The organism is Streptomyces sp. NPDC004031, assembly GCF_053604375.1.
The window spans coordinates 1-115343 of record NZ_JBSGHL010000018.1 but is presented as its reverse complement, the minus strand read 5'-3'; the positions used below and the strand labels follow the sequence as shown (position 1 = coordinate 115343).

Below are 115343 nucleotides of genomic sequence, written 5' to 3'. Positions count from 1 at the left end.
GGGGCTTTCCTCGACAGCTGCCATGCCGTTCCGGACGCCTCGGTGTCCCCGGAACGGTGGACGAAGGGGCCGCTGGTGAGTGACGGGGCGACGTACCCGCCCGGAGGCGCAGACGAGCCGGTGTGCAGGCCGTCACCGAACGGCGCACTGCCGCTCGGTCGCGGACCGGATCCCGCAGGTACCGGCACTTCCGCCGACTGCGTGCGCGTCAGAGGCGGCGCCTCGCTGGCATGTCCGGCCGCATCGCTGAGGGATGCCTCCACGGCGCCGCGCACATGTGGTGGTTCGCCTGGGCTCGTCACGGCGTCGTCGGAGGCGACCTCGATCGGGCGGGCCCGCCCGGCCGGGGGCACGAACGGTGACGGCATCGGTGGATACTCCGGCGCCTCGGCCGTGTCCAAGACCGTCGCCGAGAGGGAGTACGCCTGCGCCAGCTTGCGCATCTGATCCGCCGCCTCGATGCGGGCGGCCTCCATCTCGGCGTGGGCGTGGGCCATCAGTGCCTGGGCGTCCGGGTCGTGACGAATGGTCGGGTCGTTCCCGAGGCTGGTGAAGGTGCTCCGGGCGGCGGCCGGAACGGGCGGCATGTCGCGGGTGACCGCGCGCAGGGTGTCCGCCGCGTGGTTGAGGGCCTTGGCGGTGGAGCGGGCGTAGTCGCTCAGCCCGAGGGTGGCGCGGGCGACCTTGCTGCCCCAGTCCCGGAAGGCGGCGCCGGAGGCACCCTCCCAGTCGACATAGGCGATGTGCCGGTCGAGGTGGGAGCCGATACGGGCGATGTCCTCGACGGCCCGGCCCAGGTGATCGCCGACGGACTCGATCGTCCCGGGGTCGGCGTGCCGGATCATGGCCAGCAGTTGCTCGTGTGAGCAGTTCTCGAAATCCGCCCGGCTCGGGTCCGCCACGTGGTCGTCCACGCGAGAGTTATGGCTTCCTGTCATCCCGGGCTTCCCGCGTGCGCTTCGGTTCCGGCGGTTCCCGGGGTTCCGGCCGTTCCGACGGCTTCGGCTCCTCCATCCGGCCCTGGGCCATGGGCAGGATGGAGGAGCCGATCGCCGAGGGCCCGGAGCCTGCGCTGCGTGTCGAGGTCGACGTCCGCGAACGTCTTGTGTCCGATCCGCAGCGACAGACCCAGGGCCTCGATCTGGTCGGCCAGCGTCTGTGAGAGCTGTTCGAGCCGGCCGTGGACGTCTGTGTATGCCGCGGCCAGGTCCTCGGCCGCACCGAATCCGGTACCGAACCGCGCGGACGCGACGCGCTGCTCAGCGACGCGTTGCGGGGCGGCGTAGGAGGCGTCCAGATCGGCGAGCAGGGCGTCCACGCGGGTCCTGAAGGCGCACAGATCCTCCAGGGCGACATACAGGCCGCCGCTGCCACGGGATGCGCTCATCAGATGATCACTCCTGCCTCTTCGGTATCGACAGTCGCACTGTTCAACGCAGGCCCCTTGGCCGCGCGTTCGTACGCGGCCACGTCACGATCCCTGTGGCCGAGCAGCGCTCCCGGTGTCCAGCACCGGGCCCCTGGGGAGGAGTTCGGACCACCCGATCGGGATCGGCAGCGGGTTGACGTCCGCGTAGCCCAGCCGGGTCGCAGCCTCGTCGGTCGGCCGGCTCGCGTCGGCCGTACCGGCGGCCGCGGCGCCGCCGCCGGTACCGGTGCGGGGAACGGCGTAGCGCAGCCCCGTGTCGGTGACGAGGTAGCGGGTGCCCCCGCTTGTGTCGCTTCCGCTGACTTCCTGGTAGAGCAGGCCGCTTCCGGGTGTGACGTAGGCGGAGGCGGTGCCTTCGACGATCGGCTCGGGATATTCCCGGCCGGTCCACATCCGCAGGCGCGGCGCGCTCGGCGCCACGGATGTGCCGTGGAGGACGACGCACACCACCTCACGGGGTGATTCGCCCGTCGTGGTGTTGACCTGGTGCGGGTCGCCGCGGGGCCAGTCGGCGGGGAGGAAGGCGGGTTGCGGGGCGGCCGGGAGGCTGCTTCTGACCGGGTCGGTCTGGGCGTTGGCCTGGAGCAGCAGGAGCGCCGCGAAGCGGGTGACGGGGGCGGCTCCGCGCCGCGTGACGACGTAGTACTCCTCACCGGCTGCCGACGTGGCCCGCAGCACGGTGCCGACGGTGGCGTGGCCGGAGGGCACTCCGCCGACCCGTACGAGGGTTCCGCGGCCTTCGACGACCGGGAAGTCGACAGGCGTCCCCGAGGCGAGTGAGCCGAGCCAGGCGTCGGTCACGGTCTGCGGCCGGGGATCCTCGCCGAAGAGGGTGCGGGGCAGCAGGTCCGGGGCCCCGCCGCCCTTGGCCCGACCGGCGGGCCTGGCCCTGCCGAGCCGGAATCTGGTGCCCCCGGCGTCGACGAGGTACTGCCTTGCGTGCTCGTCCTGTACGTAGAGCACCTGGTCGCCGGTCAGCAGGGACGGTCCGCCCACGTCTGCCGTCTCGTCGCGGCCGAGGACGAAGACGGCCTGGCGCGCGGTCCGGCCACTTCCGCCGTCCGGACGGTCGCAGACGGCCCAGACCTTCGCTTCGGCGGCGTCGGCGGCCCGGGGCAGGCGGTCGGGCGCGTAGGGGATGCCCAGCGGCGCGCCGTGCTCGATCCCGCTGTGGTCGAGTACGGATTCCCTGACCTTGATGACGTCGTAGCCGCCGGGGTCGAGGAGCAGTCGCGCCGAGGCCATGTTGAGCACCGGGTGCAGTACGGGCTCATGAGTGCGGGAGTCGTTCAGCACGACGTAGCGGGTGGTGGATTCGTCGGCGACGATCACATGCTTGCCGGGCGTGTCCCAGTCGGTCGGCGCGGAGGGTCTCATGAGGCCCCAGGCGCCGGATGCCGCGAGCAGTACGGCGCCGAGGACGGCTCCGGGCAGGAGGGCGTGCAGCGGGCGCGGGGCGCCGTCGTCGGAGCCTGCGGCGCCGGAGTGGAGAAAAGCCGCCACGACGCGCCGGCGCGCGAACCAGTGAGCGTTGAGCTGTTCCTTGCGTGAGGCCATGGTCCGGCGTTCTTCCCCCGGGGTGGTGTCCGCTGCGACGGCATCCGGCGCGCGTCGCCCTATGGGCGGGATCCACCCTCACTATGCCGGATGTGCCGAATGTCAGATGGTGCCGCTACCGTGAGGGAAAGTCAGGGTGCGGCAGAAAAGGGGGTGTTGATGATGCTTACGGATACGGCATCGCGTCGTGGCGGCGAGGCGACCGCGGCTCCTCCCGCGCGTCCGAAGCCGCGCGCCGGGCGAACCGGCGTGCCGGGGCTGTGGCGCCTTGTGCTGCTGGAGGTTGCAGTGGCCCTGGTCCTGGTCGGCGCGGTCGCCGGGAGGACGGCGCCGGGTCTGCTCGGTCTGACGTCGGCGGTAGTGGTGGCCGCGGTTCTGGTGGCCGCGGCGACCGTGCACCACCGGGGTCTGCCGTTGCCCGAGCGGTCGGCCGCCGTGCTGGCGATGCGCCGGAGGCAGCAGCAGGCGGCGACGGACCCGGTGGGGTTGCTCGGCCTGGCGCTGGCACCGCTCGGCGCTTGCGCGCCCGCGCTGCGGACGTACGTCTTCGCCGGACGCGGCGGGCGCCGCGTCGGGATGGTGGGCGACGGTACGTTCCTGACGGCGGTGCTGATGGTGCGGGCGGACGACGCGCTCCTGCGCGCCGCACGGCCGTTGCCGCTGGGGCCGCTCCTCGACGCCTTGGAGGTCGAGGATGTGCTGCTGGCCTCGGTGCAGGTGGTCCGGCACGTACGCGCGGTTCCGGCCCCGCGTCCGGCACCGCGGGCACCGTCGCCGGATGCCGGCCTGCCGCACCATGGAATACGTGCGACCCGCGTCACTTGGGTGGCGTTGAGACTGGACCCGCACCTGTGCCCGGCGGCGGTTCTGGCCCGGGGCGGCGGGGTGGGCGGCGCCCAGCGCGCCGTGCTGCGGGCGGCGGACCATCTGGCCAGCCGTCTGGTGGGCGAGGGCTTCGACACGGCGGTGCTGGACGAGGAGAAACTGATCGCGGCGCTCGCCGCCTCGGCATGCCTCGGTGCGGCGGAGGCTCGCCCCTCGGGCACGGGGTGGCGCAGAGGGACGGAGCACAGCCGCGCGTGGCATTGCGACGGCCGTCGGCACACCACGTACGCGCTGGGCAACGCCCCCGCCGCCGCACAGGCGGTCACCGCTCTCACGGCGGTGCCGGCAACGGCGTGCACCTTCGCACTGGCACTGGCCCGCGGGCCGGGAGGGGCGCCGACGGTCCGCGGATTCCTGCGGCTCACGGCCGACACCGACGCCGAACTCGTGGCGGCCTGCGACGCGTTGGAGAGCACGGCGGATCGGCACGGGGTGGAGCCCGCGCGGCTGGACCACGAGCAGGTTCCGGGCCTGCTGGCCACGATGCCCCTGGGCGGCACCCGGTGACGGCCCCGGGACGGACCGGCCGGACAGCGGGCGATCCGCAGTCGGCCGCCTCGGAAGGGGCGTGGGCGCTCCGCACTGCGCGGCCGGGCCTCGGCCTGCCGGGTCCGCGGCGCACTGCCGAGACCTGGTCGAGATCCAGGCTGACGGGCCTGTCGCTGCCGCTCGGTGACGACGGCGTCCTGGCCGGGACGGACACGGCGGGCGACCCCATGGTCCTCGGCCTGTTCCGGCCCACCCCGCTGGACGCCGTGGTGATCGGCAGCGTGTGGACGGCGCAACTGCTTGCCGTCCGCGCCGTCGAGGCGGGGGCGGAGGTCGCCGTGGAGTCAGCCCGCCCGCGGCTCTGGGCGCCCCTGGCGTCAGGGGCCGTGGAGGGGCGGTGGCGCCTCGCGGTGTACGGCGTGGGGGAAGTCCCGCACCAGGAGCCGGGGTTGCGGAGCCCTGTCCTCGTCGTCCGGGACTGCGGGGCACAGCCACCGCCGAGCACGCTCGCGCGGGCGCCCTGGCAGGCAGCGCTGACCCTGCTGCCGTTCCTCGGCCCGCAGGCGGGCGGCCTGACGGCCGGGGCGGAACTGGTGGGCGTCCAGCGAGTCTCGCCGCAGGAAGCGGAAGTCCTGGCCGGCACGCTGCGGTTGGACCCGCAGCAGACAGCGGCGCTTCCCGGTCTCGACGACGACGCCGTGCTGTGGTGCACCACACAGCACCGGCGGTTCGCGCGACTGGTGCCGGCCCCCGACGAGTCGCAGTTGCTGGGTGAGGCCCGGCGTATCGACTGAACGAACCCCCTCCGCCGGGGAACACGCCCCAAGGCGGAACCGCACGCCCCCGCACAGCGGTCTCCCACGGTGGCGGGGAACGGGCCCCGGAGAACGCGGCAATGTCCCGCGGCGCGGGTATATACCGAGCGAGGGAAACACCTCGGCGCAGGGGCCGACGGATCCCCGCAGCGTCCGCCCGCCTGCCACCGGGCCCTCCTGCGGGGACGAGCGGAAGCCGGAACAAGACGGCCTGACAACGGACGTACCCCGGCGATTAGGCTGTCCGTCGAGAGCGGCAGGAAGCGGCGGAGGGCCTCGCCCTGCGGCGTACGGGGCGGGGAGAGCTACGGGGCAACTCCCCGACGCAGACCGGGAGGCACAGTGAACAGCGATCGGGACGACAACCGCGCGGGCGGGGCCGCCCCTGTCGACGCACCGGCCGAAGGCGACGTGACGGGCGAATACCGCTTCGATTTCACCCCGCCGGCCTGGTACATGCAGAACGGCAGCGGGGGCGCGGACGAGGAGGAGCCGGAGGAGGCCGGGCCCGTCGCGCCCGCGGCCCCGGCGTCGCCCGGCCCCGAGGCCGGGGTACCGGAATCCGGCCCATCCGCGGTGGAAGCGGTGGAAGAGGCCCCGCGGGCGCCGGTCTGGGAACCGCTGCCGCCGCGCGCTCCACAGGAATCCGCCTCGGGCCCCACCGCGTTGGCCGGTGCCGGATCCTGGTCGGCCACCGCCGTACCGTTGCCGGCCGTGTCCACCGACCCGGCCGAGCAGCCGGTCTGGTCCGGGATCCCGGTCACGTCGGTGGTCTCGGTGCAGGTGACCGCGCCCGACCCGGCGGAAGCGGAACCCGCTGCGGAGACCGCGCCGGAAGCGGAAGAAGAGGCAGCGCCCGCGCCGTTCACGGCGCAGGGGCAGGGGGAGGAAGCAGGGCCGGAGGAGCCGGGGGGCCGCGCCACCGTGCGGTTCTCCGCGGCGGCCCTGCGCCAGGAGATCGAGGAGCGTGCCGGGGTGCGGATCGAGGACGTGGGGCAGGCGGGTCCGCTCGGGCCGCCGCGCCCGACGGGAGAGCCGGAGGACGCCGTGCCCGAGCCGCCCGCGGCCGCTCCCGCACCCGAGCCCGAGGACACCCGGCGGGAGGCCCCGGCGCCGCCCGCCGCCGCACCCGAGCCGGAGGACGCGCGACCTCACGTGCCCGTCTGGACTCCGCTGCCCCAGCCGCCTGTGGCGGAACCCGCGCCCTGGTCCCCGCCCGGTCCGCAGAGCGCGATGCCGCCGCTGCCGCCGCACTTCGAACGTGCGGAGCCGCAGCCGCCCACGCCGGAGTCCTCGCAGGCCTTCCCGGAGCCCGCCGCCCCGTCTGTGCCACAGAGCGCACCGCCGCAGAGCACACCCCCGCAGGTTGTGCCCCCGCAGACCGCACCGCCGCAGGGACCCGCCGCCGCGTATCCCCCGCCGCAGGGGCCGGCCGCCGCCTACCCGCCACCGCAAGGGCCTGCCGCCTATCCCGCGCCGGGGCCCGCGGCTCCCGTCCCGTACCCGGGTCAGGGCTACCCCGCACCCGTGCCGCCCGCCCCGGCCCAGCCCGAGGCACAGAGCGGTTACGGCTTGCCGCAGCCCGCGCAGAACCTGCCCGCGCCCGCTCCTGCCCCGGCTCCGCCTGCTCCCGAGCCCGCCCCGGCCCCCGCCGTGGTCGAGCCCGCCCCGCAGAGCGGCTACGGCTTCCCGCAGCAGGCCCCGCACCTGCCCGTTCCGGCGCAGCCCGGCCCCCAGGGCGGCTACGGCTTCCCGCCCGCCGCGCAGGGTCAGGGCGTGGTGCCGACAGGGCTGCCGCAGCAGCCCGCGCCCGCGCCCGTGGACGCCGGACCGGCGGTGCCGCCGCAGGGCGGTTACGGATTCCCGCCGGCCCAGCACCCGGCGCACGCGCAGGGCGCGGCGGCCGAGCCGGAGGCGGCGGGACCGCTGCCTCCGCTGCCCGCGCAGGGCGGTTACGGATTCCCGCAGCAGCCTCCCGCGCAGAACCTCCCGGCTCCTTATGCCGCGCCGCAGGGGCCGGCGGCCGTCCCGGGGCAGGTTCCCGGACAGTTCCCGGCGCCGGGACCTGTGCCGCCGCAGGGCCAGATCCCGGCACCGGGCCCCGTGCCCGCTCCCGTACCGGATCCGCGGCAGCAGAACGACCCCGCGGGGCAGCCACAGGCGCACGCCTTCGGCCAGCCTCAGGCGCAGCAGCCCGCTCCTCCTCCCGCAGGTCCGGTGGACCCGCGGTCCGGCGGCTGGCCGACGGTGACGCCGGATCAGCGGCAGCGCACCGCGCAGGGCGGGGCCCCGCTGGGCTACACCGCGGCCGTCGAGCTGTCGTCCGACCGTCTGCTGCGCAACCAGCCCAAGCCGCGGAAGCCCGGGGCCAACGCGCAGCCGAGCCGTTTCAAGCTCGGCGGCAAGAAAGAGGAAGCGGAGCGGCAGCGCAAGCTGGAGCTGATCCGTACCCCGGTGCTGTCGTGCTACCGGATAGCGGTGATCAGCCTCAAGGGCGGCGTCGGGAAGACGACGACCACGACGGCGCTCGGGGCGACGCTCGCGAGCGAGCGGCAGGACAAGATCCTGGCGATCGACGCGAATCCGGACGCGGGCACGCTCGGCCGCCGCGTGCGCCGGGAGACCGGCGCGACGATCCGCGACCTGGTGCAGGCGATCCCGTATCTCAACAGCTACATGGACATCCGCCGCTTCACCTCGCAGGCGCCCTCCGGGCTGGAGATCATCGCCAACGACGTGGATCCGGCGGTGTCGACGGCCTTCAGCGACGAGGACTACCGCCGGGCGATCGACGTGCTGGGCCGGCAGTATCCGGTGATCCTCACCGACTCGGGCACCGGCCTGCTCTACAGCGCCATGCGCGGGGTGCTCGACCTGGCCGACCAGCTGATCATCGTGTCGACGCCGTCGGTCGACGGTGCCTCGAGTGCCAGTACGACGCTGGACTGGCTGTCGGCGCACGGCTACGCCGACCTGGTGGCGCGCAGCATCACGGTGATCTCGGGGGTGCGCGAGACCGGCAAGATGATCAAGGTCGAGGACATCGTGGCGCACTTCCGGACCCGCTGCCGCGGTGTGCAGGTGGTGCCGTTCGACGAACACCTGGCGGCCGGTGCCGAGGTGGACCTGGACATGATGCGACCCAAGACCCGGGAGGCCTACTTCCACCTCTCGGCGATGGTCGCCGAGGACTTCGCCCGAGCGCAGCAGGCGCAGGGGCTGTGGACGGGTGACGGCCAGAGCCAGCCGCCGCAGCTCGCACCGCCGATGCCCGGCCAGTACGGGGCCGCGCCCTACGCCGGAGCGCCGGCCGGCTACCCGCCGCCGGGACAGCCGGGTCAAGCGGGACAGCCCGTCCCGCCCGCGCAGCCGCAGCAGCCGTACGGCCAGCCCCCGATGCCGCCCGGTCAGTTCCCGCCCGCGCAGTACGGGGCTCCCGCGCAGGCTCCGCAGGGGTATCCGCCGCCCGGTCCCGCGGGCCAGCCGCCGGCCGCGCCGTTCCAGCCGCAGTCGCCTCAGCCGCAGGCACCCCAGCCGCAGCAGGGCTGGCCGGCGCCGCAGCAGGGCGCCGAGCAGGGGTACGGCTACCCGCCGCCTCCCCCTCAGCAGTAGCGGCCGCGGGCCGCCCAGCCGGAGCAGGCCGGGCCGGGCCGGCTGCGCGCAGCTCACGCGGTCATCGGGCCGTCGCCGTGGACACCCACGGCGACGGCCCTTGGCGTGTACGGGTTCTCGGGGTCGGAATACCCCGGCGGTCGTACGCCGGGTCCCCCCGGGGATGCAGTGGCGCGGGGGAAGAATCCGCCCGTGGTCCGTCGCGGACGGGGTCGGCGAGAACGGACGATAGGGACATCCTGATCGTCCGTACCGCGCACCTCACGAGGACCAGTCATGATCGAGGCCCACGCACTGACCAAACGCTACGGTGAGCGCACCGCCGTGTCCGACCTCAGCTTCACCGTCCGCCCGGGTGCCGTGACGGGTTTCCTCGGGCCGAACGGGGCGGGCAAGTCGACCACGATGCGCATGATCCTCGGGCTCGACGCGCCGAGTTCGGGATGGGCGACGGTCAACGGCAAGCGGTACGCGGAGCACCGGGCGCCGCTGCACGAGGTCGGCGCGATGCTGGAGGCGCGCGCGGTCCACACCGGCCGCAGCGCGTACAACCACCTGCTGGCGCTCGCCGCGACGACCGGAATCTCCCGTCGCAGGGTGGACGAGGTGGTCGACATCGTCGGCCTGCGCGACGTCGCGCGCAAGCGGGCGGGCGGATTCTCCCTGGGCATGGGCCAGCGGCTCGGTATCGCCAGCGCGCTGCTCGGTGATCCGGCGACGCTGGTGCTGGACGAGCCGGTGAACGGCCTGGATCCCGAGGGGATCCTGTGGATCCGAAACCTGCTCAAGGGGCTTGCCGCAGAAGGCCGGACGGTCCTGCTCTCCTCGCATCTGATGTCGGAGATGGCGCTGACGGCGGAGCATCTGATCGTGATCGGCCGGGGCCGGCTGATGGCCGACGTGTCGGTGGCGGAGTTCGTCACGGCGGCGGGCGGCACCGTACGGGTGCGGACGGACGAGGCGGCGCGGCTGCGGGGCCTGCTCGCGGGACCGGACATATCGGTGAGCGCCACCGAGCGCGACGTCCTGGAGGTCACAGGTCTGAGCAGCGACCGGATCGGCCGCACGGCGGCGGACGCCGGGATCGCCCTGGCCGAACTGACACCTCGCCAGGCGTCTTTGGAGGACGCGTTCATGGAGATGACGCGGGAGGCGGTCGAGTACCAGGCCGCCCCGGCACACGAGCGGGAAGGACAGCCGGCATGAGTACGACGACGGGCACGGCCGTGACGGGCGGCTTTCCTCCCCCGGTCCTGACGACCGGCGGGCGCGGCGAAGTGACCCAGTTTCGGGTGCTGCACTCCGAGTGGATCAAGATGCGCAGTCTTCGCTCCACGTTCTTCACCCTGATAGCCGCCGTGGTGGCGCTCGTCGGGCTCGGGGCGCTGTTCGCGGCCTTCACCGCGGGCCACTGGGATCACATGAGCGCGCGGGAACGGGCGAGCTTCGAGCCCGGCATCACCAGCCTGCGCGGGTTCTTCCTGGCACAGCTCGCGGTGGGCGTGCTGGGGGTGCTGATGGTCAGCGGGGAGTACGCGACGGGGACGATCCGGGCGTCGCTCACGGCGGTGCCGCGCCGACTCCCCGTGCTGTGGGCGAAGGCCGCGCTCTACGCGGTGGTCGTGTGGGGGCTGATGACGGCGGGCGCGTTCCTCGCCTTCGCGGTCGGGCAGGCCCTGCTGTCCTCCCAGCATGTGCAGACGTCGTTGGGCGCCCCCGGGGAGCTGCGCCAGGTGATGGGCGTCGGGCTGTATCTGACCGTCGTGGGGCTGCTCGGGCTGGCGATAGGCGCTCTCATCAGGAACACGGCTGGCGGCATAGCCACGGTGTTCGGCCTGCTGCTGGTGGTACCGGTCCTCGCGGAGGCGCTTCCCACCTCGTGGGCCAACCACATCGACCAGTGGCTGCCGAGCAACGCGGGCCAGTCCGTTCTCACCCTGCACCGTGAGGCGCATACGCTGGCGCCGTGGACGGGATTCGCGGTGTTCTGCCTGTACGCGCTGGTGGCGCTCGCGGCTGCCGCGGTGCTGCTGCGGCGGCGCGACGTATGAGGGCGGCGCCGTGACGGTGGCACCGCAGATTCCCGGCGGTACGACGCCGGGGAGGGCGGAGGGGCCGGGCGCGGCGGTACGGGGGCCGGGGTTGCCGGGGGCGCTGTCGCCGGACGGCGGTTCGCCCGCGGCCTCGGGGCGGCTGTGGCGTCGGGGCGAGGAGGCCCTGGGACGGGCGAGAGTGCGGGCGGAGCGCGTGGCCCGGGAGGGCTACGCGTGGGTCGGAACGTGGCTGCGGTTGTCGCCCACGGCGGTGGACGCGGTACTGGCGACGGGGCTGTTCATGGTCACCGTGGCGGCGCTGCGCGTACCCATCGGCGACCGGCCGGCGCTGCTCCTGCCGCTGCATGCCGCCCTGGTACTGCCGCTGGTCCGGCGGCGGCGCGCTCCGATGACGGTGTTCTGCTGCATCGCGGGAGCGGCCTTCGTCCAGTGGGCGTGCGATGTGCGGATCCCGACCGACATCACGCTGCTGCTGGCCCTCTACGCGGTGGCCGCCTACAGCACCCGGCGCCGTACGCTGCTGGCCTTCGGCCTGCTGGAGCTCGGCATCCTGCTGGCCACTCTGCGGTGGTCGGTGCACGACCGGGGCACGGGGACGTTCGTGTCGCTGTCGGCGATGGCCACCGCGGCGATGGTGCTCGGGCTGAACATGCGCAGCAGGCGGGACCGGCTTGCGGCGTTGGAGGACCGGGCGGTGCGGTTGGAGCGGGAGCGGGACCAGCAGGCGCAGCTGGCCGTGGCCGGGGAGCGGGCCCGGATCGCCCGGGAGATGCACGACATCGTGACCCACAACCTGTCGGTCATGGTGGCGCTCGCGGACGGTGCGGCCTTCGCGCAGCAGCAGTCGCCGGAGCGGGCGACGGCCGCGATGCGGCAGGTGTCGGCGACCGGACGGCAGGCGATCACCGACATGCGACGCTTCCTCGGAGTGCTGCGGGCCGACGAGCCCGACGCACTGCGGCACCCGATGCCGGGTATCGGCCGGCTCCCGGCGCTGGTGGAGCAGGTGCGGGCGGCGGGGCTGCCGACCCGGCTGAGTGTGACGGGTGATCCGGCACCGGTTCCGGCGGCGGCTCAGCTGACGGTCTACCGGCTGGTGCAGGAGGCACTGACCAATACGCTCAAGCACGCCCCCGCGAAGACCCGGGCGGATGTGCGGATCGGCTGCACTCCGGAGGAGGTGACCGTGACGGTGACCGACGACGGCGCGGGCGCGGGGCCCGTACCCGACCCGGGGCGGCCCGCGGGGCACGGGCTGCACGGGATGCGGGAGCGTGCGGCCGCGTACGGCGGGCGGCTCACGGCTGGGCCGCTGCCTGGCGGTGGCTGGCAGGTGGCGGCCGTTCTCACCCTGACGAATCCGGAGGAGTTGTGACCGCAGAATCAGCACCGGCGACCGCTCGGCAGGGGACGGCTTCCCCCGGGGCGGTACAGGCGGCCCCGGCGATCCGGGTGCTGCTGGTGGACGACGAGCCGTTGCTGCGCATGGCCTTCACCATGGTGCTCGACGCGCAGGCCGACATGGCCGCGGTGGGCGAGGCCGGCGACGGGGCGCAGGCGGTGCGGATGGCGCGGCAGTTGCGTCCGGACGTGGTGCTGATGGACGTGCGGATGCCGGGTACGGACGGGATCGAGGCGACGGCGAGGATCGTCGAGAGCTGCCCGCAGTCGCGGGTGCTGATCCTGACGACCTTCGACCTGGACGAGTACGCGTTCGCCGGGCTGCGCGCGGGAGCGTCCGGCTTCCTGCTGAAGAACGCGCTGCCCGAGGAGCTGCTGACCGCGATCCGCTCGGTGGCCGCGGGTGACGCGGTGGTGGCGCCGCGGATCACCCGGCGGCTGCTGGAGCACTTCGCCCACCAGCTGCCCGCGCCGGGTGGAGCGGAGGGGCAGGAGAGCGCCGAGCGGCTGTCGCGGCTCACGGCCCGGGAGCGCGAGGTGCTGGTGGAGGTCGGCCGGGGCCTGTCCAACACCGAGATCGCGGCGTCGTTGCATCTGGCGGAGGCCACGGTGAAGACGCACTTCAGCCGGATCCTGGTCAAGCTGGAGCTGCGTGACCGGGTCCAGGCGGTGGTCTTCGCGTACGAGTCGCGGCTGGTCCACCCGGCCTGAGCCGCGGGCGCGGTGCCGTCAGGCGGGGAGGGGGCCCTGCGCGGCGGGGGCTCCGGCCTGGTCGGCGGCGGTGACGAGGTCGCGGGCCCGCTTCACGTCGTCCGCCATCCGTTCCAGCAGCGCCTCGATCGTGTCGAACTTCTCCATGCCCCGCAGGTAGGTGAGGAAGTCGACGGCGACGTGCAGCCCGTAGAGGTCCAGGTCGACGCGGTCGATGGCGTAGGCCTCGACGGTCCGGGCGGTGCCGTCGAAGGTCGGGTTGGTGCCGACCGAGATCGCGGCGGGCATGGCTTCGTCGCCGACCCGCAACCAGCCCGCGTAGACGCCGTCGGCGGGGATCGCGGTGTGCGGCAGCGTCTCGACGTTGGCCGTCGGGTAGCCGAGGTCGCGGCCGCGCTGCGCGCCCCGGACGACGACGCCCTCCACGCGGTGCGGACGGCCCAGCACCTCCGCGGCGCCCTCGACGTCGCCCGCACCGATGAGCCGCCGGGTGAGGGACGAGGAGAAGGGTTCGCCGCCGCCGGCCTCGCCGCGCACGAACAGGTCGACGACCTCCAGCTCGTAGTCGTACTTGAGGCCCAGCGCGGAGAGGAACTCCACGTCGCCGGCCGCCTTGTGGCCGAAGCGGAAGTTGGGGCCCTCCACGACATGGCGGGCGTGCAGGCCGTCCACCAGGACCGTGCGGATGAAGTCGCTCGGCGACAGCTGGGAGAACTCGCTGGTGAAGGGAAGGATCAGCAGGGCGTCCACGCCCAGGGCGGCGACCAGCTCGGCGCGGTGGTGGTGCGCGGAGAGCAGCGGCGGGTGGCTGCCCGGCCGGACGACCTCGCTCGGGTGCGGGTCGAAGGTCACGACCACCGAGGGAAGCCCCAGCTCGCGCGCCCGCTGCACCGCACGGCCCATGATCAGCTGATGGCCGCGGTGGACTCCGTCGTAGGAACCGATGGTGACGACGCAGCGCCCCCAGTCACCGGGAACGTCGTCCAATCCCCGCCAGCGCTGCACCTTGACGCTCCGCTTCCTCGCTGAATCACTGACTCTCACTTTTCTGCAAGGCCAAGACTGCCATGCCGGTGCCCGCAGGCGCGCGTCCCCCCTGGACGGCGGTCCGCGATTCGGCGCACATCCGCCCGGCGGTCCGCGCAGGACGGCCGTCCGCCGCCCGGCGGGTCACGGGGTGCGGGCGAGGCGGCGGCGGGCGCTGGGGCCGAGCAGCGGGTCCCAGATGGCCGTGTCCGTCAGCCAGGTCAGCAGGAGCCGCGCGAAATCGGGGGCCGTGGCGGCCAGTTCGACGACGCGGCGGTCGAAGTGCGCGGCGCCCTCCGGGGTGCGGCCGAGCAGCAGCGCGACCCGGCGGACCAGGTCGTGGGTGAGCGGCGGTGGCCTGCGGCCCGCGCCGTCCGCCGCGGCGGTGAGGAGCGCGTCGAGCACGTCGGGGTCACGTTCGGTCTCCAGCGCGACGTCCAGCAGTTCCTGCCGCAGCGGGCGGGACAGATGGCTCCCCGGCGCGGCCAGAACGGCCATCAGGGCGCCGCGGACGGGGGCGGGGTGGTCCCGCAGCAGCGCGGTGGTCAGCGGCAGCACGACCGACCGGACGCCGGGGCCCTGTTCGAGCCGCACGTCCAGGAAGCGGGCGGCCCCCGCCGCGCCCGAGGGGCGGTACCGCAGATGGTCCTGGACCAGCGCGGCCGTCCGGCGTGCGAGCGCCGGTTCGGTCACGGCGGCCAGCTCCGCGAGGAGGTCCGCCTCGTCGCGGCCGGGCGACGCGGCCCGCAGCCGGGTCCGGAAGGCGGCGAGTACGGGCTCGGGGTGGGTCGGCAGGGCCGCGGCCAGTGCGGCGGCGGGCAGCCGCGGGTCGGCGGCGGCGAAGCGGTCGAGCGCGGCGGGCAGATGGCGGCCGCGGGTGGCCGGGTCCCGGACCAGCATGCCCAGCGCGGCGCCGTGCAGCGAGGCGTCGCCGGGCCGGGACAGGAGGGCGAGCGCGGCGTAGCGCAGCAGTTCCCGGTCGGCGCCGGAGCGGACGGCGAGCGCGGTGCGGGGCCCGTACGCGGCCGCCGCCGCGTGGCGTACGGGGCGCGGATCGTGCGCCCAGCGGTCCACGGCGCGGCACACCGCCGAGGGCTCGTCCTCGGCGAGCGCGGCGAGCAGCTCGTCCGCACAGGGGTGTGCGGCGGCGACCAGGGCCTCGGTCAGGTCGTCGACGGCGAGCCCCCGGTGGGTGTGCAGCAGGGCCTGCGCGGCCGATGCCACGGTCAGCCGCGGTCCCGGCATGCCCGGCGGCGCCTGGAGCGGGCGGTCGTCGTCGAACCAGCCGCACACGACGGGCAGCACCGCGGCGGGCGCCGCGCACAGCAGGCCGGCCACGGCGGTCAGGAAACGGTCGGCGCGGTCCGGGCCACCGGAAGCGCCGCCACCTGCCCGGCCACCCGGCAAGCCACCCGACGGGCCGCCGGGCGGGGCACCCGGCGGCCCGTCCGCGGGGAGCAGCAGGCGCAGCAGGTCGAGGCGCTCGGCGAGCGGCAGCCGTACCCGGCGCCAGAACCACGGCCCGAAGTCGCCGAGTGCGCCCATGCCCTCCGGGGTGAAGCCGCCGCGCTCGACGGCGCGGACCGCGACGCGCGCGGCCAGGTCGCGCAGCACGCCGAGGCACACCGCGGCGTCCGGCAGCCGCAGCAGCACCTCACGCAGCAGATGCGCCGCCCACCACAGGGCGTCGTCCTGCCGTTCGGCGGGGCCCGGCGCGGCCACCCGCCCGGCGGGAGCCACCTCCTCCGGCCACCCGCCCGGCTCGCCGTCCTGCCGCCACGCCTGCGCGGACCCGGCGGTCGGGCGGGCTCCCGGTCTTCCGCGGCCTGCGGGCCGCCAGGCCGCCGTGCCCGACCCGCTGCGGGTCGTACCGTCACCGGCCGGGAGGGCCGTACCGCCCGCCGCGGACGCGGCAGGTCCGCCGTGCGGCAGCTCCCACACCCCTCCCGCCGGGCCGCCCGTCGCGCCCCAGCCGGGCCAGGGCGGCGGCTCCTGCGCGCGGCCGCCACGCGGCGCGCGCCGTCCCGGACGGGTCGGCGGGCGTTCCTCGATGCCCCGGGCCAGCCATCCGGGCAGACCGGCCGGAGGCACGGGGATCCCGGGGGCGGAGGAGGCCGCAGGGGGCGCGGGGGCCGCGGGAAGGACGGGGTGCGGCGAGCGCGGGTCGGGGACGGTGTCCGCGTACAGGTCCAGATCGAGTCCGGGAGCGGGAGGAGGCGGCGGCGCGGGCTTGCGCGGCGCGCAGCGGGTGGGCGGCGGGGTCCGCCGGTCCAGTGCGCGGAGCAGGCCGGTCAGATGCCGGCGGAGCGCTTCCGGCGGAGCCGCCAGCAGCCCCTGCACCACCGGGCCCGCACGGTGCCGCGGGACGGGCAGGGAGCGGGGCGCCGACGGCGGCGCGACCGGCGGGGCGGGCGGCACCGGCGGCAGTTGCCCCGCGCGGGCCGCCGGGCGGGACGGCAGCCGGACCGGTGCTTCGGCGGCAGCCGCGGGGGGAAGCGCGAACCAGCGGTGCACCAGGGCGTGCAGGGCCGCGTCCAGGTCCAGGTGCAGGGCCTGGAGCCAGTCGGCGGCCTCCTCGTGGGCGAAGCGGTAGCCCGCGCCCGCGGGCACGAGCAGGCCCTCGGTCAGCACGGCCGAGGCCCAGCCGGTGCGCCACGGGAAGAGCTCCTCGAAGGCCTCGCGGTCCAGTTCGCCCTGGCCTGGGCCGAGGCAGCGCCGGGCGGCCTCGTGGACCTGCCCGGCGACCCGCGCGGCCAGCCGCCGCACCCCGCCGCCCCGCACCGGGGGCTCGGCGGCGGCCGCGAGCCGTACCGCGACGCGCAGGCACACCAGGTCCAGGTACGCGGCGAAGACCTCTGCCCGCGAGGGGCTGCCGCCGGTGTCCTCCGGCAGGGCGGCGCGCACCTCGGACAGCAGGCGCAGCGTGAGCGGGTGCGCTGCGTCGGCCTCGCCCAGCGCGCCCTCGGGCACGCCGTAGCGCAGCCGCGCGGCCGCGGCCTGCGGGCCGTCCAGGTCGCCGAGCCGCAGGCACGCGGGCAGTGCGGGGGCGTCGTGCGCGTGCGGCGGGCCCGGCGGCCCGTACAGCAGCGCGGGCGGGAGCAGCCGCCCGGCGCGGTCCCAGAACTCCGGGCGGCAGGCGACGACCAGCCGCGTGTTCCCCGCGCGCAGCCAGTCGGCGGTGCCCGCCGCCCAGTCGGCGAGCGCGTGCGCCAGGACCGGCGGCATCTCCTCGGGCGCGTCCAGCAGGACCAGCAGCGGCCGGCCCGCGGCCCTGGCCAGCGCCGCGACCGCGTCCGGCGAGGCGTACGGCGGCTCGCCGGACGCCCCGGCCCCGACGATCCGGGCGGCGGTGCGCAGCGAGCGCTCCACCGCGTCCCGCACCCCGCCGTCCGCGGGCCGCAGTTCCGCGCCGCGCAGCCACACGGTCGGTGCGGGCAGCGGGCCGCGGGCCCGGCGGGCGGCGAGCCGGGCCAGCTCCGTGGAGCGGCCGCTGCCCGGCTCGCCGACCAGGCCCAGCACCAGCGGGGCGTCGTCGCCGAGCGTGAGGAAGTCCCGGAGCACGACGGCCACGTCGGGCCGCGCGACGGGCTCGCGCCACTCCCCCGGGCCGGTCGCGGTGCCGACCGAGGTCGCGGTGAGCTGCAGGGCCCCGGCGAGGTTGAGGTGCGGACCGTAGCCGGGAACGGTCGCGGCGTTGCGGTCCAGCAGCTCGGCGAGGGCGGGCGGGGCGCCCGCGCGGCGCAGCGGCAGCGCGAAGCCCGCCGCCCGGTGGCCGGTGTGCAGCGCCGTCGCGACGACGCCGAGCACCGCGCCGGTCGCCGCGTCGATCACCGGCGCGCCCGAGGCCTGCGGCGCGACCCGGCTCATGTCCGCGCCGTCCAGGGCGAGTTCGTAGACGTCCTCGATCAGGTGGAAGCGGTCGGTCGCGGTGTAGGTCACCGCGGCCGCGCCGATGACCGCGCCGTCCGTGCGGTGCGGCAGCCGGACCCGTATCCGCCGCTCGGGGTGGGCGGGGCCGCCCACCGCCACGGGGAGCGGCGGCACGCCCAGGCCCTCGGTGGCCACCAGCGCGAGGCCCTGCTCGGGCAGCGGGGTGATCGCGGCGGACTCCGCCAGGCAGAGCCGGCCGCCGGGGGCGTGCAGGACGAGGCGGGCGAGGCCGTCGACGGCCTCGTGGCTGGTCACCATCGTGCCGTCGGCGTCGGCGAGGAAGCCGGTGCCGCGGGGGCGGCCCGCGAGGTCGCAGACGCGGATCAGGGCGGAGTCCGGTCCGCCGTTCTTCGCTGCCGCCGCTGTCACTGTCATCCGGACGTCGCCTCCCCCCGTGCCGCCGTGCCCCGTTCGTCCCGCTTCGACGGTACGGCGCGATGTGTCGCCGGACGACACTTCGAGGGGGGTTACGCCACCTGTGCGCCGCGGTTTCGCGCCGCGCGCTCCGCCATTCGGGGGGCTGCTGCTTGCTCGTTCCGCCGCCGGACGCTCCGGGATGCCGCTCGCGGCTGTGCCGCGGCCGTCCGCCGGTGGGGGTTGCGCGCGCAGTTCCCCGCGCCCCTGCGAGGCGCTGCCCCTGCGGAGGGCGTGACGCATCAGGGGCGCGGGGAACTGCGCGACAAGCCCCCGCCCGCGGAAGGTCGCGGCACTACCGCAAGGGGCAGCCCGAGGCGAAAGGGGCGCGGGGAACGGCGCGCGCAACCCCCACCCGCGGACGGCCGCGGCACAGCCGCAAGGGGCAGCCCGGGGCGGGAACCTCAGGAGGGGAAGCCCGCGAGGATGCGGGCCTGGCCCTCGTGGGGTTCGACGAGGGCCAGCAGGCGGCCGTCGGGCGCGAAAGCGGCGGTCGGGCCGGGGGGCAGGTCGGGGACGGCGATGCGGACGCCGTGGGAAAGGAGCTGCGCCTGGTCGGGATCGACGTCCCAGCGGGGGAAGGCCGCGGCCGCGGCGTCCTCCAGGGGGAGGACGCCGAAGTCGTCGGCCAGCTCGTCGAGGGTGCGCGCGCCGGTCAGGTCGTAGGGGCCGACCCGCGTGCGGCGCAGCGCCGTGAGGTGCCCGCCGACGCCGAGGCCTGCTCCCAGGTCGCGGGCCAGCGCGCGGATGTACGTACCGGACGAGCAGACCACCGTGACGTCCAGGTCGAGGACGCCCTCGTCCGGCGCACCGGGCCGTACGTCCTGGACGGTGAAGGAGTGCACGGTCACCGGGCGGGCCGCGAGCTCGAACTCCTCGCCCTCCCGGACCCGGGTATAGGACCGGACGCCGTTGACCTTGATCGCGCTGACCTTCGACGGCACCTGCTGGATGGGCCCGGTGAGCGCGGCGATGCCCGCGTCGAGGGCCTCCCGGGTGACCGCGGCGACGGCCGCGGGCGGCGCGGAGTCGGTGACCTCGCCCTCCGCGTCGTCGGTGACGGTGTTCCGGCCGAGCCGGATGGTGGCCCGGTACTCCTTCTCGGTCAGCGCGAGGTGGCCGAGCAGCCGGGTGGCCTTCTCGACGCCGACGATCAGCACACCGGTCGCCATGGGGTCGAGCGTGCCGGCGTGGCCGACCCGGCGGGTGCCGGCGAACCGGCGCACGCGGGAGACCACGCCGTGCGAGGTGAGCCCGCCGGGCTTGTCGACGACGACGAGCCCGGAGGGGGCGGTGGGACGCGTCATGCCTGCGACGTACCGCCCTCGGTGCCCTTGTCCTGCGGGGCCGCCGAGTCGTCGTCGGGCCCGTCCTCTTCCGCGTCGTCGAGGTCCGCGTCGTCGAGGTCCGCGTCGGTGTCCGCGGGCTTGCGGTACGGGTCGGCGTCCCCGGCGTACTGCGCGTCCGTGGCGGTCTTGCGGACCTCCTCGTCGGCCGCCCGCGCCTTGGCGAGCAGGTCGTCGATTGTGCGCGCGTTGTCCGGCAGGGCGTCGGCCACGAAGGCCAGGGTGGGCGTGAAGCGCACCCCGGTCTGCCGTCCGACCTCGGACCGCAGGACGCCCTTGGCGCTCTCCAGGGCCGCGGCGGAGGCCGCCCGCTCCTCGTCGTCGCCGTAGACCGTGTAGAAGACCGTCGCCTCCCGCAGGTCGCCGGTGACCCGGGTGTCGGTGATCGTCACGTAGCCCAGCCGCGGGTCCTTGATGCGTCGCTGCAGGGTCTCGGCGACCACGACCCGGATGCGGTCGGCCAGCTTGCGCGCCCGCGCGGTGTCGGTCATCGTCTTCTTCTCTCTCTGTCCTGGTTCGTCGTGCTCGGCGGCGGGGAGGCGGCGCGGGGGGCCGCCGCCGGGCCGTCACCGGCCGGGCGGCGGGCTCCCGCCCGCTCAGTCGTCGTCGCCGTGGATCCGCTGCCGTGTCGACAGCAGGTCCACCTCGGGCCGGTCGAACATCCAGCGTTCGCACCGGTCGAGTACGTCCTTGACGTGCCCGAGGTCCCCGGACACCACCGCGAGTCCTATCTCCGCCCTGCGGTAGAGGTCCTGCTCCCCGGTCTCGGCCACGCTCACACCGAACTTGCGGTGCAGTTCGGCGACGATCGGACGGACCACCGACCGCTTCTCCTTCAGGGACCGTACGTCACCCAGGAGCAGGTCGAAGCGCAATGTGCCTGCATACATGGTTACGACGGTACAGGCGACGGCCGGGGCCATCGACGGGATTTCCCCGCCGACGGACCCCGGCCCCTGACGCGTGTCAGCCGCGCGGCTTCTCGCGCATCTCGTACGTCGCGATGACGTCGTCGATCTTGATGTCGTTGTAGTTGCCGAGGTTGATACCGCCCTCGTAACCCTCACGAATCTCGGTGACGTCGTCCTTGAAGCGGCGCAGGCCCTCGATGTTGAGGTTCTCGGCGATGACCTTGCCGTCGCGGAGCAGTCGGGCCTTGGTGTTGCGCCTGACCTCGCCGGAGCGCACGAGCACACCGGCGATGTTGCCGAGCTTGGAGGAGCGGAAGACCTCGCGGATCTCCGCGGTGCCGAGCTCGACCTCCTCGTACTCCGGCTTGAGCATGCCCTTGAGGGCCGCCTCGATCTCCTCGATGGCCTGGTAGATCACCGAGTAGTAGCGGACGTCCACGCCCTCGCGTTCGGCCATCTGCGCGGCACGGCCGGCCGCGCGGACGTTGAAGCCGATGACGATGGCGTCGGAGCCGGTCGCCAGGTCGATGTCCGACTCGGTGACCGCACCCACACCGCGGTGCAGCACGCGGATCTCGACCTCTTCGCCGACGTCGAGCTGGAGCAGCGAGGACTCCAGGGCCTCGACCGAACCGGACGCGTCGCCCTTGATGATGAGGTTGAGTTCCTGCACCAGACCGGCCTTGAGGGCCTCGTCCAGGTTCTCCAGGGAGAACCGCACGCCCTTGCGGGCGAAGCGGACGTTGCGCTCGCGGGCCGCACGCTTCTCGGCGATCTGCCGGGCGGTGCGGTCCTCGTCGACGACCAGGAAGTTGTCGCCGGCGCCGGGCACGTTGGTCAGACCGAGGACGAGGACCGGGGTCGACGGAGTCGCCTCGTCCACGTTCTCGCCCTTGTCGTCGAGCATGGCGCGCACCCGGCCGTAGGCGTCGCCCACGACCATCGTGTCGCCGACCCGCAGCGTGCCGCGCTGGACCAGGACGGTCGCGACGGCGCCGCGGCCCTTGTCCAGGTGGGCCTCGATCGCGATGCCCTGCGCGTCCTGCTCCGGGTTGGCCCGCAGGTCGAGCGAGGCGTCCGCGGTGAGGATCACGGCCTCCAGCAGGCTGTCGATGTTCAGACCCTGCTTGGCGGAGATGTCGACGAACATGGTGTCGCCGCCGTACTCCTCGGCCACCAGACCGAACTCGGTGAGCTGGCCGCGCACCTTGGTCGGGTCGGCGCCCTCGACGTCGATCTTGTTGACCGCGACCACGATCGGCACGTCGGCCGCCTTGGCGTGGTTCAGCGCCTCGATCGTCTGCGGCATCACACCGTCGTTGGCCGCGACCACCAGGATCGCGATGTCGGTGGACTTCGCACCACGGGCACGCATGGCGGTGAACGCCTCGTGACCCGGGGTGTCGATGAAGGTGATCGCGCGCTCTTCGCCGTTGACGTCGGTGGCCACCTGGTAGGCACCGATGTGCTGGGTGATGCCGCCGGCCTCGCCCGCGACCACGTTGGTCTTGCGGATCGCGTCGAGCAGGCGGGTCTTGCCGTGGTCGACGTGACCCATGACGGTGACCACCGGCGGGCGGGAGACGAGCATCTCCTCGCCGCCCTCGTCCTCGCCGAACTCGATGGAGAAGGATTCGAGCAGCTCGCGGTCCTCCTCCTCCGGGCTGACGATCTCCAGCACGTAGTTCATCTCGCCGGCCAGCAGCTCCAGGGTGGAGTCCGAGACCGACTGGGTGGCCGTGACCATCTCACCGAGGTTGAGCATCACCTGGACGAGCGACGCCGGGTTGGCGTTGATCTTCTCGGCGAAGTCGGTGAGCGAGGCACCGCGCGACAGGCGCACGGTCTGGCCGTTGCCGCGGGGCAGCAGCACGCCGCCCACGGACGGGGCCTGCATGGCCTCGTACTCCTGGCGCCGCTGGCGCTTGCTCTTACGGCCGCGCGCCGGGCGTCCACCCGGGCCGCGTCCGAACGCACCCTGTGTGCCGCCACGGCCGCCGGGGCCGCCGGGACGCCCGCCGAAACCGCCGGGACGCGGGCCGAAGCCGCCACCGCCACCGCCGGCACCGCCGCCGGGACGCGGGCCGCCGAAGCCGCCGCCGCCACCGCCGGGACGGCTGCCGGGACCGGCCGGACGGCCGGCGAAGCCGCCGCCACCACCGCCGGGACGACCGCCCGGACCACCGGGACGACCGCCCGGACCGCCGGGACGGCCACCGGGACCGCCGGGACGGCCGCCGGGGGACGGGGCGGGACGCTGCGGCATCATGCCCGGGTTCGGGCGCGGGCCGGAACCCTGCGGACGGGGCATGCCGCCCGGACTCGGACGGGCACCGCCGGCGCCCGGGGCACCCTGGCCCGGACCCGGACGCGGAGCGCCGCCGGGACGCGGGGCGCCGCCGCCGGGCCCTGCCGGACGCGGGGCACCGCCCTGGCCGCCGCCGGGACGCGGCGCGCCACCCGGGCGCGGCATGCCGGTGGAGCCGGACGTGAACGGGTTGTTGCCCGGACGCGGGCCCGCGGGACGCGGCGCGCCGGGACGCGGGGCACCGCCCTGACCGGGCGCGGGACGCCCGCCGGGACGGGAACCGGAGTCACGGCCGTCACGCTGGCCGCCCTCACGCTGACCGCCGCCCTGTGCGGGACGCGCCGGGCGCGGACCGGGGGTGGGGCCGGGACGGCTCTGCTGGTTCTGGTTCTGGTTCGCCGGGGGCGCGGCGGGCGGCGCCTGGAACTCAGCGGCCGGCACGGGGGCGGCGGGGCTGGGCTTCGGCGCGGCGGGGCCGGGCTTGGGCGCACCGGGGCCGGGCCGCGGGCCGGAAGACGGCGCGGAGCCGCCGGCCGGCGCGGCGGGGGCCGCGGGGGTGGAGCCGCCGGCCGGCTTGGGCGCCGGGGCAGCAGGACGGGCCGGCGCACCCGGGGTGGGGGCAGCCGGCTTGGCGGGCGCGCTCTTGCGCGGCGCCGAGGGCTTCGCAGCGGACTTGCCGGCGTTGCCGCCGCCCGGTCCCTGGAAAGCGTCGGTCAGTTTACGGACGACCGGTGCCTCGATGGTCGAGGACGCCGAACGGACGAATTCGCCGAGTTCCTGGAGCTTGGCCATGACGACCTTGCTCTCGACTCCCATCTCTTTGGCGAGTTCGTAGACCCGGACCTTAGCCACATCGCTCCTTTTAGGTCCGGGGTGTCCACCGGACCGTCGCTACTTCATGGGCGTACTCATCGCGTACTCATCGAGTGCTCATCGCAATCTCGACCTACTTCCATCTCGCGAGGTACCTGATCGCACGGGACGGGCCCGTGCCGTACTTCTTCACTGCACTTCTTACGGGGCTGCCTGCTGCTCGACAAACCGGCGCACTTCCGCGGTGTCGGGCGCCACCGGGCTTTTGAAGGCCCGGCCGAACGCCCGGCGGCGTACCGCCAGGTCGAGGCAGGCAAGGGCGGGATGCACATACGCACCCCGACCGGGCAGCGTACCGCGACGATCGGGGACGCACGCGTCCCCGTTCCTCACCACACGCAGCAGTTCGCTCTTGGCCGCTCGCTGACGGCACCCGACGCACGTACGCTCCGGGCATGCTGGCGACAGCGTCCGACCAGACACTCTCTAGTCTACCTCCCCGCACGGACGTCACTCCTTCGAGTACGCCCACGTACGGCTGTTCGTTTCTGGTTCGCCCCGCGGAGCACGTGATCCGGCCGCGCAGGGGCGGGTTTCAGCCTTCCGGACGCGACTGCACCGGTGACTGGCCGCCGGACGGCGACTGCTCGGTGCCCTCGGTGTCGGGACGGATGTCGATCCGCCAGCCGGTGAGCCGGGCGGCGAGCCGCGCGTTCTGGCCCTCCTTGCCGATGGCCAGGGACAGCTGGTAGTCGGGCACCGTCACCCGCGCGGAGCGGGCTCCCGCGTCCACCACCTCGACCCGGGACACCCGGGCGGGTGACAGCGCGTTCGCCACCATCTCGGCCGGGTCGTCCGACCAGTCGACGATGTCGATCTTCTCGCCGTTCAGCTCGGCCATCACCGCGCGCACCCGGGCGCCCATCGGGCCGATGCAGGCGCCCTTGGCGTTGAGCCCGGAGCGCGCCGAGCGGACCGCGATCTTGGTGCGGTGGCCGGCCTCGCGCGCGATGGCCTCGATGGTCACCGAGCCGTCGGCGATCTCCGGCACCTCCAGCGCGAAGAGCTTCTTCACCAGATTGGGGTGCGTGCGCGACAGGGTGACCTGCGGCCCGCGGACGCCCTTGGCCACCCGTACGACGTACGTGCGCAGCCGGGTGCCGTGCTTGTACTCCTCGCCGGGGACCTGCTCCTGCACCGGCAGCAGGGCCTCCAGCTTGCCGATGTCGACCAGGACGTTCTTGGGGTCCTTGCCCTGCTGGACGACACCGGTGACGATGTCGCCCTCGCGGCCGGCGTACTCGCCGAACGTCACGTCGTCCTCGGCGTCGCGCAGCCGCTGCAGGATCACCTGCTTGGCGGTCGACGCGGCGATGCGGCCGAAGCCCGAGGGGGTGTCGTCGAAGGCGCGGGGCTCGGCGCCCTCGGCGACCTCGTCCGGCTCCTCGGTGGCCCACACCGTCACGTGTCCGCTGGTGCGGTCGAGCTCCACCCGGGCGCGCCGGTGGCTGCCGGGCTCGCGGTGGTAGGCGATCAGCAGCGCCGACTCGATGGCCTCGACCAGCAGGTCGAACGAGATCTGCCGCTCCTGCACCAGACCCCGCAGGGCCTTCATGTCGATGTCCACGGCTACGCCTCCTCGGTCGTCTCGTCGATGTCGCTGTCGGTATCGGTATCGGTGTCGCTGTCGAGGTCGTCGCCGTCGTCGAGGTCCGTGTCGCCGTCGGCGTCCTCGGGCGCGCCGTCACGGCGGGTGAACTCGACCTCGACCCGGGCCTTCGCGATCTCCGCGAAGTCCGCGCGGGCGGGCTTGGGCTTGCGGCCCTTGACGCCCGGCACCTCCAGGTCGAGACCCGTCTCGTCCACCGCCATGATCCGTGCGATCAGCTCGCCGCGCTCCTTGAGCGCCAGCTTCACCAGCCGCCCGGTGTTGCGCCGGAAGTGCCGGGGCTCGGTCAGCGGCCGGTCGGTGCCCGGCGAGGTGACCTCCAGGACGTACTCCGCCTGGCCCATCACGTCCGAGGCGTCCAGCGCCTGCGACAGCGAGCGGCTGATCTCGGCCACCGCGTCGAGCTGGACGCCCTCCTCGGAATCCACCACGACCAGCAGCTGGCGGCGACGGCCGGAGGCACTCAGCGTGACCTCCTCCAGTTCGAGGCCCGATTTGTCGACGAGCGGCTCGAACAGCGCGCGCAGCCTCTCGCTCTGGGTGGTGCTCATCCGGGTGACTCCTCGGCCGCGTGTGCTGTTGTGGTGGAAGGTCGTGTGTAAAGGCAAGGCTACCCGAGCCGGGGCGGCGCACCGCGCCACTTCGGCCCCCGTACACTCCCTCCATGATCCCGGAGGCGGCGGCTCGGCTGAGCAGGCGGAGCGTGATGGCGGCGGCGGTCGCGGCGGTCGGCACCGGGTGCTCGGCGGACGCGACCGGCGCCGACGGCAAGGGCGGCGCGCGGCGCACGGCCGTGCCCGGCGCGGCGGAGCAGGCCGGGGCCGCGCGCGACAGCGTGGAACTGGCGGGACGGTACGACGCCGCCGTGGCGGCGCACCCCTCGCTCACCGCCCGGCTGGCCCCGCTGCGGGACGAGGTCGCCCGGCACGTCGAGGCCTTCGGCGGCCGCCTGCCCGCCGCCCCGGCTTCCCCCGCCGCCACAACGGCGGCCACGCCCGCCAAGGCACTGGCCGCGCTGGCGGCCGCCGAGCGCAAGCTCGCCGACGCCAGGGCAGCCGCGCTGCTGACCGTGCCGGGCGGGCTGGCCCGGCTGCTGGCGTCCGCCGCGGCCTGCGGTGCGGGCCACGCGGCGCTGCTGAGCGGCAAGGCCCCCGAAACGGTCAGGGCGGACAAGGGCGACCAGGACGGCAAGAGCGGCAAGGGCGGGCACGGAACCGCGAGCGACGACGGGGACGAGGGCTGAGGGGTGGATCGGTGAACGCGGTCATCGACGCGGCGCAGGCGGCGCTGGCCGCCGAATACGCCGCGGTGTACGGCTACGGCGTCGTCGGCGGCCATCTGACCGGCTCCCGGCAGGACGACGCGCGGCAGGCCTACGACGCCCACCGCGCGCGCCGCGACGCCCTGGTCCGCACGGTCACCGACCTCGGCGCCCGGCCCGCCGCCGAGCCGGCCGGCTACACGCTGCCCTTCGCGGTGACCGGGCCGGAATCCGCGGCCAGGCTCGCCGCCTCCATCGAGGAGCATGTGGCGGGTGCCTACGGAGACGTGGTGCGCACCGCGCTGGGCGGCCTGCGGCAGGACGCGGCATCGGCGATGCGAGACGCGGCGGTGCGTGCCGTACGGTGGCGCGGCGGCAGCGTAGCCTTCCCGGGGCTGGCGGAACGCGGCTGACCGCGCCCGCCGGGCGAGCGACGGGCCGCACGGAGGGCAGGGCAGAGCGAATGGGTTCAGCAGCGCACCATAGTCAGCCGTCCGCCGACGGCCCGCAGCCGCCGGAGCGGCTGGTGCGTACGGTCACCGCCTGGGAGGGCGAGGCGGGCCGGGAGTGGCTCGCGCAGCTGCCCGGCCGGGTGGCCCGGCTGCTCACCCGCTGGGAGCTGACGGTGGAGCGGGTCGTCGCGGCCGGCGGCCAGATCAGCATGATCCTGCTGGTGCGCACCGCGCAGGGCGACCCGGCAGTGCTCAAGGTCGGCATGGTCAACCGGGAGACCGAGCACGAGCACGCCGCGCTGGCGCACTGGAACGGGCGCGGCGCCGTACGTCTGCTGCGGGCCGATCCGGACGAGGGCGCGATGCTGCTGGAGCGGCTGCAGGCCGATGTGTCGCTGCGCTCACTGGCCGAGGCCAAGGCGCTGCTGGAGGCCGAGGAGGTGCTGCAGCGGCTGTGGGTGCCGCCCGCCGCGGACCACCCGTTCCGTGTCGTGTCCGCGATGACCGGCGAGCTGGCGGAGCTGCTGCGCGGCCGACGCGAGGCGCCCTGGGCGGCCGACGCGGCGCCGCTGATCGACGAGGCGCTGGCGGCGCAGGCCGAACTCGCGGGCTCCGCGGGCGAGGTGGAGACGGTGCTGCTGCACGGCGACTACCACCAGGGCAACGTGCTGGCCGGTGAGCGGGTGCCGTGGCTGGCCATCGACCCCAAACCGCTGGTCGGGGAGCGGGCGTTCGACCTGGCGTGGCTGGCCAGGGACCGGCTGTCGACACTCGCCGCGCAGCCGGGTTCGCGCAGCACCGCGCGGCGCCGGATCGCGAAGCTCGCCGACGCCCTGGAGGTGGACGCGGAGCGGCTGCGCGGCTGGTCCGTCTTCCGCGCCGTCGAGGCGGGCGTGTGGTATTTGTCCGTCGGCGGGCGCGAGGACGGCGAGCTGCTGCTGGAGTTCGCGAGCTGGCTCTAGCGGTACGGCCGGGGGCCCGGACCTGCCGACAGGTGCGCGTACGGCTCAGCGCAGCAGCGGCAGCGGGGCGCCCATCACGGCGTACGGGCGGGCGGCGCTGGGAAAGTGCACCGGGCGGGCCAGGTCGCGGTAGCCGAGCGCGTGGTAGAGGTGCCGGGCGGGGGTGTCGGCGTCGATGGCCGACAGGATGCTGCGCGGCTCGCTCGCGGCGTCGGTGAGCGCGGTGATCAGGGCGCGGCCGAGGCCCCGGCCCTGGAAGTCGGGGAGCACGTGCAGCTCGGTGATCACGAAGGAGTCGTCCAGCCAGCCGTCGTTGCCCTCCCGGCGCAGGTACGGCTGCACGACGCTGGACCACCAGTGGCCGCGGTCGTTGGGCAGTCCGTAGACGAAGCCGACGATGCGGCCGCCGGGGGTGTGCGCGGTCAGGGCGCGAGCGCCGGGGTCGGCCAGGTGCCGCAGCACGATCTGCCGCCGGATGGCCACCTCCTCGGGCCCGAGCCCGAAGGCGACGGCCTGGACGGCGAGGGCCTCGTCGACATGCGCGGCGAGATCGGCCGGCTCGACCACCACGTTCTCCATGGGCCCGGAGACTACCCCGCCGTCCCGCCCGGCCCATGATCGCGCAGGCCAGCGCCGCCGCCGGATGAGACGCGGACGCACCCTAGAAGAGCACCGACATGAACGAGCCGACCTCGGTGAAGCCGACCCGCTCGTAGGCGGCGCGCGCCGGGGTGTTGAAGTCGTTGACGTAGAGGCTGACGACCGGCGCCACGTCGCGCAGCGCGTAGCTCAGGACGGCGGCCATGCCCGTCTCGGACAGCCGCCTGCCGCGGTGCGCGGGGGCCACCCAGACGCCCTGGATCTGGCAGGTCTGCCGGGTGACGGCGCCGATCTCCGCCTTGAAGACCACCTGGCCGTCCTCGATCCGCGCGAACGCCCGCCCGTTGGAGACCAGTTCGGCGACCCGCGCCTGGTAGAGCAGCCCGCCGTCGCCGGCCAGCGGGGAGACGCCGACCTCCTCGGTGAACATCGCCACGCAGGCCGGCATGATCACGTCCATCTCGTCCTTGCGCACCCGGCGCACCAGCGGGTCCGGCGCGACGTCCGCGGGCAGCGAGCGGGTCGTCATGAGCGGCTGGTGGCGGCGCACCTCACGGGCCGGGCCCCAGTGCGGCTCAAGCCGGGCCCACAGGTCGGCGGTGGGTCCGGCCGGGCCGACGACGGACGAGCAGCGGCGGCCGGATCTGCGGGCGCGTTCGGCGAAGGCGGCGACCGCCTCGGGGGTGGCGCAGATGGGGACGAGGTTGGCGCCCGCGTAGCACAGCGAGACGAGCCGCCCGGCCTCGTACCAGCCCCACATCTCGCCGCCGAGCCGCCACGGGTCGAGCCCGGCGATGTTGACCCGGGAGGTGACGAACGCGTTGGCGACCGGTTCGCGGTGCAGCACCGCGAGGGCGGCGTCGAGGTCACCCGGTTCCAGGACGCGGGCTGTCGAGTGGGTCAGCACGTGGGGGCCTCACCGTCTTCGGCCCGTGGGCCGCTGCCGCAGGCGTGGGGTGGAGTGCGCACTTTACCCCGCCCGGGTGTGCCCCACCCCGCGCGGGCCGCAGGCGGGCGCGGGGCGGGACGGGAGCGGCGGGCGGGCCGTGCGGCCCGGTGCGGGAGGGTGCCGGTCAGGACACGCTCACCTGGGGCTCGCCGGAGGCCACACCGGCGTCCTTCATCTGGTCGGCGAGCTTCATGGCCTCGTCGATCAGGGTCTCCACGATCTTCGACTCCGGCACGGTCTTGATGACCTCGCCCTTGACGAAGATCTGGCCCTTGCCGTTGCCGGACGCGACACCGAGGTCGGCCTCGCGGGCCTCGCCGGGGCCGTTGACGACGCAGCCCATGACGGCGACGCGCAGCGGCACCTCCATGCCCTCCAGGCCGGCGGTGACCTCCTCGGCGAGCTTGTAGACATCGACCTGGGCGCGGCCGCAGGACGGGCAGGAGACGATCTCCAGCCGGCGCTGGCGCAGGCCGAGCGACTCCAGGATCTGGATGCCGACCTTGACCTCCTCGGCCGGCGGCGCGGACAGCGACACGCGGATGGTGTCGCCGATGCCCTCCGACAGCAGCGCGCCGAAGGCGACCGCCGACTTGATGGTGCCCTGGAAGGCCGGGCCCGCCTCGGTGACGCCGAGGTGCAGCGGGTAGTCGCACTTCTCGGCCAGCAGCCGGTAGGCGTTGACCATGACGACCGGGTCGTTGTGCTTGACCGAGATCTTGATGTCGCGGAAGCCGTGCTCCTCGAAGAGCGATGCCTCCCACAGCGCGGACTCGCACAGCGCCTCGGGCGTGGCCTTGCCGTACTTCTCCAGCAGGCGCCTGTCGAGGGAGCCCGCGTTGACGCCGATGCGGATCGGCACCCCGGCGCCGGCGGCGGCCTTGGCGATCTCCCGCACCTTGTCGTCGAACTGCTTGATGTTGCCGGGGTTCACGCGGACCGCGGCGCAGCCGGCGTCGATCGCGGCGAAGACGTACTTCGGCTGGAAGTGGATGTCGGCGATCACCGGGATCTGCGACTTGCGGGCGATCGTGGACAGGGCGTCCGCGTCGTCCTGGGTCGGGCAGGCCACCCGGACGATCTGGCAGCCGGAGGCGGTCAGCTCGGCGATCTGCTGCAGCGTGGCACCGATGTCGGAGGTCCGGGTGGTGGTCATGGACTGCACGGAAACCGGAGCGTCACCGCCCACGGCGACGCTGCCGACCTGGATCTGACGGCTCTTGCGGCGGTCGGCGAGCTTGATCGGAACATCCGGCATACCGAGCGAAATCGCTGTCATCTGCGTGGCATCCCCATGGTGTGGCACAAGTCCCGGCGTGGGCGGGCTCCGGGGTCGAGATTACGTCACCCGCTCCCCGCGGCTCACCCGGCTCGGGACATCAGGAACTGAGTTTGACGGGGTTCACCACGTCGGCGATGAGAACCAGCAGCGTGAAGCACACGAAGATGCCGGCGACGACGTAGGCGACGGGCATGAGCTTCGCCACATCGAACGGCCCCGGGTCGGGCTTGCGGAAGACCCGGGCGGTGTGCCGCCGCAGCGACTCCCACAGCGCCCCCGCCACGTGTCCGCCGTCCAGCGGCAGCAGCGGAAGCATGTTGAACAGGAACAACGACAGGTTGAAGCCCGCGACGAGGATCACCATGGTGGCGATGCGGTCGATGGCCGGTTCGTGCAGCGAGAAGACCTCGCCGCCGACACGGGCCGCGCCCACCACGCCCATCGGCGAGTCGGCCTTGCGCGGGGCGCCCTCGAAGGTGGCCCGCCACAGGTCCGGGATGCGCTGCGGGAGCCGCAGCAGCGAGTCGACGCCCTGCCGGGCCATGTCGCCCATGTAGTTCACCGAGCCGGTGAAGCTCAGCGGCGAGATCTGGCTGGCGGGGCTGAAGCCGAGGAAGCCCGCGATGACGGTGCCGTGGTCCGTCGGCTGCCCGTCGCTGTCGGTCTTCGGGACCTCGTTGGTGGTGATCACCGGGTGCAGCGTGACGCGCTTGCCGTCACGCTCGACGACGATGGTGGCCTTTCCGACGCCCGTGCGGATGTCCTGGGAGAGCTGCGCCCAGTCCTTGACGGGGCGTCCGTTGAACTCCAGGAAGCGGTCGCCGGGCCGGAGTCCCGCGAGTTTGGCGGGCGCCACCCGGTCGGTCGCCTGGCACGGGTTGTCCGCGTCGCGCTTGGCCACGTCGGTCTGCGCGATCACGCAGTCGCTGACGGAGGCGACGGTGGTGGTGTCCTTGGCCACGCCGATGCCCATGAAGACCGACAGCGCGAGGCCGAAGGCCAGGATCAGGTTCATGAACGGGCCGGCGAACATCACGATGACGCGCTTCCACGGCTTGCGCGTGTAGAACAGCCGCGTCTCGTCGCCCGGCTGCAGCTCCTCGAAGGCCGCCGAGCGGGCGTCCTCGATCATGCTGCGCCACGGCGACGTGGAGCGGGCGGTGATCCGCCCGTCCTCACCGGGCGGGAACATGCCGATCATGCGGATGTAGCCGCCCAGCGGGACGGCCTTGAAGCCGTACTCCGTCTCGCCCTTCTTGCGGGACCACACCGTCGGGCCGAAGCCGACCATGTACTGCGTGACCCGGATCTTGAAGAGCTTGGCCGTGGACAGGTGCCCCAGCTCGTGCCAGGCGATGGAGACCATCAGGCCGACGGCGAAGACCACTATGCCGAGGACCGTCATGAGACCGGTCATACGCGTGCTGCCTCCGTTGCCTGGGCCAGTTCCACCGCCCGAGCGCGTGCCCAGGCCTCCGCTTCCAGGACGTCCTCGACCGTCAGGGAAGTTCCCGTCCCGGGTGTGCCGTGCTCCTCGACGACCTTCGCGACGGTGTCCACGATGCCGGTGAACGGCAGCCGGCCCGCGAGGAAGGCGTCCACGCACTCCTCGTTGGCCGCGTTGAACACCGCGGGCGCGGTGCCCCCGAGACTACCCACGTGGCGGGCCAGCGCGACCGAGGGAAACGCCTCGTCGTCGAGCGGGAAGAACTCCCACGACATGGCCTGGGACCAGTCGAAGGCGGGGGCGGCGTCCGGCACCCGGTCCGGCCAGCCCAGGCCGAGCGCGATCGGCACCTTCATGTCCGGCGGCCCGGCCTGCGCGATCGTGGAGCCGTCGACGAACTCGACCATGGAGTGGATGTAGGACTGCGGGTGCACGACGACCTCGATGCGGTCGAACGGCACGTCGTACAGCAGGTGCGCCTCGATCACCTCAAGGCCCTTGTTGACGAGCGTCGCGGAGTTGACGGTGATGACCGGGCCCATGGCCCACGTGGGGTGGGCGAGCGCGTCGGCAGGGGTGACATGGGCCAGCTCCGCGCGGCTGCGGCCGCGGAAGGGGCCGCCGGAGGCGGTCACCAGCAGCTTGCGCACCTCCTCGCGGCGGCCCGACATCAGCGCCTGGAAGAGCGCGGAGTGCTCGGAGTCGACCGGGACGATCTGGCCGGGCTTGGCGAGCGCCTTCACCAGCGGGCCGCCGACGATCAGCGACTCCTTGTTGGCCAGCACCAGCACCCGCCCGGCCTCCAGCGCGGCCAGCGTCGGGCGCAGGCCGATGGAGCCGGTGATGCCGTTGAGCACCGAGTGGCACTCCAGGCTCGCGACCTGCGTGGCGGCATCCGGCCCCGCGAGGATCTCGGGCAGTACAGCCCCCGCGCCGTACTGCCCGGCGAGTGCCTCACGCAGCGGGCCGACGGCGGCCTCGTCGGAGACGGCGACGGTGCGTACCCCGAGCCGGTGCGCCTGCTCGGCGAGCAGCTCGACCCGGCTCCCGGCGGCGGAGAGCGCCGTCACACGGAAGCGGTCCGGGTTGCGCAGCACCAGGTCGATCGCCTGGGTGCCGATGGATCCGGTGGAGCCGAGGATCACGATGTCGCGGGGGCCGTCCGCCGGGTCGCCGGTGACGTGCGGGCGGTAGTGCGGGTCTGCGAGAGCGTCCGTCATGGGGCCATTGTGTCGTGCGCGGAGCACCCCGCGTCCAGCACCCCGCACTCCCTGTGGACAACCCGCGGCAGCCGCAGCTCAGCGCAGCGACCGGTGCACGTCGGGGGTCTGCGACGGGCCCGGCGTCGCGTCCGCGATCCACGGCCCCTCGCGGCTGGGGTCGACGACGCCCGCCTCCAGCCACTCGGTGTCGCCGCCGAGCACCGCCCGGGTCAGGGCGCGGTCAGGCCCGTCGGTGTTGGTCCACAGCCGGGCGAACAGCTCGTCGGTGCGGATCCGCGCCTGCCGGCAGAAGGTGTCGGCCAGCAGCCGGGCCTGCGGCCCGTGGTCGCTGCTCGCGGCCAGGTGCTGGGCGCGCACGCATGCGGCGCTGATCGCGAACAGCTCGGCGCCGATGTCGACGATCCGGGCCAGGAAGTTCTGCTTGGTCTCCATCCGTCCCTGCCACCGCGACATGGCGTAGAAGGTGCAGCGGGCCAGCTTGCGGCAGCCGCGCTCGGCGTACCGCAGGTGCGTGGCCAGGCCGTCGAACTCGGCGTACGCGTTCGGCAGCTGGCCCGGCCCGGCGACGAGCTTGGGCAGCCATTTCGCGTAGAAGCCGCCGGCCTTGGCCCCGGCACGCGCCTTGTCACTGAGCGAGGTGTCCGGGTCGATGAGGTCGCCGGCCACCGACAGGTGGGCGTCGACGGCCTCCCGGGCGATCAGCAGGTGCATGATCTCGGTGGAGCCCTCGAAGATGCGGTTGATCCGCAGGTCGCGCAGCAGCTGCTCGGCGGGCACCGCGCGCTCCCCGCGCGCCGCGAGCGAGTCGGCGGTCTCGAAGCCGCGCCCGCCGCGGATCTGCACCAGCTCGTCGGCGATCCGGCAGGCGGCCTCCGAGCCGTAGAGCTTGGCGAGGGCTGCCTCGATCCGGATGTCGTTGCGGTCCTCGTCGGCCATCTGCGAGGACAGGTCGAGCACCGCCTCCAGCGCGAAGGTCGTCGCGGCGATGTACGCGATCTTGGAGCCGACCGCCTCGTGGCGCCCGATCGGCCTGCCCCACTGCTCGCGGGCGCCGGACCACTCCCGGGCGATCTTCAGGCACCACTTGGCGGCGCCGACGCAGCCCGCGGGCAGCGACAGCCGCCCGGTGTTGAGGGTGGTCAGGGCGATCTTCAGCCCGGCGCCCTCGGACCCGATGCGGTTGGCGGCGGGCACCCGCACCTGGTGGAAGCGCGTGACGCCGTTCTCGATGCCGCGCAGCCCCATGAAGGCGTTGCGGTGCTCCACGGTGATGCCCGGCGAGTCCGCCTCGACGACGAAGGCCGAGATGCCGCCCTTGTGCCCCTCGGACTCCGGGACGCGGGCCATGACGACCAGCAGGTCGGCCACGACGCCGTTGGTCGTCCACAGCTTCACGCCGTCCAGCACGTAGTCGTCGCCGTCGGGCACCGCCCGGGTGGCGAGCCTGGCGGGGTCCGAGCCGACGTCGGGCTCGGTGAGCAGGAAGGCGCTGATGTCGGTGCGGGCGCAGCGCGGCAGGAAGGCCTGCTTCTGCTCCTCGGTGCCGAACATCTTCACCGGCTGCGGTACGCCGATCGACTGGTGGGCCGACAGCAGCGCGCCGACCGCGGGGCTCGCCGAGCCCACCAGGGCCAGCGCCTTGTTGTAGTACACCTGGGTGAGGCCGAGGCCGCCGTACGCGGGGTCGATCTTCATCCCGAGGGCGCCCAGTTCCTTCAGGCCCCGGATCGTCTCGTCCGGGATGCGGGCCTCGCGGTCGATGAGGGCGCCGTCGACCGACGTCTCGCAGAACTCCCGCAGCCGGGCCAGGAATTCCTCGCCCCTGGCCGCGGCTTCCGGCGCGGGCTGCGGATACGGGTGGATCAGGTCGAGCCGGAAACGGCCGAGGAACATCTCCTTGGCGAAGCTCGGCTTGTGCCAGTCCTGCTCGCGGGCGGCCTCTGCGACCTGACGGGCCTCACGCTCGGTGACCTTGGGTGCTGTGGCGGGTGCGGACACGGGTGCGTCACCTCCGGGTAGCCGGTTCCCAACCGGTGCTACCAGTCCGTACTACCCGAATTCCGGCAACCTCACCAGACGAGCCGTCAGCGCCCCGCCCGCCGCCCGCGGCAGAGAGCCCTCACAGATCCAGGCCGGTGAGCACCAGGACCCGCTCGTAGGTGTAATCCTCCATCGCGAAGCGCACGCCCTCGCGCCCGCTGCCGGAGTCCTTCACCCCGCCGTACGGCATCTGGTCGGCGCGGTAGGAGGGCGCGTCGCCGATGACCACGCCGCCGACCTCCAGTTCGCGGTGGGCGCGGAAGGCCAGTTGCAGGTCGTGCGTGAAGACCCCGGCCTGGAGGCCGAAACGGGAGTCGTTGACGGCGGCGAAGGCCTCGTCGGCGCCGTTCACCCGGTGCAGTGACAGCACGGGCCCGAACACCTCCTCGGTGGCCAGCACCGCGTCCGGCGGCAGGTCGGCCAGCACGGTGGGCGCGTAGCTCGCGCCGTCCCGGCTGCCGCCGGCCAGCAGCGTCGCGCCCTTGGCCACGGCGTCGTCCACCCACTGCGCGACCCGTACCGCCGCGGCCTCGCTCACCAGCGGGCCGACGTCGGTCGCGGCGTCGGACGGGTCGCCGGTGGCCTGGGCCCGGACCTTGGCCACGACGCGCTCGGCCAGCGCGTCGTAGACGGCCGCGTCGGCGACGACCCGCTGCACCGAGATGCAGGACTGGCCGCCCTGGTAGTTCGCGAAGGTCGCGATGCGCGACGCCGCCCACTCCAGGTCCTCCTCCGAGGACCAGTCGGCCAGCACCACGGCCGCCGCGTTGCCGCCCAGCTCCAGCGTGACGTGCTTGCGCGGCACCGAGTCGGCGATGGCGTGGCCCACCGTGTCGGAGCCGGTGAAGGAGATCACCGGCAGCCGTGGGTCCTGCACCAGCGCGGGCATCCGGTCGTTCGGCACTGGCAGCACGCTCCACGCGCCCGCCGGCAGCCCCTCGGTCTCCGCCAGGATCTCGCCGAGCAGCAGCGCGGACAGCGGGGTCGCGGGCGCGGGCTTGACGATGATCGGGACGCCCGCCGCGAGCGCCGGGGCGACCTTGTGCGCCACCAGGTTCAGCGGGAAGTTGAACGGCGCGATGCCCAGCACCGGCCCGTGCCCGAAGCGCCGGGTCAGCGCGAGCCGCCCCACGCCGCCGGGGTCGGTGTCCAGCCGCTGCGCCTCGCCCGCGTTGAAGCGGCGGGCCTCCTCCGCCGCCCAGCGGAAGACCGACACCGCGCGGCCGACCTCGCCGCGGGCCCACTTCAGCGGCTTGCCGTTCTCCGCGGTGATCAGCCGCGCGGCCTCCTCGGCACGCTCGGCCAGCCGCCGCGAGACGTGGTCCAGCGCCGCGGCCCGCACATGCGCCGGGGTCGCCTCGAAGGCCCGGTGGGCCCCGGCCGCCGCCGCGACCGCCGCGTCCACCTGCGCCTCGTCCGGCACGCTCACCCGGCCGACGGCCGAGCCGTCCCAGGGGCTCGTCACGTCGAAGGCGTCCCGGCCGGTGGCCCGGGTGCCGGCCAGCCAGAACGCGTACGGTTCCGCCGTCGCCACGCTCGTCACGGTGGGTTCCGCCTTCCTGTCGGGGGTGTCGCACGCCGGGCCCCACGGTAGACACCGCGGCCGGGCGCGGATGTTGTCCACAGCGGAGTACCGACGCGCATGCACGTGACGCTCTGGCCAGCGCCTCAGCGTCCGGTACGGTCCCCTTCCCGCGGCGAACCCGGCCGAAGCCGCCCCCGCCGCCCCGCCGCCGCCCCTATCCTGGCCGCCCGGACGGCGGAGGGGGCACGCACATGGCGGAGACGGTCACGATCGCGCTGGGCGACGGCACGGAGGTACGGGCCGAGGTCGTCGGCCAGGTGCCCTTCCAGAACCCCGACGGCTCGGGCGCCTTCAGCGACGTCGGCATCCGGTCGCGCGCCGCGGCCGCCGGCTCCGCCGTCACCCTCACCCTCGACGGCGTACGCGACACCGTCCGCGCGGTCGGCCGGTGGGCCGCAGAGACCGTCACCGAGGGCGGCGCGGCAGGCGCCCCGGACTCCTTCGAGGTCGAGTTCGGCCTCAAGCTCGCGGTGAAGTCGGGCCAGCTGCTCGGCGTCATCGCGGAGGCCGGAGCGGAGGCGGGGCTGACGGTGAAGCTCTCCTGGGACCTGGCAGCCCGGCGGGCGGCGGCTACGGGCGGTTCGGGCACGGACCCGACGGGCTCGGCGGATCCGGCCGGCTCCACCGGGACGCCGTAGCGGCGCCCGGGAGCGGGCTGCTCAGCCGTCCGTCCCCTCCTCGGTCTTCAGGGCGAGCCACAGCTCCATCCGCACGTCCGGGTCGTCGAGCGAGCAGCCGAGGATCTCCTCCACCCGCCGCATCCGGTAGCGCAGGGTGTGCCGGTGGACGCCGAGGTCGGCCGCCGCCGCGTCCCACTGCCCGTGGTGCGACAGCCAGGCGCGCAGCGACGCCACCAGGTCGCCCCGGGACGTCGCGTCGTGCTCGCGCAGCGGCCGCAGCAGCCCCTCGGCGAAGGCGCGTACGGCGTCGGCCGCGAGCAGCGGCACCACCGAACCCGCCCCGACCTCGCCGTGCTCGACCAGGTTGCGCCCCCGGCGCACCGCGACGGCCAGCGCCCGCTCCGCCTGCCGGTACGCCTCCGGGACCTCCTCCGGCGGCACCGCCGCCGACAGCCCCGCCGACAGCGCGTCCTCCGCCTCCGCGAGATCCGCCGCCGCGGCCAGCACCGTGGCGTCCTCGGCGGCGAGCAGCAGCAGCCGGGCGCCGTCGTGGACGGTCAGCAGCGGCTCGCCCGAGCGCGCAGCGGTCGCGTCCACCTGCTCGGCGAGCCGGGCCAGCGCCTCGATCCCGAGCCGGTCGTCCGCGGGCTCGGCGACCATCACCCGCACCGGGTGGTCGAGCAGCGCGCCGTAGAGGTCGCCCGCGGTGCTCCGGGCGTGCCCGGCCTCGCCCGCGAGCAGCATCCGCAGCACCGCGGCGGCCAGCCGGACGTGCGCCTCCTGGAGGGTGCGGGACTGCTCAAGGGACAGCGTCAGCAGCGCGACCGCCGCGTTGACGACATAGCGCGCCGAGGTGTCCAGACGGCTCTCCGTGCCGACGGCCAGATAGCCGCGCGGGCGGCGCGCGGTGCCCAGCGACTGGATCTCCACCCGGTCCTCGCACCCCGCGGGCCCCGCCACCGCGGCGCCCGCCGGCCCCTGGATCTCCCGCATCCGCTCCACGTCGGCGCCCAGCCGGGCCGCCCGCTTCCCCGCCCACTCCGGGGCCGCGGCCAGCACCGCGCCCGACGCGTCGTAGAGCGCGGCCCAGCCGTCGAGGTGCCCGGCCAGGCGGGCGAGCAGCGCGGTGGGGCCGTCCGGGGCGAGGGCGGCGCGGGTCAGGTCCCGCTGGGCCTCGAAGCCCGCGGTCACCGCCTTGTAGCGGTCGGCGGCCAGCGCGGCCGAGACGGTCTTGCTGATCGCGATGAACGGCGTCCGGCGCGGCACCTCCAGCAGCGGCAGCCCCGCCTGCGCCGCCGCCTCCACGAGCGCGTCCGGCACCGTGTCGTGCCCGACCCCGACCCCGAAGCCGAGCCCCACCACACGGGCGCCGGTCAGCCGCCGCACATACCCGCGCAGCGACTCCGGATCCCCCACGTCGAGCGCGAGCCCCGTCGTGAGCAGCAGCTCGCCGCCCTCCAGATACGGTCCCGGGTCGTCCAGCTCGCTGGTGTGCACCCAGCGCACCTCGGTGTCCAGCCGGTCCCCGCCGGTGAGAACGGTGAGCTTCAGCGCCGAGTGCTGCGCGAGAGACGCGAGGGTGAGGGGCATACGGACCAGTACCGGCAATCGCTGGACGTTCGGCCGACCGGAAGTGGCCGCCCCCCGCAATTGTGCCGCACCACCCGCCCCGTCCCCGTCACCCCCACAGATCCACCAGCACCGGCGGCGCGCTCTCACCCGCGGTCGTGGTGAACGACACGACCGCGTGCCCGGCGGGCACGCTGTTCGCCAGATCCGAAGCCGACCACCGCTCCCGCTCCACCTCCCTGACGGTCACCGACTCGGTGGTGACCGCTTCCCCGGTGAAGACCTTGCGGACACCGCGGGTGAGACGGCGGGTGAAGCCCCCCGACTGGTCGGGGGTACGCGTGACGTCCCTGGTCTGCACCCAGGCCGTGCCCCACGCCTCGGCGAAGCGCTTGCCGTCCCAGGTGGTGACCCCGGACATGACCATCCGGCAGCCCATCGCCGCGACCAGCGCCGTCCGCAGGTCGTCCGGCACCTCGTCCAGCGTCCGGAGCGCCAGGACGACCCCGGCGTTCGCCGAACGCAGCCGGGCGAAACCGCGCACGGACTCCGCGCCGACCGCGTGGGCGGCGTCGTCGAGGACGAGACAGGCGAACAGCGACCGGTCGCGCCGCGCGCTCATCGCGGCCGTGAACTGCGCGAGCACGAGCCGCACCAGGATGCGTGCCGCCTCGGTATGACCGCGTGCGGGCAGATCGATACGGACCCGTACCGGGTGCTCCAGCGCCCGCATCGTGAACGGCCGCGACCGGCCCGTCACGTCGAAGAACCCGGCGAAGGCCGGACGGTCGAGCAGCGCGATCCGGTCGGCGAGCTGCGCGGCGATGTCGCCGCGCTGCGCCCGCTGCCGCTCCCGGGCGTCCAGTTCCCTGACCAGCCCCGGGGCACCCGCCGCGTCCAGCGCCTGGCGCAGCGCCGCGAAGGCGTGCGGGACGCCGTCGAGCAGCTCGCGCAGCTCCGGGACAGCGGGGAAGCGGCCGAAGGCCGCGTGGAACGGGCCGAGGACCTGGCCGAGCGCGGTCGCCGCCCGGCGTACGTCCTGCTGACCCGCGCCGGGGCCGTCGACGAGCGCCTCGGCCAACGTTCCCGCCGCCACATCGGGGTCGTCGCTGCCGTAGAGGTCGAGGTCGTAGCGGGAGGCGGGATCGGCGAGGCCGATGACGACGTCGTACGCGTCGGCCGAACCGAGCTCCGCCCCCGCCGTACCGACCACCACCACCGCGGCCTGACCGGTCAGCGCCTGAAGGCACATCGACTCCGCGACCGGGCGCACCACCAGCCGGGTCTTGCCCGACCCCGAGGGGCCGACCACCAGGAGCCCGGTGCCCAGCAGCGCCGGGTCGAGCGCGATACCGGAGCCCCGGTGCTGGTACGGGTTGCGCTCGGCGTCGGTGCCGCGGCCGATGCGCACCTGCCGCGCCAGCAGGTCGTGCGGCGCGGCCCGGCGCGGCAGGTCCCGCTCGCCCGACGGATGCGTGAACGCCTCGGCGCCCTCCCGCAGCACCGCGTCCCCGAAGGCGGCGACTCCCCCGGCCCCCGCCCTGGCGACCGACCAGGCGCGGCTGATCCGCACGTAGTCCACGTCGTTCATCCGCCCGACCCGCACCTCACCGGTGAGCCGGTCGGCGAGCGCATGCTCGTTCACCGCCCGCAGATCGGGCCACTGGACGAGGTCGGGGGTCCCTTGCGCGGGCGCGGACGTCTCCTCGTCGTCGGTGACGAGCCGACGCAGCACCGGGACCGCGAAACGCCGCCACACCTGGCCCCAGTTGCCGATCCTGGCGCAGATCCACGCAAGGAGGAACGTGCAGACGGCAGCCCACAGCCGCGTGGCGACGTTGAAGGCATGCGTGTCGGTCCCGGCCCCGCTGCGCCAGTGGTCGGGGGTGAACCATATGACGGGCCAGATCCAGAAGTCGAAGTAGCCGTCGCGGAACAACGACCAGACAAAGAGGCCGACCAGCAGGGTCAGGACCGCGCCGCCGAGCAGCCGTCGCGCCGAGGGCTGCCCCGGATCCGGCGCGGGACGGGGCGTGTGCCCGAATCCGTAGATACCGGGGGCGTCGACCGCCCGTGGTGTGTGCAGCCAGCGTTCGAGGGCCGAGGCGGGCGGAGCCTTGGCCGGCGCGGGCGGGGGCGTGGCGGGACGCGGCACCGGGGAGTTGACCGGCCGCGGTGGGACGGCGGGAGGAGGCGGCGGCCCGCCGCCGGGCCGATCGCGGCCGTGGCGCTGCCTGCCCTCGTAATCCATGGCTTCCATGGCGCGTCTGCCCCTCGTCGCCGCCCGATGCGCACAATGTAGTCGCACCGCTACGCCGGACGAAAGGATCTTGGCCGGACGGCACCCGCCGCGGGGGCGGCGGGCACTGGCCGTTGCGGCGAAGACTCGCCGGGGAGTGTGACCGTTCGGCGTATGCGGGGGCGGGGAGGGGGAGCCTAGCCTCGCGGGGAGGGTCCGGATGGGTCGCTGGTGAGGGAATCGAGGAGAGTGGGCGTCATGGGCGGATTGCCGCAGGAGCGCAGGCTGGTCACCGAGGTGCCGGGGCCGCGGTCGCGGGAGTTGCTGGGGCGGAAGTCGGCGGCGGTCGCGGACGGGGTGGGCGTGACGCTGCCGGTGTTCGTGACACGCGCGGGCGGCGGTGTCGTGGAGGACGTGGACGGCAACCGGCTGATCGACTTCGGCTCGGGCATCGCCGTGACGTCGGTGGGCAACAGCGCGCCGGAGGTGGTGCGGCGGGCGTCGGCGCAGCTCGCCGACTTCACCCACACCTGTTTCATGATCACCCCCTACGAGGGCTACGTCGAGGTCGCCGAGCAGCTCAACGCGCTGACGCCGGGCGACCACGCCAAGAAGTCCGCGCTGTTCAACTCCGGCGCCGAGGCGGTGGAGAACGCGGTGAAGATCGCCCGCGCCTACACCAAGCGGCCCGCGGTCGTCGTCTTCGACCACGGCTACCACGGGCGCACCAACCTCACGATGGCGCTGACGGCGAAGAACATGCCGTACAAGGAGGGCTTCGGGCCCTTCGCGCCGGAGGTGTACCGGGTGCCGCTGGCGTACGGCTACCGCTGGCTGACCGGGCCGGAGCATGCCGCCGAGGAGGCGGCCGCGCAGGCGATCGACGTCATCACCAAGCAGATCGGCGCGGAGCACGTGGCGGCGATCGTGATCGAGCCGATCGCGGGCGAGGGCGGTTTCATCGTGCCGGCGCGCGGCTTCCTGCCGCGGATGGCGCAGTTCGCGAAGGACAACGGGATCGTCTTCGTCGCGGACGAGATCCAGACCGGCTTCTGCCGGACGGGGCAGTGGTTCGCGTGCGAGGACGAGGGCGTGGTGCCGGATCTCATCACGACCGCGAAGGGCATCGCGGGCGGGCTGCCGCTCGCCGCGGTGACCGGGCGCGCGGAGATCATGGACGCGGCGCACTCGGGCGGTCTGGGCGGCACCTACGGCGGCAACCCGGTGGCGTGCGCGGCGGCGCTGGGCGCGATCGCGACGATGAAGGAGCTGGACCTGCCGGCGAAGGCGCGGCGGATCGGCGAGGTGATGACGCCGCGGCTGCGCGCGCTGCAGGAGAAGTACCCGGCGATCGGGGAGGTGCGCGGGCGCGGTGCGATGATCGCGGTCGAGCTGGTGCGGCCGGGCACGAAGGAGCCGGACGCGGCCCTGACGACGGCCGTGGCCAAGGCCTGCCACGCGGCCGGGCTGGTGGTGCTCACGTGCGGGACGTACGGGAACGTGCTGCGTTTCCTGCCGCCGCTGGTCATCGGGGAGGATCTGCTGGAGGAGGGTCTCGGCATCATCGAGGAGGCCTTCGCCGGGGCGGTGTGAGCCCGGCACGGAAGTGGCCCGGCGCGGGGTGGGCCCGGCGCCGGGGGACGCGCCGCGGGCCGGGCACACCGCCCGGCACGGGGTGTGAGCTGGGGCGCGAGCGCGCCCTTGGGCCGGGTGCGGCGGCGCCGCGCGGACGGATGCGAGCGGGAGACGGCGGGTCGTGAAGAAGGTGTGCGGGCCTGATGGCGGACGGGTGATCGGGCTGTCCGGCCCCCTCGCGGTGCCCTACCGTTTCTTGCGAACACCCCGCTCGCAGCCGGTTCCGGTGGATCCGGCGAAGAGCGGCAACGGCCCGGCGATTCCCCATCGCCGGTACGGCAGTGCCCTCGCGCACGAAACCGCCGGGTTCGCAGGTGGGCCCGGCACACCTCGCCGATCGGTCGGCCGTTCGTCCCACACCCCCCGGGACGGGCGGTTCGGCGGTCGCCCTGGCCGCCCCGGAGCTCTCCCCCCTGTTCCGGGGCGGCATTCTGCTGCCTTGGGCGCCCATGGCGCCGGCAGCCCCCGGAATTCCCCGAGCGGCGGTCCCGCGCGCGTCCTGACCGCGCTCGCCGTCGTCTTCTGTGCCGGTGTCGCGCTCTTCGTCGTGCTCACCGCGCAGGTGTCCGGCGGTGGCCGGCTGGTGGCGCGGGACTGGGCGGTGCTCGGCTGGTTCCAGCGCGCGGCGGCGGCGCATCCGGCGCTGACCGGCCCGGCGCAGGTGCTCTCGGACGTCGGCAACGTGCAGGTGGCGGTGCCGCTGCTGCTCGCGGCGGTGGTGGCCGCGGGGGTGCGCGGGCGGCGGTCCGGGCTGCCGCTGTGGTGGCTGCCGCCGCTGGCTGCGGTGCTGGCGATGGCCTTGGTGCCGCTGGTGGTGGGGCAGGTGAAGTCGGCGGTGGCGCGGCCCGCGCCGGGCAAGCTGCGGCTCGGGCCGGACGGCTACGCGGGCTTCTTCCCGTCCGGCCACACGGCGACCTCGTCGGTGGCGGTGGGCTGCGCGGCGCTGCTGGTGCTGCCTGCGGTCGGACGGGCGGTGTTGCGCCGGGCGCTGTACGCGGTGGCGCTGCTGCTGGCCGCGGGGGTGGGCGCGGGGCTGGTGTGGCACGGCTACCACTGGCCGCTGGACGTGGTGGCGAGCTGGTGCCTGGCGGCGTCGCTGCTGTCGGTCGTGGCGGCGGCCCGGGTGCTGGCGGTGGCGGCGGGCGCGGGCGGGGGCGGGCCGGGCCCGGAAGGCGGACGAACGGGACGGGGCGGATCGGGCCCCGAGAGCGGGGAGTCAGGTGTGGGTGGGGAATCCGAGGTTGATCCCGCCGTGTGAGGGGTCCGGCCAGCGCTGGGTGACGGCTTTGGTGCGGGTGAAGAAGCGGACGCCGTCCTCGCCGTAGGCGTGCGTGTCGCCGAAGAGCGAGGCCTTCCAGCCGCCGAAGGAGTAGTAGGCGACGGGCACCGGGATGGGCACGTTGATGCCGACCATGCCGATCTCGACCTCGTGCTGGAAGCGCCGGGCGGCGCCGCCGTCGTTGGTGAAGAGCGCGGTGCCGTTGCCGTACGGGTTGGCGTTGATCAGGGCGAGGCCCTCGTCGTACGAGGCGACGCGGACGACGCTGAGCACGGGGCCGAAGATCTCGTCGTCGTAGACCGGCATGCCGGGGCGGACGTGGTCGAAGAGGGTGGGGCCGAGCCAGAAGCCGCCGTCCCGGGCGGCGCGGGACAGCGGGTGCTTGCGGCCGTCGACGGCGAGTTCGGCGCCCGCGGCGACCCCGGCGTCCAGGTAGGAGGTGACGCGGTCGCGGTGGGCGCCGGTGATGAGCGGGCCCATGTGCGACTCGGGCGCGGAGCCCGGACCGACGGTGAGCCCGGCGATACGCCGCTTGACCCGTGCGACCAGCTCGTCGCCGACCGGGTCCACGGCGACCAGCACCGACACGGCCATGCAGCGCTCCCCCGCGGCGCCGTACCCGGCGTTGACGGCGGCGTCCGCGGCGAGGTCGAGGTCGGCGTCGGGCAGGACGAGCATGTGGTTCTTGGCGCCGCCGAGCGCCTGGACGCGCTTGCCGTGCCGGGCGGCGGTCTCGTGGACGTGCCGGGCGACCGGGGTGGAGCCGACGAACGAGACGGCCTTGACGTCCGGGTGCTCCAGCAGCCGGTCGACGGCCTCGGCGTCGCCGTGCACGACGTTGAGGACGCCGTCCGGCAGCCCCGCCTCGCGCCACAGTTCCGCCAGCAGGTTCGCCGCCGAGGGGTCCTTCTCGGAGGGTTTGACGACGACGGTGTTGCCCGCGGCGATCGCGATCGGGAAGAACCACATCGGCACCATCGCGGGGAAGTTGAACGGCGAGACGACGGCGACCGGGCCGAGCGGCTGGCGCAGCGAGTAGACATCGACGCCGGTGGAGGCCTGCTCGGTGTAGCCGCCCCTGAGCAGGTGCGGGATGCCGCACGCGTACTCGACGACCTCCAGGCCGCGGGCGATCTCGCCGAGCGCGTCGGCGTGGATCTTGCCGTGCTCGGCGACGACGACGGCGGCCAGCTCCTCGCGGCGGGCGGCCACCAGCTCGCGGAAGGCGAACAGGACGGCGCTGCGGCGGGCGACGGAGGCGTGCCGCCAGTCGGCGAAGGCGGCGAGCGCCACGGCCACCGCCTCGTCGACGACGTCGGCCGAGGCGAGGTCGACGCGCCCGGTGACGGCGCCGGTCGCGGGGTCGTGGACGTCGCCCTGGCGTGCGGCGGGGCCGGTCCAGGGGCGCCCGGCGATCCGGTGGGTGATGCGCTGCGGCTGCGGGTGTGTCACTGCCGGCCCCTCCTGCGTCGCCGTCGTCGTCCCGCCAGTCTCACCGCGCGGGCAGCGCGCCTCAAGCACCACGCGGCGCACGCCGCCGTACGGGTACGCGCGCGCGGCGAGGAGCCGTGGGTACGGGGCGCGGGTACGGGGCGCGGGCGTCAGCCGCCCGCGAGCTGCGCGGCCGCCTCGTGCATCGCGGCCTCCAGCGCCTCCGGGTCGGTGAGGTGCCCGGTGCCGTCCGGCGGGACGAGCCAGCGCACCCCGCCGGTGGGGCGGCCGGGGTAGGGGACGACGATCCAGGCGCCGCTGCCGAGCCCGCGCACCCCGCCGGCCAGCCAGCGGTCGGTGGTGCCCGCGGGCACGAAGAAGCCGAGCCGGGTGTCGCCGAAGTCGGCGAGCACGGGGCCGGGCCGGCCGGCGAGTCCGGTCAGGACGTCGAGCGTGGGGTGGCCCAGCTCCCCGCGCAGGATCAGGACGTCCCACAGCCGCCCGGCGGGCAGCAGGACGACCCCCAGCGGGTTGTTCTCCCATTCCCGGCGGACGGCCGCCGGGTCGTGTGCCGCCGACACCAGCCAGTCGACCGCGCTCCTCGCTCCGGCGCTGCACATGCCCGCTCCTCCTTCTGCCGCGTGGCGCACATCCGTCACTGGACGAGAGCGGGCGGGGCGGCGGCTCTTACGCGGGTTCTCCTACCGACTGGTAGTGACGCGGCTCACACCGTGCCCGGCGGCCCGGTCCGCTCCCCCGCGGCGGCGGCCCGCGACCAGCTGCCCGGCGACCACCAGCAGCACCGCGAGCAGGAAGACGGCCGTGCCGATGACGTTCACCTGCACGGGCGTGCCGCGCTGGGCCGAGCCCCAGACGAACATCGGGAAGGTCACCGCGCTGCCCGCGTTGAAGCTGGTGACGATGTAGTCGTCGAAGGACAGCGCGAAGGAGAGCAGCGCGCCGGCCGCGATGCCCGGGGCGGCGAGCGGCAGGGTGACGTGCCGGAAGGTCTGCGCGGGGGTGGCGTAGAGGTCCTGGGCGGCCTGTTCGAGCAGCGGGTCGAGCCCGGCGAGCCGGGCCTTGACGGCGACGACGACGAAGCTCAGGCAGAACATGACGTGCGCGATCAGCAGCGTGCCGAAGCCGAAGGCGATCCGCATGTTGAGGAAGAGCGTGCCGAGCGAGGCGCCCATCACGACCTCGGGCATCGCCAGCGGCAGGAAGATCAGCAGGTTGACGGCGGAGCGGCCGCGGAAGCGGTGGCGGGCCAGCGCGAAGGCGGTCATGGTGCCCAGCAGTGTGGCGCCGGCCGTGGCGCAGACGGCGAGCCGCAGGCTCAGCGACAGCGAGGCGCACATCCCGGCGGGCGCGCAGGGGTGCTGCCAGGCGTCGGTGGAGAAGTGGTTCCAGGTGTAGTTGTAGCGGCCGCGGGGCTTGTTGAAGGAGTAGGCGAGCACGACGAGGTTGGGCAGGATCAGGTAGCACAGCGCGAGGGTCCCGGCGACGACGACGGCGTTGCGGCGGGCCCAGCGCAGCGGGCGCGGGCGCGTCACACCAGCTCCTCGGTGCCGGCCCGGCGGATGTGCAGGGTGACGACGGCGAGGATGGCGGCCATCAGCAGGAAGGACAGGGCGGCGGCCGTGGGGTAGTCGAGCACCCGCAGGAACTGCGCCTGGATGACGTTGCCGATCATCTTGTCGTTGGTGGAGCCGAGCAGTTCGGCGTTGATGTAGTCGCCGCAGGCCGGGATGAAGGTGAGCAGCGTGCCCGCGACGACGCCCGGCATGGACAGCGGGAGGGTCACGGTGCGGAAGGTGGCCAGCGGTGTGGCGTGCAGGTCGCCCGCGGCCTCGTGCAGCCGGGCGTCGATGCGTTCCAGCGAGGTGTAGAGCGGCAGGATCATGAAGGGCAGGAAGTTGTAGGTCAGGCCGCACACCACAGCGAGCGGCGTGGCGAGCACCCGGTGGCCCTCGGTGACGCCGAGCCACGAGGTGACGTCCAGGACGTGCACGGCGTTCAGCAGCCGCACCACCGGGCCCTGGTCGGACAGGATCGTCTCCCAGGCCAGCGTGCGGATCAGGAAGCTGGTGAGGAAGGGCGCGACGACGAGCACCAGGACGGCGTTGCGCCGGCGCCCGGCGCGGAAGGCGATCATGTACGCGAGCGGGTAGCCGATCGCCAGGCAGGCCGCGGTCGCCAGGGCCGCGTAGAGCAGCGAGCGCACGAAGTGCGGCCAGTAGGCGTGCAGCGCGTCCCAGTAGGTGGCGAAGTGCCAGGTGACGGTGAAGCCCTGCTCCAGCGAGCCGGTCTGGACGGACGTCGAGGCCTGGTAGACCATCGGCGCCACGAAGAACACCAGCAGCCAGCCCACCCCGGCGAGCAGCAGCAGATAGGGCGTCAGCCTGCGCCGCAGCGCGGCGGCGGGGCTCATACGGCGGCCTCCAGGCCCTCGGCGCCGCCCAGGGCGCCGGTGGCGGTGTCCGCGCCCGCGTCGCCGCCGGGCTCGCGTCCGGCGCCCGCGTCCTGGGCGGCGTCGAGGCCGAAGGTGTGCGCGGGGTTCCAGTGCAGGACGACAGGGGCGCCGGGGACGATCCGCGGGTCGTGGTCGACGTTCGGCAGCACGGCGTGCAGGGCCGCCAGGCCCGGGGCGTCCACGGTGAACTGGGTGGCGGCGCCGGTGAAGCGGGAACCGGTGACGCGGCCCGCGATCCGGTTGCGGCCGGCGGGTATCGCGGCCTCGTCGTCGGCGTGGACGAGGGTGATCTTCTCCGGCCGCACCCCGGCGAGCACCCTGGTGCCGCGGCCGGCCGCCGCGCGGCAGCGGGCGGCGGGCACGGCGAGCGGCCCGGCGGCGGTGGCGAGCGTGAGGTCGGCGCCCGCGGTGCCGGTGACCTCAACGGGGAGCAGGTTGCAGGTGCCGAGGAAGTTGGCGACGAAGGTGGATTCGGGGTTCTCGTAGAGCCCGGCGGGGGTGCCCTGCTGCTCGATGCGGCCGGCGTTCATCACCGCGACGGTGTCGGCCATCGTCAGGGCCTCCTCCTGGTCGTGCGTGACGTGCACGAAGGTGATGCCGACCTCGGTCTGGATGCGTTTGAGTTCGAGCTGCATACGGCGGCGCAGGGTGAGGTCGAGAGCGCCGAGCGGCTCGTCGAGGAGCAGCACCTCGGGCTTGTTGACGATCGCGCGGGCCAGCGCGACCCGCTGCTGCTGACCGCCGCTGAGCTGGTGCGGGCGGCGCCGGGCGAGGCCTTCGAGCTGCACCAGCTCCAGCATCTCCGCGACCTGCCGCCGCACGTCGCGCACCCCGCGGCGGCGCAGCCCGAAGGCGACGTTCTCGTGCACGTCCAGGTGCGGGAAGAGCGCGTAGTTCTGGAAGACGGTGTTCACCGGGCGGCGGTGCGGCGGCAGCGCGGTGACGTCCCGGCCGCCGAGCGCGACGGTGCCGGTGGTCGGCTCCTCCAGGCCCGCGATCATCCGCAGGGTGGTGGTCTTGCCGCTGCCGGAGGCGCCGAGCAGCGCGAAGAAGGACCCGGCGGGCACGGCCAGGTCGAGCGGGTGGACGGCGGTGAACGACCCGTAGGACTTGCCGAGCGCGGTGAGGCGTACGGCGTCGCCGGGCATGCCGGTGCGTGCGGTGGTCATGGCGTAATCCCCTCCGGTCAGGCGCCGATGAGCGTGGAGAACTTCTTCTCGTAGCGGGTTTCCTCGGCCTCGCTGAGGGTGCGGAAGGCGTGCGAGGTCGCGTCCATCGCCGCGTCCGGGAGGATCAGCGGGTTGTCCGCCAGCGCGGGGTCGATCTTCGCGAGGTAGGGCTTCACGCCCGCCACCGGGCAGACGTAGGCGATGTACGCGGACACCTGGGCGGCGACCTGCGGCTCGTAGTAGTAGTCGATGAGCCGCTCGGCGTTGGCCTTGTGCCGGGCACCGGCCGGGACGAGCAGGTTGTCGGTGGAGAACAGGAAGCCCGTCGCCGGGAAGGCGTACGCGATCGCCGGGTCGTCCAGCCGCAGCTGCACCAGGTCGCCGGCCCAGGCCAGGCACGCGGCGATGTCGCCCTTGCTGAGCCCGTCGGTGTAGTCGTTGCCGGTGAAACGGCGGATCTGGCCCCGGTCGACGGCCTGCTGGATCCGGGCGAGCGCCGCGTCGTACGCGTCGTCGGTGACGTGCTCGGGCGAGTGGCCCATTTCCAGCAGCACCATGCCGACGGTGTCGCGCATCTCCGACAGCAGGGCCACCCGGCCCTTGAGCGCGGGGTCGTCGAGCAGCTGGGAGACGGAGGTGACGGCCCGCCCGCCGGTCGCCCTGCGGTTGTAGGCGATGCAGGTGGCGGTGCCCTGCCAGGGGTAGGAGTAGGCGCGGCCGGGATCCCAGTCGGGGGTGCGGAAGCGCTGTTCGAGATTGGCGAAGGCGTGCGGCAGGTTGGCCGGGTTCAGCGGCTGGACCCAGCCGAGGCGGATGAGCCGGGCGGCCAGCCAGTCGGTGAGCACGATCAGGTCGCGTCCGGTGTCCTGGCCCGCGGCGAGCTGGGGCTTGATCTTGCCGAAGAACTCGACATTGTCGTTGATGTCCTCGGTGTACTTCACGGTGATGCCGGTGCGCCGGGTGAAGGCCTCCAGCGTCGGACGGTGCCTGCCGTCGTCCGACACGTCGACGTACTCGGTCCAGTTGGAGAAGGCGACGGTGTGCTCGCGCGCCGAGCGGTCGTCGGACGCGGTGCCGTCGCCGGTGCGGCGGGCGGCGGGGATGCCGCACCCGGCCAGGCCGCCCAGCCCCGCGGCGCCGGCCGCGCCGAGTCCGGCGGCGCGCAGCAGGGTGCGGCGGCCGGTCGCGGCGCGGCCGCCGGCCAGGCTGCGCCGCAGGGCGTCGCGCACGGGGCCTGGCGGGGATCCGGGCAGGGGGTCGTGACGCTGCATGGGGGTGCCTTCCGGTCGTGCCGTCGCGCGGATCGCGCGAACCGTCCTGCGCGCCGTACACCGCCCGGAGCCCGACGCGTGGCCAATGACCGGATCGACCGCTGATCCTGACAGAACGGACGTCCCCCAACAAGTTTTCGGATATTGCCGTTCGGTTACGCGGTGCCGGCCCCGGGAAGAACCCCTCTCCGCCCGTTCCCACCTGCGCGTTCACCGGCGGGCCGCACGCGCCGCGGCGGCGGCGTTCTACGATGAGGCGGCACCGCAGCCGGTGCCCGCCACCCGCTCCCAGGAGGATCCGCATGCCCGACAGCGCCGCCGCAGGCGGGCTCGACACCTTCATCGCCGGGCTGCCGAAGGCCGAACTGCACGTCCACCACGTGGGATCGGCATCCCCGCGGATCGTGGCTGAGCTGGCCGCGCGGCACCCGGACTCGGCGGTCCCGGCCGACCCGGAGGCGCTCGCGGACTACTTCAGCTTCCGGGACTTCGCGCACTTCATCCAGGTCTACCTGTCGGTCGTCGACCTCATCCGGGACGCCGAGGACGTACGCCTGCTCACCTTCGAGGTGGCGCGGGACATGGCGCGGCAGAACGTGCGCTACGCCGAGCTGACCGTGACCCCGTACAGCTCGACCCGGCGGGGCATCCCGGACCGGGAGTTCATGGCGGCGATCGAGGACGCGCGCAAGGCGGCCGAGGCGGAGCTGGGGGTGACGCTGCGCTGGTGCTTCGACATCCCGGGCGAGGCGGGTCTGGTCTCCGCGGAGGAGACCGCGCGGATGGCGGTGGACCTGCGGCCCGACGGCCTGGTGTCCTTCGGCCTCGGCGGGCCCGAGATAGGGGTTCCGCGCCCGCAGTTCAAGCCGTACTTCGACCGGGCCAGGGCCGCCGGGCTGCACAGCGTCCCGCACGCCGGGGAGACCACCGGCCCGGAGACGGTGTGGGACGCGCTGCGCGAACTGGGCGCCGAGCGGATCGGCCACGGCACGAGCGCGGCGGGCGACGCGCGGCTGCTGGAGCACCTGGCCGAGCACCGCATCCCGCTGGAGGTGTGCCCGACCTCCAACATCGCCACCCGCGCGGTCGCCACCCTCGACGAGCACCCGATACGGCGCATGGTCGAGGCGGGCGTCCTGGTCACCGTCAACAGCGACGACCCGCCCATGTTCGGCACCGACCTCAACACCGAGTACGCGGTGGCCGCCCGGCTGCTGGAGCTGGACCACCGCGGGGTCGCGGCCCTGGCGAAGAACGCCGTGGAGGCGTCCTTCCTCGACGCGCCCGGCAAGGCGCGGATCGCCGCCGAGATCGACGCGTACACCGCGGCATGGTGACGGCCGTCGCCCACCGCGGCGACCCGTACGAGCACCGCGAGAACACCCTGCCGTCGGTGCGCTCCGCGCTGCTGAAGGGCGCGGACGCGGTGGAGGTGGACGTGCAGCTGACGCGCGACGGGGTGCCGGTGCTGCTGCACGACCGGTCGCTGGACCGGTTGTGGGGCCACTCGCGGGAGGTCGGCGCGCTCAGCCTCGGCCAGGTCGCGGACGTCACGGCCGGCGGTGTGCCGACGCTCGCCGCCGCGCTGGCCGAGCTGGACCGGCACGCGCACGGCCGGATGCTGCTCGACCTGACCGAGACCGCGCAGGTGCCGCCGACGCTGGCGGCGGTCGCGGCGGCGGGCGCGGGCGAGCGCGTCTACTACTGCGGCGACGTCGCCGCGATGCGCGCGGTGCGGGCCGCGGACCCGGCCGCCGAGATCGCGCTGACCTGGAAGACCTCGGCCCGGCCCGCGGACGCGCTGCTCACCGAGGTGGCGCCGCGCTGGCTGAACCTGCGCTTCGGGCTGGTGAACGCCGCCACGGTGGGCTTCGCCCGTGAGCACGGCCTGCTGGTGGCGGCGTGGACGGCGGACTGGCCGCCGTCGATGCGCCGGCTGCTGTCGCTCGGGGCCGACTCGATCACCACCAACCGGCTCGCGTCGCTGCAACGGCTCGTCGCCCGCCGCGCCCGGCGCCGCCGGGGGACGCCCCCGCAGGGCTGAGGGGCGTCAGTCCAGGGACGTCATCACGTGCTTGACCCGGGTGTAGTCCTCGAAGCCGTACGCCGACAGGTCCTTGCCGTAGCCGGACTTCTTGAAGCCGCCGTGCGGCATCTCGGCGACCAGCGGGATGTGGGTGTTGATCCACACGCAGCCGAAGTCCAGCCGCCGCGACATCCGCATGGCGCGCGCGTGGTCGCGGGTCCACACCGAGGAGGCGAGCGCGTAGTCGACGCCGTTGGCCCACTCGACGGCCTGGTCCTCGTCGGCGAACGACTGCACGGTGATGACCGGGCCGAAGACCTCGTGCTGGACGATCTCGTCGTCCTGCCGCAGGCCCGAGACGACGGTGGGCGCGAAGTAGTAGCCGACCTCGCCGACCCGGAAGCCGCCGGTCTCGACCTTGGCGTGCGCGGGCAGCCGGTCCATGAAGCCGCTGACCCGCTCCAGCTGGCCGGCGTTGTTGAGCGGCCCGTACAGGACGTCCTCGTCCGTCGGCAGGCCGGTCTTCGTCTCGGCGGCGGCCTTGGCGAGCGCGGCGGTGAACTCCTCGTGGATCGACTCGTGCACCAGCACCCGGGTGGCGGCGGTGCAGTCCTGGCCCGCGTTGAAGTAGCCGGCCACCGCGATGTCCTGCACGGCGCGCGGGATGTCGACGTCCTCGAAGACCACCACGGGGGCCTTGCCGCCCAGTTCGAGGTGGACGCGCTTGAGGTCGCGGGCGGCGGAGCCGGCCACCTCCATGCCGGCGCGGACCGAGCCGGTGATGGACGCCATCGCCGGGACGTGGTGCTCGACCATCATCCGGCCGGTGTCGCGGTCGCCGCAGACGACGTTGAAGACGCCCCTGGGCAGGAACTCCGCCATGATCTCCGCGAGCAGCACGGTGGAGGCGGGCGTGGTGTCGGAGGGCTTGAGCACCACCGTGTTGCCCGCCGCGATGGCCGGGGCGAACTTCCACACCGCCATCATCATCGGGTAGTTCCACGGCGCGACCTGCGCGCACACCCCGATCGGCTCGCGCCGCACGAAGGACGTCATCCCCTCCATGTACTCGCCCGCGGAGCGGCCCTCCAGCATGCGCGCGGCACCGGCGAAGAAGCGGATCTGGTCGACCATGGGCGGGATCTCCTCGCTCATGGTCAGCCCGATCGGCTTGCCGGTGTTCTCGCTCTCGGCCTCGACCAGTTCGGCGGCGCGGGCCTCGACCGCGTCGGCGATCCGCAGCAGCGCCTTCTGCCGGTCCGAGGGCGTCGTGTCGCGCCAGCCGGGGAAGGCCGCGGCCGCCGCCGCCATGGCCGCGTCGACGTCGGCGGCGCCCGACAGCGGCGCGGTGGCGTAGACGTCGCCGGTCGCCGGGTTGACCACCTGGGTGGTGCGGCCGTCCGCGGCGGCGCGGAACTCCCCGTCGATGTGGTTGCGCAGAGTGCGGAGTTCGGTCACGGCGTTTGCTCCCTGGTCGTCCGGATCGTGCTGCTGTGTCGGGTGTCCACAGGCTGAGACAGTACCCAGCCTAGCCGGAGGGCTGCGGGATCCGACATACCCACTGTCCGGCAACGACCGAATCGGTGAATCCACTGCTGCAATACTGCGCATTTCATCGGTTTCGCCTTGCCCGACCGTCGAAGTCTCCTGCACAGTGGGCCGGGTGGCCACACGTGACATGAACGGCGCGCGACCCTCCGTCGACGCGGTCTCGAAAGCGATCATCGAACAGCTCCAGGAGGACGGCCGCCGCCCCTACGCGGCGATCGGCAAGGCCGTGGGGCTGTCCGAGGCGGCGGTGCGGCAGCGCGTGCAGAAGCTGCTCGACCAGGGCGTGATGCAGATCGTCGCGGTGACCGACCCGCTCACCGTCGGCTTCCGGCGGCAGGCGATGGTCGGCATAACCGTCGTCGGCGACGTCGAACCCGTCGCCGACGCCCTGGCCGGGCTGGACGCGGTGGAGTACGTGGTGGTGACCGCGGGCTCCTTCGACCTGCTCGCCGAGATCGTCGCCGAGGACGACGACCAGCTGCTGGAACTGATCAACAAGCGGATCCGCGCCCTGCCCGGCGTGCGCTCCACCGAGAGCTTCGTCTACCTGGGGCTCCGGAAGCAGACCTACTCCTGGGGAACCCGACAATCATGAGCGCACGCCCGCCGGCCACGGCGTACGACCACCTGTGGATGCACTTCACGCGGATGGGCGACTACGCCGACGCGCCCGTGCCGACCGTCGTACGCGGCGAGGGCGCGTACATCTACGACGACCGCGGCAAGCGCTACATCGACGGGCTCAGCGGGCTGTTCGTGGTCAACGCCGGCCACGGTCGGCGCGAGCTGGCCGAGGCCGCCGCCCGGCAGGCGGCGGAGCTGGCGTACTTCCCCGTCTGGGGCTACGCGCACCCGCGGGCGGTGGAACTGGCCGAGCGGCTCGCGCACCTCGCGCCCGGCGACCTGGACAAGGTCTTCTTCACCACCGGCGGCGGCGAGGCCGTCGAGACGGCCTGGAAACTGGCCAAGCAGTACCACCGGCTCACCGGCAACCCGGGCAGGTACAAGGTGATCTCGCGGGCCGTCGCCTACCACGGCACCCCGCACGGGGCCCTGTCCATCACCGGCCTGCCCGCGCTCAAGGCCCCGTTCGAACCGCTGGTGCCGGGCGCCTTCCGGGTGCCGAACACCAACATCTACCGGGCCCCCGTGCACGGCGACGACCCCGAGGCCTTCGGCCGCTGGGCCGCCGACCGGATCGAGGAGCAGATCCTCTTCGAGGGCCCCGACACGGTGGCCGCGGTCTTCCTGGAGCCGGTGCAGAACGCGGGCGGCTGCTTCCCGCCGCCGCCCGGCTACTTCGCCCGGGTCCGGGAGATCTGCGACCGCTACGGCGTGCTGCTCGTCTCCGACGAGGTCATCTGCGCCTTCGGACGGCTCGGCGCGACCTTCGGCTGCGAACGGTACGGCTACGTACCGGACATGATCACCTGCGCCAAGGGCATGACGTCCGGCTACTCGCCGCTCGGCGCCTGCATCGTCTCCGGCCGGGTCGCCGAGCCCTTCTACCGCGGCGACGGCGACTTCCTGCACGGCTACACCTTCGGCGGCCACCCCGTCTCCGCCGCCGTCGCGCTCGCCAACCTCGACCTGTTCGAGCGGGAGGACCTCCACCGGCACGTACGCGACCACGAGGCGGACTTCCGCGCCACCCTCGACCGGCTGCGCGACCTCCCCCTCGTCGGCGACGTACGCGGCAGCGGCTACTTCCACGGCATCGAACTGGTCAAGGACAAGGCCACCAAGGAGACCTTCACCCCGGAGGAGACCGAGCGCGTGCTCTACGGCTTCCTCTCCCGCGAGCTCTTCGCGAACGGCCTCTACTGCCGCGCCGACGACCGCGGCGACCCGGTCGTCCAGCTCGCCCCGCCCCTCATCGCCGGGCAGCAGCTCTTCGACGAGATCGAGGAGATCCTGCGAGACGTCCTGACACGGGCCTGGGCCCAGCTCTGACGGCTGCCGCCGGGGGGACGGCCTCGGGGTCGGCCCGGGAGGCGGGCCCGGGGCGGGCCCCGGAAGCCGCGGGGGGACGGCGGGGCCTGGTCGGGGGCGGCACGGGTGAGCCCACGGTGGTGGGCAGCAGGGGGCTCGGCACTGGGGTGCGGGGCACTGGTGAGCCGCCGCCGGGGGGACAGCGCGGGGGCTGCCGCTCGGCGCGGGAGCACCCCACCGGGAGCCGACACGGGGGCCGCGGCACGCGGCGGAGGCCGCACGGGTGGGTGGCGCCGGGGAGGCGGCACGCGGCTGCCGCCGGGGTCCGGCGAGGGTGGGCCGCGGCGGGGGCGTGACCGTGGACCGTGCTGGGGGCCGGACGGGCGGGCGGGCCCCTGACCGGCCCCGGTGGGGCTCACCCGAACGGACGGATCGGCGACCTCCGCCGCCGCGCCTGCGGTCCGTCCGCCCGCCGCCTGCCTACCGTGCCGGGGAGTGACCGCCCCTCCCCGGCGCCCGCGGCGCACCGGCGCAGCGCGCCGCCGGGGGACGACGACCCGCGGAGGAACGGCATGGTGGCCCCGCCCGACAACGACGTGCTCTTCGCCCGCTCGCTGCGCCACTCCCTCCGGGGCTCACCGGCCCTGCTCGGCGTCACGGTCGGCGTCCGCCAGGGAGAGATCCTCGGTGTGGTCGGGCCGCGCGGCTCCGGCAAGACGACCCTGCTGCGCTGCCTGTCCGGCCAGATCGCGCCGGACGAGGGCGAGGTGTGGTTCGACGGCAACCCTGTGCACACCCTCTCCGAGGCGTCGCGCGACCTGCTGCGCCGCGAGCGCTTCGGCTGGGTCGGCAGCGAACCCGCGCTGCTGCCGGAGCTGACGGCGTGGGAGAACGCGGCACTGCCGCTGCTGATGCGCGGTGTACGGCCGCGGGCGGCACGCGCCGAGGCGCAGGAGTGGCTGGAACGGCTGGACATCGGTGGCGCCGCGCGCCGCCACCCCGGGGCGCTGCTCCTCCCCGAGCAGCAGCGGGTCGCGGTGGCCCGCGCCCTGGTCGGCGGGCCCGCGGTCGTCTTCGCCGACGACCCGGCGGCGCCCCTGCACCACTCCGACCGCGCCCAGGTGCTGCGCACCCTGGCGAGCGCGGCCCGCTCGCACGGGATGACCGTCGTCCTGACCGGCACCGACCCGGGGACCGGCGGCTACACCGACCGCGCCGTCACCCTGCGCGACGGCCGCACGGACTCCCCCGTCCACGCCCCGGACCGCGGCACCCCCGACCCGGCTCCGGCGAACGCATGACCGCCGCCGGCACGCGGCCCCGCACCCGGCTCGCGCCCCACTGCGAACCCCGTACGAGCGGCGCCGTCCACGGCTGCCCCGCGCACCGCGCCTGCCTCGACGGCGCCCGGCGGCCGCGCCCGTGCGGCTCCCACGGCGGGCGGACGCACCGCGCGAGCGGCCACCGCACCGTGCGACAGCACCCACCCGGGCACCGCGCGCGCCCCGCACCGCCCCCGCGCGCCCACCGCACGGGTCGGGCCCGGTGGCGGCAGGCGTGCCCGGCGGCCGGGCTCGGGCTGAGCGTGAGCGCGCGGCAGATCCGTGCGGGGCAGGCGCGTGGTGGGGCAGCGGCCCCGCGGACCGGACGGGAGGCGGCGGCGTGCTGAGCTGGCGGGTGGTGCGGGGAGCGCGGATCGGGGCGCTCGGGCGGTGGCTGACGGTGGTGGCCGCGGCGGGCGGCACCGGACTGCTGCTGCTGTCGGTGCTCGGGTGGGCGCTGGGTCACCAGCAGCCCGGGGCGAGCGCCGGGGTGCGGCTGGTGTGGTGCGTGCTGCCCGTCGCCGCGGCCGTGCAGCTCGCCGCCACCGCCGGGCTCGCGCAGCCCCTGCGCTGGCCGGGCGCGGGGCTTGCCGCGGTGGGGCTGGGCCGCCGGGCGACGGTGCTGGTCGGCGCCGGGAGCGCCGCGCTGGCGTGCGCGGTCGGGAGCGGGCTCGCCCTGCTGGGCTTCCTCTACCTGCGCGGCGATCTGGGCGGTGTGCCGTACGCGGGTTCCGTCTCGGGGGTGCTGGGCGCGGGGCAGGGGCTGCCCGCGGCGGGCGTGGTGACGCTGCTGTCGGTGGTGCCGCTGGGCGCCGCGGCGGCCGTCGCCGCCCGGCTGTGGCAGCCGCCGGCGCCGAAGCCGGGCGCCGGTCCCGCGGGGCTGCCGTGGGGCGTGGCACTGACCGTGGTGGGGCTCGCGGTGCAGGTGAGCGCCCCGCGCGGGACCGCGCTGCCGCTGCCCAGCGGGCTGGGCGCGGTGTCGGCGGCGACGGTGGCGGGCTGGGTCGTCGCCTCGGCCGGGATGGTGCTGGCGGGTCCGGGCCTGGTGCATCTGTGCGGGCGGCTGCTGGCGCTGCACCGGCCGGGCGCGCTGCGGCTGCTGGCGGGCCGCGCGCTCCAGCAGGAGGCCCGCCGGATCGGCCGGCCGCTGGGCCTGCTGTGCGCGACGGCGACGGCGGCCCTCGCGGTGTACGACCTCCAGCACGGCTCGGGTCACCGGCTGGGCCCGCTGACGACCTTCGCCGCGGCCCTCGTCGGGGTGTGCGTGCTGGCCGTCGCGGGCACCGCGCTCGCGGAGGCCGCGGGCGCGCGCACCCGGTCGACGGCGGCACTGCGCGAGATCGGCGCGCCGCCCGCGCTGCTGCGGGGCGCGGTGGCGCTGCGCACAGGCGTGGTGCTGGCCGTCGCGGTGCCGCTGACGGCCGTGGTCGCGGCCGTCGCGACCGTACCGGCGACGCGGTGACGGGGTGAGGGGCCCGGCGGGCTATCGTGCCGCCATGCCCGCCGAGACCGCTCCCCCGCCCGCCCGTGAGATCGAGACGCTCGAGGAGTTCGACCGCGTCGCGCTGACCGGCTCGTTCGCCGGATACCGCGTCCAGGCCGTCGACCTGACGGACCGTACGTTCGCCCTGCTGGTCGCCGACACCACGCAGGCGGTCTTCCTCGGCTGCCTGATGGAGCCGCAGGCGCTCGCGCACGTACGGGCCGGAGGGGCGCTGGTCTTCCCGCCCGTCCCGCATCTGCCCTTCGACCCCTACCGGGCGACGCTCTACAGCCCCGTCGAGCTGTACGCCGACCTCGCGGCCGCGGGCTACGAGCACACGCCGGACGCCCGCGCGTACGACTGGTACCGGCAGAGCGCGGCGGGCGGCGACATACTGGCGTCGATGCTGCGCTCGATCCACGACGACGCGGTGACCGACGCCCTCGACGAGCACCTGGCGGGGGCCCGGGTGGTGGGCGTCATGGGCGGCCACGCGATGAAGCGCGGCACGGACGCCTACGCGGGCGCCGCCCGGCTCGGCCGGGAGCTGGCCCGCGCGGGGCTGACCGTGGCGACCGGCGGCGGCCCCGGCGCGATGGAGGCGGCGAACCTCGGCGCGTACGCCGCCCCGCAGGAGGACGTCATGCTCGGCAAGGCGCTGTCGGTGCTCGGCGGCGCCCCGTCCTTCCGGCCGTCGGTCGGCGCGTGGGCGGCGACCGCCTTCGAGGTGCGCGAGCGCTGGCCGGAGGGCGGCACCTCGCTGGGCGTGCCGACGTGGTTCTACGGGCACGAGCCGCCGAACGCCTTCGCGTCGCACATCGCGAAGTTCTTCGCCAACTCCGTCCGCGAGGACACCCTGCTCGCCCGCTGCAACTCCGGCGTGGTCTTCCTGCCCGGGGCGGCGGGCACCGTGCAGGAGATCTTCGAGGCGGCCACGCCCAACTACTACTCCTCGCGCGGCGAGCCGACGCCCATGGTGCTGGTCGACCGGGCGCACTGGACCACCGAGCTGCCCGCGTGGCCGCTGCTCAGCGCGCTGGCCCGCGACCACGCGATGGCCTGGCGCATCGCGCTGGTCGACTCGGTGACCGAGGTGCCGGACGCGCTGGAGCGGCTGGAGGAGAAGTGAGCCGGGGCGGGGGCGCGCGACGCGGTGGCGGACGGGCGTCTCAGACCGCGTCGGCGGCGGCCTCCAGCTCCGAGACCACCAGCTTCTTCATGCCGAGCATGGCCTTCACGGCGGCCTGCGACCTGTTCTGGTCCGGGTCGTTGATCAGCTCGTTGAGCCGGGTGGGCACGATCTGCCACGACACGCCGTAGGGGTCCTTGAGCCAGCCGCAGGGCCCCTCCTCACCGCCGTTCGCGGTGAGCGCGGACCACAGCCGGTCGACCTCCTCCTGCGAGTCGCAGTCGACGCTGAGCGACATCGCCTCGTTGAAGGTGAACTCCGGGCCGCCGTTGAGCGCGAGAAAGCGCTGCCCGCCCAGCTCGAACTCCACGATCATCACGCTGCCCGGGGTCCCCGGACCGGCCTCGCCGTAGTGCTGCACCTTGACGACGCGCGAGTTGTCGAAGAGCGAGGTGTAGAGGGCCACCGCCTCCTCGGCCCGGTCGTCGTACCAGAGGAACGTCGTGATCTTCTGCTGCATGACGGGCTCCGTTCTCGTCCGTGTCCTGCCGTCTGCGGGGCGCTCCTGCGCCTCCAGCAGATAGGACGGTCCGGGCGGGCGAAACTCATCGGTGCCCATTCGTGTGCTTCTCCCCTCGCGGGGAGGACGGCGCGGGCCCGTCGGCGGGGCGCGCTCAGCGGGGCAGGACGACGACGTCCTCCGGGTCGAACGTCACTGCGACGGCCGCGCCCTCGCCCGGCGCGGCCCGCAGCGGGCACTCCGCCTCCAGTTCCGGACCGCGCTCGGGCCGCAGCGTCACGGCCACGTGCCCGCCGCGGAAGGTGCGGGCGGCCACCGTGCAGCGCAGCGCGCCCGCCGCCTCCGGGGCGACCAGGCGCACTCCGGTGGGCCGGACCAGCAGCCGGCAGGGGCCGTCCGGGGTGCCGGACGGCACGGGCAGCTTGCCCCAGTCCGTGGCGGCCGTGCCGCCGGCCACGACGGCGTCGGTGACGGCGTCGAAGCCCAGGAAGCGGGCGACGAACTCGTCCGCCGGACGCTGCCAGACCTCCAGCGGGGTGCCCGTCTGGGCGATCCGGCCGTCGCGCATGACGACCACACGGTCGGCCAGCGCGAAGGCCTCGCCCTGGTCGTGGGTGACGGCCAGCACGGTGGTGCCGAGCCGTCCGAAGAGCTGCCGCAGCTCCACGACCAGGCGCTCGCGCAGCGAGCGGTCGAGCTGGCCGAGCGGCTCGTCCAGCATGAGCAGCCGCGGTTCCGGCGCGAGCGCGCGGGCGAGCGCGACCCGCTGCTGCTCGCCGCCGGACAGCTCCGCGACGCCGCGGGACTGCGCGCCGGGCAGCCCGACCAGGTCGAGCAGCTCGGCGACCCGGATTTCGCGCTGCTCGCGCGACGCCTTGTGCATGCGCGGGCCGAAGCCGACGTTCCCGCCGACGTCGCGCTGCGGGAAGAGCTGGTGGTCCTGGAACATCAGCCCGACGCCGCGCCGGTGCGGCGGCACCCCGCGCTGGTCGGCGCCGTCCAGCAGCACCCGCCCCGAGGCCAGGTCCTGCAACCCGGCCACCGCCCGCAGCAGCGTGGACTTGCCGCTGCCGCTGGGCCCCAGCACGCACACGATCTCGTGCTCGGCGACGGCAAGATCGACCGCGTCCAGCGCGGTCCGCTTCCCGAAGCGCACGGTCGCGGCGTCCAGCCGCAGCAGGGCGCCGCCCCCGAGCGAGGGCCCCGCGGCGCCGGACGGCCCGGCGACACGGCCGGGAGCGGGCGTCGGATCGGTGGTCGTCATCGCGGGTCACAGCTCCCCGGCGCTCGTGGGACGGAAACGTTCCAGCACCAGCAGGCTGGCGGCGCAGACCACCATCAGCACGGTGCTCAGGGCCATGGCCTGGCCGTAGTTCATCGGGCCCGCGCGGCCCAGCAGGCGGGCGACGGCGACCGGCAGGGTGGGGTCGTCGGGCCGCGCGATGAAGACGGTGGCGCCGAATTCGCCGAGCGAGACGGCGAAGGCGAAACCCGCGGCGATGGCCACGGCCCGCGAGACCAGCGGCAGCTCCACCTCCCGCCACACCCGCCACGGCGAGGCGCCCAGCACCGCCGCGGCCTCGCGCAGCCGGGTGTCGACGGCCCGCAGTACCGGCAGCATCACCCGCACCACGAAGGGCGCGCCCACCAGCGCCTGCGCGAGCGGCACCAGCAGCCAGGAGTCCCGCAGGTCCAGCGGCGGCTTGTCCAGCGCGATGAGGAAGCCGAAGCCGATGGTGACGGCGGAGGTGCCGAGCGGCAGCATCAGCAGCGCGTCGAAGCCGCGCATCAGCCGCCCCGCCCTGCGCACCAGCGCGGCCGCCGCGAGCCCGCCGATCACCAGGGCGATGACGGTGGCCAGCGCCGCGAAGCGCAGCGAGTTCCCCACCGTCTGCCACGGGGCGACGCTGAAGGTGCCGCCGTCGGACGAGCCGAGGGCGCGGTAGAAGGCCAGGCCGTAGCCGCCGGGGGTGTCGAAGGAGCGGGCGGCGAGCACACCGAGGGGCAGCAGGATGACCAGGGCGACGACCGCGAGGACGGCGCCGAGGAGGGTGCGTTCGGCCGCGCCGCTCGGCCGGTGCGCGGTGCGCGCGGGGTCGACGAGCTTCAGCGCCGACTCGCGCCGCCGTACCGTCCAGCCGTGCAGGGCGAGGATGGCGAGCACCGCGGCGAACTGCAGCAGGGTCAGCACGGCCGCGGCCGGCAGGTCGAAGATCTCGGCGGTCTGCCGGTAGATCTCCACCTCCAGCGTCGAGTACAGCGGCCCGCCGAGGATCTGGATGACGCCGAAGGAGGTGAAGGTGAACAGGTAGACCATGAGCGCGGCCGCGGCCACGGACGGGCCGAGCGCGGGCAGCGTCACCGTGCGCCAGGCGGCGAGGCGGCCCGCGCCGAGCATCCGGGCGGCCTCCTCCTGCGCGGGGTCCAGCTGCGCCCACAGCCCGCCGACGGTGCGGACCACGACGGCGAAGTTGAAGAAGACGTGCGCGACGAGGATGGCCCACACACCTGTGTCGAGCCGCACCCCGAGGAGCGAGTCGGTGAAGCCGCCGCGGCCGAGCAGCGCGAGGAAGGCCGAGCCCGCGACGACGGTCGGCAGCACGAAGGGCACCGTCACGACCGCGCGCAGCAGCCGCCGCCCGGGAAAGTCCAGCCGCGCGAAGACGTACGCGGCGGGCAGCCCCACCAGCAGCGTCAGCCCCGTGGAGGCGGCGGCCTGCCACACGGTGAACCACAGCACGTGCCGGATCCCCGGATCGCCCAGCACGTCGCCGATCCGGCCCAGGTGCCAGGCGCCGTCCTCGTGCAGCCCGCGGCCGACGATCGCCGCCACCGGGTAGGCGAAGAAGGCCGCGAAGAAGAGCAGCGGCAGCGCCGTCAGGGCGGCGCGCACCGCCAGGGCGCGGCCCCGCGCTCCGCCCGCCCTGTCCAGCCGCGCGCCGCGCGCGGGTGCGGGTGCGGGTGCGGGTGCTGGTGCGGTCGGCAGCGTGCTCACGTCACGCTCACTTCAGGACGATCCCGTTCCACGCCTGGACCCAGTCGTCGCGCTTGGCCGCGATCGTGTCGGGCGCCAGGGTCGCGGGGTGCTCGACCTTGGCGCCGTACTTGACGAAGACCGGCGGCTCGACGGCGTCGCCGCGCACCGGGTCGACGTACATCTGCAGCGGCATGTCCTGCTGGAAGGTCTTGCCCAGCATGAAGTCGATGAACGCCTTGCCGCCCGCGGGGTTCTTCGCCCCGTGCAGCAGGCCGGCGAACTCGATCTGCCGGAAGCAGGTGCCGGTGGCCACGCCGACGGGCGACTGCACGGGCTGCGGGCTCACACCGACGACCTCGGCGGGCGGGCTGGAGGCGTAGGAGACCACGAGCGGCCGGTCGCCCTTGGCCTGCTTGCCCGCCGACGAGCCGGAGAAGCGGTCGTTGTAGGCCTGCTCCCAGCTGTCGACGACCTCGACACCGTTGGCCTTGAGCTGCTTCCAGTAGTCCTGCCACCCCCCGTCGCCGTAGGTCGCGGCGCTGCCCAGCAGGAAGGCCAGACCGGGCGAGGACGTCGAGACGTTCTCGGTGACGAGCAGGTTCTTGTACGCGGGCTTGGCCAGGTCGGCGAAGGTCTGCGGCGGGGCCAGGTGGTGGGCGGTGAAGTAGGCCCGGTCGTAGTTGACGCAGACGTCACCGGAGTCGATGGGCGTGACCCGGTGCTCGGCGGCGTCCAGTTGCAGGTCGGCGGGGACCTGCGCGAGGTCCTTGGCCGCGTACGGGGTGAACAGTCCGTTGTCGAGCGCGCGGGACAGCAGGGTGTTGTCGACGCCGAAGAAGACGTCGCCGCGCGGGTGGTCCTTGGTGAGGATCGCCTGGTTGACGGCCGCGCCCGCGTCCCCGCCGCGCAGCACCTTGACGGTGTAGCCGGTCTCCTTGGTGAATTCCGCGAGGACGGACTTCGACGCGGCGAACGAGTCGTGGCTGACGAGCGTCACGGTCTTGGAGCCGGAGCCCGCCGCCTTGTCGCCGTCGCCGCCGGAGTCGCTGCCGCACGCGGCCAGGACGGACGCGACCGCACCTGCGGCGACGAGCGCGCCCACGGCACGCCGGACGGTGGTCTTCATCTGTGCTGACTCCCTACGCCGGTATGACCCGGATCAGGTGGGAGGGTCTGCGGCCTGGGATCCTCCGTCGGATCCCTCGCCGCACTCTCAGCGCCGTCGCAGGCGCTCCCCTGTCGGAATGTTCTGTTGTACGACCGCGCGCCGCTGCCATCGCAGGTCCGCGCGAGCGCCGACCGTACGATAGCAGCAGGTCAGCGCTCCGACGCCGCCAGCTGCCCGCAGGCGCCGTCGATCTCCTGGCCACGGGTGTCGCGTACGGTCACGGGCACGCCGTGGGCCTCCAGCGCGGCCACGAACGCCCGCTCGTCCTCCGGGCGGGAGGCCGTCCACTTCGACCCGGGCGTGGGGTTGAGCGGGATCAGGTTGACGTGCACCCGGTGGTTCTTCAGCAGCTTGCCCAGCCGGTCGGCGCGCCATGCCTGGTCGTTGACGTCGCGGATCAGCGCGTACTCGATGGAGATCCGGCGGCCGGAGACCTCGGCGTAGTGCCAGGCCGCGTCCAGCACCTCGCGCACCTTCCAGCGGGTGTTGACCGGCACCAGGGTGTCGCGCAGCTCGTCGTCCGGGGCGTGCAGGGAGACCGCGAGACGGCACTTGAAGCCCTCGTCGGCGAAGCGGTGGATGGCGGGCACCAGGCCCACCGTGGACACCGTGATGCCGCGCTGCGACAGGCCCAGGCCGTCCGGCTCGGGGTCGGTCAGCCGGCGGATCGCACCGACGACGCGGTTGTAGTTGGCGAGCGGCTCACCCATACCCATGAAGACGATGTTGGACAGCCGGGCCGGTCCGCCCGGCACCTCCCCGTCCCGCAGCGACTTCATGCCCGCCACGATCTGGTGCACAATCTCGGCGGTCGACAGGTTCCGGTCCAGACCCGCCTGGCCGGTGGCGCAGAAGGGGCAGTTCATGCCGCAGCCCGCCTGTGACGAGATGCACATGGTGACGCGGTCCGGGTAGCGCATCAGCACCGACTCGACGAGCGTCCCGTCGAAGAGCCGCCACAGCGTCTTGCGGGTGTCGCCGTCGTCGCACGACGCGTGCCGCACGACGGTCATCAGCTCCGGCAGCAGATCCCCGGCGAGCTTGCCGCGGGCCGCGGCCGGGATGTCCGTCCAGGCGGCGGGGTCGTCGGCGTAGCGCGCGAAGTAGTGCTGGGACAGCTGCCGGGCCCGGAACGGTTTCTCCCCGAGCGCGGCCACCGCCTCCCGTCGCTCCGCGGGCGAGAGGTCGGCAAGGTGCCGCGGGGGCTTCTTGGCCCCGCGCGGCACGGCGAAAGTCAGTTCTCCGGGTGCAGGCATGATGCCTACCAGTGTCGCAGACCGCGCGGCGTTGCCTTCTCGGAGCGGATCGGCAGGGGCCGTCATCGCTCACCGTCGGGCACCCCTGCGGAGCCGACCAGCCTTGCGGGGCCGACCAGCCGGGGCGGCGGACGCCCGGGGACCCAGGCGTCCGCCGCGTGCCGCCGTCTCCGGCGTCCGGTCTTGAGTTCTCGGCGCGGCGGCTCCCCCGTCAGGGGGCCTTGGGCGGCCACCCGCCCGGACGTGTGGTCTGCCCCACTTCGATCAGGTGCCCGTCGGGGTCCCGCAGGAAGCAGCGGATCTCCGGGTGGCCCTTTTCGATCGGCGGCGTGATGAACTCGGCGCCCCGCGCGGACCAGTCGGCGTACACGGCGTGGATGTCCGAGACCCGCAGATTCAGGAAGCTGCTGACCCGGTCCGGGTCCTGCGGAGTCTCCAGCACGACGGTCGGCTTGTCGTCGGTGGGGCCGCCGCCTTCGTTGATGATGATCCAGCCGTTGTGGAACTCGATGATCGACGGGACGCCCGAGCGCAGGGCCCGGCCGCCGAGGACCTCGGTGTAGAAGCGACGCGAACGTTCGACGTCGTCGGACACGATGAAGTGCGTCATGGCGACGTCGTAGGCGGGCGCATTCTCGCCGGTCACAGTGCCTCCGGGGGCTCGTTCCGGTGTTCGAGGGAATCAGCTCCCGTCCACAGTACCGATTCGCGGTGGTCTGGGCGGTGCTTCCCGGCCCTTCTGCGAGCCCTGAGCCGTCCGGGTCGCGGACGCCGACCCCGCCGGAGGAGTCCACCGACCGTGTCGCCGACCGCCGCCGACCGGCCAACCCGTCACAACCGTTCGACGGCTGCCTGAGTGGACCACGAGAGCCGGTGGATGCCACAGGGAACCCGGCACGGGTCCGTTCTGAGAACGCGGCTCGGGCCGGTCAGCCCTGGCCGACGAAGGCGACCAGCAGCAGCCAGACGACCGGGGCGGTCGGCAGGAGGCTGTCGAGGCGGTCCATGATGCCGCCGTGGCCCGGCAGCAGGGTGCCCATGTCCTTGATGTCGAGATCCCGCTTGATCATCGACTCGCCGAGGTCGCCGAGGGTGGCGCTGACCGCGGCGGCCAGGCCCAGGACCAGGCCCTGCCACCAGTGGCCGCCGTCGATGGAGAACTCCATCAGCAGCGCGCCCGCCACCATGGCGAAGCCGATCGCGCCCACGAGTCCGGCACGGGTCTTCCCGGGGCTGATCCGCGGGGCGAGCTTGGTGCGGCCGAAACGCCAGCCGACCGCGTAGGCGCCGGTGTCGCTGACCACGGTGAGGATCAGGAAGGCCAGTACCCGTCGGGGGCCGTCGTCCGCGGCGAGCATCATCACCACGAAGGTGGCGAGGAAGGGCACGTAGAAGGCGACGAAGACGGCCGCCGTGACGTCCCGGAGGTAGTCGTGCGGGGGCTGGGCCATGCGCCAGACCAGGATCGCCAGCGCGGTGAGCGCCATCGCGATCCACGCCCCGTCGGCGCCCTTCAGATACCCGGCGATCACCATCGCCGCGCCGCCGGCCACGAGCGGGACCAGCGGCGCGTGGATGCCCTTGCGTTCGGCGAGCCGCGAGGTCAGCTCCCACACGCCGACCGCGACGGCCACCACCACGACACCGACGAAGACCTGCTTGACGAGGAAGAGCGAGGCGAGCACGACCACGCCGAGCCCGACGCCCACACCTATCGCCGCCTGGAGGTTCCGCCCTGCGGACTTCTTCGCGGGGGCGGGTTGCGGGGGCGTCGGCTCGGACGCCGGCGGCGAGGGCGGCATAGCTGGAGTCTTCCTCCCGGTGCGGCTTTCCGCCGCGGAATACGCCGCCGGGGCGGTGACCGCGGCTCGGGCGACGTCAGCGGCCGCGGCTGCGGTGTTCTCCGTTACTCCCCGGTGACCGGCGCGCGGCGAAGCGCCCCAGGAAGAGTCGTTCACTGAGCTTCGCCTCGCGTCGTCGTCGGGGTGTGCGGAGGGGCGGGTGCGGGCCTGCGGGACCCTCGGGCCTCGGCCGGGGCCCGGAACGGGCCGCGGAAGGCCCGTGAAGGGCCCCTGCGGGGCCCCTTGGAGGGGGCGGGACGGCCGGGGCCGTCAGACCTCCAGCAGCTCCGCTTCCTTGTGCTTGAGCAGCTCGTCGACCTGGGCGACGTACTTCGACGTCGTGTCGTCGAGCTCCTTCTCGGCACGGCGTACCTCGTCCTCGCCGCTCTCGCCGTCCTTGACCAGCTTGTCGAGGGTCTCCTTCGCCTTGCGGCGGACGCTGCGGATGGAGATCTTGGCGTCCTCGCCCTTGCCCTTGGCGACCTTGATGAACTCGCGCCGCCGCTCCTCGGTGAGCTGCGGGAAGACCACCCGGATGATGCGGCCGTCGTTGCTCGGGTTGACACCGAGGTCGGAGTTGCGGATCGCCTCCTCGATGTTGCGCAGGCTGCTGCTGTCGAAGGGGGTGATCACCGCCATCCGCGGCTCGGGCACCGCGAAGGACGCCAGCTGGTTGATCGGGGTGACCGCACCGTAGTACTCGGCCACGATCTTGTTGAACATCGCCGGGTGCGCGCGGCCGGTGCGGATCGCCGCGAAGTCGTCCTTGGCGACCTCGACGGCCTTCTCCATCTTCTCCTCGGCCTCGAGGAGGGTTTCTTCAATCACCATGTGCTCCTGGTTTTCAGAAGGCGGGGCCCTGCGGGCGCGGCCCCTGCGCGCGTCTGTCCTGCACGGTGTCCGACCGGCAGCGTGTTGTCCATCCCCTGTTGCCCCGTGGCGGGCCTGCGGCTAGCTCCTGGTGCCCTGGGTGTTGACCAGTGTGCCGATCTTCTCACCCTTGACCGCGCGGGCGATGTTGCCCTCGGCGAGCAGCTCGAAGACCAGGATCGGAAGTTTGTTGTCCTGGCACAGGGTGATGGCGGTGAGGTCGGCGACGCGCAGGTCGCGCGCGATGACCTCGCCGTAGTCCAGGGCGTCGAACATGGTCGCGTCCGGGTTGAGCTTGGGGTCGGAGTCGTAGACCCCGTCCACCCCGTTCTTGCCCATGAGCAGGGCGGCGGCGTCGATCTCCAGCGCCCGCTGGGCGGCGGTGGTGTCGGTGGAGAAGTAGGGCATGCCCATACCCGCGCCGAAGATCACCACGCGGCCCTTCTCCAGGTGCCGCACCGCGCGCAGCGGGATGTACGGCTCGGCGACCTGGCCCATGGTGATGGCGGTCTGCACCCGGGTCTCGACGCCCTCCTTCTCCAGGAAGTCCTGGAGCGCCAGGCAGTTCATGACCGTGCCGAGCATGCCCATGTAGTCGGAGCGGGCACGGTCCATGCCGCGCTGCTGGAGTTCGGCGCCGCGGAAGAAGTTGCCGCCGCCGATGACGAGGGCGATCTCGTAGCCGTCCGCGACGACCGCGGCGACCTCGCGGGCGATGGCGTGCACGACGTCGGGGTCGACACCGAGCCCGCCGCCTCCGGCGAAGGCCTCGCCGGACAGTTTGAGCAGGAAACGGCGGCCCGCGCCCGCGCCGGGTGCGCCGGTCGGGGCCTGTGCGGCGGCTTGGTTCATGGAGATCTCCTCGTGCACGTACAAAGGAGGCCACTGCCGTGGGTCCTTGTGGGTTCCCGTGACGGCAATGGCCTCCTTGTCACCTCTGCGGCCGGCCGGCGGGCGGCCGGTCGCGTACGACCCTAGCGGGCTCCCGGGTCAGACGCCCACGCGGAAGCGCGCGAAGGCCTTCAGCGTCACGCCGGCCTCGTCGAGCACCTTCTGCACGGTCTTCTTGGCGTCCTTGGCGAAGGACTGCTCCAGGACGACGTTCTCCTTGAAGAAGCCGTTGACGCGGCCCTCGACGATACGCGGCAGGGCGGCCTCGGGCTTGCCCTCCTCGCGCGCGGTGGCCTCGGCGACGCGGCGCTCGTTCTCCACCGTCTCGGCGTCGATCTCGTCGCGGGTCAGGTACTTCGGCGCGAAGGCGGCGATGTGCTGGGCGACGTCCTTGGCGGTCTGCGCGTCGGCCTTGTCCAGCTCGACCAGCACGCCGACCTGCGGGGGCAGGTCCGGGCTGGTGCGGTGCAGGTAGGAAGCGACGTAGGTGCCGGTGAACTGCGCGAAGCGGTCCAGCACGATCTTCTCGCCGAGGGTCGCGTTGGCCTCGTCGACGAACGCCTGCACGGTCTGGCCGGGCTTGATCTCCGAGCCGAGCAGCGCGGCGATGTCGGCCGGCTTGGTGGCGGCGACGTGGGCGGCGATGGCGTCGGCGACGGCGACGAACTTGTCACCCTTGGCGACGAAGTCGGTCTCGCACTTCAGCTCGACGAGGACGCCCTCGGAGTTGTCGGCGGCGATCAGGGACACCACGGCGCCGTTGGAGGCCGAGCGGCCCTCGCGCTTGGTGACACCCTTCTGGCCCTTGACGCGGAGGATCTCGACGGCCTTGTCCAGGTCGCCTTCGGCCTCGGTGAGGGCGTTCTTGCAGTCCATCATGCCCGCGGCGGTCAGCTCGCGGAGCTTCTTGACGTCAGCGGCGGTGAAGTTCGCCATGGGTCTGTTGTCTCTTCCCGAATGGTCGGTGGATCTACGGGTGGACGGCGGGGGCACAGGGCCCCCGCCGTCGTCACGCGTGGGGCCAGCGGCCGTGTCGGCCGGCCGGCCTCAGGTCAGGCCTGCTCGGCGTCGCCCTCGGTGGCCGGCGCGTCGGCAGCCGGCGCGTCCGCGGCCGGGGCCTCGGTGGCCGGAGCCTCGGTCGCCGGAGCCTCGGTGGCCGCGGCAGCGGGGGCCTCGGCAGCGTCGTCGGCCTTCTTCTCGCCTTCCAGCAGGTCGCGCTCCCACTCGGCCAGCGGCTCGGAGCCGCCCTCGGCCTTCTTGTCGCCCAGCGCGGCGCCGGAGCGGGCGATCAGGCCCTCGGCGACGGCGTCGGCGATCACGCGGGTGAGCAGCGTGACGGAGCGGATCGCGTCGTCGTTGCCCGGGATCTTGTAGTCGACCTCGTCGGGGTCGCAGTTGGTGTCGAGGATCGCGACGACCGGGATGCGGAGCTTGCGCGCCTCACCGACGGCGATGTGCTCCTTCTTGGTGTCGACGATCCAGACGGCGCTCGGCACCTTCTGCATCTCGCGGATGCCGCCGAGGGTCTTCTCCAGCTTGTCCTTCTCGCGGGAGAGGACCAGGAGCTCCTTCTTGGTCAGGCCGGACGCGGCCACGTCCTCGAAGTCGATCTCCTCGAGCTCCTTGAGGCGCTGCAGGCGCTTGTAGACGGTCGAGAAGTTGGTGAGCATGCCGCCCAGCCACCGCTGGTTGACGTAGGGCATGCCGACGCGCGAGGCCTGCTCGGCGATGGCCTCCTGCGCCTGCTTCTTCGTACCGACGAACATGATGGAGCCGCCGTGCGCGACGGTCTCCTTGACGAACTCGTAGGCGCGGTCGATGTACGACAGCGACTGGAGCAGGTCGATGATGTAGATGCCGTTGCGCTCGGTGAAGATGAAGCGCTTCATCTTCGGGTTCCAGCGGCGGGTCTGGTGCCCGAAGTGGACGCCGCTCTCCAGCAGCTCCCGCATCGTGACGACGGCCATGGCCGTACTCCTTGAAGTGCTCGGTTATCGCGACAGCCGGACGGCGGTCGCGCCTGACGCCCCGGCGCGCCGTGCCACGAGGGACCGAGGGGCGCGGCCACCGCCCCGGAGACGGGGGATGGTGGCGGGGCGTGCGAAGTCGACCCGGTGACCCGGATCGCCAGAGAAAGTGTACGGGACCCACGGAGCCTCAGGCGACACCCAGGTTATCCACAGGCCGTGACCATGATCATCTTTCGGCGGCCGGATGCGGGATCGTCGTGTCATGGCGTTCACGACAGTGTGGTTGACGATGGTGGCGGCGCTGCTCGCGGCGACGGGCGGGCCGCCGGGCGGGCCGTCCCCCGCGGTGCCGGGCGGCGGCCGCAGCTGGCCGGTGGCCGGGCAGGGGCCGCGCGGACGGCCGGTGGTGCTGCGGGTGTTCGAGGCGCCCGCGACGCCGTGGGGCGCCGGGCACCGCGGGGTCGATCTGCGGGCCGGACCGGGTGCGCGGGTACGGGCGGCGGCCCCGGGCGAGGTGGTCTTCGCCGGGCGGGTGGGCGGTCAGGGCGTGCTGGTGCTGCGGATCGGGCCGGATCTGCGGATCACGTACGAGCCGGTGCGTGCCGCGGTCGCGGTCGGCGCGCGGGTGGCGGCCGGGCGGCCGGTGGGCACGGTGGAGGGCGCGCTCGCGCACTGCCCGGGGGCCTGCCTGCACTGGGGGCTGCTGCGCTCGGGGCCGGGCGGGGACGTCTACCTGGATCCGCTGTCGCTGCTGCCGCACTGGATACGGCGCGGCGGGCCGTCGCGGCTGCTGCCCGTCGCCGGGGTCCCGGCGCCGCGCTGAGGGCGCCGGGCCGGGGTGGCGCTCGCGCGGGCGGCCGGGGTCAGCCGGTGACGCCGCGCAGGGCCATCGCGACGGCGGCGCCGGTGATCACCTCGGGGTCCTCGGCGGCACCGAGCTCGATACGGCGCACCGCGGCGTCGACGACACCCTGGAGCAGCATCGCGGCGAGCCGCGGCTGCGCGTGGCCGAGGTCGGAGAGGGCGGCGACGACCATGGCGACCAGGCCGCCGTGGGCGGCGCGGATCTTCTCCCGGGCGCCGGCGTCCAGTTCGCCCGCGGAGATCGCGACGACGGCGCGGTGCCGGCGGTCGCCGACCAGGGCGAGCTGGCTGCGGACGTACGCCTCGATGCGGCCCTCGGGCGGACCGGCGGCCTCCATCGCGGCCTCGACCTCGGCGGCCCACACCGGGAAGTCGACGGCGCACAGCTCCTCGACGACGGCGGCGCGGGAGCGGAAGTACTCGTAGACGGACGAGCGGGCGAGCCCGGTGCGCTCGGCGAGCGCGGGAAAGGTCAGCGCCTCCGTGCCGCCCTCGGAGAGCAGGGAGCGGGCGGCGTCCAGCAGGGCCCTGCGCTGCATCGCGCGGTGTTCGGCCACCGAGGCCGCTCGAATCCTGGGCATCCCTCCACTGTAGACAGTGGGGGTGCCCCGTCAGCGGCCGACGTCGGCGAGCTTTGCCCGCAGTTGAAGCACCGACTTGGTGTGGATCTGGCTGACCCGGCTCTCGGTCACGCCCAGCACCTGGCCGATCTCGGCGAGCGTCAGGCCCTCGTAGTAGTAGAGGGTGACGACGGTCTTCTCCCGCTCGGGGAGGGTGTTGACGGCGCGGGCGAGCAGTCGGCGCAGTTCGCGGTCCTCGGCGACCTCGACGGGGTTGTCCGCGCCGGTGTCCTCCAGGGTGTCGACGAGGCTGAGCCGGTCGCCGCTCTCCGCCCCGACGTGCAGCAGCTCCTCCAGCGCCACCACGTTGGCCAGCGACAGCGCGCTGAAGACGCCGTGCAGCTCCTCCAGTCCGACGCCCATCTCCGCGGCGACCTCCGGCTCGCTCGGGGTGCGGCGGAGCTTGGCCTCCAGGGTGGCGTAGGCGCGCTCGACGGCCCGAGCCTTCTGCCGCACCGAGCGGGGGATCCAGTCCAGGGCGCGCAGCTCGTCGATCATGGCGCCGCGGATCCGGGTGATGGCGTAGGTCTCGAACTTGATCGCCCGGTCCGGATCGAACTTCTCGATCGCGTCGATCAGCCCGAAGACCCCCGAGGACACGAAGTCGGCCTGCTCCACGTTGGCCGGCAGGCCCACGCTGACCCGGCCGGCGACGTATTTCACCAGCGGCGAGTAGTGCAGGATCAGCTGCTCGCGCAGCCGCGCGTCCCCCGTGGACTTGTAGGTCCGCCACAGCTCGTCGAGCGACGTCGGGGCGGGGGGCCGAGCGGTGGCGGGGGCGGTGGTCGCGGCCGTCGCCCGTTCGGACCCGGGGGTGTGCTGGGGCATGCGTCGTTGTGAGCCGTTCTGCCGTGACGTGGACGGGGAATCGAGCCTCCGAGAGCGTAGCGTGACCATAGTGTCGCTCATTGCTACATCCCCCGTCGGGAACATGCGCAGATACGTTCCTCTATGGCCACGCGGACCCCGGGCCGACTGCGGCCCCCGGCACGGTTGCTCCGGAAGACCCGCACCGGACATGATGGGCCGCCGCCGTGGCCCGAGTGCCGCTCCTCGCAATCAGGCCAGGTCACAGGCGTGCGGTGTCACCTGATGGTGTGCCGCCGGCGTCAACCGGTGTGCTCCTCCGGGCTGTCGCGTGCGGTACGGACCAACTGCCACTTCCCGTCCAGCCGTTCGACGAAGCCGAGCGCCTGCAATTCGACGAGCCTGCTCAGCGTGTCGTCGCAGGAGGCCCCGGCCGCCTCGGCGATCTCCCGCTCGTCCGCGGCGCCCCGGCCCGGCATCGCCTCCAGCACCCGGGCCGCCGCCGCACCGAGCAGATCACGTGGCAGCACCGGTCCGCGCCGCGGCGGGGCCAGGTCGGCGCCGATCTCGCCGACCAGCTCCACGACGTCCGCCGCGTCCGTCACCACCACCGCACCGTCCCGCAACAGCTCGTGCACCCCTTCGGACAGCCCGCTCGTGCACGGCCCCGGCACCCCCATGGTGATCCGCCCCAGCGCCGCCGCCCGGCGCGCGGTGATGAGCGAGCCGCTGCGGTAGCGGGCCTCGACCACGACCGTCCCCCGCGTCAGCGCGGCGATCACCCGGTTGCGCAGCACGAAGCGGCTCCTGGTCGGGTGGTCGCCGGGCGGCAGCTCACCCACCAGCAGGCCGCGCTCGGCCATCCGCTCGATGAGCCCGGCGTTGCGTGGCGGATACGCCACGTCCACCCCGCAGGCCAGCACCCCGACCGTGGCGCCTCCCGCACCGAGCACCGCGCGGTGCACCGCGCCGTCCACCCCGTGGGCGGCGCCCGACACCACGACCCAGCCCGCCTCCGCCAGGCCCGCGCCGAGCCGGGACGCCATATGGGCCCCGTAGTCGGTGCAGGCCCGCGCGCCGACCACCGCGACCGACCGCAGCGCCCACAGCCGCAGCGACGGCCGCCCCCGCACCCACAGCCCGAACGGGCGCTGGAGTCCGAGGTCGTCCAGCTGGCCCGGCCAGTCACCGTCGGAGGGGCAGACGAACCGCGCCCCCGCCCGGTGCGCGGCCGCCAGGTCCGCCAGCGGGTCGGCCCTCGCCGCCCGGCGGGCGTACCGCGCGGTGCGCTCCGCGCTCGCCCCCGGCAGGGTCTGCCCGGCGCGGGCGGCGCACAGCGCGGCCTCGGCCCCGCGGTCCCGCAGTGCCCGCCCCATCACCTCGTCCCCCGGGTCGGCGATCCTGGTCAGCGCGGCCCGAGCCAGCCGCTCCCCCCACGCGGCTCCCACAGCGAGCCCGGCGACCACCGACCGGGCCCCGACCGCCCCGCCCCCTCCGTCCGCGCCTCCCGAGGGAGCCCCGAGGGCCATGGCGTCCGGCTCGCCCATGCCACCCACGGCGGCCGGCCCGTACCGCGCGCCCCCGCCGTCCGGAGCAGCCCTCGCCCCCACCGCGAGCCCGGTCCGCGGTGCCTGCCGGGCCTCCCGGTCCCCCGTTCCCTCCTCGTACACCGCACGCAGCGCCGCCTCGTCCGGCGGGCCGGGCGGCGGGACCGGCGGCATCAGGAGCTCCCGGCGGGGGCCAGGCCGTGGCTGACGCCCGTCCGCAGTTGCAGGGCCGTACGGACGTCCTCGGCGTCGGGGCGGGGGTGGCCCGCCAGGTCGGCCAGCGTCCACGCGACCCGCAGCACCCGGTCCAGGCCCCGCGCGGTGAGCAGACCGCGTTCCATGTCGCGCTCGGCGGCGTGCAGTGCGCCGGGCGCGACCGGCCAGCGGGTGCGCAGCTCGTGCCCGGGGACGTCACCGTTGGCCCGCCAGGGCGTACCGGCGAGGCGGACGGCTGACCGCGCCCTGGCCTCCCGTACCCGGGCGGCGACCACGGCGGTGCTCTCCCCCGGCCCGCGCCCGATTAGGTCGGAGCGGCCGACCGCCTCGACGTCCACCCGCAGATCCACCCGGTCCAGCAGTGGGCCGGAGAGCCTGCCCTGGTAGCGGCGCACCGCGGTGGGCGAGCACTCGCACCCGGCCCCCAACATCGAATACCGCCCGCACGGGCACGGATTCGCCGCGAGCACCAGGGTGAAGCGGGCCGGCAGCCGCATCACCCCGGCCGACCGGGCCACCACCACATGGCCTGACTCCAGCGGCTGCCGCAGCGCTTCGAGGGCCTTCACGGTGAATTCGGGTGCTTCGTCAAGAAAGAGCACCCCTCGGTGGGCCAGCGAGACCGCTCCCGGCCGCGGCAGCCCGCTGCCCCCGCCGACCAGGGACGGCATCGTCGCCGAGTGGTGCGGCGCGCAGAACGGCGGGGTGTCCACCAGCGGCCGCCCCGCGGGGAGGATGCCGGCCACCGAGTGGACGGCCGTGACCTCCAGCGACTCCTGCCGGGTCAGCGGCGGCAGGATGCTCGGCAGCCGCTCGGCCAGCATGGTCTTGCCCGCCCCGGGCGGCCCCTTCAGGTAGAGGTGGTGAGCCCCCGCCGCGGCCACCTCCAGGGCGAGCCGGGCGGCGCCCTGCCCCGCCACGTCGGCGAGGTCCAGCCCCGCCGACGCGCCGGTCCCCGCGTGGTCGGAGCCGCCCAGGCTCACGGCCAGCCCGGAGCCGACCCCGGCGCCCGGCACGGTCAGCCCGGCGAGCATCGGGTCGGGACGGCCCTCGCCGGGCAGCGTCCCGTCCTCCTCCTCCGGGACCGGCTCGTCGTTGAGGACCGCCACCAGCTGCCGCAGGCTGCGCACCCCCAGCACGGCGATCCCCGGCACCAGCGACGCCTCCGCCACCGTCCGCTCGGGCACCACCACCTGCCGGTACCCCGCGTCGGCCGCCGCGAGCACGGCGGGCAGTACACCCCGCACCGGGCGCACCCGGCCGTCGAGCCCCAGCTCCCCGATCATCATCAGGTCGGCGATGGCGGACGGCGCGATCCGCTCGTTGGCGGCGAGCAGCGCGCAGGCCACCGCCAGGTCGAAGCCGGAGCCGCCCTTGGGCACCGACGCGGGGCTCAGGCCCACGGTGAGCTTCTTCTGCGGCCAGATCTCACCGCTGTTCACAAGCGCGGCGCGCACCCGGTCCCGGCTCTCGACCAGGCTCTTGTCAGGCAGGCCGACCAGGGTGAAGGCCGCGACGCCCGGTTCGAGATCGGCCTGGACCTCGACCACCACTCCCTCGACACCGACCAGCGCGACCGAACACGTACGGGCGAAGCCCATCACGCCACCCCCCGCACATGGTCGACCTCGGGTGCTCCGCGGTCGGGGAGGACCACACCCACCAGGTCGATCCGGACCCCGCCCGGCGGTGCCCCGCCGTGCTCGGCGGTCCAGCACTCGGCCAGCGACCGCAGCCGGGTCAGTTTGGCCGCCGACAGGGCCTCCCGCGGGTGCTGGAAGGGCCCGGCTCGCCGGGTCTTGACCTCGCAGACCACCAGGGCGTCGCCCTCGGCCGCGAGGATGTCGATCTCACCGCTGCGGCCGTGCCGCCAGTTCCGCCCGATCACCCGCAGGCCCGCGGCCTGCAACGCCCGCACCGCGACGTCCTCGCCGTAGCGCCCCAGCGCACCTCGTGCGTTCATGAGTACCACCTCCGTCACCGACTGTGACAGAGAGTGGCCCCCCGAAGATGATCTTGATCCCCGCCCTGTGGATAACTTCCCGCGAACGCCCCCCGACGGCCGCTCCGGGCCACCTCAGCCGCCGAACCCCGAATCGTCCGAGGGCAGGTCCAGATCCGCCTTGTTCAGCTCCTCGATGTTCACGTCCTTGAACGTGAGGACCCGCACCTGCTTGACGAACCGGGCCGGGCGGTACATGTCCCAGACCCACGCGTCGGCCATCGAGACCTCGAAGAACACCTCACCCTGCACCGAGTGCACCTGCATCTCGTAGTCGTTGGTGAGGTAGAAGCGTCGCTCGGTCTCGATCACGTACTTGAACAGCCCGACGACGTCGCGGTACTCCCTGTAGAGCTTCAGCTCCATCTCGGTCTCGTACTTTTCGAGGTCCTCGGCGCTCATCGTGTGTTCCCCTTCAGCCGTACGTGCACCCCATTGTGCGTCACACGCTCCCACGACACCGCGGGACTTTCCCGCACAACCGAAGCGGACGCCGACGCGGACACCCCAGCGGACACAGCCGCCGGCACCGACGCCGATGCGATCACGGTCACGGTCATCTGCGCCTCAGCAGCTTGGCCAGCGGGTCGTAGGCGGCGCCGCCCAGGATGAACGCCACCCCGACGATCGCCGCGACCACCAGCATGCCCAGTGGCCCCCGCCCGGGGGAAGACCCGCCCGGGACGGCGTGGAACGCCGAGGTGCGGTGCAGCAGGCCCATCCGTGACGACGGCCAGGCGATCCCGTCCACCCGGGCCTTCACGTCGCTCGCCGGGACCGCGCCGCCCTCGGCGTCGGCCAGGTGCAGCCGGGAGTCCTCGGAGACATCGCGGTTGTCGCCCAGCAGGAAGAGCATTCCGGCGGGCACCTTGGTACGGAAGGAGTCGAGGGAGGCGCGGTCCTGGCCGTCCTTGCCGGAGGGCGCGCCGCCGTTGAGGTACGTCTCGTCGACCGGTGTGCCGTTCACCAGCAGTCGCCCCTGCGGGTCGCAGCACTGCACGGTGTCGCCGCCGACCCCGACGACCCGCTTGACCAGCGGCTGGCTGCCCCACAGCTTGTCCTGGAAGACGACCACGTCACCGCGGCGCACATCCGAGCCGGAGATCTTCTGCGCCACCACCTTGTCGCCCGGCTGGACCGTCGGGACCATCGAGGAGGTCGGCACGGTGTAGGGGCGGTAGACGAGCGCGCCCCACACGCACGAGCCGATGAAGAGCACGCTGCCGACGGCGATGACGATGCCGGACACCCGGTGCCCGATCCCGCCACCGCCGCCGGACGTGCTCCGCCGTGCGGTTCCGCTTCGCGTGGTGCCGGCCAGCGCACCGCTGCTGCTGCTCATGGAGCCGAACCCTACCCGGCGGTACGTCCCCCGGTCAGCTGTCTTCCGGCGTGCGGTCCGCAGCACCCGCGGCGCCGTCGCCACCCGCCGCACCGTCCGGACCGCCGTCGGCGGCCACCGGCGCGCCCGCGGCGAGCAGCTGCCGGCGCCTGCGCCACATCACCAGGGGCAGCGCGCCCGCCACGCCTGCCGCCGCGGGAGCGGCGGCACCGGCCGCCGAGATGCCCGGCTGCGAGAAGGTGGACGGGATCGACAGCCAGTCCCAGCGGTTGACCGGCCATGCCACAACGATGGCGCGGCCGACGACGTACTTGTCGTCGACGAAGCCGTGGCTCGGCTGGTCCATGTGGAAGCGCGAGTCCAGCGAGTCCTGCCGGTGGTCGCCCATGACCCAGATGTGGTTCTTGGGCACCGTCACCTTGAAGGGCTTGTCGGGGCTGCACGGGGTGTTGCCCGGGAAGACGTACGGCTCGTTCAGCGCCTTGCCGTTGACCGTCACCGGGCCCGTCCCGCTACAGGACACGGTGTCGCCGCCGACGCCGATCACCCGCTTGATCAGGTCCTTCTCGTCGGCGGAGGGCATCAGGCCGATGAAGCTGAGACCCTTCTGGAGTCCGCGCACCACCACGTTGCTGCTGGGCTGGGGGTTCTCCGGCAGCCAGCCGCCCGGGTCGTGGAAGACGACGACCTGGCCGCGGCTCGGCTCGGAGCCGAACCACGGGGTGAGCTTGTCGACGAGCACCCGGTCGCCCTGCAGCAGGGTGTTGTTCATCGAGTCGGACGGAATGGAGAAGGCCTGCACCAGGAAGGTCTTGATCAGCAGCGCCAGCACCAGCGCGATGCCGATGAGCAGCGGCAGTTCCTTCCAGAACGACCGCGGCCGCGCCGGTGCGCCGCGCCCGTGCCCGCCGGTCTCGCCGTCGCCTCCGCTGCGGCCGTCACCGCCGTCGCCGCCGTCACCGTCCGCCGGGTCCGGGTCGGCGGGCCCCACCGGGCCGACCGGCTCGCCGCCGGTCATGGCCGGGTAGCCGGGTCCCGCGGGCATGGCTCCGGGTACTGCGCCGCCCGCGCCGCCAGGCAGGTCAGCGCCGGGCGTCATGCCCGGTCCCGCCGCCGGAGCGGACGCCGCGCCGGATCCGTCGGCGTACGGCACTCCAGCCCCCGGGAAGGGGGGCGTGCCGGAACCGTCGGCGTACGACGGCCCGGCCGCGGAGCGTCCAGGGACCGCGGCATCCGCTGCCGACGCGTCGGCCGGGGGCACCGCGGCGTCCCGTTTCTCGGGCTCGCCGGGTCCAGATCGCGCGCCGACCACCAGGTCCCCCACATCCACTCCTCACTCTGGAACGCCGCCCGCCGCGCCGCCGGCGCAGCACTGTCGCACCCATAACGAGTGACAGTTCCGCGGGGGTCGCGAGCTGGTCCGTTCTTGGACCGTTCTTGGCCGAGCCCACATTAGTGGTCGCGGCTGTGTCCGCCGTCGTCGTAGAACCGGGGTCCCCGACGCCGGCGAACGTGTCCGGCTCCTTGAGCCGTTGCCAGTGGCCGATCGGCCAGCCGATCACGAAAGCCCGTCCGACCACCAGACTCTCCGGAATCGTGCCGCCGCCGGGCTGGTCGGTGTGGAAGCGGGAGTCGGCGGAATCCGAGCGGTGGTCGCCCATGACCCACAGCCGCCCCTTGGGCACGTGGTCGGTGAATTTCATCAATGAGGGTGGATTACCCGGGTACAGATAGGGCTCGTCGATGGGCGTGCCGTTGACGAGCAGCCGCCCCTGCGGGTCGCAGCACTCCACCGTGTCGCCGCCGACGCCGATGACCCGCTTGATCAGATCCTGCTCGCCGCTGGCCGGCAGCAGCCCGATGAACGTGAACACCTGCTTGACCTGCTTGACGACCACCGGGTCGGACTTGGGCTGCGGCTCGCCGTTCAGCCAGCCGCCGGGGTCCTTGAAGACGACGACGTCGCCGCGGTGCGGTTCGGCGCCGAACCACGGGGTGAGCTTGTCGACCAGCACCCGGTCGCCGATCTTGATGGTCTGCTCCATCGAACCGGACGGGATGACGAACGCCTGCACCAGGAAGGTCTTGAGCACCAGCGCGATCACCAGCGCCACCAGGACCAGCAGCGGCACCTCGCGCACCAGCGAGCTGCGCCGCCTGCGGGCCACCTTGCGGGCCAGCCGCCGCCGCTCCACGCGGGTGCTGCCGGACAGCCGGGGCGGCTCGTCGCCGTCGGCGCCCTCCGGGCCCTCGACCGGCTCGGGGGCCGTGTCCACCGTGCCGCCGAACAGTGTCCGGCGGCTCTTGCCGCGGTTACCCATGCGCGCCGGCCGGGGCGGGCACGTCGGAGAACGTCGCGGGGCGGCGCAGCCGGGTCCAGTGGCCGACCGGCCAGGCGATCCAGTCGGCGCGGCCGATCACCCGGCCGACAGGGACGGTGCCGCCGCCGGGGTCGCCGAGGTGGTCCCGCGAGTCTCGGGAGTCGTCGCGATGGTCGCCCATCACCCACAGCTTTCCGTCCGGCACCACGATGTCGAACCGTACCTGGGAGGGCGTGTTACCGGGATAAAGGTAGGTCTCGTCGAGCGGGTGGCCGTTGACCAGGATCCGGCCCTGCGCGTCGCAGCAGGTGACCCGGTCGCCGCCGACCCCGATCACGCGCTTGACGTAGTCCGTGCCGGGCTGCTGGGTGAAGGAGCCGTCGCCGTCGAACACGATCACGTCGCCCCTCCGCGGTGTGCCGCCGAAACGGTACGCGAGCTTGTCGACCAGCACCCGGTCGCCGATCCGCAAGGTGCCCTCCATCGAGCCGCTCGGCACCTGGTAGGGCCGTACCACGAAGGTGGTGACCAGCAGCATCGCGCACACGCCCGCTGCCGCGAGGAGGATCGTACGCCGCCACTCCGCCCACAGGGCAAGCAGCGTGCGCGCCCACCTGCCGCCGGACACAGCGGAACGCGACCGCTCCTCCGTCTCCGCCTCGTCGGCGTCGGGGGAACAGTCGCGTTCCGGTGGTGTCACATCGGTGTCCATCGGGGCCAGAGCCTATCCGGCCGCCGCGGACGGCCCGCGGCGCGCTCAGTTCTCGCGCTTCTCCTTGATCTTCGCGGCCTTGCCGCGCAGCTCACGCAGGTAGTAGAGCTTGGCGCGGCGGACGTCACCGCGGGTCACGACCTCGATCTTCTCCACGATCGGGGTGTGCACGGGGAAGGTGCGCTCGACGCCGACGGAGAAGCTGACCTTGCGGACGGTGAAGGTCTCGCTCACGCCCGCGCCCTGGCGGCGGATGACGACGCCCTTGAACTGCTGCACACGGGAGCGGTTGCCCTCGATGACGCGCACGTGGACGTTGACGGTGTCGCCGGGGCGGAAGGCGGGGACGTCGGTGCGCAGCGAGGCGCTGTTGACGTCGGCGATCAGGTTGGCCATGTCGGTGTCTGCTTCCTCGTCGATGCCACAGGTCATCGGCGGAACATCAAGTCGGATGAGATGGTTCGCGGCCGGTGGAGGCGGGCGTCGTTCCCCCTGTGGCAGGGGCGCGCGCAGGACCGGCAGCAGCCGCTCATTCTTCCATGACGTGCGGGCTCGGCCCAAATCGCCCGTCCGGGCCCTGCTGCCAGCCCAGGATGCTGAGCATCTCGCGGTCCTTCTTGTCGAAGGCCGCCGGGTCGCAGCGCCGGATCAGGTCGGGGCGGTGGGCGACGGTTCGGCGCAGCGCCTCGTCCCGCCGCCAGCGGGCGATCCTGCCGTGGTGGCCGCTGAGCAGCACATCGGGGATGCCGCGTCCGCGCCACTGCGGCGGCTTGGTGTAGACGGGGCCCTCCAGCAGGTCGGCCATGGCGCCGGGGGCGAAGGAGTCGTCCCGGTGCGACTGGGCGTTGCCGAGGACGCCGGGCAGCAGCCGGGCCACCGCCTCGGTCACGACCAGCACCGCGGCCTCACCGCCGGCCAGCACGTAGTCGCCGATGGAGACCTCGTAGACCGGCATCCGGGTGCGGTACTCGTCGGTGACGCGGGTGTCGATGCCCTCGTAGCGGGCGGGCGCGAAGATCAGCCAGGGGCGGGCGGCGAGTTCACCGGCGAGCTGCTGGGTGAAGGGGCGCCCGCTCGGGGTGGGGACGACGAGGGCGGGACCGCCGGCGCCCGCCTCGTACCCCGCGGCCAGGGTGGAGTCGAGTGCCTCGCCCCAGGGTCCGGTCATCATGACCATGCCGGGGCCGCCGCCGTACGGGGTGTCGTCGACGGTGTTGTGCCGGTCGTGGGCCCAGTCGCGCAGGTCGTGCACGCGCACGTCGAGGCGCCCGGCGGCGCGGGCCTTGCCGACCAGCGAGACGTTCAGCGGCTCCAGGTACTCGGGGAAGATCGTGACGACGTCGATCCGCATGTCAGCCCTCGTCCTCCGCGTCCTCCGAGGCCCCTGAGCCCGGCTCGTCGTCGAGCAGGCCGGGCGGTGGGTCGATGACCGCGCGCTGCTCCTCCAGGTCGATCTCCGGCACGATCTCGGTGACGAAGGGCACCAGCACCTCGCTGCCGTCCGGCCGGGCCACGACCAGCAGGTCCTGGTAGGGCAGGTGGCTGATCTCGCTGATCCGGCCGATCTCGCGGCCGTCGGTCGTGACGACGTCCAGGTCGATCAGCTGGTGGTCGTAGAACTCCTCCGGATCCTCCGGCGTCTCCTCCGGGTCGACCTCGGCGATCAGCAGGGTGTTGCGCAGCGCCTCGGCGCCGTTGCGGTCGCTGACGCCCTCGAAGCGCAGCATCAGCCGCCCGCTGTGCACCCGCCCGGTGGCGATGGTCAGCGGACCCGCGGCGGCCGGGTCGGTGGCGAGGACGGCACCGGGCGCGAGCCTCAGCTCGGGCTCGTCGGTGCGCACCTCCACGCTCACCTCGCCCTTGATGCCGTGGGCGCGGCCGATCCTGCCGACTACCAGCTGCATGGAGCGCTTCACCTCTCGTGCGTGGCTCTGGGGCCGTGCCCGCCCCTTCGGTGGCCGGGCGGGTACGTGAGACGGCTCGGGCCGGGAGCGGCAGCGCCACCCCCGGCCCGAGCCGGTGTTTCGTGCGGTACGGCGGGCGGTCAGCGCACCTGGTCGACGTCGACCAGGTCGACGCGGATGCCGCGACCACCGAGCGCGCCCACGACCGTGCGCAGCGCGCGGGCGGTACGGCCGTTGCGGCCGATCACCTTGCCGAGGTCGTCGGGGTGCACCCGGACCTCCAGCACGTTGCCGCGGCGCAGGGTGCGCATGTCGACCTGCACATCGTCGGGGTTGTCGACGATGCCCTTCACGAGGTGCTCAAGAGCCTCCTCAAGCACGCTCAGGCCTCGGTGGACTCAGCCGCGGCCGGGGCCTCGGCGGTGTCGTCGGCCTTCTTGTCGGCCTTCTTGGCCTTCGGCGTGATCGCCTCGCCCTTGGGCTCGTCGGCGGTGTCCTTGGCCGCGGCCTCGAACAGGGCGCGCTTGTCGGCCTTGGGCTCCGCGACCAGCAGCGGCGCGGGGGCCTCCAGGCCCTTGTACTTCTGCCAGTCGCCGGTGAGCTTCAGAATGGCGAGCACCGGCTCGGTCGGCTGGGCGCCGACGGAGAGCCAGTACTGCGCGCGGTCCGAGTCGACCTCGATACGCGACGGGTTCTGCACCGGGTGGTACAGACCGATCTCCTCGATGGCCCGGCCGTCACGGCGGGTACGGGAGTCGGCGACGACGATGCGGTAGTGAGGCGAACGGATCTTGCCCAGACGCTTCAGCTTGATCTTGACTGCCACGGGAGTGGGTTCTCCTGGTTTTTGACGTGTTTGGGCACGACGAGCTTCCACGTGGGGTTGCGGGAGTCGGGCGCCCGGTGGACGCGTCAGCCGAAGGAGAGAGGGTTCCTGCACGGCTGTCGAGTTCTCAGCTGGCCATTCTGCCACACTCAGGCGGCGCCCACGACCTCGGGGATCCGGAAGGGCTGCCCGCACGCACCGCACATGATGGGGGCCTGGGCCAGCACGGACGGCACCACCCGGACGTTGCGCCCGCAGTCGCAGACCGCCTTGACCCGGACGCCGCCGCCCGACGAGCCGTGCCGCGCGGCGGGGCCGCGGAAGGAGCGCGCGGTGTCCGCGGTCGTCGCCACGGTGTGCGCCTTGAGGGCGCGCTGCAGCCGCTCGATGGTCGGCCGATATCGCTTACGGGTCTCCGGGCGCATGACCACGAGGGAGAAGCCGCTGCTGGGGTGCGGCTCGTCGGCGTGGTCGAGGCCCATCTCGTCGGCGATGGCCAGGAACCGGCGGTTGTGGTAGCGGCCCGCGCGGGAGGTGTCACGGATGCCGCGGGCGGCGGCGATGCCGTGCACGGCCTCGTGCAGCAGCCTCTCGAAGGAGAGTTCGGTTCCGCACGCGGACGACGACTCTCCGATCAGGGATTCGGGGGCGGCCAGATCGGGCAGCTCGGGGTGGTGCCGTTGAATGTCGGCCCAGGCGACTGCCAGCTCGGCGGCAAGGACAGGTGGTGTCGTGCTCACGCCGTGACAACGAGCCGGGTGCTCCCGGTGTTCCTATTCCGGGCCAGCCCAATTAATTTGCACTGATCGGTCAGTTCCGGTTGATGTGCGGATGATGACGGATGATGCGCATGGGATGGGCATGACGAGGGGCGGGTGCGGCGGACGGTGAGGAACCCGCGCACCCGCCCCACGGACGGACGAACCACGTATTACGTACGTGCGTTTTCGGTCAGCGGACGCTAGTAGGCCCGCGCCACGACCGCGAGCGCCCCCGGAGTGTCGTCCGCGTCCGGCACCCCGCCGTCCGCAGCGACCAGGCAGCGCACCGAAACGCCCTGCTCGGCGAGCTTGGCCTCGCCCTCGGGACCGAGGTCGGCCCACGGGATCCGGGCCCAGCCGGTGGCCGCGGCCTCGGCCGCCTCGTCGATGCCGGTGACGTCCACAGTGCGGGATTCCCGGCGCTCGCGGGACTCGCGCAGCAGCTGCGCCTGGTCCTCCTCCAGCAGTCCGGGCAGCAGCGCGGCGAGCGCGTCCAGCGCGACCGGCTCCTTGCCGCCGGGGATGCGGCGGGCGAGCATCGCGGTGCCGGCCTCCAGGTCGCGCGGGCCGATCTCGACCCGGGCCGGGACGCCCTTGAGCTCCCAGTCGACCGCGCGGCGGCCGAACGGGGTGTCGGTGCGGTCGTCGACGACGACCCGCAGCCCGGCGGCCGTCAGCTTGTCGCCGACCTCGCGCACCTTCGCCACGACCGCGTCGTCGCCCTTGATCGCCAGGACCACGACCTGGACCGGCGCCAGCCGCGGCGGCACCCGCAGGCCGTTGTCGTCGCCGTGCATCATGATGAGCCCGCCGACCATGCGGGTGCTGCTGCCCCACGAGGTCTGCCAGACGTGCTCCTGCTCGCCGTCCGCGGACAGGTACTGGGTGTGGAAGGCCTTCGCGAAGTTCTGGCCCAGCTCGTGGCTGGTGCCCATCTGGAGGGCCTTGCCGTCGCCCATCATGCCTTCGAGCGTGAGGGTGTTGATGGCGCCCGCGAAACGCTCCTTGGCCGTCTTGCGGCCCAGGACGACGTCCATCGCCAGCACGTTGGTCATGAAGTCCGCGTAGACCTCGCGGTGGATGCGCGCTGCGTAGTCCCGCGCGTCCTCGTAGGTGGCGTGGGCGGTGTGGCCCTCCTGCCAGAGGAACTCGCTCGTGCGCAGGAAGAGCCGCGGCCGCATCTCCCACCGCACCACGTTCGCCCACTGGTTGATCAGCAGCGGCAGGTCGCGGTAGCTCTGCACCCACTTGGAGAAGTACTCGTTGATGATCGTCTCGGACGTGGGGCGCACCACGACCGGCTCCTCCAGGTCCTTGCCGCCGCCGTGCGTGACGACGGCCAGCTCCGGCGCGAAGCCCTCGACGTGCTCGGCCTCGCGGGCCAGGTAGGACTGCGGGATGAAGACCGGGAAGTACGCGTTCTGCGCGCCGGCCTGCTTGATGCGCGCGTCCATGTCCTGCTGCATCCGCTCCCACAGGCCGTAGCCGTACGGTCGAATGACCATGGTGCCGCGGACCGGGCCGTTGTCGGCCAGCTCTGCCTTGTTGATCAGGTCCTGGTACCAGCGCGGGAAGTCGTCCGCCTGGGGGGTGAGAACGGGAGCCTTTGCCATGGAGGCGATGGTACGGGGCGAGGCCGCCGGACTCCGAATCGGTTACGGGCGCGGGGCCGGGCGTGGAACGGGTCGAAAACGCCTCCGCACGCCCCTGGACGGCGCCCGCAAACAGCAGTTGTCTGGCTGTCGGGGAAGCGTGCGGCACACATTCCCACGGGGGCTCACGGCGGAACGCGGCTGATTGGGGCTTCGATGGCACCTACCCTCTATCGCGGATCCAGGCCTGCGAAGGCGCACACCGACCGGGCACGCGACTGGGCCGAGATCCAGGAGCGCATGCTCGTACCGCTCTACGACGCCGTGCACGAGCGGCTCGGCGTCGGCCCCGGCACCCGGCTGCTGGCCCTCAACTGCGGCTCGGGGCTCGCCCTGCTGCTCGCGGCGGCCCGCGGCGCCTCGGTCACCGGGTACGACACCGACCCCGCCCGGCTGCGGCTGGCCCGCGAACGGCTCGGCACCCTGCGGACGGACGCACCTGGTGCGGAGGCGCGGCAGACGGCCGGGGCGGCACATACTGCCGAGCCGACACCTACTGCGGGTCCGGCACATACTGCGCGTCCGTCGCACGGTGCCGGGCCGTTCCGGCTGCACCCCGGCGCGCCGGACACAGCCGGGCTGCGCGACGGTGGCTACGGCGTGGTCACCGCCCTCGACCCTGCGGTGCCCGCCGCGGCGTTACGCCCCGCGCTGGCCGCCGTCGCCGCCACCGCGCGCAGGGGCGGCGCCGTGGTGCTGGCCGGGTGGGGGCCGCCCGAGCGGTGCGCGGCCGCGGCGGTGCTGCGGGTCGCGACCCGGCTCGCCGAACGGGGCGGCGGGTCCGGTACCGGCCCGGAGCCGCGGCTCAGCGGGCGGGACGACCTGGAGGAGCTGGCCGCCGAGGCGGGGCTGCGCCCGGACGGCTCGGGACGGGTGGCCTGCCCGTTCGGCTACCCGGACCGGAACGCGGCGGTGCGCGGGCTGCTCTCGACGGGGCTGTTCGACGCGGCGGTGGCCGCGACCGACCCGCAGCAGGTGGAGAAGGAGCTGGCCGAGGCGCTGCACCCGTACCGGCGCCCGGACGGCTCGGTCCGGATGGACAACGTCTTCCGCTACCTGGTGGCCCGGACCTGACCGCCGGGAATTCGGTGGCCGCCGGGCGCGGTGTCCGGGAGGGTGAGGGCATGTCCGCCACCGTGCCCGACTCCCCCGCGCCGCTGCTGCCCGGCGCCCCCGTCACCGTCCGGCTGGTCAAGGCCAGGCGGGAGAAGGTCCGCTATCCCGCGACCGTCACCGCCGACGACGGTGTGCGGGTGACCGTCACCGCGCCCTGGTCGCTGCCGCACGTCCGCGACTTCGGCTTCGTGACCTTCGCGCCCGGCGACGTCTTCACCGAGCACTACTGGCGCGACCGCTGGTTCGCCGTCAAGGAGGTGCGCGGCCCGCAGGGCGGGCTCAAGGGCTGGTACTGCGACATCACCCGCCCGGTGGCCGTCGCGGGCGGCGAGCTGACGTCGGAGGATCTGGACCTCGACCTGTGGGTGTCGGCCGACGGCGGCACCGTACTGCGGCTGGACGAGGACGAGTTCGCCGCGAGCGGCCTGGCCGCCCGGGACCCGGACGCGGCGGGGCGGGCCGCCCGCGCGCTGGACGAGCTGGAGGCGCTGGCCCGCCGCGAGGGCGGGCTCGCATCCCTGCTCGGCTGAGGCCCGCGGCCGGGCGCAGCGGCGCAGGCGGGCGGCCCGGGGCGGTTACAGCCCCGGCCACTCCTCGGCGGTCAGGGCGAAGCGCTCGTGGTCGCGCCAGGCGTCGTTGATGTAGAGCATCCGCGGCGAGAAGCCCTCGTGCCGGAAGCCGAGCCGCTTGGCCATGGCGACGGAGCGGACGTTGTCCGGCTGGGCGCTGATCTCCAGCCGGTGCAGCCCGAGGCCGCCCTGCGCCTCCGCGGTGAAGCAGCGGTCGACGACCTGGAGCAGGCCCTCGGTCATCCGTCCGGTGCCGTTGTACGGCACATAGCTGTCGTAGCCGAGGGCGCCGTTGCGGAAGCGCGCCAGCACGATGTTGGCGACGTTGCACTTGCCGACGATGCCGCCGTCCTCGTCGTCGAGGATCAGGAACGTGCGCAGCCCGGGGCCCTGCCGCCGCAGCAGGTCCGGCAGGCTGTCCGGCTCCACCGGATTCCACGGGCTGAGGTGCTCCACCGAGCGCAGCACCGCCGCTCGGTGGGCCTCGACGTCACTGGGCCTGGGCTCTCTGATCGATACGCGCATGCGTCCATCATCCCCGGCCCCGCCCCGCTGCCGGGCTCAGCCCATGAACTTCTTGAACTCGTCGGGCAGTTCGAAGTCCTGGCCGCCGCCCGGCAGGCCGAACGGGCTGTCGCCCTGGCCCGCGCCCTGGCTCTGCTGCTCCTCGCGGCGGGCGGCCGCGGCGGCCTCCTCGGCCTTGCGCTTCATCGGGTTGCCGGACTGCCGGCGGCCCTTGGCCTGCTTCTGCTGCTTCTTCTGCCGCCCGGGGCCGCCGCCCATGCCGGGGATCCCGGGCATGCCCGGCATGCCGCCGCCCTGCGCCATCCGCGACATCATCTTGCGGGCCTCGAAGAACCGCTCGACCAGGCTCTTGACAGCGCTGACCTCGACACCCGAACCCTTGGCGATACGGGCCCGGCGCGAGCCGTTGATGATGTGCGGGTCGGCGCGCTCGCCCGGCGTCATCGACTTGATGATCGCGGCGGTGCGGTCCACGTCCTTCTCGTCGAGGTTGTTGATCTGGTCCTTGATCTGGCCCATGCCCGGCAGCATGCCGAGCAGCTTGGAGATCGAGCCCATCTTGCGGACCTGCTCCATCTGGGCCAGGAAGTCGTCGAGCGTGAACTCCTTGGGGCCCTTCGCCAGCTTGGCCGCCATCTTCTCGGCCTCGGCCTGGCTGAAGGTCTGCTCGGCCTTCTCGATCAGCGACAGCACGTCGCCCATGCCCAGGATCCGGGACGCCATCCGGTCCGGGTGGAACGCGTCGAAGTCGTCCAGCTTCTCGCCGTTCGACGCGAACATGATCTGCTTGCCGGTGACGTGCACGATCGACAGGGCCGCGCCGCCGCGCGCGTCGCCGTCGAGCTTGGACAGCACCACGCCGTCGAAGCCGACACCGTCGCGGAAGGCCTCCGCGGTGTTGACCGCGTCCTGGCCGATCATCGCATCGACGACGAAGAGGATCTCGTCCGGGCGGACCGCGTCGCGGATGTCCGCGGCCTGCTGCATCAGCTCCTGGTCGACGCCGAGACGGCCGGCGGTGTCGACGATCACGATGTCGTACTGCTGCGTCTTCGCGTACGCGAGGGAGTCCTGCGCGACCTTGACCGGGTCGCCGACGCCGTTGCCCGGCTCGGGCGCGTAGACCGCGACGCCCGCGCGCTCGGCGACGACGCTGAGCTGGTTCACCGCGTTGGGCCGCTGGAGGTCGCACGCGACCAGCAGCGGGGTGTGGCCCTGGCCCTTGAGCCAGCGGCCGAGCTTGCCCGCCAGGGTCGTCTTGCCCGCGCCCTGGAGGCCCGCGAGCATGATCACCGTCGGGGGCTGCTTGGCGAAGCGCAGCCGCCGGGTCTCGCCGCCAAGGATGCCGACGAGTTCCTCGTTGACGACCTTGATGACCTGTTGCGCCGGATTGAGCGCCTGCGACACCTCGGCGCCGAGGGCGCGCTGCTTGACGTTCGCGACGAAGGCGCGCACCACGGGCAGGGCGACGTCGGCTTCCAGCAGCGCGATACGGATCTCGCGCATCGTGGCGTCGATGTCCGCCTCGGACAGCCGGCCCTTGCCCCGGAGGTTCTTGAACGTCGCTGCGAGGCGGTCGGAGAGCGTATCGAACACGGTGGCTGCAGATCCTCGGGTCAGGGGGCGGGAGACGATCGCCTTCCAGGGTATCCGGCCCGGACGGCATCGAGCCCTCGCCCGCCGGATTGGGACGGGCGAGGGCTCGCGCGGCGGCTGCTCAGCGCAGCGCCGCCTCCAGCTGCCGGGCGGTCTCGGCCGCCCGGTGCGGGGGCAGCGCCTTGCCGTCCTTGCCGACGACGTAGAAGGCGTCCACCGCGTTCGCACCCAGTGTGGAGATCCGCGCCGAGCGCACGGTGACGCCGGTCGCGGCCAGGGCGAGGCCGATGCGGTGCAGCAGGCCCGGGGCGTCGTGGGCGCGGACCTCGATCACGGTGGCGGTCTGCGAGGTGTCGCCGGGCGCCACCGTGACCCGGGGCGGCGGCGGGGTGATGCCGCGCCGCCGCGGGTAGGCGGCCTCCCGCTCGGCGAGCCGGGCCTCGATGTCGAGGGTGCCCTCGAACGCGCGGGCCAGGTCCGCGCGCAGCCGGGCGGCCTCCGGCAGGGCGCCGTACTCCGCCGAGACGCGCCAGGTCAGCAGGGCGATCTGGCCCGCCCCCACCGGATCGACGGCCCGCAGGTCCGCCGCCCGCACGCCCAGCCGGTGCAGCGCCAGCACACCGGCGGCCAGGGCCAGCAGCGCGGGCCGGTCGGGTACGGCCAGCAGCAGTTCCACGCCCAGCGCCTCGTGCGGCGCCTCGCCCTCCGCGTCGGGCTCGGCGTGCGCGCGCAGCGCCAGCACCGGGCCCCCGGTGCGCGCGGCCTCGACGGCGAGCCGTTCCTCCTCGGCGGTGCTCTCGCGCTCGGCGGCCTCCGGGAGCGCCCCGGTGTCCAGCGCGCCCGCGACCCGGTCGACCAGTTCGGCGAGCAGCGAGGCCCGCCAGGTGCTCCAGGCGGCGGGCCCGGTGGCGAGCGCGTCGGCCTCGGTGAGCGCGGCGAGCAGTTCCAGGGTGGAGGTGTCGCGGACGGTCTCGGCGACCGCGCGGACGGTCTCCGGGTCGTCCAGGTCGCGGCGGGTCGCGGTGTCGATGAGCAGCAGGTGGTGGCGGACCAGCAGGGCGAGCGTCTCGGCGTCGGCGGCGGGGAAGCCGATACGGGTGGCGACGTCGCGGGCGATGACCTCGCCCGCCTCGCTGTGGTCGCCGGGCCAGCCCTTGCCGATGTCGTGCAGCAGCGCCGCGGTCAGCAGCAGGTCCGGGCGGCCGACCCGGCGGGTGAGCCGGGCGGCCTGCACCGCGGTCTCGACCAGGTGCCGGTCGACGGTGAAGCGGTGCACGGCGTTGCGCTGCGGGCGGCAGTGCACCCGCTCCCAGTCCGGCAGCAGCCGGGTGACCAGGCCTTCGGCCTCCAGCGCCTCCCACACCTGCACGGTGGACTCCCCGGCCCCCAGCAGCGTCAGCAGCTGCTCACGGGCCTCCGCGGGCCACGGCACGGGCAGCGGCCGCGCGGCGGCGGCGAGCCGCCGTACCGCGTGCGGCGACAGCGGCAGGCCCGCCTGGGCGGCGGCCGCGGCGGCGCGCAGCGGCAGCACGGGGTCGCGGTCGGGCTTGGCGGCGAGCGCGAGCACCGCCTCGCCCTCCTGCTCCACGACGCCCTCGGCGAGCGGCACACGCTCGGGCACGCCCGCGGCGGGGGTGGTCCGGTTGCGGCCGAGCAGTCTGCGGCGGGGCCGGGACTCGCGGGCCTTGAGCACCCGGGCGACCTCGCGCCAGGTGACGTCGGAGGCGTAGGAGATGCGCCGGGCGGCCTCGTAGACCTGGCGCAGCAGCGCGTCGGCGTCCAGCAGCCCGAGGGCGGCGGCGACCTGGTCCTGCTCCTGGAGGGCGAGCCGGTCGGTGGCGCGGCCGGTGACGAGGTGCAGGGCGTCACGGGTGTCGAGCAGCCGGGTACGGGCCTGCTCCAGGCCGTCGCGGGGAGCGTCGGCGAGCCAGGAGGCGGCGACGGCACGCAGCGCGGTGGCGTCCCGTAGGCCGCCGCGGGCCTCCTTGAGGTCGGGTTCCAGCAGGTAGGACAGCTCGCCCTGGCGCTCGGCCCGCTCCTGGCACAGCTCGCGCAGCGCGGGCAGCCGCTTGGGGGCCTGGTTGCGCCAGTCGGCGAGCACGGTGCTGCGCAGCGCGGAGCCGAGCGCGGGGTCGCCGGCCAGGTGGCGGGCGTCGAGCAGGCCGAGCTGCACCTTGAGGTCGTCGGCGGCGGCCTTGCGGGCCTCGTCGGGGGTGCGCACGGAGTGGTCCAGCGCGAGGCCGAGGTCCCACACCGGGTACCAGAGCCGGTCGGCGAAGGCGCCGACCGAGCGTTCGGAGTCGTGCAGCAGCACCAGGTCCAGGTCGCTGCGCGGGGACAGCTCGCCGCGGCCGTAGCCGCCGACGGCGAGCAGTGCCCAGCCGGTGGCGCCGGAGGCCTCGGCGGCGGCGCCGGCGAGCCCGGCGAGCCAGCGGTCGGTGAGGGCCGCGAGCTCGGCGCGGCGCGGCGGCCCGGACCGCGCCTCCTGGGTGAGGAGGCGCAGCCGGGCCGCCGCGTAACTGTCGTCCTGCGCTTCGACGCTGTCGGTCACTCGTTCTCCAGCGCTGGTTCGGGGGTCAGAGCGCGTCGGGGCCGCGCTCGCCGGTGCGTACCCGCACGGCCGTGTCGACCGGGAGGCACCACACCTTGCCGTCTCCGATTTTGCCTGTTCTGGCGGCTTTCACCACGACCTCGATGAGCTGGTCGGCGTCGGCGTCCTCCACCAGGACCTCTATGCGGATCTTCGGCACCAGGTCGACGGTGTACTCCGCGCCCCGGTAGACCTCGGTGTGGCCGCGCTGCCGCCCGTAGCCGCTCGCCTCGGTGACGGTCAGGCCCTGGACGCCGAAGGCCTGGAGGGCTTCCTTGATCTCGTCCAGCCGGTGCGGCTTGACGACGGCGGTGATGAGCTTCACGCGTCCACCTTCTTCACAGGAGCACCGGCGTCGCTGTCCGAGCCGGTCAGAGCGGTACGGGCGGCGCCGACGACGCCGGTGAAGTCGTAGGCGGTCTCGGCGTGCAGGACCTGGTCGACACCGGCGATCTCCTCGTCCTCGGTGACCCGGAAGCCCATCACCATGTCGACGAGCTTGGCGAGGATCGCCGAGCACACCAGCGAGTAGCCGAGCACCGCGCCGACACCGGTGAGCTGCAGGCCCATCTGGTGCCAGCCGCCGCCGTAGAAGACGCCCTTGGCGGTCTGGCCGACACCGCCGGTGGCCAGCAGGCCGATGGACAGCGAGCCGACGATGCCGCCGACCATGTGGACGCCGACGACGTCGAGCGAGTCGTCGTAGCCGAAGCGGTACTTCAGGCCGACGGCGGCCGCGCAGATGGCGCCGGTGACCAGGCCGAGCGCGATGGCGCCGAGCGGCGAGATCGAGCCGCACGCGGGGGTGACGGCGACCAGGCCGGAGACGGCGCCGGAGGCCGCGCCCAGGGTTGTGAACGAGCCGTGCCGCAGCCGCTCGTAGATCAGCCAGCCGATCATCGCGGCGGCCGTGGCGACCTGCGTGTTGGTGAAGGCGACGGCGGCCACGCCGTCCGAGCCGAGCCACGAGCCGGCGTTGAAGCCGAACCAGCCGAACCACAGCAGACCGGCGCCGAGCATGACCAGCGGCAGGTTGTGCGGGCGCATCGGGTCGCGCTTGAAGCCGTGCCGCTTGCCGATCACCAGGATGACGCCGAGGGCCGCCGCACCGGCGTTGATGTGGACCGCGGTACCACCGGCGAAGTCGATGACGCCCTTCTTGTACAGCCAGCCGTCACCGCCCCACACCCAGTGCGCCACGGGGAAGTAGACGACCGTCGCCCACAGCGTGATGAAGATCGCCCACGCGGTGAATTTGACCCGGTCGGCGAGGGCGCCGCTGATCAGGGCCGGGGTGATGATCGCGAACATCAGCTGGAAGACGGCGAATACGTAGACCGGAATGCCGTAGTTGGGCCACAGCTCGGCGATGCCTATGTTGCGCATGCCGAGCCAGTTGCCGCCGCCGAGGAATCCGTTGCCCGAGTCGAAGGCCAGACTGAATCCGTACAGCGTCCACAGGATGGTGATGATGCCGAGGCTGATGAAGCTCATCATCAGCATGTTCAGGGCGCTCTTCACCCTCACCATGCCGCCGTAGAAGAAGGCGAGACCGGGGGTCATCACCATCACCAGGGCCGCACTGAGCAGCATGAACGCCGTACTTCCGGTGTCGAGCGTGGGCGCATCCGCGGCCAGCGTCGTGATGGCTGGTGCCATCGGCGTCTCCTCGTCGTCCGAACGGCCCGAACGGGCTGTGCAGGGTGGGCCGGTTTTCGCCATGAGATTGGCTGAGCCGGGTTTCCGCCGATGCCGTACGGTGTTTCGCCGCGGTGACGAAGAAGTCGGGTGTGTTACGCCGGGGTGAACCGTCCCCCGGTTCGGTGAATTGTGTATACGGGTGGGAACGCGGAGGATCGGGAGATCACCGGAACACGTCCGCGGGCCGCACACCGGGAAGGCGTGCGGCCCGCGGAAGAGCCGGCCGGAAGGCCGGTCAGGCGGTTTCCGCGACCTCGGGGAGTTCCACCGAGAGGCGGTCGGCGAGTTCGACGACCGCCGGGAGGTCGCCGAAATCACGCACCGCGGTACGGGTGGTCTTGCGGATGCGCGTGTTGACGCGTTCCGACCGCAGCCGCTTGGCGACGTTCATCGCCTGGTCGGTGCACAGCGCCGCCTCCTCCGGCCGGCGCTGCAGCAGGTGGACGCTGGCCAGGCCGACCAGGTTGAGCGCGTACGCCCGCTGGTGGACGTTGTCGTCCCGGAAGCCCGCCACGGCCTTCTCCATCACCGGGTGCGCCAGCGAGGCGTACGCGGGGCTGCGGCCCGCGACATAGGCCAGGTCGCGGTAGGAGTGGGCGTTCTCGGCGTGCAGCTCGGCCTCGTTGAAGAAGCTGATCCAGCTGGGGTCCTCGCCGGGACGGGCCTCGGTGAAGGTGTCCTCGGCGGCGCGTACGGCCCGGTGGCACTTGCTGACCTGGCCCATGTTGGCGTAGGCCCGCGCCTCCAGCGCGTAGAGCATCGCCTGGGTGGTGGCGGTCGCCGAGTCGCGGCTGCCGTACTGCGCGAGGTGGATCAGCTCCAGCGCGTCCTCGGGGCGGTCCAGATGGATCATCTGGCGGCTCATGGAGGACAGGATGAAGGCCCCCAGCGGCCGGTCGCCGGCCTCCTTGGCCGCGTGCAGTGCCAGCACCAGGTACTTCTGCGCGGTGGGCTGCAGGCCCACGTCGTAGCTCATCCAGCCGGCCAGCGAGGCGAGGTCGGCGGTGACCCGGTAGAGCCGGCGGGCGACCACCTCCGGGTGCGACTCCTGGAGCAGGTCGGTGACCTCGTGCAGCTGGCCGACGACCGCCTTGCGGCGCAGTCCGCCGCCGCACTGGCTGTCCCACTCGCGGAACATGACGGTCGTCGACTCCAGCAGCTGGAGCTCCTGCTCCGACAGCCGCGACGGCCTGCTCGTGGACGCCCTGGGCGGGGCCTCCGGCGCGCCGAACCCGGCGGGCGAGGTCGGCACGAGCCAGCGCTGCATGGGCTCGATCAGCGCGGGTCCCGCCGACAGCGCGAGCGAGGCGCCGAGGAAGCCGCGGCGGCCCAGCATCAGGTCGCTGCGGGAGAACTCGCTGATCATCTCGACGGTCTGCGGGCCCGCCCAGGGCAGGTCCACGTCGCCGCCCGCGGGCGGCTGGTGCGCCGGACGCAGGCCCAGGTCCTCGACCGGGACCACACACCCGAAGCGCTCGGAGAACAGCTCCGACAGGATGCGCGGTATCGGCTCGCGCGGCTGCTCGCCGTCGAGCCAGCGGCGCACCCGTGAGGTGTCCGTACTGACGTGGTGCGCGCCCAGCTCGCGCGCTCTGCGGTTCACCTGACGCGCCAGCTCGCCCTTGGACCAGCCACTGCGTACGAACCATGAATTCAGCTGCGCGTTGGGCTGCTTGTCTGCTGCGCCGCCCACGGTCAAGCCCCCATCCTGGTCTTGCCCGACCCCGACACCCAGTGATTACCAGGGTCCGCCGAGTCCTGTCCTCCGGTTGCCGAAAGTGCCGGGGTCCGGTAGCGCGGCCTCGAACCGCCCGGAAATGCCCGCGGCATAGGCGCGCGGCACGCGCGGACGCATGCGGCCAGCCGCCGGGGACCACCCACCGAAAGTAGTCCTACGATCACGCACCCCGGCAGCCCCCGTGGCGAAACGCCACCTTTCGCCACCCCAACGAATGAACTCCCCGGCCGCATCAGGCGATTCACTTGACACAGCGCTGGTCAGCGCGTCCCGTGACGGGCGGGCGGACGCGTAACCATCGGCGGCGGCGATCCGTTGGAGGTGCATGGTGTTCACGATCAGCGGGATGCGGGAGTCGCGCGAGTCGCGGCAGCAGCGGACCGGCGTCCGGGACCTTCCCCGGCCGCGCCCCCCAGTGCGCCCTGGCGTACGCCGTCGGTTGCACGCTGGGGTCTGCACCACAGTTGGTGACTACACGGGTCGCTGCGGATGGGCCGTCGTCCCCGGCGCCCGGGTCGCCCGCGGCGGCGGCTCGTGCTCCTGCGGTGACGCCTCCTGCCCCGCCCCGGGCGCGCATCCGCTGCCTTTCGCCGACGAGATCCCGGCCGGGGCGCCGGCCGCGTGCGCCGCGGAGGCGTGGGCGCGGGTGCCGGGCGCGGCGGTGCTGCTGCCGACCGGGCGGTCCTTCGACGTGATCGAGGTGGCCGCCGGACCGGGGCGGCGGGCGCTGGTGCGGCTGGAGCGGATGGGGCTGCGGCTGGGCCCGGTGCTGGCGACCCCGGCCGGGCGGGCGCAGTTCTTCGTCGCCCCGGGCGCGGCGGCCGAACTCCCGCACCTGCTCTACCGGATGGGCTGGGACGACGCGGACCTCGACCTGCGCTGCCTGGGGCCCGGCGAGCACGTCACCGCTCCCCCGTCGGACCTCGGCGGCCTGGGCCCGGTGCGCTGGCTGCGCGAGCCGCCGCCGGAGGGCGTGCCGCACGCGCCCGAGGCACGGCTGCTGCTGGGCACGCTGGCGTACGTCTGCCACCGCGACCGCTCCCCGGCCTGAGCGGAGCGGTCCGGCCCGGACGCGCGGAGGCCGGGGACATGGGTAAGGGGCACCCCGCCATGGCGGGGTGCCCCTTACACGTCCGGGCCGGCGCTGCTCGCTACTCGCCGATGAGCGCGTCCACGAAGGCCTCGGGCTCGAACGGCGCCAGGTCGTCGGCTCCCTCGCCCAGGCCGATGAGCTTGACCGGCACGCCCAGCTCGCGCTGGACCGCGATCACGATGCCGCCCTTGGCGGTGCCGTCCAGCTTGGTCAGCACGATGCCGGTGATGTCCACGACCTCGGCGAAGACCCGGGCCTGCACCAGGCCGTTCTGACCGGTCGTGGCGTCCAGCACCAGCAGCACCTCGTCGACCGGGCCGTGCTTCTCGACGACCCGCTTGACCTTGCCCAGCTCGTCCATCAGGCCGGTCTTGGTGTGCAGCCGGCCCGCGGTGTCGATGAGGACGGTGTCGGCGCCCTCGGCGATGCCCTCCTTGACCGCGTCGAAGGCGATCGACGCCGGGTCGCCGCCCTCGGGGCCGCGTACGGTGCGGGCGCCGACCCGCTCGCCCCAGGTCTGGAGCTGGTCGGCGGCCGCGGCGCGGAAGGTGTCGGCGGCGCCGAGCACGACGCTGCGGCCGTCGGCGACCAGCACCCGGGCGAGCTTGCCGGTGGTGGTGGTCTTGCCGGTGCCGTTGACGCCGACGACCATCAGGACGGCCGGGGACTCCTCGTGGCTCTCGGTCCGCAGCGCCCGGTCCAGGGTCGGGTCGACGAGCGTGAGCAGCTCGGTGCGCAGCAGGCCGCGCAGCTCCTCCGGCGTCCTGGTGCCGAGCACCCGCACCTGGGTGCGCAGCCGCTCGACCAGCTCCTGGGTCGGGGCCACGCCGACGTCCGCGGTGATGAGGGTGTCCTCGATCTCCTCCCAGGTGTCGTCGTCGAGACGCTCCCGGGAGAGCAGGGTCAGCAGGCCCTTGCCCAGGGTGTTCTGCGAGCGGGACAGGCGCGACCGGAGCCGGACCAGCCGCCCGGCGGTCGGCTCGGGCGTCTCCAGGGGCGGCGCCGGTTCGAGCTCGATCTCCTCGACGGTCTCGGGCACGACGGTGGCCCCGGGCAGCGGGACCTCTTCGATGGTCCGCCGGGATTCCTCCTGCGGCGGCGCGGTCTCCTCCCCGACCTGCGGTTCCGCGGGCGGAGAGGTGATCGTCGGCGTGCTCGGCGGCTTGCCGGGCGGCAGCTGCTGCTTCCTGCGGCGGCTGCCCACCACCAGCCCGCCGGCCCCGAGGATCACGACCAGGGCGATGACTACGACAAGGATGACGATTTCCATAACCCGACCAGTATCCACGGTCGGGTTATGCCGTGGTGGTGCCCGCGTCGGCCCGCCGCGGGTGTCGGCGGGCTCAGCCCATTTCCTCCAGCGATTTGCCCTTGGTCTCCTTCACGAAGAAGACCACGAAGGGGATGGAGAGAATCGCGAAGCACGTGTAGATCACGTAGGTCGCCGACAGGTTCCAGTCCGCCAGCGTCGGGAAGCTCGCGGTGATCGCCCAGTTGGCGATCCACTGCGCGGAGGCCGCGACGCCGAGGGCCGCGGCGCGGATCTTGTTCGGGAACATCTCGCCGAGGAAGACCCACACCACCACGCCCCAGGACAGGGCGAAGAAGAGCACGAAGACATGGGCGGAGGCCAGCGCGACCGCGCCCTGGGCGGTGGGGAGCTTGTCGCCGTGCTTGTAGGAGAACGCCCACGCCTCCAGGGCCAGCGCCACGGCCATGCCGGCGGAGCCGATGAGGGCGAGCGGGCGGCGGCCGACGCGGTCGACGAAGACCATGGCGATGGCCGTACCGATGATGTTCACGATCGAGGTGGTGAAGGAGTAGAAGAACGAGCCGGAGGGGTTGATGCCGACCGACTGCCACAGCGTCGAGGAGTAGTAGAAGGCGACGTTGATGCCGACCAGCTGCTGGAACATCGACAGGCCGATACCGATCCAGACGATCGGCAGGAAGCCGAAACGCGAGCCGAGCAGGTCGGAGAAGGAGGACTTGTGCTCGCGGCGCATCGCGGTGCGGATCTCGTCGACGCGCGCGTCCAGGTCGGTCTCCTCGCCCTCGACCTCCGCGAGCACCTTGCGCGCCTGGACGTCCTTGCCGACGGTGAGCAGGTAGCGCGGCGACTCGGGGATGGCGAAGGACAGCAGCCCGTAGACCACCGCCGGGATGACCATCACACCGAGCATGACCTGCCAGGCCTCCAGGCCGACGATCTTGCCGCGCTGGTCGCCGTTCGCACCCTGCAGGATGGCGTAGTTGACCAGCTGCGACACCGCGATGCCGAGCACGATCGCGGCCTGCTGGAAGGACGCGAGCCGGCCGCGGATGGCGGGCGGCGAGACCTCGGCGATGTAGGCGGGGCCGATGACCGAGGCCATACCGATCGCGAAGCCGCCGATGATCCGCCAGAAGGCCAGGTCCCACAGGGCGAAGGGCAGCGCGGAGCCGACGGCGCTGATGGTGAACAGGACCGAGGCGATCTGCATGCAGCGGATCCGGCCGATCCGGTCGGCGATCCGGCCCGCGGTGGCGGCGCCGATGGCGCAGCCGATCAGAGCGATGGCGATGACCTGCGCCAGCGTGCCCGAGCCGATGTCGTACTTGTCGCGGATGGCCTCGACGGCGCCGTTGATGACGGAGCTGTCGTAGCCGAAGAGAAAGCCGCCCATGGCCGCGGCGGCGGTGATGAAGATGACGTGGCCCAGATGCTCCGGCGGCGTGCTGTCGCCCGTTCCGGAGGCTCGCTCCGCGCTGGTGGTCACAGGATCTCCTCGCCTTCGGCGTCCGGCCCCCAAAACCGGGGACCGGAGCTTCAAGTGTTGGCGGAGCCCCCCGCGGCCACCACTCGGAGTAGGCCGTCAGGCGGTTTTCCGCTGCCCGTCTCGCAGCCGCTGGCTGATCACCTTGGACACGCCGTCGCCCTGCATCGACACGCCGTAGAGCGCGTCGGCGACCTCCATCGTCCGCTTCTGGTGCGTGATGACGATGAGCTGGGAGCTTTCCTGGAGCTCCCGCATGATCCGGATCAGCCGCTGCAAGTTGGTGTCGTCCAGCGCCGCCTCGACCTCGTCCATCACGTAGAACGGGCTGGGGCGTGCCTTGAAGATCGACACCAGCATCGCCACCGCGGTCAGTGAGCGCTCACCTCCCGACAGCAGCGACAGCCGCTTGACCTTCTTCCCGGGCGGCCTGGCCTCAACCTCGACGCCCGTGGTGAGCATATTGTCCGGATCTGTCAGCAGCAGCCGGCCCTCGCCGCCGGGGAAGAGCCGGGAGAAGACGCCCTCGAACTCCCGCGCGGTGTCGTGAAAGGCTGCGGTGAAGACCTGCTCGACCCGCTCGTCGACGTCCTTGACCACCTGGAGCAGGTCGGCCCGGGTCTTGCGGAGGTCCTCCAGCTGCTCGGTGAGGAACTTGTGCCGCTCCTCCAGCGCCGCGAACTCCTCCAGCGCCAGCGGGTTGACCTTGCCCAGCTGGGCGTAGGCCTTCTCGGCGATCCGCAGCCGCTTCTCCTGCTCGGTGCGCACATACGGACGGGGCAGGTTGCGCGGGTCCTCCGGATCCTCCGGCAGGACCTCCCCCTCGGCGGGCGGCGAGGGCGGCACGGGCTGGTCCGGGCCGTACTCGGCGACCAGCCCGGCCGGCTCCATGCCGTGCTCCTCCAGCGCCTTGGCCTCCAGCTGCTCGATCCGCAGCCGCTTCTCGGCGCCCAGCACCTCGCCCTTGTGGACGTCGCCGGTCAGCTTGTCCAGCTCGCTCTTCAGTTCGCGTCCGCGGCGCCGCTCCTGCCCCAGCTCCGCCTCCCGCTCGGCCCGCGCCTGCTCGGCGGCGGCGCGTTCGGCCTCGGCCCTGGCCAGCGACACCTGGACGCACTCCAGCAGGCCGCGCGCACCGTCCCGTACGGCCGCGGCCACCGACGCCTCGTAGGCCAGCCGGCGGCGGCGCTGCTCGGCGCGGGCCCGGGTCTCGCGTTCGGCGCGGGCGGCGCGGTCCAGGCCGTCGGCCCGGCCGGACAGGCCCTTGACCCGCTCCTCGTGGGTGCGCAGCTGAAGCCGGGCCTCCATCTCGGTCTGCCGGGCGTTGGCACCGTCGGCGGCGAGCCGGTCGCGGGCCGAGGTGTCCGGCTCCTCCTCGCCGGGCTCCTGCTGCGCCTCGCCGAGCCGGTAGGACAGCTCCTCGAACTCCTCGCGGGCCACCGCGAGCGACTCCCGGCTGCGGCCGACCGCGACGGCGGCCCGGTCGGCCTCCCCCGCCGCCGCCCTGGCCTGCCCGCCGAGCCGGCCCAGCTGCTGGGCCACGGAGGACTTCGCCTTCTCCGCCTCCCGGCGCCGGCGGCCCAGCTCGTCCACGGCGCGGGCCGCGACCGCGCGCCGGTCCTTGGCCCCGGCCTGACGCTCGGCCAGCTCGGCGCACTCCTTGGCGAGCCGCTCCAGCTCCTCGGCCGCCTCGTCCACCTGGGCCTGCACCTCCAGCAGGCTGGGGGCCTTGGCGCTGCCGCCGACCGCGGTGTGCGCGGCCAGCAGGTCGCCCTCGGCGGTGACCGCGGTCAGCTCCGGGCGGGCGGTGACCACGGCCTCGGCGTCCTCCAGCGAGCCGACGACCACCACGTCGCGCAGCAGGACATGCACCGCGGCGGCCACCTCCTCGCCCGCGGTCACCAGCTCAGCGGCCGGACGCGCCCCGGCCGGGAGCCCGGCGGAGGGGCGCGGCGCGGGCTCCGGGGCGCCCGCGAGCAGCAGCGCGGCCCGCCCGGCGTCCTCCTTGCGCAGCAGCCGCAGCGCCTCCGCGGCCGAGCCGACCGAGGTGACCGCGACCGCGTCGGCAGCGGCACCGAGCGCGGCGGCGACCGGGACCTCGTAGCCCGGGGCGACCCGCAGCAGCGTGGCGGCCGGGCCCAGCACCCCGGCGAGCGCGCCGCCGAGCAGCGCGCCGCTGCCGTCCTTGCGGCGCAGCGCGGGCTCCAGCGCCTCACGCCGGGCGGCGACCGCGGCGCGGCGGCGCTCGGCGGCGGTGGCGGCCTCGCGGGCGGCGGTGAAGTCCTCGTCGGCGGCGGCCTGCTCGGCGCGGGCGGCCTCGAAGCGCTCCTCCAGTTCGGTGTCGTCCGCCTCCAGGCCCTCGACCTGCGCGGCCAGCTCCTCGTACTCGGCCTGCGCGGACTCCGCGCGCTCGCGGGCCTCCTCCTGGGCCGCCGTCAGCCGCTCTATCTCCGCCTCGGCCGAGAGGGTCCGCGAGCGGGCGGCGTTGACCTGGCCGCCGAGCCGGGCCAGGCCCTCACGCCGGTCGGCGATGGCCTTGGCGGCGGTGCGCAGCCGTGACTCCTCCTCGGCGAGCCGCCGCTCCAGCTCGGCGCGGTGGCCGACGGTGTCGTCGAGGGCGCGCTGGGCGGCGTCCAGCGCCTCGGTCAGCTCGGCCTCTTGCTCACGGATACGGGCGGCCTCGCGCTCCATGTCCTCCGGGTCGCGGCCGCGCCGCTCCTCGGCGGGCTGGGAGGTGGCGTGCCGGTGGCGCTGCTCGGCCAGGCCCACCGTGCCGCGGACCCGTTCGGTGAGCTGGGACAGCTCGTACCAGGTGGCCTGCGCCTCGTTGACCCGCGGGGTGAGGGCGCGCACCTGCTCCTCCAGCCGGGCCTCGCGCCGGGTGGCGGCGGCGAGTTCGGCCTCGACGGTGTCCCGGCGCTCCTTGAGGGCGGCCTCGTCGGCGACCTCGGCGCGCAGTGCCTCGCGCAGGGTGACCAGGTCGTCGGCGAGCAGGCGCAGCCGGGCGTCGCGCAGGTCGGCCTGGATGACGGCGGCCCGGCGGGCGACCTGGGCCTGCCGGCCGAGCGGCTTGAGCTGGCGGCGCAGCTCGCCGGTGAGGTCGGTGACGCGGGCGAGGTTCGCCTGCATGGCGTCCAGCTTGCGGAGCGCCTTCTCCTTGCGCTTGCGGTGCTTCAGGACTCCGGCGGCCTCCTCGATGAAGGCCCGGCGGCCCATCGGGTCGGCGTGCAGCACGGAGTCCAGCTGGCCCTGGCCGACGATGACGTGCATCTCGCGGCCGATGCCGGAGTCCGACAGCAACTCCTGGATGTCCAGCAGCCGGCAGGTGTCCCCGTTGATCTGGTACTCGCTGCCGCCGTTGCGGAACATGATCCGGGTGATCGTGACCTCGGCGTACTCGATGGGGAGCACACCGTCGGTGTTGTCGATGGTCAGCGACACCTCGGCACGGCCGAGCGGCGGGCGCCCGGTGGTGCCGGCGAAGATGACGTCCTCCATCTTGCCGCCGCGCAGCGACTTGGCACCCTGTTCGCCCATGACCCACGACAGCGCGTCGACCACATTGGACTTGCCCGATCCGTTGGGGCCGACCACACAGGTGATTCCGGGTTCGAAGCGCAGCGTCGTCGCCGAGGCGAAGGACTTGAAGCCGCGCAGCGTGAGGCTCTTGAGATGCACGCCCGCCGACTCTACTAGCCGCCTGCGGTTTCACCAGGGAATGTGCAGGGCACATCAGACGGTAAGAGCCGGTGACCACCCGGTGACGGGAGGGGGGAGTGCCACGACGAAGGGACGCCGAAGCGTCCCTTGGCGATGCCGCGATGGTGCGAGAACTGCTGATGCCGTACAGCTGTTGAGTGCGTGTGCTGCGCGATGCGTGATACGGCGGCGGCGAAGGCTGGCGCCGGCTCAGGCGAGGACGGGCTCCCCGTGAGCGACGTCGATGCTGAGCAGCGACTCTTCGTGCGACGCGACAGTCAGAGCGTCATTCCGGGCCTGCATCCTGACCAGCTCGGCTTCCAGGTCCTGAACGCGCTGCTGCAGCCTTCGCATCTCGGCGAGGAGTCGCGGGTCGGGACCGCCGACGTAACCGAGAAGCGCTTTTGCCATGATGAGTGGTCCTCCACGCTGAGTGACCGACCGAGAGCGGTTTGGGTCGTGGGTGAGGGGGTAAAGCCCACGCGCAGGGTGTATGTCGTGGCTCGCCGTGAGCATTCCATGGAGCCACGTTGCGCTGGGCTTCCAGCGTCTCACCAAATAAGGGGACGGTCAACACGATCACAGCCCAGCCGCGGGATCCGCCTCAGAAAACACGGCGTCGACACGCCGGGGGCCACCCGCCTGGAGTCGAGATCATTCTCGATGGGGGCAGCCTGACACGACATCCGGGATATGGCAACCGGTCGTCCTCATCAGTTCGCAAAACATCGGCCGTCCGGGTACTCCCCCCGCGGTCCGGCCGCAACGGTCAGCGGATCTCGAAGCCGGCGTAACCGCCGCGCGGCTGCGACCAGATCTCGGTCACCCCGTCGACCCTTCCGGGCGTGTCGCCCTCCCCCAGCCAGTCGAGCAGACGTTGGCACCGGTCACGGGCCCCCTCGGCGACGACCTGGACCCGCCCGTCGGCGAGATTGCTCGCGTAACCGGACAGGCCGCCGATCTCCAGCGCGGTCGCACGGGTCCACCAGCGGAAGCCGACACCCTGGACCCGGCCGCGCACCCAGGCGGTGAGCCGGACATTTTCGCTCATGCCCGCACGTTATCCGGTCCTCAGGGCCCCGGTTGCGACCGCATCACGGCACGGGCGGGCGCGATTCGCTACAGTCGCCCCGCAGCAGGACTTCACCCGAACGGGTGAGGCACCGTGGAGCATGAGGAGCGCAATCGTGGGCCGACACAGCCGCCACGCGCAGCCTGCCGCGCCGCAGCCGCCCGCCGCACCGCGCGGTCACCGCGGTCGGCGCAAGCAGCACCCGCTGCGCACCGGGATGCTGACCACGTCCACCGCGCTCGCGGTCGGCGCCGTCGTCAGCTCCTCCGGGCTGCTGTCCCAGGTCGCCGACCGGCTCGGCTACGACGACGGCTCGGGCACGACCCAGGCCGACGCGCCCGACCGCCCCGCGCAGGACGGCAGCGACTCGCCCTCCCCGCTGAGCACCACCGGCTCCCCGCTGCCGGGCAGCACCACCCCGGCCGCCGGAAAGCCCACCCCGAGCGCGAGCGCGACCGGCACCAGGACCGCGCCCACGGCGGCACCGACCCCGCGGACCACGACCGCGAAACCCACCCCGACCCGCACCAGCGCGGCCCCCACTACCCCGGTGCGCACGGCGCCCGCGACGACCTCGCCGGCCGCCTCGCCGAACACGGACAAGCTCACCGCGACCCGGGCCGCGATCCTCTCCCTGGTCAACCAGGAGCGCTCCACCGCCGGCTGCAAGCCGCTCACCGCCAGCGGCTCGCTGGACGGCCTCGCACAGGCCTTCAGCGACGACATGGCCGCCCGCGGCTTCTTCGACCACACCGACCCGGACGGCGACGACCCCTGGGACCGCGCCAAGGCCCGCGGCATCGGCAACCTCGGCGGCGAGAACATAGCCAAGGGCCAGGCCACCGCCGAAGCGGTGATGACCGCCTGGATGAACAGCCCCGGCCACCGCGCGAACATCCTGAACTGCGACTACACGACGCTCGGCGTCGGCGTCCACTTCGGCTCCGGCGGCCCGTGGTGGACCCAGGACTTCGGCTTCTGACCCCGGTGGGCCCGGTGCACCCGGTGGGTCCGGTGCGCCCGGTGGGTCCGGTGCGCCCGGTGTGTCACACCGCGCGCGGCGGGCGCTGGCAGCGCGGGCAGAAGTAGCTCGACCGGTTCATCCACGGACGGCGCCGGATCGGGGTGCCGCAGCGGCGGCAGGGCCGGTCCTCCTGGCCGTAGGCGTCCAGCGAGCGGTCGAAGTACCCGGATTCCCCGTTGACGTTGACGTACATGCTGTCGAAGCTCGTGCCGCCCGCGGCCAGCGCGTCGCCCATCACCTCGCGGATGTGCCGCACCAGCTCGGCCGTACGGGGCCGGGTCAGCGTCGCGGTCGGCCGCTCGTAGTGCAGCCGGGTGCGCCACAGGGCCTCGTCCGCGTAGATGTTGCCGACCCCGCTGATCAGGCTCTGGTCGAGCAGCGCCCGCTTGACGGTGGTGCGCTTGCGGCGCAGCGCCGCGTGGAAGGCGTCCTCGTCGAAGGCGTCGTCCAGCGGGTCGCGCGCGATGTGCGCGAGGGGCTCCGGGAGGCTGTCCGGGTCGTCCGGCACGGTCGGCTGCACCGACAGGCCGCCGAAGGTGCGCTGGTCGACGAACCGCAGCTCGGTGCCGAGGTCGTCGGCGAAGGTGAAGCGGACCCGCAGATGTGTCTCGGGCGGGGCGCCCGCGGGCTTGACCAGGAACTGGCCGCTCATGCCCAGGTGGGCGAGCAGGGCCGCGCCCGGCTGGAGGGGGATCCACAGGTACTTGCCCCTGCGGCGGGGCTCGCCGAGCACGGTGCCGCGCAGTCCCGCCGCGAAGTCCGCAGGGCCAGCCGCGTGCCGCCGCACGGCCCTCGGGTGCAGGACGCTGACCGTCTCGACGGTGCGCTCCGCCGCCCAACGCGCGAGCCCGCGCCGTACGACCTCGACCTCCGGCAGCTCCGGCATGAGCTCTCCTTCTGCGAAGCGCTTGAGGTCAGAGGGTGCGCGTGCCGCGCCGGGCACCCGTTTTCAGGGGCGCGGGCCACTGTGCGCTCAGCCCGCCAACGGGGGCGCGGGCCGTCACGGCCCGAAGGGTCTCTTCGGTCCGATCCGACCCACCGGCCGGTGGCGGGTTGCTCGCGCGGTTCCCCGCGCCCCTTCGGGGCGCCGCCCCCTACGCGGTAGGGACGCCCCCCGCGGCGGGCGCGGAGGTCTTGCGGATGGAGCGCCAGGCGGCCTCGGCCGCCTGCTGCTCCGCTTCCTTCTTGCTGCGGCCGGTGCCGGTGCCGTACTCGACACCACCGACGCGGGCGGCAGCCGTGAAGGTCTTCTCGTGGTCGGGACCGGACTCCGAGACGACGTACTCGGGCACGCCGAGGCTCTCGCTCGCGGTCAGCTCCTGGAGGGAGGTCTTCCAGTCCAGGCCGGCGCCGAGGTTGGAGGACTCCTCGATCAGCGGGTCGAAGAGCCGGTGGACCAGCTCGGAGGCGGCGTCGAGGCCGCAGTCGAGGTAGACGGCGCCGATGACCGCTTCGAGGGTGTCCGCGAGGATCGATGCCTTGTCCCGCCCGCCGGTGCCCTCTTCGCCGCGGCCCAGGCGGATGAACGCGCCGAGGTCGAGCCCCCGGCTGACGCCCGCGAGCGCCCGCGAGTTGACCACCGCGGCCCGCAGTTTGGCCAGCTGGCCTTCCGGCAGGTCGGGGTGGGTGCGGTAGAGGGTGTCCGTGACCACCAGGCCGAGCACGGAGTCCCCGAGGAACTCCAGCCGCTCGTTGGTGGGCAGCCCGCCGTTCTCGTACGCGTACGAGCGGTGGGTGAGCGCACGTACCAGAAGGGCGGGCTCGAGTCGGTACCCGAGCCGCCCTTCCAGAAGCGTGTGGGACGAGGCTGTTTCCGTCGCGGCGTCCTTCGCGGCCTGCTTGGGCGCTGAGGCGTCTGACATAAAGCCTGTCACCTGCCGATCAGACGTCGAGGACCTGACGGCGGTTGTAGGTGCCGCAGTTGGGGCACGCGATGTGCTGCAGCTTCGGCTCGTGGCAACGCTCGCACGCCACCAGGCTCACGGGCGCAGCCTTCCACTGCGAACGGCGGTGACGCGTGTTGCTGCGCGACATCTTCCGCTTCGGAACAGCCACGGCTACTTCTCCTGGTCGTCATCGGAGCCGTTTCCGGCACCGTTTTGCTGGATGGTCGGATCCGACGGGTCGAGCGTCAGATCCTGCAAGGCCGCCCACCGGATGTCGGTGGCCTCGTGGTGGTGGCCGGGGTCGTCCGCGAGGCGTGCTCCACAGGTGGAGCACAACCCCGGGCAGTCGTCCCGGCACACCGGCTGCATCGGCAGTGCGAGCACCACCGCGTCGCGCAGCACCGGTTCGAGGTCGAAGAGATCGTCCTCCAGCACCGGCATGTCGTCGTCCTCGTCAGCCTCGGCGTCGGCACCGGCTTCGCTCTTGCGGGCGGTCCTGGTGTCGGCGTCGGGGTAGGAGAACATTTCCTGGATGTCCGCGTCCAGCTCACGCTCGACGGGCTCCAGACACCTTACGCACTCCCCCTCGGCGGTCGCGTGGGCGGTGCCGCTGACGAGCACGCCCTCCATGACCGACTCCAGGCGGAGGTCCAGTTCGATGGCCGCGCCCTCGGGCACGGCGATGACGTCGCGGATCCCGAGGTCGGCGGGGGCCGGTACCGAGCGGGCGACCTTCTTCATCGCGCCCGGACGCCTGCCCAGCTCGTGTGTGTCGAACACGAGGGGCTTGCGGTGGTCAAGGCGGGTGTTCAGGGCTCCTGCTTTCCTCGGTCACGCCTGCCCGGTCGCTCGATGCGGGTGGGCAGGCAGAAGCGCCGGCGATTCACACGGCTGGAAGTGACAGGATACTGGACCCGCCGCTCCCGCCCAAACGGGGCGGTCTCCCGCCCCTCCTCAGCGGCCCTGCTCCAGCTCGCGCAGCCGGTCGAGGTCGATCATGCCGGTGTCGAAGAAGCTGGTCTCGTCGAGCGCGGCGGGCTGGCCCTGCGGGTATCCCTGCTGGCCCTGCTGCTGGTACGGGATCTGCGGCGGGTACTGCTGCTGGCTGCCGTAGTCGGGCTGCTGCCCGTAGTCGTAGCCCTGCTGCTGCTCCTGGCCGTAGCCCTGCTGCGGGGCGTACGGGTCCGCGTAGCCGGGCTGCTGGGCGTACTCCTGGGGGTAGCCGTCGCCGTCCTGGCCGTAGCCCTGCTGGTAGGTCTCCTGCGGGTAGCCGCCGTAGCCGGGGTCGTGGGGGGCCTGGGCGGCCGGCTCCACGGGCTCCTGCGGGCGGTAGCCGTACTGCGACAGGTCGGCCTGCTCGGCGACGGGGGCGGCCAGGCCCGCGAGGTAGTCGGCGTCGGACTGCCGGTGCGGGCCGTCCTCCCCGCTCTCCCGGTCGGCCGCGGCGATCTGGGCGGCCAGGTCGTCGATGGGGTTGTGCCCGGTGAGCTTGAGCCGGCCGCGGCCGACCGCCTCCAGGGTCTTGCTGAGCACGGCCTCGAAGGCGCCGAGCTTGGCGTCGACGTAGTCGTCCGCGCGGCGGCGCAGCGTCTCGGGGTCGCTGCTGCGCTCGGGGGCCTCCGGGTCGTCCTCGGCGTACTCCTGCTCGTAGCCCTCGTCGTAGCCGGGGCGGCGGCCGAGCAGCTTCTCGCGGCCGCGGTCGACGGAGCCGATGGTCTTGGTGAGGACCACCTCGAAGTTCGCCAGCTTGCTGTCGACGTAGTCGTCGGCCTCGGCGCGGATCTCGTCGGCCTCCCGGCGGGCCTCGGCGAGGATGCGCTCGGCCTCGTCCCTGGACTGCCGGACGACGGCGGTCTCGGCGGTCAGCGAGCCGCGCTCGGCGTGCGCCTGCTCGATGATCCGCTGGGCCTCGCCCCTGGCCTGCTCCACCATCTGCTCACGGTCGCCGAGCAGGTCCTGGGCCTGGGCCAGGGAGTCGGGCAGCGCGGCGGCGAGCTCGTCGAGCAGGGCCAGCAGCTCGGCCCGGTTCAGCACGCAGGAGGCAGACATCGGCATCGACCGGGCGTTCGCCACGGTGGCCGTGATCTCGTCGAGCTTCTTCTGGACGTCCACGTCTCGACTCTAGCGCTGCCGCAGCCGGGAGTTCAGCGCCTCCAGGACGGGAGCGGGTACCAAGTGCGAGATGTCCCCGCCCCATTGGGCCACTTCCTTCACAAGAGACGACGAGAGGAAGCTGTAGGCCGGGTTGGTGGGCACGAAGAGGGTCTCGACGCCCGACAGGCCGATGTTCATCTGGGCCATCTGCAGCTCGTAGTCGAAGTCGCTGACCGCCCGCAGGCCCTTGACGATGGCCGGGATGTCGCGCTGCTTGCAGAAGTCCACCAGCAGGCCGTGGAAGGACTCCACCACCACGTTGTCGAGGTCGGCGGTGACCTCCTGGATGAGCGCGATCCGCTCGTCCACGTCGAAGAGGCCCTGCTTGGACTTGTTGATCATCACGGCGACGTGCACGACGTCGTACAGCCGCGAGGCGCGGGCGATGATGTCGAGGTGTCCGTTGGTGACGGGGTCGAAGGACCCGGGACAGACTGCGCGGCGCATGACAGGCTCCTCGCTCTGCTGACGGGCGTTACCTGTGGGTAACCGGGGCGGCGCGACCGTACCAAAGAGTGGCCTCGCCGTACCGCCGGGAGCGGAGCCCCTCGAAACCGGCCGGCCAGCCGAATTCGCCGCCCCTGGTCCTGCGTTCCACGGTGACCAGTGTGTCGTCGGCGAGCCAGCCGCCCGCACCGAGTGTGAGCAGGATCTCGCGCAGTTCGTCGTCCGGCACGTCGTACGGCGGGTCCAGGAAGACCACGTCGTACGGCTCGGCGGGCGGCGGCCCCGCGGCGATCTTCTCGGCGCGGCCGCCGCGCACCTCGGCGCCGGGCAGGCCGACGGTCGCGGCGTTCTCCCGGATGGCGCGCAGCGCGCGCGGGTCGGACTCGGCGAGCAGGACGTGCGCGGCGCCGCGGGACAGCGCTTCGAGGCCGACCGCACCGGAGCCCCCGTACAGGTCCATGACCCGGGCGCCGCCGAGGGTGCCGCGCAGCGCCTCCAGAGTCGAGAAGAGGGCTTCCTTGGCGCGGTCCGAGGTCGGCCGGGTACCGGTGCCGGGCGGTACGGCCAGCCGGCGGCCGCCTGCCGCCCCGGCGATCACACGGGTCATGAGCTGCTCACCCTCGGCACCCTATCCGCCGCCGCGGCGCCACGCGGCTCAGCCCTTGTCCAGGTACTGCTCGCGCTCGGCGTCGAGCAGGCTGTCCAGGGCGCTGCGCAGGTCGGGGTGGCCGGTCAGCTCCGGATCGGCGGCGACCACGGCGACGGCCTCCTGCCGGGCCTCCTCGATGATCTCCCGGTCGCCGATCACGGTGAGCATCCGCAGCGACGAGCGGCTGCCGGACTGCGCCTGGCCCAGCACGTCGCCCTCGCGGCGCTGCTGGAGGTCGATCTCGGACAGCTCGAAGCCGTCCAGCGTGCCGGCCACCGCGTCCAGCCGGCCGCGCGCCGGGCTCGCCTCGGGCGCCTCCGAGACCAGCAGGCACAGGCCCGGGGCGCTGCCGCGGCCGACCCGGCCGCGCAGCTGGTGCAGCTGCGAGACGCCGAAGCGGTCGGCGTCCATGATCACCATCGCGGTCGCGTTCGGCACGTTGACGCCCACCTCGACGACGGTCGTGGCCACCAGGACGTCCAGCTCGGCGGCGGCGAAGCGGCGCATCACGTCGTCCTTGACGTCCGGCGCCAGCCTGCCGTGCAGCACCCCGACGCGCAGGCCGCGCAGCGGGCCCGCCGCGAGCTGCTCGGCCACCTCCAGCACGGCCAGCGGCGGGCGGCGCTCGGCGTCGTCGGCGTCCGCGGCGGGCTTGCCGGACTTCGCGGACCCGGCGGTCTTCTTCGCGCTCCTGCCGCCCGCGGGCTCCTCGTCGTCGCCGATGCGCGGGCACACCACGTACGCCTGGTGGCCGCCCTCGACCTCCTCGCGCACCCGCTCCCACGCCCGGCTCAGGAAGTGCGGCTTCTCCTCGGCGGGCACGACGTGCGTGGCGATCGGCGAGCGGCCGGCCGGGAGCTGGTCGAGGACGGACGTCTCCAGGTCGCCGAAGACCGTCATCGCGACCGTGCGCGGGATCGGTGTCGCCGTCATCACCAGCAGATGCGGCGGTTTGGGCGCCTTCGCGCGCAGCGCGTCGCGCTGCTCCACGCCGAAGCGGTGCTGCTCGTCCACGACGACCAGGCCCAGGTCGTGGAACTTGACCTTGTCCTCGATGAGCGCGTGGGTGCCGATGACGATGCCCGCCTCGCCCGTCACCAGGTCCAGCAGCGCCTGGCGGCGGGCGGCGGTGCCCATCGAGCCGGTCAGCAGCACCACCTTGGTGCCCAGGTCGCCGCCGCCGAGCATCCCCGCGGACTCGGCCAGCTCGCCCATCATCTCGGTGACCGAGCGGTGGTGCTGCTGGGCGAGCACCTCGGTAGGGGCGAGCATCGCGGCCTGGCCCCCGGTGTCGACGACGCCGAGCATGGCGCGCAGCGCGACCAGGGTCTTGCCCGAGCCGACCTCGCCCTGCAGCAGCCGGTGCATGGGGTGGTCGGTGGCCAGGTCGGCGAAGATCTCGGCGGACACCGCCCGCTGGCCCTCGGTGAGGGTGAAGGGCAGCTTGGCGTCGAAGGCCGCGAGCAGCCCGTCCGCACCGGGGCGGCGCGGCACCGCGGGCAGCGCCGACTCCGCGGCGCGGCGCCGGGCCAGCGCGACCTGGAGCACGAAGGCCTCGTCCCAGCGCAGCCGCTGCTTCGCCGTCTCCTCGTCGGCCTTCGTCCGCGGCCGGTGCACCTTCTGGAGCGCCTCGGGCAGGCCCACCAGGCCGCGTTCGGTGCGCAGCTGCTCCGGCAGCGGGTCGCCGACGCCCGCCCAGCCGGTCGCCTCCAGCGAGTTCAGCGCCGTCTCGACGGCCTGGGCGATCTTCCACGAGGTGATCTGTTTGCAGGCCGGGTAGAGCGGCAGGCGGCGGCCCGCGAACGCGTCGGCGGCCTGCTTGCCGTCGTCGTCGGCGTCCAGCAGCTGGTAGTCGGGGTGCGCGAGCTGCCGGACGCGGTTGAAGACCGACACCTTGCCGGAGAACATGCCGCGGCGGCCCGGGATCAGGCGGTGCGCGTGCGCGTGGGCGGCCTTGCTGAAGAAGACCAGGGTGAGCGAGCCGCTGCCGTCGGTGACGACGACCTCCAGGCGTACCCCGGAGCCGCCGCCGTACGTCCGCTTGTCGGCCTTGGCGATCTGCGCGACCACCGTCACGTACTCGTCGACGGGCAGGTCGGCGAGGCGGGTCAGCTCGCCGCGCTCGGCGTACCGCCGCGGGTAGTGGTGCAGCAGGTCACCGGTGGTGTGCAGGTCGAGATGCTCGCCGAGCACCTTGGCGGTGCGGTCCCCGACGAGCTTGCGCAGCGGTTCGTCCAACGGATTCGCGGTCATCGCCCCCATCCTCGCGCACCCCACCGACAACCGGGGCCCCGCCGCCCGGGTACGGGCGCGGCGCTACTCCACACCGATCAGCAGCGGGCAGGACGGGTGGCCGCCCTCGTACATGACGGTGTCCACCGCGAGGTGGGTGTCGCGGACGTGGGCCTCCAGCCGGGTCGCCAGGCCCGCGGGGGCGGTCGCGCCCAGCACGAGGGTGACCATCTCGCCGCCGGCCGCGAGCATGCGGTCCAGGACGCGCGCGGCGGTGTCCGCGACGTCCGCACCGATCACCGCCACGTCGCCGTCGATCAGCCCCAGGACGTCCCCGGCCTGGCAGACGCCCGCCATCGTCCAGGACTCGTGCTCGGCGACGGCCAGCTCCGCGTAGCGGGTGGCGCCCGCGGCGGACGTCATCGCCACCACGTCCTCGTCGAAGCGGCGGGACGGCTCGTGGACGGCGAGGGCCGCGATGCCCTGCACCGCGGAGCGGGTCGGGATGAGGGCGACGCGCACACCGTCCGCGCGGGCCTGCGCGGCCGCCGCACCCGCCGCGGGGCGCAGCTCGGCGTCGTTGGGCAGCAGGATCACCTCGCGGGCGCCCGTGCGCCGGACCGCCGCGGAGATCTCGCCGCTGGCCGGGGCCTCCCCCGCGCCGACGGCGACCACCACGGCGCCCGCCTGCGCGCACAGCGCCGCCATGCCCTCGCCGCGCACCAGCGCGACGACCGCGCGCTCGGGCCCCCGGTCGCCCGGCGTGCGCTGCGTCTGGGCGCCGAAGTGGGTGACGCGGATGCGGTGCGGACGGCCCGCCTCGATACCGGCCTCGATGGCCGCGCCCACGTCGTCGACGTGCACATGGACGTTCCACAGCCCGTCGCCGCCGACGACGACGAGGGAGTCGCCGAGCGGGTCCAGCCGGGCCCGCAGCTGCGGGACGGCGGCGGACGGCGCCTCCAGCAGATAGATCACCTCGAACGCCGGTCCGCCCGGCGCGGCATCCCCCTCCGGGCAGGCGGCGGCCTGTTCCGCCCGCGCCGCGGCGGGCCGGGCGGCGGCGGTAGTCGGTGAGGCCCTGGAACTTCACCGTCACGTGCGGGTAGATCTTGTTGAACTCCGCCGCGTA

The 115343-nt window shown here is 73.7% G+C and carries 100 protein-coding genes, 1 pseudogene and 1 riboswitch (1 of these 102 running past the window's edge); of the genes and pseudogenes, 25 read left to right on the top strand and 76 right to left on the bottom strand.

All coding sequences use genetic code 11. From position 1 onward, the window contains the following. The 3 genes from ACWERV_RS14545 to eccB form a co-directional block, all read right to left on the bottom strand. Positions 1-914, bottom strand: partial view of a hypothetical protein gene (locus ACWERV_RS14545; protein ID WP_452932762.1) — the 5' portion only. It extends 442 nt beyond the left edge of the window; the window shows 914 of its 1356 coding nt (coding positions 1-914); its start codon is at positions 912-914; its stop codon lies beyond the left edge, outside the window. Between the two features lie 20 nt (positions 915-934). After that, positions 935-1387 carry a hypothetical protein gene (locus ACWERV_RS14540; protein ID WP_452932760.1) on the bottom strand — a complete coding sequence of 151 codons (453 nt, stop codon included), beginning with the start codon at positions 1385-1387 and terminating at the stop codon, positions 935-937. An 84-nt stretch (positions 1388-1471) separates the two neighbouring features. Then, the gene (gene eccB / locus ACWERV_RS14535; protein WP_452932758.1) at positions 1472-2986 is read right to left on the bottom strand and encodes a type VII secretion protein EccB; all 1515 of its coding nucleotides are present in this window, start codon (positions 2984-2986) and stop codon (positions 1472-1474) included. 288 nt (positions 2987-3274) lie between these two features. Here eccB and eccE point away from each other — a divergent pair, with 288 nt between their 5' ends. From eccE to ACWERV_RS14500, 7 genes are all read left to right on the top strand, one after another. Beyond that, a complete protein-coding gene (eccE, locus tag ACWERV_RS14530; RefSeq protein WP_452932756.1) occupies positions 3275-4378 on the top strand; it encodes a type VII secretion protein EccE in 1104 nt (367 codons plus the stop codon). After that, a complete protein-coding gene (locus tag ACWERV_RS14525; RefSeq protein WP_452932755.1) occupies positions 4375-5154 on the top strand; it encodes a hypothetical protein in 780 nt (259 codons plus the stop codon). The genes eccE and ACWERV_RS14525 overlap by 4 nt, the downstream gene beginning before the upstream one ends. Positions 5155-5517: 363 nt before the next feature. Continuing rightward, positions 5518-8787, top strand: a complete 3270-nt coding sequence (locus ACWERV_RS14520; protein ID WP_452932752.1) for an SCO5717 family growth-regulating ATPase — start codon at positions 5518-5520, stop codon at positions 8785-8787. 276 nt (positions 8788-9063) lie between these two features. Further along, positions 9064-9993, top strand: coding sequence for an ATP-binding cassette domain-containing protein (locus ACWERV_RS14515; RefSeq protein ID WP_452932750.1), 930 nt, complete (start codon positions 9064-9066; stop codon positions 9991-9993). After that, positions 9990-10838: an ABC transporter permease subunit gene (locus ACWERV_RS14510; protein ID WP_452932748.1), complete on the top strand. Its 849-nt coding sequence runs from the start codon at positions 9990-9992 to the stop codon at positions 10836-10838. The genes ACWERV_RS14515 and ACWERV_RS14510 overlap by 4 nt, the downstream gene beginning before the upstream one ends. Positions 10839-10848: 10 nt before the next feature. Further along, on the top strand, positions 10849-12216 hold the full coding sequence (locus tag ACWERV_RS14505) for a sensor histidine kinase (RefSeq protein WP_452932746.1): 1368 nt from the start codon (positions 10849-10851) through the stop codon (positions 12214-12216). A 71-nt stretch (positions 12217-12287) separates the two neighbouring features. After that, the gene (locus ACWERV_RS14500) at positions 12288-12953 is read left to right on the top strand and encodes a response regulator (protein WP_452932802.1); all 666 of its coding nucleotides are present in this window, start codon (positions 12288-12290) and stop codon (positions 12951-12953) included. Between the two features lie 18 nt (positions 12954-12971). On the opposite strand, the gene ACWERV_RS14495 is transcribed toward ACWERV_RS14500, so the two are convergent. From ACWERV_RS14495 to rimP, 9 genes are all read right to left on the bottom strand, one after another. After that, a complete protein-coding gene (locus ACWERV_RS14495; protein ID WP_452932744.1) occupies positions 12972-13958 on the bottom strand; it encodes a bifunctional riboflavin kinase/FAD synthetase in 987 nt (328 codons plus the stop codon). A gap of 165 nt (positions 13959-14123) precedes the next feature. Then, positions 14124-18284, bottom strand: coding sequence for a trypsin-like peptidase domain-containing protein (locus ACWERV_RS14490; RefSeq protein ID WP_452932743.1), 4161 nt, complete (start codon positions 18282-18284; stop codon positions 14124-14126). 443 nt (positions 18285-18727) lie between these two features. Next, positions 18728-19630, bottom strand: coding sequence for a tRNA pseudouridine(55) synthase TruB (gene truB / locus ACWERV_RS14485; RefSeq protein ID WP_452932741.1), 903 nt, complete (start codon positions 19628-19630; stop codon positions 18728-18730). Then, entirely contained in the window at positions 19627-20160 is a 534-nt protein-coding gene (gene rbfA, locus ACWERV_RS14480; protein ID WP_398186597.1) for a 30S ribosome-binding factor RbfA, read from the bottom strand. The genes truB and rbfA overlap by 4 nt, the downstream gene beginning before the upstream one ends. Positions 20161-20265: 105 nt before the next feature. After that, positions 20266-20559 carry a DUF503 domain-containing protein gene (locus ACWERV_RS14475; protein ID WP_452932739.1) on the bottom strand — a complete coding sequence of 98 codons (294 nt, stop codon included), beginning with the start codon at positions 20557-20559 and terminating at the stop codon, positions 20266-20268. 76 nt (positions 20560-20635) lie between these two features. Beyond that, positions 20636-23740, bottom strand: coding sequence for a translation initiation factor IF-2 (gene infB / locus ACWERV_RS14470; RefSeq protein ID WP_452932737.1), 3105 nt, complete (start codon positions 23738-23740; stop codon positions 20636-20638). Between the two features lie 162 nt (positions 23741-23902). Then, positions 23903-24184, bottom strand: coding sequence for a YlxR family protein (locus ACWERV_RS14465; RefSeq protein ID WP_452932735.1), 282 nt, complete (start codon positions 24182-24184; stop codon positions 23903-23905). 112 nt (positions 24185-24296) lie between these two features. Continuing rightward, positions 24297-25328, bottom strand: a complete 1032-nt coding sequence (gene nusA, locus ACWERV_RS14460; RefSeq protein ID WP_452932733.1) for a transcription termination factor NusA — start codon at positions 25326-25328, stop codon at positions 24297-24299. A 2-nt stretch (positions 25329-25330) separates the two neighbouring features. After that, a complete protein-coding gene (gene rimP, locus ACWERV_RS14455) occupies positions 25331-25921 on the bottom strand; it encodes a ribosome maturation factor RimP (protein ID WP_452932731.1) in 591 nt (196 codons plus the stop codon). A gap of 113 nt (positions 25922-26034) precedes the next feature. Between rimP and ACWERV_RS14450 the strand changes: the two genes are divergently transcribed. The 3 genes from ACWERV_RS14450 to ACWERV_RS14440 are packed head-to-tail and all read left to right on the top strand — an operon-like array spanning position 26035 to position 28045. Next, entirely contained in the window at positions 26035-26613 is a 579-nt protein-coding gene (locus ACWERV_RS14450; RefSeq protein ID WP_452932729.1) for a hypothetical protein, read from the top strand. An 11-nt stretch (positions 26614-26624) separates the two neighbouring features. After that, positions 26625-27044, top strand: coding sequence for a ferritin-like domain-containing protein (locus ACWERV_RS14445; protein ID WP_398186614.1), 420 nt, complete (start codon positions 26625-26627; stop codon positions 27042-27044). Between the two features lie 50 nt (positions 27045-27094). Beyond that, entirely contained in the window at positions 27095-28045 is a 951-nt protein-coding gene (locus ACWERV_RS14440) for an aminoglycoside phosphotransferase family protein (protein WP_452932727.1), read from the top strand. A gap of 45 nt (positions 28046-28090) precedes the next feature. Here ACWERV_RS14440 and ACWERV_RS14435 read toward each other — a convergent pair whose 3' ends face one another. The 7 genes from ACWERV_RS14435 to ACWERV_RS14405 form a co-directional block, all read right to left on the bottom strand. Continuing rightward, complete coding sequence (locus ACWERV_RS14435; RefSeq protein ID WP_031521623.1) at positions 28091-28624, bottom strand: GNAT family N-acetyltransferase; 534 nt, start codon at positions 28622-28624, stop codon at positions 28091-28093. Positions 28625-28706: 82 nt separating this feature from the next. Further along, positions 28707-29552 (bottom strand): GNAT family N-acetyltransferase, encoded by an 846-nt coding sequence (locus tag ACWERV_RS14430; RefSeq protein ID WP_398186622.1) that lies wholly within the window; start codon positions 29550-29552, stop codon positions 28707-28709. Between the two features lie 166 nt (positions 29553-29718). Then, positions 29719-30873 (bottom strand): flavodoxin-dependent (E)-4-hydroxy-3-methylbut-2-enyl-diphosphate synthase, encoded by a 1155-nt coding sequence (gene ispG / locus ACWERV_RS14425; protein ID WP_452932725.1) that lies wholly within the window; start codon positions 30871-30873, stop codon positions 29719-29721. Positions 30874-30973: 100 nt separating this feature from the next. Next, the gene (locus ACWERV_RS14420; protein WP_452932723.1) at positions 30974-32293 is read right to left on the bottom strand and encodes a M50 family metallopeptidase; all 1320 of its coding nucleotides are present in this window, start codon (positions 32291-32293) and stop codon (positions 30974-30976) included. After that, positions 32290-33543 (bottom strand): 1-deoxy-D-xylulose-5-phosphate reductoisomerase, encoded by a 1254-nt coding sequence (gene dxr, locus ACWERV_RS14415; RefSeq protein ID WP_452932721.1) that lies wholly within the window; start codon positions 33541-33543, stop codon positions 32290-32292. The genes ACWERV_RS14420 and dxr overlap by 4 nt, the downstream gene beginning before the upstream one ends. Positions 33544-33621: 78 nt before the next feature. Continuing rightward, the gene (locus tag ACWERV_RS14410) at positions 33622-35544 is read right to left on the bottom strand and encodes an acyl-CoA dehydrogenase family protein (RefSeq protein WP_452932719.1); all 1923 of its coding nucleotides are present in this window, start codon (positions 35542-35544) and stop codon (positions 33622-33624) included. A gap of 121 nt (positions 35545-35665) precedes the next feature. Next, on the bottom strand, positions 35666-37120 hold the full coding sequence (locus ACWERV_RS14405) for an aldehyde dehydrogenase family protein (RefSeq protein WP_452932717.1): 1455 nt from the start codon (positions 37118-37120) through the stop codon (positions 35666-35668). Positions 37121-37362: 242 nt separating this feature from the next. Between ACWERV_RS14405 and ACWERV_RS14400 the strand changes: the two genes are divergently transcribed. Then, complete coding sequence (locus tag ACWERV_RS14400) at positions 37363-37809, top strand: CU044_2847 family protein (RefSeq protein ID WP_452932715.1); 447 nt, start codon at positions 37363-37365, stop codon at positions 37807-37809. A 21-nt stretch (positions 37810-37830) separates the two neighbouring features. On the opposite strand, the gene ACWERV_RS14395 is transcribed toward ACWERV_RS14400, so the two are convergent. Both ACWERV_RS14395 and ACWERV_RS14390 read right to left on the bottom strand, forming a co-directional pair. Then, entirely contained in the window at positions 37831-39381 is a 1551-nt protein-coding gene (locus ACWERV_RS14395) for a PucR family transcriptional regulator (RefSeq protein ID WP_452932713.1), read from the bottom strand. Between the two features lie 88 nt (positions 39382-39469). Further along, positions 39470-41611: an ATP-binding protein gene (locus ACWERV_RS14390; protein ID WP_452932800.1), complete on the bottom strand. Its 2142-nt coding sequence runs from the start codon at positions 41609-41611 to the stop codon at positions 39470-39472. A 246-nt stretch (positions 41612-41857) separates the two neighbouring features. On the opposite strand from ACWERV_RS14390, the gene gabT reads away from it, so the two are divergent. Together gabT and ACWERV_RS14380 are read left to right on the top strand one after the other, a co-directional pair. After that, positions 41858-43192: a 4-aminobutyrate--2-oxoglutarate transaminase gene (gene gabT / locus ACWERV_RS14385; protein WP_452932711.1), complete on the top strand. Its 1335-nt coding sequence runs from the start codon at positions 41858-41860 to the stop codon at positions 43190-43192. 481 nt (positions 43193-43673) lie between these two features. Continuing rightward, positions 43674-44492 (top strand): phosphatase PAP2 family protein, encoded by an 819-nt coding sequence (locus tag ACWERV_RS14380; protein ID WP_452932709.1) that lies wholly within the window; start codon positions 43674-43676, stop codon positions 44490-44492. Here ACWERV_RS14380 and ACWERV_RS14375 read toward each other — a convergent pair. The 6 genes from ACWERV_RS14375 to ACWERV_RS14350 all read right to left on the bottom strand — a co-directional run bounded on the left by ACWERV_RS14375 (position 44451) and on the right by ACWERV_RS14350 (position 50857). Continuing rightward, positions 44451-45965, bottom strand: a complete 1515-nt coding sequence (locus ACWERV_RS14375; RefSeq protein ID WP_452932707.1) for a CoA-acylating methylmalonate-semialdehyde dehydrogenase — start codon at positions 45963-45965, stop codon at positions 44451-44453. The two genes, ACWERV_RS14380 and ACWERV_RS14375, sit on opposite strands and share 42 nt — an antisense overlap. Positions 45966-46114: 149 nt before the next feature. Further along, on the bottom strand, positions 46115-46594 hold the full coding sequence (locus ACWERV_RS14370) for a bifunctional DNA primase/polymerase (protein WP_452932705.1): 480 nt from the start codon (positions 46592-46594) through the stop codon (positions 46115-46117). A gap of 51 nt (positions 46595-46645) precedes the next feature. Continuing rightward, positions 46646-47497: an ABC transporter permease gene (locus tag ACWERV_RS14365; RefSeq protein ID WP_452932702.1), complete on the bottom strand. Its 852-nt coding sequence runs from the start codon at positions 47495-47497 to the stop codon at positions 46646-46648. Continuing rightward, positions 47494-48375 (bottom strand): ABC transporter permease, encoded by an 882-nt coding sequence (locus tag ACWERV_RS14360; protein ID WP_452932701.1) that lies wholly within the window; start codon positions 48373-48375, stop codon positions 47494-47496. The genes ACWERV_RS14365 and ACWERV_RS14360 overlap by 4 nt, the downstream gene beginning before the upstream one ends. Continuing rightward, positions 48372-49586, bottom strand: a complete 1215-nt coding sequence (locus tag ACWERV_RS14355; RefSeq protein WP_452932699.1) for an ABC transporter ATP-binding protein — start codon at positions 49584-49586, stop codon at positions 48372-48374. Before ACWERV_RS14355 ends, ACWERV_RS14360 begins: the two co-directional genes overlap by 4 nt. A gap of 17 nt (positions 49587-49603) precedes the next feature. Then, positions 49604-50857, bottom strand: a complete 1254-nt coding sequence (locus tag ACWERV_RS14350) for a polyamine ABC transporter substrate-binding protein (RefSeq protein ID WP_398186667.1) — start codon at positions 50855-50857, stop codon at positions 49604-49606. Between the two features lie 302 nt (positions 50858-51159). Here ACWERV_RS14350 and ACWERV_RS14345 point away from each other — a divergent pair, with 302 nt between their 5' ends. Both ACWERV_RS14345 and ACWERV_RS14340 read left to right on the top strand, forming a co-directional pair. After that, complete coding sequence (locus tag ACWERV_RS14345; RefSeq protein WP_398186669.1) at positions 51160-52194, top strand: adenosine deaminase; 1035 nt, start codon at positions 51160-51162, stop codon at positions 52192-52194. After that, a complete protein-coding gene (locus tag ACWERV_RS14340) occupies positions 52188-52901 on the top strand; it encodes a glycerophosphodiester phosphodiesterase (RefSeq protein WP_452932696.1) in 714 nt (237 codons plus the stop codon). Before ACWERV_RS14345 ends, ACWERV_RS14340 begins: the two co-directional genes overlap by 7 nt. A 6-nt stretch (positions 52902-52907) precedes the next feature. Here ACWERV_RS14340 and ACWERV_RS14335 read toward each other — a convergent pair whose 3' ends face one another. Continuing rightward, entirely contained in the window at positions 52908-54341 is a 1434-nt protein-coding gene (locus tag ACWERV_RS14335; protein WP_452932694.1) for a gamma-aminobutyraldehyde dehydrogenase, read from the bottom strand. A gap of 220 nt (positions 54342-54561) precedes the next feature. On the opposite strand from ACWERV_RS14335, the gene ACWERV_RS14330 reads away from it, so the two are divergent. The 5 genes from ACWERV_RS14330 (at position 54562) to ACWERV_RS14310 (ending at position 60300) form a co-directional block, all read left to right on the top strand. Then, on the top strand, positions 54562-55029 hold the full coding sequence (locus ACWERV_RS14330) for an Lrp/AsnC family transcriptional regulator (protein ID WP_398187074.1): 468 nt from the start codon (positions 54562-54564) through the stop codon (positions 55027-55029). Then, positions 55026-56387 carry an aspartate aminotransferase family protein gene (locus tag ACWERV_RS14325; protein ID WP_452932692.1) on the top strand — a complete coding sequence of 454 codons (1362 nt, stop codon included), beginning with the start codon at positions 55026-55028 and terminating at the stop codon, positions 56385-56387. The genes ACWERV_RS14330 and ACWERV_RS14325 overlap by 4 nt, the downstream gene beginning before the upstream one ends. 551 nt (positions 56388-56938) lie before the next feature. Next, positions 56939-57667: an ABC transporter ATP-binding protein gene (locus tag ACWERV_RS14320; protein WP_452932690.1), complete on the top strand. Its 729-nt coding sequence runs from the start codon at positions 56939-56941 to the stop codon at positions 57665-57667. 361 nt (positions 57668-58028) lie between these two features. After that, the gene (locus ACWERV_RS14315; RefSeq protein ID WP_452932688.1) at positions 58029-59150 is read left to right on the top strand and encodes a hypothetical protein; all 1122 of its coding nucleotides are present in this window, start codon (positions 58029-58031) and stop codon (positions 59148-59150) included. A gap of 34 nt (positions 59151-59184) precedes the next feature. After that, a complete protein-coding gene (locus tag ACWERV_RS14310; protein WP_452932686.1) occupies positions 59185-60300 on the top strand; it encodes an LOG family protein in 1116 nt (371 codons plus the stop codon). Between the two features lie 40 nt (positions 60301-60340). Here the strand turns inward: ACWERV_RS14310 and ACWERV_RS14305 are convergent, their stop codons facing one another. The 11 genes from ACWERV_RS14305 to rpsB form a co-directional block, all read right to left on the bottom strand. Next, on the bottom strand, positions 60341-60820 hold the full coding sequence (locus ACWERV_RS14305; protein WP_398186689.1) for a VOC family protein: 480 nt from the start codon (positions 60818-60820) through the stop codon (positions 60341-60343). Positions 60821-60974: 154 nt separating this feature from the next. After that, positions 60975-62000: an ABC transporter ATP-binding protein gene (locus tag ACWERV_RS14300; RefSeq protein WP_452932797.1), complete on the bottom strand. Its 1026-nt coding sequence runs from the start codon at positions 61998-62000 to the stop codon at positions 60975-60977. Between the two features lie 90 nt (positions 62001-62090). Further along, positions 62091-63752 (bottom strand): ABC transporter permease, encoded by a 1662-nt coding sequence (locus ACWERV_RS14295; RefSeq protein ID WP_452932795.1) that lies wholly within the window; start codon positions 63750-63752, stop codon positions 62091-62093. Positions 63753-63822: 70 nt separating this feature from the next. Continuing rightward, the gene (locus ACWERV_RS14290) at positions 63823-64923 is read right to left on the bottom strand and encodes a thiamine ABC transporter substrate-binding protein (protein WP_452932684.1); all 1101 of its coding nucleotides are present in this window, start codon (positions 64921-64923) and stop codon (positions 63823-63825) included. Then, a riboswitch (TPP riboswitch) is annotated at positions 64917-65045 on the bottom strand. Its footprint overlaps the gene before it by 7 nt. Positions 65046-65114: 69 nt before the next feature. Further along, the gene (rlmN, locus tag ACWERV_RS14285; RefSeq protein ID WP_398186695.1) at positions 65115-66221 is read right to left on the bottom strand and encodes a 23S rRNA (adenine(2503)-C(2))-methyltransferase RlmN; all 1107 of its coding nucleotides are present in this window, start codon (positions 66219-66221) and stop codon (positions 65115-65117) included. A 211-nt stretch (positions 66222-66432) separates the two neighbouring features. Next, positions 66433-66831: a VOC family protein gene (locus ACWERV_RS14280; RefSeq protein WP_398187084.1), complete on the bottom strand. Its 399-nt coding sequence runs from the start codon at positions 66829-66831 to the stop codon at positions 66433-66435. A 319-nt stretch (positions 66832-67150) separates the two neighbouring features. Further along, on the bottom strand, positions 67151-68179 hold the full coding sequence (locus ACWERV_RS14275) for a phosphatidate cytidylyltransferase (protein ID WP_452932682.1): 1029 nt from the start codon (positions 68177-68179) through the stop codon (positions 67151-67153). 153 nt (positions 68180-68332) lie between these two features. Beyond that, a complete protein-coding gene (gene frr, locus ACWERV_RS14270; RefSeq protein WP_452932793.1) occupies positions 68333-68890 on the bottom strand; it encodes a ribosome recycling factor in 558 nt (185 codons plus the stop codon). 123 nt (positions 68891-69013) lie between these two features. After that, complete coding sequence (gene pyrH, locus ACWERV_RS14265) at positions 69014-69784, bottom strand: UMP kinase (RefSeq protein WP_398186701.1); 771 nt, start codon at positions 69782-69784, stop codon at positions 69014-69016. Positions 69785-69922: 138 nt separating this feature from the next. Next, the gene (tsf, locus tag ACWERV_RS14260; protein ID WP_452932680.1) at positions 69923-70759 is read right to left on the bottom strand and encodes a translation elongation factor Ts; all 837 of its coding nucleotides are present in this window, start codon (positions 70757-70759) and stop codon (positions 69923-69925) included. 116 nt (positions 70760-70875) lie between these two features. Beyond that, a complete protein-coding gene (gene rpsB / locus ACWERV_RS14255; protein WP_452932678.1) occupies positions 70876-71790 on the bottom strand; it encodes a 30S ribosomal protein S2 in 915 nt (304 codons plus the stop codon). 265 nt (positions 71791-72055) lie between these two features. Here rpsB and ACWERV_RS14250 point away from each other — a divergent pair, with 265 nt between their 5' ends. Beyond that, positions 72056-72616, top strand: a complete 561-nt coding sequence (locus ACWERV_RS14250) for a peptidoglycan DD-metalloendopeptidase family protein (RefSeq protein ID WP_452932676.1) — start codon at positions 72056-72058, stop codon at positions 72614-72616. 40 nt (positions 72617-72656) lie between these two features. Here ACWERV_RS14250 and ACWERV_RS14245 read toward each other — a convergent pair whose 3' ends face one another. The 17 genes from ACWERV_RS14245 to proS form a co-directional block, all read right to left on the bottom strand. After that, a complete protein-coding gene (locus ACWERV_RS14245) occupies positions 72657-73214 on the bottom strand; it encodes a TetR/AcrR family transcriptional regulator (protein ID WP_452932791.1) in 558 nt (185 codons plus the stop codon). Between the two features lie 54 nt (positions 73215-73268). Beyond that, a complete protein-coding gene (gene whiG, locus ACWERV_RS14240; RefSeq protein ID WP_031519070.1) occupies positions 73269-74105 on the bottom strand; it encodes an RNA polymerase sigma factor WhiG in 837 nt (278 codons plus the stop codon). A 281-nt stretch (positions 74106-74386) separates the two neighbouring features. Further along, positions 74387-75631, bottom strand: coding sequence for a DNA-processing protein DprA (gene dprA, locus ACWERV_RS14235; RefSeq protein ID WP_452932789.1), 1245 nt, complete (start codon positions 75629-75631; stop codon positions 74387-74389). Between the two features lie 173 nt (positions 75632-75804). Next, positions 75805-77448, bottom strand: a complete 1644-nt coding sequence (locus ACWERV_RS14230; protein WP_452932674.1) for a YifB family Mg chelatase-like AAA ATPase — start codon at positions 77446-77448, stop codon at positions 75805-75807. After that, complete coding sequence (locus tag ACWERV_RS14225) at positions 77448-77810, bottom strand: YraN family protein (RefSeq protein WP_398186721.1); 363 nt, start codon at positions 77808-77810, stop codon at positions 77448-77450. The genes ACWERV_RS14230 and ACWERV_RS14225 overlap by 1 nt, the downstream gene beginning before the upstream one ends. Positions 77811-77924: 114 nt before the next feature. After that, on the bottom strand, positions 77925-78251 hold the full coding sequence (locus ACWERV_RS14220; RefSeq protein WP_398186724.1) for a DUF2469 domain-containing protein: 327 nt from the start codon (positions 78249-78251) through the stop codon (positions 77925-77927). Between the two features lie 154 nt (positions 78252-78405). Continuing rightward, a complete protein-coding gene (gene lepB / locus ACWERV_RS14215; RefSeq protein WP_452932671.1) occupies positions 78406-79191 on the bottom strand; it encodes a signal peptidase I in 786 nt (261 codons plus the stop codon). A gap of 34 nt (positions 79192-79225) precedes the next feature. After that, on the bottom strand, positions 79226-80236 hold the full coding sequence (gene lepB, locus ACWERV_RS14210) for a signal peptidase I (RefSeq protein ID WP_452932669.1): 1011 nt from the start codon (positions 80234-80236) through the stop codon (positions 79226-79228). Positions 80237-80273: 37 nt separating this feature from the next. Next, the gene (gene lepB, locus ACWERV_RS14205; RefSeq protein WP_452932668.1) at positions 80274-81512 is read right to left on the bottom strand and encodes a signal peptidase I; all 1239 of its coding nucleotides are present in this window, start codon (positions 81510-81512) and stop codon (positions 80274-80276) included. Next, entirely contained in the window at positions 81505-82224 is a 720-nt protein-coding gene (gene lepB / locus ACWERV_RS14200) for a signal peptidase I (RefSeq protein ID WP_452932666.1), read from the bottom strand. Before lepB (ACWERV_RS14200) ends, lepB (ACWERV_RS14205) begins: the two co-directional genes overlap by 8 nt. A gap of 45 nt (positions 82225-82269) precedes the next feature. Further along, positions 82270-82620, bottom strand: a complete 351-nt coding sequence (rplS, locus tag ACWERV_RS14195; protein ID WP_398187093.1) for a 50S ribosomal protein L19 — start codon at positions 82618-82620, stop codon at positions 82270-82272. 133 nt (positions 82621-82753) lie between these two features. Next, the gene (trmD, locus tag ACWERV_RS14190) at positions 82754-83575 is read right to left on the bottom strand and encodes a tRNA (guanosine(37)-N1)-methyltransferase TrmD (protein ID WP_452932664.1); all 822 of its coding nucleotides are present in this window, start codon (positions 83573-83575) and stop codon (positions 82754-82756) included. A gap of 1 nt (position 83576) precedes the next feature. Continuing rightward, positions 83577-84128 carry a ribosome maturation factor RimM gene (rimM, locus tag ACWERV_RS14185; RefSeq protein ID WP_452932663.1) on the bottom strand — a complete coding sequence of 184 codons (552 nt, stop codon included), beginning with the start codon at positions 84126-84128 and terminating at the stop codon, positions 83577-83579. A gap of 140 nt (positions 84129-84268) precedes the next feature. Then, positions 84269-84508 (bottom strand): RNA-binding protein, encoded by a 240-nt coding sequence (locus tag ACWERV_RS14180; RefSeq protein ID WP_031519041.1) that lies wholly within the window; start codon positions 84506-84508, stop codon positions 84269-84271. Positions 84509-84510: 2 nt separating this feature from the next. Continuing rightward, the gene (rpsP, locus tag ACWERV_RS14175; RefSeq protein WP_452932661.1) at positions 84511-84954 is read right to left on the bottom strand and encodes a 30S ribosomal protein S16; all 444 of its coding nucleotides are present in this window, start codon (positions 84952-84954) and stop codon (positions 84511-84513) included. A 149-nt stretch (positions 84955-85103) separates the two neighbouring features. Beyond that, on the bottom strand, positions 85104-85694 hold the full coding sequence (locus tag ACWERV_RS14170; protein WP_398186749.1) for a hypothetical protein: 591 nt from the start codon (positions 85692-85694) through the stop codon (positions 85104-85106). A gap of 221 nt (positions 85695-85915) precedes the next feature. Then, positions 85916-87328, bottom strand: a complete 1413-nt coding sequence (proS, locus tag ACWERV_RS14165; RefSeq protein WP_452932659.1) for a proline--tRNA ligase — start codon at positions 87326-87328, stop codon at positions 85916-85918. A 195-nt stretch (positions 87329-87523) separates the two neighbouring features. On the opposite strand from proS, the gene ACWERV_RS14160 reads away from it, so the two are divergent. Together ACWERV_RS14160 and ACWERV_RS14155 are read left to right on the top strand one after the other, a co-directional pair. Next, positions 87524-88441 (top strand): class I SAM-dependent methyltransferase, encoded by a 918-nt coding sequence (locus tag ACWERV_RS14160; RefSeq protein WP_452932657.1) that lies wholly within the window; start codon positions 87524-87526, stop codon positions 88439-88441. A gap of 50 nt (positions 88442-88491) precedes the next feature. Next, on the top strand, positions 88492-89013 hold the full coding sequence (locus ACWERV_RS14155) for a DUF402 domain-containing protein (protein ID WP_452932655.1): 522 nt from the start codon (positions 88492-88494) through the stop codon (positions 89011-89013). 45 nt (positions 89014-89058) lie between these two features. Here ACWERV_RS14155 and ACWERV_RS14150 read toward each other — a convergent pair whose 3' ends face one another. From ACWERV_RS14150 to nsdA, 6 genes are all read right to left on the bottom strand, one after another. Then, entirely contained in the window at positions 89059-89577 is a 519-nt protein-coding gene (locus tag ACWERV_RS14150; RefSeq protein WP_398186760.1) for a GNAT family N-acetyltransferase, read from the bottom strand. Positions 89578-89613: 36 nt separating this feature from the next. Next, positions 89614-91173: a signal recognition particle protein gene (gene ffh / locus ACWERV_RS14145; RefSeq protein WP_398186763.1), complete on the bottom strand. Its 1560-nt coding sequence runs from the start codon at positions 91171-91173 to the stop codon at positions 89614-89616. 121 nt (positions 91174-91294) lie between these two features. Then, the gene (locus tag ACWERV_RS14140) at positions 91295-93724 is read right to left on the bottom strand and encodes a [protein-PII] uridylyltransferase (protein ID WP_452932653.1); all 2430 of its coding nucleotides are present in this window, start codon (positions 93722-93724) and stop codon (positions 91295-91297) included. Positions 93725-93749: 25 nt separating this feature from the next. Then, complete coding sequence (locus ACWERV_RS14135; protein WP_031519019.1) at positions 93750-94088, bottom strand: P-II family nitrogen regulator; 339 nt, start codon at positions 94086-94088, stop codon at positions 93750-93752. Next, positions 94085-95422, bottom strand: a complete 1338-nt coding sequence (locus tag ACWERV_RS14130; protein ID WP_398186770.1) for an ammonium transporter — start codon at positions 95420-95422, stop codon at positions 94085-94087. The genes ACWERV_RS14135 and ACWERV_RS14130 overlap by 4 nt, the downstream gene beginning before the upstream one ends. Before the next feature lie 277 nt (positions 95423-95699). Continuing rightward, entirely contained in the window at positions 95700-97157 is a 1458-nt protein-coding gene (gene nsdA, locus ACWERV_RS14125) for a transcriptional repressor NsdA (protein WP_398186773.1), read from the bottom strand. Between the two features lie 370 nt (positions 97158-97527). Here nsdA and ACWERV_RS14120 point away from each other — a divergent pair, with 370 nt between their 5' ends. Then, positions 97528-98253: a bifunctional DNA primase/polymerase gene (locus tag ACWERV_RS14120; RefSeq protein ID WP_452932650.1), complete on the top strand. Its 726-nt coding sequence runs from the start codon at positions 97528-97530 to the stop codon at positions 98251-98253. 100 nt (positions 98254-98353) lie between these two features. On the opposite strand, the gene ftsY is transcribed toward ACWERV_RS14120, so the two are convergent. From ftsY to ACWERV_RS14095, 5 genes are all read right to left on the bottom strand, one after another. After that, positions 98354-99565, bottom strand: a complete 1212-nt coding sequence (gene ftsY, locus ACWERV_RS14115; RefSeq protein WP_452932648.1) for a signal recognition particle-docking protein FtsY — start codon at positions 99563-99565, stop codon at positions 98354-98356. Between the two features lie 73 nt (positions 99566-99638). Beyond that, entirely contained in the window at positions 99639-101054 is a 1416-nt protein-coding gene (locus tag ACWERV_RS14110; RefSeq protein ID WP_452932646.1) for a sugar porter family MFS transporter, read from the bottom strand. 96 nt (positions 101055-101150) lie between these two features. Then, complete coding sequence (gene smc / locus ACWERV_RS14105) at positions 101151-104726, bottom strand: chromosome segregation protein SMC (protein ID WP_452932644.1); 3576 nt, start codon at positions 104724-104726, stop codon at positions 101151-101153. A 231-nt stretch (positions 104727-104957) separates the two neighbouring features. Then, a complete protein-coding gene (locus ACWERV_RS14100; protein ID WP_031518990.1) occupies positions 104958-105158 on the bottom strand; it encodes a hypothetical protein in 201 nt (66 codons plus the stop codon). 358 nt (positions 105159-105516) lie between these two features. Further along, a complete protein-coding gene (locus ACWERV_RS14095; protein ID WP_398186790.1) occupies positions 105517-105798 on the bottom strand; it encodes an acylphosphatase in 282 nt (93 codons plus the stop codon). Between the two features lie 136 nt (positions 105799-105934). Between ACWERV_RS14095 and ACWERV_RS14090 the strand changes: the two genes are divergently transcribed. Further along, on the top strand, positions 105935-106801 hold the full coding sequence (locus tag ACWERV_RS14090; protein ID WP_452932641.1) for a CAP domain-containing protein: 867 nt from the start codon (positions 105935-105937) through the stop codon (positions 106799-106801). 64 nt (positions 106802-106865) lie between these two features. On the opposite strand, the gene mutM is transcribed toward ACWERV_RS14090, so the two are convergent. The 9 genes and pseudogenes from mutM to ACWERV_RS14045 form a co-directional block, all read right to left on the bottom strand. Beyond that, complete coding sequence (mutM, locus tag ACWERV_RS14085; protein ID WP_398186796.1) at positions 106866-107729, bottom strand: bifunctional DNA-formamidopyrimidine glycosylase/DNA-(apurinic or apyrimidinic site) lyase; 864 nt, start codon at positions 107727-107729, stop codon at positions 106866-106868. Positions 107730-107937: 208 nt separating this feature from the next. Next, the gene (gene rnc / locus ACWERV_RS14080) at positions 107938-108705 is read right to left on the bottom strand and encodes a ribonuclease III (RefSeq protein WP_452932639.1); all 768 of its coding nucleotides are present in this window, start codon (positions 108703-108705) and stop codon (positions 107938-107940) included. Between the two features lie 19 nt (positions 108706-108724). Beyond that, positions 108725-108898: a 50S ribosomal protein L32 gene (gene rpmF, locus ACWERV_RS14075; protein WP_073500419.1), complete on the bottom strand. Its 174-nt coding sequence runs from the start codon at positions 108896-108898 to the stop codon at positions 108725-108727. Positions 108899-108900: 2 nt separating this feature from the next. Then, entirely contained in the window at positions 108901-109509 is a 609-nt protein-coding gene (locus ACWERV_RS14070; protein ID WP_398186804.1) for a YceD family protein, read from the bottom strand. A gap of 174 nt (positions 109510-109683) precedes the next feature. Further along, on the bottom strand, positions 109684-110841 hold the full coding sequence (locus tag ACWERV_RS14065; protein WP_452932637.1) for an ATP synthase F0 subunit B: 1158 nt from the start codon (positions 110839-110841) through the stop codon (positions 109684-109686). Positions 110842-110850: 9 nt separating this feature from the next. Continuing rightward, positions 110851-111330, bottom strand: coding sequence for a pantetheine-phosphate adenylyltransferase (coaD, locus tag ACWERV_RS14060; protein ID WP_398186810.1), 480 nt, complete (start codon positions 111328-111330; stop codon positions 110851-110853). Between the two features lie 28 nt (positions 111331-111358). Beyond that, positions 111359-111937 (bottom strand): 16S rRNA (guanine(966)-N(2))-methyltransferase RsmD, encoded by a 579-nt coding sequence (rsmD, locus tag ACWERV_RS14055; RefSeq protein ID WP_398186813.1) that lies wholly within the window; start codon positions 111935-111937, stop codon positions 111359-111361. A 48-nt stretch (positions 111938-111985) separates the two neighbouring features. Further along, positions 111986-114241: an ATP-dependent DNA helicase RecG gene (gene recG, locus ACWERV_RS14050; protein ID WP_398186816.1), complete on the bottom strand. Its 2256-nt coding sequence runs from the start codon at positions 114239-114241 to the stop codon at positions 111986-111988. Between the two features lie 54 nt (positions 114242-114295). Next, positions 114296-115291: pseudogene (locus ACWERV_RS14045) on the bottom strand (DAK2 domain-containing protein); the annotation flags it as partial. Positions 115292-115343: the final 52 nt, after the last annotated feature.

What these genes read in the sequence shown, in the direction of transcription:
- ACWERV_RS14540 (WP_452932760.1), bottom strand. Translation starts at nt 1,387, where the DNA reads ATGAGCGCATCCCGTGGCAGCGGCGGCCTGTATGTCGCCCTGGAGGAT.
- eccB (WP_452932758.1), bottom strand. Translation starts at nt 2,986, where the DNA reads ATGGCCTCACGCAAGGAACAGCTCAACGCTCACTGGTTCGCGCGCCGG.
- ACWERV_RS14515 (WP_452932750.1), top strand. Translation starts at nt 9,064, where the DNA reads ATGATCGAGGCCCACGCACTGACCAAACGCTACGGTGAGCGCACCGCC.
- ACWERV_RS14510 (WP_452932748.1), top strand. Translation starts at nt 9,990, where the DNA reads ATGAGTACGACGACGGGCACGGCCGTGACGGGCGGCTTTCCTCCCCCG.
- ACWERV_RS14490 (WP_452932743.1), bottom strand. Translation starts at nt 18,284, where the DNA reads ATGACAGTGACAGCGGCGGCAGCGAAGAACGGCGGACCGGACTCCGCC.
- truB (WP_452932741.1), bottom strand. Translation starts at nt 19,630, where the DNA reads ATGACGCGTCCCACCGCCCCCTCCGGGCTCGTCGTCGTCGACAAGCCC.
- rbfA (WP_398186597.1), bottom strand. Translation starts at nt 20,160, where the DNA reads ATGACCGACACCGCGCGGGCGCGCAAGCTGGCCGACCGCATCCGGGTC.
- ACWERV_RS14475 (WP_452932739.1), bottom strand. Translation starts at nt 20,559, where the DNA reads ATGTATGCAGGCACATTGCGCTTCGACCTGCTCCTGGGTGACGTACGG.
- rimP (WP_452932731.1), bottom strand. Translation starts at nt 25,921, where the DNA reads ATGAGCACCACCCAGAGCGAGAGGCTGCGCGCGCTGTTCGAGCCGCTC.
- ACWERV_RS14450 (WP_452932729.1), top strand. Translation starts at nt 26,035, where the DNA reads ATGATCCCGGAGGCGGCGGCTCGGCTGAGCAGGCGGAGCGTGATGGCG.
- ACWERV_RS14440 (WP_452932727.1), top strand. Translation starts at nt 27,095, where the DNA reads ATGGGTTCAGCAGCGCACCATAGTCAGCCGTCCGCCGACGGCCCGCAG.
- ACWERV_RS14435 (WP_031521623.1), bottom strand. Translation starts at nt 28,624, where the DNA reads ATGGAGAACGTGGTGGTCGAGCCGGCCGATCTCGCCGCGCATGTCGAC.
- ispG (WP_452932725.1), bottom strand. Translation starts at nt 30,873, where the DNA reads ATGACAGCGATTTCGCTCGGTATGCCGGATGTTCCGATCAAGCTCGCC.
- ACWERV_RS14420 (WP_452932723.1), bottom strand. Translation starts at nt 32,293, where the DNA reads ATGACCGGTCTCATGACGGTCCTCGGCATAGTGGTCTTCGCCGTCGGC.
- dxr (WP_452932721.1), bottom strand. Translation starts at nt 33,543, where the DNA reads ATGACGGACGCTCTCGCAGACCCGCACTACCGCCCGCACGTCACCGGC.
- ACWERV_RS14400 (WP_452932715.1), top strand. Translation starts at nt 37,363, where the DNA reads ATGGCGGAGACGGTCACGATCGCGCTGGGCGACGGCACGGAGGTACGG.
- ACWERV_RS14395 (WP_452932713.1), bottom strand. Translation starts at nt 39,381, where the DNA reads ATGCCCCTCACCCTCGCGTCTCTCGCGCAGCACTCGGCGCTGAAGCTC.
- ACWERV_RS14390 (WP_452932800.1), bottom strand. Translation starts at nt 41,611, where the DNA reads ATGGATTACGAGGGCAGGCAGCGCCACGGCCGCGATCGGCCCGGCGGC.
- gabT (WP_452932711.1), top strand. Translation starts at nt 41,858, where the DNA reads ATGGGCGGATTGCCGCAGGAGCGCAGGCTGGTCACCGAGGTGCCGGGG.
- ACWERV_RS14360 (WP_452932701.1), bottom strand. Translation starts at nt 48,375, where the DNA reads ATGAGCCCCGCCGCCGCGCTGCGGCGCAGGCTGACGCCCTATCTGCTG.
- ACWERV_RS14355 (WP_452932699.1), bottom strand. Translation starts at nt 49,586, where the DNA reads ATGACCACCGCACGCACCGGCATGCCCGGCGACGCCGTACGCCTCACC.
- ACWERV_RS14350 (WP_398186667.1), bottom strand. Translation starts at nt 50,857, where the DNA reads ATGCAGCGTCACGACCCCCTGCCCGGATCCCCGCCAGGCCCCGTGCGC.
- ACWERV_RS14345 (WP_398186669.1), top strand. Translation starts at nt 51,160, where the DNA reads ATGCCCGACAGCGCCGCCGCAGGCGGGCTCGACACCTTCATCGCCGGG.
- ACWERV_RS14340 (WP_452932696.1), top strand. Translation starts at nt 52,188, where the DNA reads ATGGTGACGGCCGTCGCCCACCGCGGCGACCCGTACGAGCACCGCGAG.
- ACWERV_RS14330 (WP_398187074.1), top strand. Translation starts at nt 54,562, where the DNA reads ATGAACGGCGCGCGACCCTCCGTCGACGCGGTCTCGAAAGCGATCATC.
- ACWERV_RS14325 (WP_452932692.1), top strand. Translation starts at nt 55,026, where the DNA reads ATGAGCGCACGCCCGCCGGCCACGGCGTACGACCACCTGTGGATGCAC.
- ACWERV_RS14320 (WP_452932690.1), top strand. Translation starts at nt 56,939, where the DNA reads ATGGTGGCCCCGCCCGACAACGACGTGCTCTTCGCCCGCTCGCTGCGC.
- ACWERV_RS14310 (WP_452932686.1), top strand. Translation starts at nt 59,185, where the DNA reads ATGCCCGCCGAGACCGCTCCCCCGCCCGCCCGTGAGATCGAGACGCTC.
- ACWERV_RS14305 (WP_398186689.1), bottom strand. Translation starts at nt 60,820, where the DNA reads ATGCAGCAGAAGATCACGACGTTCCTCTGGTACGACGACCGGGCCGAG.
- ACWERV_RS14290 (WP_452932684.1), bottom strand. Translation starts at nt 64,923, where the DNA reads ATGAAGACCACCGTCCGGCGTGCCGTGGGCGCGCTCGTCGCCGCAGGT.
- rlmN (WP_398186695.1), bottom strand. Translation starts at nt 66,221, where the DNA reads ATGCCTGCACCCGGAGAACTGACTTTCGCCGTGCCGCGCGGGGCCAAG.
- ACWERV_RS14280 (WP_398187084.1), bottom strand. Translation starts at nt 66,831, where the DNA reads ATGACGCACTTCATCGTGTCCGACGACGTCGAACGTTCGCGTCGCTTC.
- pyrH (WP_398186701.1), bottom strand. Translation starts at nt 69,784, where the DNA reads ATGAACCAAGCCGCCGCACAGGCCCCGACCGGCGCACCCGGCGCGGGC.
- tsf (WP_452932680.1), bottom strand. Translation starts at nt 70,759, where the DNA reads ATGGCGAACTTCACCGCCGCTGACGTCAAGAAGCTCCGCGAGCTGACC.
- rpsB (WP_452932678.1), bottom strand. Translation starts at nt 71,790, where the DNA reads ATGGCCGTCGTCACGATGCGGGAGCTGCTGGAGAGCGGCGTCCACTTC.
- ACWERV_RS14250 (WP_452932676.1), top strand. Translation starts at nt 72,056, where the DNA reads ATGGCGTTCACGACAGTGTGGTTGACGATGGTGGCGGCGCTGCTCGCG.
- whiG (WP_031519070.1), bottom strand. Translation starts at nt 74,105, where the DNA reads ATGCCCCAGCACACCCCCGGGTCCGAACGGGCGACGGCCGCGACCACC.
- dprA (WP_452932789.1), bottom strand. Translation starts at nt 75,631, where the DNA reads ATGGGCGAGCCGGACGCCATGGCCCTCGGGGCTCCCTCGGGAGGCGCG.
- ACWERV_RS14230 (WP_452932674.1), bottom strand. Translation starts at nt 77,448, where the DNA reads ATGGGCTTCGCCCGTACGTGTTCGGTCGCGCTGGTCGGTGTCGAGGGA.
- ACWERV_RS14225 (WP_398186721.1), bottom strand. Translation starts at nt 77,810, where the DNA reads ATGAACGCACGAGGTGCGCTGGGGCGCTACGGCGAGGACGTCGCGGTG.
- ACWERV_RS14220 (WP_398186724.1), bottom strand. Translation starts at nt 78,251, where the DNA reads ATGAGCGCCGAGGACCTCGAAAAGTACGAGACCGAGATGGAGCTGAAG.
- lepB (WP_452932671.1), bottom strand. Translation starts at nt 79,191, where the DNA reads ATGAGCAGCAGCAGCGGTGCGCTGGCCGGCACCACGCGAAGCGGAACC.
- lepB (WP_452932669.1), bottom strand. Translation starts at nt 80,236, where the DNA reads ATGCCCGCGGGACCCGGCTACCCGGCCATGACCGGCGGCGAGCCGGTC.
- lepB (WP_452932668.1), bottom strand. Translation starts at nt 81,512, where the DNA reads ATGGGTAACCGCGGCAAGAGCCGCCGGACACTGTTCGGCGGCACGGTG.
- lepB (WP_452932666.1), bottom strand. Translation starts at nt 82,224, where the DNA reads ATGGACACCGATGTGACACCACCGGAACGCGACTGTTCCCCCGACGCC.
- rplS (WP_398187093.1), bottom strand. Translation starts at nt 82,620, where the DNA reads ATGGCCAACCTGATCGCCGACGTCAACAGCGCCTCGCTGCGCACCGAC.
- trmD (WP_452932664.1), bottom strand. Translation starts at nt 83,575, where the DNA reads ATGCGGATCGACGTCGTCACGATCTTCCCCGAGTACCTGGAGCCGCTG.
- rimM (WP_452932663.1), bottom strand. Translation starts at nt 84,128, where the DNA reads ATGCAGCTGGTAGTCGGCAGGATCGGCCGCGCCCACGGCATCAAGGGC.
- proS (WP_452932659.1), bottom strand. Translation starts at nt 87,328, where the DNA reads ATGGCAAAGGCTCCCGTTCTCACCCCCCAGGCGGACGACTTCCCGCGC.
- ACWERV_RS14160 (WP_452932657.1), top strand. Translation starts at nt 87,524, where the DNA reads ATGGCACCTACCCTCTATCGCGGATCCAGGCCTGCGAAGGCGCACACC.
- ACWERV_RS14155 (WP_452932655.1), top strand. Translation starts at nt 88,492, where the DNA reads ATGTCCGCCACCGTGCCCGACTCCCCCGCGCCGCTGCTGCCCGGCGCC.
- ACWERV_RS14150 (WP_398186760.1), bottom strand. Translation starts at nt 89,577, where the DNA reads ATGCGCGTATCGATCAGAGAGCCCAGGCCCAGTGACGTCGAGGCCCAC.
- ACWERV_RS14130 (WP_398186770.1), bottom strand. Translation starts at nt 95,422, where the DNA reads ATGGCACCAGCCATCACGACGCTGGCCGCGGATGCGCCCACGCTCGAC.
- ACWERV_RS14120 (WP_452932650.1), top strand. Translation starts at nt 97,528, where the DNA reads ATGGTGTTCACGATCAGCGGGATGCGGGAGTCGCGCGAGTCGCGGCAG.
- ftsY (WP_452932648.1), bottom strand. Translation starts at nt 99,565, where the DNA reads ATGGAAATCGTCATCCTTGTCGTAGTCATCGCCCTGGTCGTGATCCTC.
- ACWERV_RS14100 (WP_031518990.1), bottom strand. Translation starts at nt 105,158, where the DNA reads ATGGCAAAAGCGCTTCTCGGTTACGTCGGCGGTCCCGACCCGCGACTC.
- ACWERV_RS14095 (WP_398186790.1), bottom strand. Translation starts at nt 105,798, where the DNA reads ATGAGCGAAAATGTCCGGCTCACCGCCTGGGTGCGCGGCCGGGTCCAG.
- mutM (WP_398186796.1), bottom strand. Translation starts at nt 107,729, where the DNA reads ATGCCGGAGCTGCCGGAGGTCGAGGTCGTACGGCGCGGGCTCGCGCGT.
- rnc (WP_452932639.1), bottom strand. Translation starts at nt 108,705, where the DNA reads ATGTCAGACGCCTCAGCGCCCAAGCAGGCCGCGAAGGACGCCGCGACG.
- coaD (WP_398186810.1), bottom strand. Translation starts at nt 111,330, where the DNA reads ATGCGCCGCGCAGTCTGTCCCGGGTCCTTCGACCCCGTCACCAACGGA.
- rsmD (WP_398186813.1), bottom strand. Translation starts at nt 111,937, where the DNA reads ATGACCCGTGTGATCGCCGGGGCGGCAGGCGGCCGCCGGCTGGCCGTA.
- recG (WP_398186816.1), bottom strand. Translation starts at nt 114,241, where the DNA reads ATGGGGGCGATGACCGCGAATCCGTTGGACGAACCGCTGCGCAAGCTC.